Source organism: Tautonia marina, from assembly GCF_009177065.1.
GTDB classification, from domain to species: domain Bacteria; phylum Planctomycetota; class Planctomycetia; order Isosphaerales; family Isosphaeraceae; genus Tautonia; species Tautonia marina.
This window is the reverse complement of the sequence record NZ_WEZF01000003.1, coordinates 1-115,343: the sequence shown is the minus strand read 5'-3', so window position 1 is coordinate 115,343 and position 115,343 is coordinate 1. Positions and strand designations below refer to the sequence as shown.

Here is a 115,343-nt window from a genome sequence, read left to right as displayed (position 1 = left end):
GGCCTTGCCGCGCCTCAGCTTAGACAAGCCCGCCCCTCCTCGCAATCCCCCGGTCGTCTTCGACCTTTCCTCCTCGACTGAAGCCGGAGCCACCCATGCCCGATCCGCGCTGGGAGACGCTCGCAGACACCTTGATCCGACACTCGACGCGGTTACAGCCGGGAGAAACGCTCCTGGTTGAGTGTGTGGATCTCGATGACGACACCCTGCCTCGGTTGCTTGTCCGCAAGGCTGGGCGTCTTGGCGCAATCGCGTTGGTCGATCTGAAACGCTCCAGGATTCTTCGGGAAATGCTTCGGGGGGCAACCGAGCCTCAACTCCGAGCCTGGGCCGAGACCGAGGCCTTCCGCATGGATCGGGTGCAAGCCTACATCGCCCTGCGCGGCTCGGAGAACATCAGTGAACTGGCCGACATTCCTCCCGATCGGATGAATCTCTACAACCAGCACTTCATGACTCCCGTTCACTTCGAGCGTCGCATCAAGAAGACGCGCTGGTGTGTCCTCCGAATGCCTGGCCCTGGAATGGCTCAACAAGCCGGGATGAGTACCGAGGCATTCGAAGATTTTTATTTTGAAGCCTGCAATGTTGATTATCCGCTGCTGGCAAAAGCCCTCAAGCCGCTCGCCCAGCTGATGGAAGCCGCCCGAGAGGTGAGGATCACGGGACCGGACACCGACCTGAGGTTTTCAATTGCTGGGATTCCTGTCGTACCCTGCGCTGGCGAGATGAACATTCCGGATGGGGAGGTTTTCACTGCCCCGCTCAAGGAGTCGGTCGAAGGCTTTATTCGATTCAACGCCCCGACAATTTATCAGGGGTCGGCGTATGACGGCATCCGGCTGGAATTTCAGAAAGGGAGGATTTGCAAGGCAACATGCGATGCGGGAGACGAGGAGCGGCTGAATCGCATCCTCCAGGCCGACGAGGGAGCCTCGTACATCGGCGAGTGGTCGCTGGGTTGCAACCCGAAGATTCAGCGGCCCATGCGTGACATCCTATTCGATGAAAAAATCGCCGGCAGCTTCCACCTGACTCCGGGCAATGCGTACGACGAGGCAGACAACGGCAATCGATCCAAGATTCATTGGGACCTGGTGCAAATTCAGACCCCCGAGTTTGGTGGCGGCACGGTTTCATTTGATGGGAAACCCATCCGTGTGGATGGACGTTTTGTGGACGAGGCGCTCCATGCCCTCGACCCCGAGTGATCGCCTGAGCACGCTTCTCGGAAAGTCTTCCTGCAGAACCGATTCCCGAACGTTTTCCACCGATCCGGGTCGTCATCGTGTCTTGTGGGATCGACGAACCATTCGCGGACGCTTGACGTTCCTAAGCCCTGGAGAATAGTCTGTTGCTCGTGTGTCGCCGACTCGACGAGGAGTCGAGAGATTCGGCGTCCCTGATGATGTTCTTGATGGCGAAGGACCTGCGCCGGCCATGCTCAAGCGGACCCATTCGTGCGGTGAATTGACGGCCGAACACCTCGGCCAGGAGGTCGTTCTCAACGGCTGGGTCAATGCCTATCGCGATTTTGGTGGGGTGGTGTTTATCGACCTCCGAGATCGTTACGGGATGACGCAAGTCGTCTTCGAACCAGAGGCAGGCCCGGTTCTCCAAGAGGCCGCCCAGTCGTTGCGGAATGAATGGGTCATCGGTGTCCGAGGAACGGTCCGTCGTCGTCTCCCCGGCAAGGAAAACCCAAAGCTCAAGACTGGCGAGATCGAACTGCAAGTTTCGTCTCTGGAAGTCTTTAACGCGACTCAGACCCCCCCGTTCGAGATCGGTGGTGAGGCCAACGAAGAACTTCGGTTGAAGTACCGATTCCTCGACCTCCGCCGTCCCGAGATGCACCGCATCGTCGAGATTCGCCATCGCCTGGCCCAGACCATGAGGCGGGCGATGACCGACCTGGGATTCTGGGAAGTCGAAACCCCCATGCTTGGTCGAAGCACTCCCGAAGGTGCCAGAGACTTCCTCGTCCCGAGCCGTGTCCATCCCGGCCACTTTTACGCCTTACCGCAAAGTCCGCAACTGTACAAGCAATTGCTGATGGTTGCGGGGATGGATAAGTATTTTCAGATTGCCCGATGCTTCCGGGATGAAGACCTTCGAGCCAATCGACAGCCAGAGTTCAGTCAGCTGGACATCGAGATGTCGTTTGTCCAGTTCGAGGACGTGCTGGAAACGATGGAGGGGCTTGTTCGCGCGCTGGCCGTCGAGTTTACCGGTGAGGATCTGGCCACTCCTTTGCCCCGACTCGACTACCACGACGCGATGGAGCGGTTCGGCACCGACCGGCCTGATCTTCGGTTCGGCATGGAGATCAAGGATCTCGCCGATCTCGCGTCACAGACCGAGTTCAAGGTCTTCCGCGACACCGTCGAACATGGGCGACGAGTTCGAGGAATCTGTGCTCCCGGGGCTGCCGAATCCCATAGCCGCAAGGATCTCGACGCACTCACCTCGTTTGTTGGGGAGTATGGCGCCAAGGGGCTTGTCTGGTTGAAGGTGGAGAGTGAGCAGTTCACTGGCCCGACCGCCAAGTTCCTGCCCCCCGAGGTCCAGGCTGCGTTCCGAGAGCGATTCGACGCGAAGCCCGGCGACCTCTTACTGATTGTTGCCGATACCAGCGAGGTGACTTCCGCAAGCCTTGCGGCGCTCCGACATCGCCTCGGAAGAAGTTTGGGACTGTACGACCCTGCCTCGTTCCACTACTCCTGGGTAGTCCGGTTTCCGCTCTTCTCCTGGGATCCGGAGGACGGCCGTTTCGTCGCCGAGCACCATCCGTTCACAATGCCCTTGCCGGAGGACCTGCATCTGCTCGAATCTGAGCCGTTAAAGGTCCGTGCCCAGGCTTACGATTTGGTGATCAACGGAGAAGAAGCGGCCGGTGGCACAATCCGCTGTCACGATCCGAAGATTCAATCAACTATCTTCCGCCATCTCGGCCTTTCTTCCGAGGAGGCCGAGGAGAAATTCGGATTCCTGCTGTCTGCTCTCCGTTACGGGGCACCGCCTCACGGAGGAATCGCATTCGGCTTCGATCGAATGGTGATGCTTTACGCTGGGCTCGACAACATCCGCGATGTCATCGCCTTCCCGAAAACGGCAAGGGGAACCGACCTGATGACCGGTGCCCCAGGCTCGGTCGAGGATCAGCAGCTCCGCGAGTTGCATATCCGAACGCGATGAGTCGAGGTCAGGACGACGAACCATGATCGAGCCCTGGCGCGTCGAACGTTCGGTCGTGACCTACCGCGATCGTTGGATCACCCTCCGGAGCGACGATTGCCGTTCGCCTTCAGGGTACCCGATCGCGCCGTATCACGTGATCGAGTTACCCACCTGGTTGAACGTCGTTGCCTTGACCGCCGAAGGCCACATCGTCCTGGTGACGGAGTATCGCCATGGACTCCGCGAGGTTTTGACCAGCCTCCCGAGCGGTACGGTTGACCCCGACGATGACAGTGTTGAGGCTGCCGCACGTCGGGAGCTTCTTGAAGAAACCGGCTACGGCGGTGGAACGTTCCACTTCCTTGGTCGTCATCCGGCAAATCCTGCGAATCAGAATAATGAGGTCGTTGGTTTCCTCGCGGTTGGGGTCGACCGAATCGCACCGCAGAAGCTTGATCCCTCGGAGGAGATCATCGTTTCCACCGAGGACTTTGCGGATTGGTTTACGAAGGTTTGCCGAATGGAGGCGCGGATCCAGGTTTCTCACGTGGCAGCCGTGATGATCGCCGCCAGGGTTCTCGTCGAAGGAGACTTCGCGGAACTGGCAGATCTTCGAAACCGTTTGGTTCGAGCCTCCGAGCGGGTTTGAGAGCCCTCGAAGGCGGAGAATCGGCCTCGCGACTGCCACTCGCAAGGCCGATCATGCGATGGGCTCCGACTTCCGCTGCGCAACCAAACGAAGATAAATCAAGAAGATCCAAGACCGATCGGTTCACTTCCGGTCGAGGAACCCTCGGCGCTTGAGCCAGGTTTCACACAGGCCGGGCCAGACGGCGAAGGCCTCGTCAGGTCCGATTCCTCGATCGGGCAGTCCTCCTCCCAGGCCTAGACCATGACGGCCCGCCTCGAACAGGTGGAACTCGACGGGAACACCGGCTTTTCGTAGGGCGAGGACGAACAACAGACTGTTTTCGGCAGGAACCGGTTCATCCTCGTTCGTGTGTACGAGGAACGTCGGAGGGGTCTCCGGGGTCACCCGACGTTCGTTCGAGAGAGAGTCCAGCAGGTCAGCGGGCGGATTCTCACCGAGGAGATTCCGTCGAGACCCACCGTGTGCATACTCAGTCGCCAGGGCGATCACCGGATAGCCAAGAATCATCACATCCGGTCGGCTACTCTGGCGATCAATCGGATCCTTTGCATCAGGATCACCGAGATCAAAATGGGTTCCCACGGTCGAGGCGAGATGCCCTCCCGCAGAGAATCCCAGCACTCCAACACGAGATGGGTCAACTCCCCAGTCATCCGCGTTGGCTCTCACCGTTCGCAGGGCGCGCTGGGCGTCGGTCAATGGAATCGGATGCTGGTAACGGGGGCCGAGTCGGTACTTGAGAATCACCCCGGTAATTCCAACTGAGTTGAGCCACTGGGCAACTTGATGGCCCTCATGATCGATGGCAAGAGCCCCATAACCACCTCCGGGGCAGATCACGATTGCCGCCCCCGTCGCCACTGAGGGATCAGCCTGGTACACGATGATCGTTGGCTGGTCGGCCGGGGCCGAACCGAGCGCACCAGGCGCTCCATCGGGCCAGAGCAGGTGCTCCGTTGGCTCTGCTGCTAAGAGCCCCGGTGTTGAAGAGATCACAAGCAAGATTGTGGTCAAGAGGACGCATTTTCCCATCGAACGGGCCTCATGGAACTGCGTTGGAGGGCTGAACGCCGGAGACGAACAGTAAGGCACCGAGTGATCGGCACCCCATTCACTTCGCGAGCCTTCATCTCAACGGCTCGACCGTTCGCCGACAAGGCTCCAGCTCCCGTCGAAATGGCATGGAAGCCAAAACGACTGCCAGTTTGGCAGGACGTCGGGCTGCTCGCCGCTGTGCGTAAACTTTGATCGTCGAACGAGTTACAAAGATCTCTCTTCATGGTACACGACTTGCCACTTGCCGCGTCGAACACGAAGACCTTCTGGCTGGAAAGTCTATGCCAGAGGTTTTCGGAGGATCGCCCCCAACGAACGACTGACGAAGCCCAAGCGACATCGCGTCGGCGCGACCGCGCTGGAGGGAGACGACGACCGTGGCGAAACTGTTGGCTTACGACGAAGAAGCACGCCAGAAGCTGGCGAGTGGTGTATCCAAGCTGGCCAAGGCCGTGCGGAGCACTCTCGGCCCCCGAGGCCGCAATGCGGTCATCGACAAGGGCTGGGGAAGCCCGACGGTAACTAAGGACGGTGTGACCGTTGCTGAAGAAATTGAGCTGACGGACGCCTATGAGAACATGGGTGCCCAGCTCGTCAAGGAAGCCGCAAGCAAGACCTCGGATGCGGCGGGTGACGGAACCACCACCGCAACCGTGCTGGCCGAGGCGATTTTCAAGGAAGGTTTGAAAGCTCTTGCCGCCGGGGCTGACCCGATGGCATTGAAGCGAGGCATCGATCAGGCCGTCGAGCGGGTTGTCGAAGAGGTCAAGGCGCGTGCCAAGTCGGTTGGCGGCGACAAAAAGCAAATCACCGAGGTTGCCACGATCGCGGCCAACAACGATCGCAGCATCGGAGAACGCCTGGCCGACGCCTTCGAGAAGGTCGGCACCGACGGCGTCATTACCGTCGAGGAAGGCAAAGGCTTCGAAACCGAAGTCGACGTCGTCGAGGGAATGCAGTTTGACCGCGGCTATCTCAGCCCGCACTTCATCACCGACCAGGACCGGATGGAGGTCGTCCTTGAAGACCCTTACATCCTGATCCACGAGGAGAAGATCAGCACGCCTCGGGTACTCGTGCCCCTGCTGGAGCAGATCGCTCGGGCGAACAAGCCTTTGCTGGTGATCGCTGAGGATGTCGAGAGTGAAGCCCTGGCCACGCTGGTGGTCAATAAGCTTCGAGGCATTCTCCAGGTGGCCGCCGTCAAGGCTCCGGGCTACGGAGATCGCCGCAAGGCCATGCTCGAAGACATTGCCACCCTGACCGGTGGTAAGGCGATCTTCAAGGATCTCGGAATCGATCTCGAGAGCGTTCAGCTGACCGACCTCGGACGGGCAGCCAAGGTCATCCTCAGTGGTGACCACACGACCATCGTCGAGGGCCGCGGTACGGCCGACGCGATCAAGGGACGCACCGAACTGATCAAGCGAGAGATCAGCACCACCGACTCCGAGTACGATCGCGAGAAGCTCCAGGAACGCCTGGCGAAACTTGCAGGTGGCGTGGCCAAGATCAACGTCGGTGCCGCCACCGAAACCGAGATGAAGGAACGCAAGGCCCTCGTCGAGGACGCCTTGCACGCCACCCGAGCGGCGATTGAGGAGGGCGTCGTTCCCGGTGGCGGCACCACCCTGGTCCGAGCCGCCAAGATTTTGGATGACCTGAAGACCGGTGGTGACGAGGACCTCGGAATTCAGATCGTCCGCCGAGCCCTTGAGCAGCCTTGCCGCTCCATCGCCGAGAACGCCGGCCTCGACGGATCAGTGGTCGTCAATAAGATTCGCCGTTCGAGTGAACCGAACTTCGGTTACAACGCCGAGAGTGGCGAATGGGGCGACCTGTTCTCCTTCGGTGTCGTCGATCCGGCCAAGGTCACTCGCACCGCGCTTCAAAATGGTGCCTCGGTTGCAGGCCTCCTGCTGACGACCGAAGCGATCATCATCGAGAAGAAAGAGAAGAAGCCCGCCGGTGGCGACCCCCATCATGACGACCATGGAATGGGCGGCATGGGTGGAATGGGCGGCATGGGTGGAATGGGCGGCATGGGTGGAATGGGAATGATGTAAGCCCGGTCCCCCGAGGTCAGGTCGTGACCGAGGCCAAAGGCCACCGGTCAACGGCCAATCCATTGCCTTGAACGTTCAAATCAACAGCTACGGGATCGCTCCCTCACCAAACCTGATCAACGCATAGGAACCCCACCATGGCGACGACCATTCGCCCGCTTGACGACCGCATCGTGATCAAAGAAATCGAGGCCGAGGAGAAGACCTCCGGCGGAATTGTGCTGCCTGACACGGCTCGCGAGAAGCCGCAACGAGGGCGGGTCGTGGCGGTTGGCCCCGGCAAACTGCTGGACAACGGCAGTCGGGCCGAGATTGGCCTGAAGGAAGGGGATGAGGTCCTCTTTGGAAAGTACGCCGGGACCGAAATCAAAGTGGATGGCGAAGAGATCAAGATCCTTCGCGAGTCAGACGTGCTGGCCAAGATCGTTGGCTGAGCGGTCCAGCATCCTTTAAGCAGTTGGAATGAGACGCTGTTCGCCGCGGGGCAGGCCAGATCCTGCCTTGCGGTCGACCTCATCGGGTCTGCGAACCGTCCCTCGACGCAATCATCTCGAACGCAAGACACTCGAACGACCGAACCTCATTAGGAGCTCTCGCACGTGGCCAAGCAGTTGCTCTTCTCCGATGCGGCACGGCGGAAGATGCTCTCGGGCATCGATACGCTGGCGCACGCCGTCGGCACCACGCTCGGACCGACGGGCCGCAACGTAATCCTTAGCAAGTCCTTCGGTGGACCGGCCGTGACCAAGGACGGTGTCACCGTCGCCAAGGAGATTGAGCTTCCCGACCCCTTCGAAAACATGGGGGCCAAGCTCGTCAACGTTGTTGCTTCGAAGACCTCGGATATCGCCGGCGACGGAACGACGACCGCGACCATTCTCGCCCGAGCCATTTTCCGCGAAGGGCTTCGGACGGTGACCACCGGCGCCAACCCGACCGCCGTTCGCCGTGGTATCGAGAAGGCCGTCGACGCGGCGGTTGGCGAGCTGATCGAACACGTCAGCCGAGAAGTGACCAAGCCCGAAGAGATTGCCCAGGTCGGCACCATCTCGGCCAACAATGACCCGTCAATCGGCTCGATGCTGGCGGAAGCCGTCAGCAAGGTTGGCAACGACGGCGTCATTACCGTCGAGGAAGGGAAGACCTCGTCGACCACCCTCGAATTCGTCGAGGGACTTCAGTTCGATAAGGGTTATCTCAGCCCTTACTTCGTCACCAGCCCGACGACCATGGAGGCCGTGCTCGATGACGCCCTGATCCTCTTGCATGAGAAGAAGATCAGCAGTCTTCGGGAACTGATCCCCCTGCTTGAGCGCGTGGCCCAGTCTGGCCAACCGCTCTTGATCATCTCTGAGGACGTTGAGGGCGAGGCCCTGGCCACCTTGGTGGTCAATCGCCTTCGAGGAATTCTCAACATCTGCGCGGTCAAGGCCCCTGGCTTCGGCGACCGCCGCAAGGCGATGCTGCAAGACATGGCCATCCTGACCGGCGGAACCGTCGTCAGCGAAGATCTCGGCCTGAAACTGGAGAATTTGACCCTCCAGCAACTCGGCTCGGCCAAGCAGATCAAGGTGAGCAAGGATAGTACCACGATCATCCAGGGAGCCGGCAAGAAGGAAGACATCCAGAAGCGGATTGAGCAACTGCGTAAGCAGATCTCCGAAACCGACTCCGAATATGACCGCGAGAAGTTTCAGGAACGACTGGCGAAGATCACCGGGGGCGTGGCGGTCATCAGCGTCGGTGCCCCGACTGAAGCCGCGATGAAGGAGCTGAAGGCCCGCGTGGAAGACGCCCTTCACGCCACCCGAGCCGCCGCGGAAGAAGGAATTGTTCCTGGAGGTGGATCGGCCCTCCTGCGAACGGTCCCGGCTGTCAAGGCGATCCACGACGCGCTCGAAGGTGACGAGAAGGTCGGTGCCGCAATCGTCCTGCGAGCGCTCGAAGAACCCGCCCGGATGATTGCCCAGAACGCGGGGCATGACGGTGCGGTGGTCGCTCAGGAAATCCTGGAGCAAGGCGGCAGTATCGGCTTCAATGCGAATACCGGCGAGTTCGTCGACATGTTCGAAGCCGGCATCATCGACCCGACGAAGGTCACTCGAACGGCCCTTCAAAACGCTGCATCGATTTCGGGGCTGATGCTCACGACCGAGGCGATGATCACCAACCTCAAGGACGAGGACGAGGAGAAGGGCGCCAAGCGAATCGAAGGCTCAATTCGCTAACCCTTCTTCAGGGCGGTCGAGCTCGAAACGTCCGTGAGTGAAATCGCCTTCGAGAATTGCGACACCTTCGGTTGCCACGAATCACAGGAATTGCTCGTGGCGACCGAAGGTGTTCATCAACGTTTGGATGAAATTTCTAGGCTTGGTCGCACACCTTTCCAAAACTTTGGCAATCGTTTGACTTCATTTTCCAGCTTGTTTTTTTCTCGCAGCTCGTTCATGAAGATCGATCGCAGGCTTGAGGGTGCGGTTCAAATCAACATATTTGCGTCAGTAGAACCTTGCTTTGTCGCTTGCTGAATTCGACCGAAGCAGACCGGTATTCCAGGACAGAATCTCCCAAGCACCTCAAAGACCCTGTTCGCATCAGAAACACGCCGAGATCGTAGCCCTCTCGTCTTGCGGTATTCGGTCTCGTGCCTTTGTTGGTAAGATGTTCCGACTTCACCGTAGAGCTGGTGACAGCCTCCGCCGCCAGTGCCACCGACCGAGACGCGATGCCGATGGCAACGACCAAGCGTGACTATTACGAGATTCTCGGCCTCCAGCGCGGCGCATCTCCCGATGAGATCAAGGGAGCTTATCGGCAACAGGCCAAGCGGTTTCACCCGGACCGCAATCCTGGCGATCAGGAAGCCGAGCGGAAATTCCGTGAAGCGGCCGAGGCTTACGAAGTCCTCTCCGACCCGAACAAGCGGTCTCGATACGACCGCTATGGTCACGCCGGTCTTGAGGGGGCGGGCGTGCATGACTTCCGGTCTGCCGAGGAAATTTTCTCGGCATTCGGGGATATCTTCGGGGGTTCCGGACTCTTCGGCGATTTCTTTGGTCCTCGACGCAGAGGGCCGAGGCCCGGCTCCGACCTTCTTGTCCGGCTCGAGATCGAGCTCGAAGAAGCGGCCCGAGGTGCAACGCGAACCATCGAACTCGACCGACAAGAGTATTGCACCACCTGTAATGGGACTGGGGCAAAACCGGGAACCGTGGCCTCAACGTGCGACTATTGCGGGGGGAGGGGCCAAATCGTTACGGCCCGTGGATTCTTCCAGATGGCCCAGACCTGCCCGGCCTGTGGCGGGGAAGGGGTTCGGGTCGTCGACCCTTGCTCCGGTTGTCGGGGTTCGGGTCGAGAGGTCAAGCTTGTTTCAGTGCAAGTCCGCATTCCGGCGGGAGTGGATACTGGAACGATTCTGCAGCTCCGAAACCAGGGTGAGCCTGGGGACCCTGGCGCTCCTCGCGGCAATCTTCGGGTCCAGGTCCAGGTCCGTCCTCATGCGTTCTTCATTCGCAAAGGGAACGACCTGATCTGTCAGGTCCCCATCAGCTATCCCCAGGCCGCGCTTGGCGCTGAGATTGAAGTGCCCACACTTGATGGGCCTACCCCACTGACCGTCCCGCGTGGTTCCCAGAGTGGAGAGATCTTGAAGCTTCGGGGTCGAGGAATGCCCGACCTGTCCGGCAGTGGTCGAGGGGATGAACTGGTCGAGGTTCTGATCGAAACACCTCGCCGACTCTCGGCTCGGCAGGAAGAATTGCTTCGCGAACTCGCTGAACTCGATCACCAGGATGTCAGTCCGAAACGCAAAAGTTTCCTCGAAAAACTTCGAGACTTCTTCACCGAACCAGAGGAGGGGGAGGCTGACACTCCTTGATGATTCGAGTCCTGGAGATCAGAGCGATTCACTGAGCCCCCTTCCGCAACGAACCTGGACCCGACGCCCATGAGCGATTCGAATCCCCAAAATCCTTCCGAAGAGGCTTCGATTGATCCCAAGGCACGAGCCTCGGCTGAACGGACCGATGCCCCACATTCCGCGACTCGCGAGGAACTGGACGAAGTCCTCCGTCAACGAGATGATTACCTTGAACAACTTCGCCGCTCGCAGGCTGACTTCCTAAATTTCCAGAAACGCAGCCGATCTCAGGCCGAGGCCGACCGCGTTTACGCTGCTGCCCCCCTCGCGAATGACCTCCTCTCGGTCATTGATAATTTCGAGCGAGCCATCGATGCGGCTCGCCAGTCCGGAGCCGAAGGGATCATTACCGGCCTGGACATGGTTCACAAACAACTGCTCGATACACTGGCCAAGCACGGTATCGAACCGATTACGGCACTGGGACAGCCGTTCGATCCGAACATCCATGAGGCCTTGATGCAGCAACCCTCTTCCGACCATCCTGAGGGCACCGTCGTCGCCGAACTCAGTCGCGGGTATCGCCTGCAAGACCGAGTGCTGCGACCAAGCCGCGTTGCTGTCTCCGTCAAGCCATCCTGAACTCGATCGAATCTTGACGCATCAATCACCGATCTCCCAGACATCGTTCGGTCACCTCTCGGAGCCCTCGACCTTCCATGCCCACCTACGACTACATCTGCGACAGCTGCAAGCATGAATTTGAAGCCTTTGAATCGATCAAGGCCGACCCGCAAACGACCTGCCCCGCATGTCAGCAGGAAACGCTCCGTCGCAAGATCGGCGCGGGCGCGGCGATCCTGTTCAAGGGCTCCGGCTTCTATCTGACCGATTACCGGAGCGATTCCTACAAGAAAGCCGCGAAGGCCGATTCGGACTCGTCGAGTTCCGGCAGTTCGAGTTCCAAGTCCGATTCGAAGCCGGCGGCCTCGAGTGGTTCCACTTCCGACTGACCCATGACAGGCTGACCATGATTCGAGGCAAATGCCCCATGTGTGGCCGGGAGTTCGCGGGAACCGACCTCGACTCCCTCCCCCACTTCCCGTTCTGTTCGGAACGATGCCGGATGATTGACCTGGGCCGATGGGTGGAAGGAGCCTATACCATCCCCGGCCCCCCCGCCTCGAATCCCCCCTCTGGCGAATCCGATGAAGAAAGCGACGATTAATTCTTCGGAAAACCGACGTTGACTCCAAAGCTCGATCGGGTACGATCCCCACTCGCAGGCTGGCAGTTCGTTTCAGCAAGAGAATTTCACGGAAAGTTGCCTGAGCCAGCCTGATCGCTGCGTCCTGACCTGATTCGACAGCTCGACGCGAGGCCGCACGGACGGGGCCGCCGAGAAATTCGACCTCTCCCCCGAACGCCTTGCCCCCGAGCCCTTCCGCTTCGGTTCGGAACCCGTTGCGCGAAGGTCATCGCATGACGTCCACGGATGGGACTCCTCAATGCACCTCCTCGTCACCGGTGGCGCGGGCTATGTCGGTTCGACCCTGGTCCCCGAACTTCTCAATCGCGGCCATCGAGTCCGCGTGCTCGACTCCCTGAAGTTTGGTGGTCATGGGTTACTTCCTTGCTGCCAAAATCGCTTCTTCGAACTGCAAAAAGGGGACGTGTGCGATCCCAAGACGGTTGAGACCGCACTCGACGGCGTCGACGCAGTGATTCACCTCGCCGCGATCGTTGGTTATCCAGCCTGCAAGAAAGAGCCGCAACTGGCCCAGGCCGTCAATGTCGACTCCACAAAGTTGATCCTGGAGAAGCGTAAGAAAGACCAGAAGGTTCTGTATGCGTCCACAGGCAGCATTTACGGGTCGATCCCCGACTACATTTGCAACGAGAATACCCCTCGTGCTCCGATCACCCTTTACGGTGAAACCAAGGCCAAGGCCGAGCAGATGGTGCTCGATGCCGGCAACGGGATTGCCTACCGGTTTGCAACCGCCTTCGGCGTGAGTAACCGGATGCGGCTTGACCTGATGCCGAACGACTTCACCTATCAAGCCGTGAAGAATCGCAACCTGATCGTTTATGAGGGCGGTTTTAAGCGAACGTTCGTGCATGTTCGTGACATGGCCCGCTCGTTCATCTTCGCCCTCGAGCGTTGGGACGAGGTCAAAGATGACGTCTACAACGTCGGCCATGAGAGCATGAACTTCACCAAGCAAGACGTTGCCCGCAAGATTCTCGAGCATGTTGATTATTACCTGCACTTCGCTGAGGTGGGTAGTGATGCCGACCAGCGAAACTACGAGGTCAGCTACGAGAAGATCCGCGCTAAGGGTTTTGAGACGACGATCGACCTCGACCGAGGGATCCGTGAACTTGTCCAGGCCGCGAAACTGATCGAGTGGTCCAACCCGTTCAGCAACGTTTGACTCGTCGCTCGCAGGTGGAGATGGATGGCAGTTGGCAGCGTGTCTCCCGCTCGCCCGCGGCCTTCCGTCTCCTGCCTGTCTGCAATGGAATGCATCCTGCTTTATCAACTCACTGAGGGGACCGCGAGCGATGAAGGGTTTCTGGTCGGGCAAGCGAGTGACAGTCACCGGTGGAGCCGGATTTCTCGGAAAGCACATCGTCGCGCGGCTTGAGTCATTCGGGGCCGAGGTCTACGTTCCTCGCAAACGAGACTACGACCTTACGACGCTCGACGCCTGCCTTCGTTGCCTGCTTGAGCATCCCTGCGACACGTTGATTCACGCGGCGGCCTACTACGGCGGCATCGGGATCAACGTGAACGAACCGGGGCAGCTTTATTATCAAAATCTTGTCATGGGTGCCAATCTGATGGAGGCGGCCCGTCTCACAAAGATTGACAAGGTCGTCAACATCGGCACCGCGTGCAGCTACCCCGGCTACCTGGAAGGAGAACTCAAGGAGCAGGATCTTTGGGCTGGCCCGTGCCACGCCAGCGTCGTCAACTACGGGTTGACCAAGAAGATGCTGGCTGTCCAGGGCGTCGCGTACAAAAAGCAATACGGGCTCGACTCGATTCACCTGATTCTGACGAATCTTTATGGGCCTGGAGACTCCTACAATCCCGACCGCTCTCACGTCGTTGCCGCCCTGGTGCGGAAGTGGGTTGAGGCCGATCTGAACAACGCCGAAGAGGTCGAGGTCTGGGGCACCGGCAAGCCGATTCGTGAATTCATTTACGTCGAGGATTGTGCCGACGCGATTGTCCTGGCTGCCGAGGTCTACAACGACGAGACCTTACCCCTCAACATCGGAACCGGTGTCGGCACCTCGATCAAGGAACTTGCCGAGACGGTCCACGAACTCTCCGGGTTCAAAGGCGCACTTCGCTGGAACGTCGACAAGCCCGACGGCGCAGCCAAGAAGGTGCTCGACGTGACCCGAATGACTCAGGTCCTCGACGGCTGGACGCCGCCGACCGACCTCCGGGCCGGACTGGCCAAGACGATCTCCTGGTATCGTGCCAACAAGGATGAGGCCGACGCCAAATGGTGAGCGACATCCCGAAGCCCAGTACTCCTCCCCGATCCGGCCGTCTCTGGAGAGCCGGACATCCGTCCGAGGGAAGGACCCGACCGCACTCAGGATCGAGAATCGGCCAACCCTCGCGCCGGCCTCGCATCCTCTTTGTTAACCAGTATTACTGGCCTGATCATGCCTCGACGGCCCAGCACCTGACGGACCTGGCCGAGTCGCTCGTCGATCGCGGTTACGAGGTCCATGTCCTGTGTGCCCGGGGCCGTTACGAGCCGGGGGCCGAGCCTCCTCCGGCCGAAGAAACGCACAACGGCGTGCAGATTCACCGGGTCCGCGCCACTTCGCTCGGCCGGGGAAGCGTCTTCAACCGCATGACCGATTACCTGAGCTTCTACCTCGGGGCGGTTCGCAAGGCCCTTTCGCTGCCGAAGTTCGAGGTTGTCGTCACCCTCACCACGCCTCCGATCATCGGCCTTGTGGGTACGATCCTTCGTCGCCTTAAGGGATCGTGCCAGGTTTACTGGAGCATGGATCTTCACCCCGATGCGAGCCTGGCCCTCGGGCAGATGTCGAAACGGAACCCGGTGGTGGCCGCCCTGGCCTGGCTGAGCGACCTGGTCTATCGTCAGTCCGACCGGGTCGTCGTTCTTGGGCCTTACATGGCCGATCGCATTCGCGACAAAGGCGTCCGCGATTCCCGGATGGTCGAGATCCCCGTCTGGAGCCGCCAGGACGAAATCTTCCCGATCCCTCGCAAGGGGCATCCAATGCGGGAGTCGCTCGGGCTCTCCGAGAAGTTCGTCGTGATGTACTCGGGCAATCTCGGACTGGCTCACTCTGCGACCGAGTTCATCGAGGCTGCTCGACGCCTCCGCGACCGCAAGGAGATCGTCTTCCTGTTCGTGGGCGGTGGGCCAAGGCTCCGGGAGGTGAAGGACGCGAAGCAGGCCGAGGGCCTGGAGAACATCCAGCTCCTTGATTATGTTCCTCGGGAACAGTTGCATGAATCCCTAACGGTCGCGGATGCTCATCTCGTCTCGATGAGGCCTGAGATGACCGGCATCGTCGTACCCGGCAAACTCTACGGTGCCATGGCATCGGAGCGACCGGTACTCTTCGTCGGACCGGACCACAGCGAAACGGCCGACACCATCCGCCAGGCCGGCTGCGGCATCACCGTAAGGCTCGGCGAGGTCGATTCGCTCGTCGATGCGATCACGTACCTGGCCGATCATCCGTCTGCTGCGTCGGCCATGGCGGAAAAGGGCCGATCAACGTTCCTCGCCGAGTTCGAGCGTGAAGGGTGCTGCGAACAGTGGGCGGCGTTGATGGGCGAACTTGTTGGCGATTTGCGGCCCGCGTCGGTTCCGGATGGTCCGGCCGTGGTCTCGGCAATCCGTTGAGATGGGGGCGATCATGATTGTTGCGTGATGCATTGAGGGATCGTCGCGTGATCGGGTAATCTTTGAGATTGCTCGGGAGGCTGCGACGATCCCCGCACACGTCCCGGGGAAATCTCCCGACGATGGCGACGGGAGCACGGGGCGGTAACCATGACGACTGATCCTGTCGATCCTGCCTACTATGAGGCCCCGACGACCGCCCCGGCTGCAAGCACGCCGAAGGAACGGTCAGAAGCCGTCGTTCCTACGACCTGGCGAGGGGCGATCGCCGGAGCCCTGCTTCTGTCGTCGGTGGGCATACCGGTCGGGGCGGTAGGTGCGATTGCCGGCCTGATGCTTAGCGCGATCGCATTCGGGGCGGGGCGAGGGTTCGCCGTCTCGATGTGGACGGTCCGGGGTCTCGGCTTCGCGCTGTCGTTCGCGGCCATCGGTGCCGTGTGGGGCGGGTTGCTGGGCATGGTCCTTGCCTTGATGCGCAGGGGAAAGCCGCGGGGTTGGTCGTCGCGTTTCGCAAACCTCCTCGAACGCCCAATCGGGAAACGATCGAGCGAGCAGGCGAACAGGCCATCACGATTCTCTCGCCTCTCGCGGTTCTACTGGCGGGTGCTTCCCTGGGTGCTCGGGGTGCCTGCTGTTGTGGCTGTGCTCGGATCGTTCGTGGTGGGAATTCGGATTGGGACGGCGGTGGATGATCGGCTGGAAGCTGCGGTGGCCGCGGCCGATCGCGACGACCCAAACTGGAGGATAGACGACCTTCTGGCAAACCGGGCAACGGTCGATCCCGAGAAGGACGCTGCCATCGTGGTCGGGGAGGCCCTTGATCTGCTCCCCGACGGCTGGCCAGATCATGAACCGCCGGCGATGCCGGGCTGGGTCAATCCGCCTCCGACCGAGTTGAGGATGGCGATCGATCGCCTAGCGGAACTTGATCCGAACGTCCGGCTGGACGACCGGACCGACGCGATACTCCGCGCCGAGCGAGACGAATACGAGGAGGCCATCGACCTCGCTCGCAGGGTGGCCGATCTTGAGACGGGTCGGCATGAACTCTGGATCGGCCCAGCGGTGATCGACACGCTCTTGGCCGATACTCAGGCGTCACGGACAGCCGCTCGATTGTTGCAGGTCGATGCAGCAATTTTCGCCCAGGACGGTGCGATCGACGAAGCGATTGACTCCAGCCGGACCATCCTCGGCGTGGCTCGCTCGATCGGTGACGAGCCGTTCTTGATCTCACAACTTGTACGAATCGCCAATGGTAGCGTCGCGATGCAGACTGCCCGACGAACACTCGGCCAGGGGGAAGCCTCCAACGCAGCCTTGGAACGACTCCAGACGGATACGATGACCGAATTCCTGCGGCCTCTTGTGCTTTACGGGATGAAGGGGGAACGGGCCACGATGGTCGAAGTGATTCGCCGGCTTGCTGATGAGGAGATCCCGATCCGTGCCCTGAGTGGCGAAGGATTCCTTGATTCTGATGAGACGGTTTCCCCTGTTTCCCCCTGGGGGAAACTCGCTTTCGAAAATCAGATGGCCCTCGCGCTGGAATTCATGAACGAAGCCGTGGCAATCGCCGCGCTACCGGCGCACGAGCGAGGCCCACGCTGGGACGCCTGGGAAGACTGGATCGAGGATGAGCGTGCCGAGTGGCATGCCTATTGGAGCAAGACACTCCCGATCCTGATGACCCCCGCTTGCCAGGCTGGCGACCTTGCCCATCGGCGCTACGAGGCGGAACTCGGTTCGATGGTGGTCCTGCTCGCTGCTGAACGGCACCGCCTCCGACACGGCGACTGGCCGGTGTCGATCGAGGCGATTGAGGACGACCTGCTCCCGCAAATGCCCCTCGACCCCTTCTCGGGCGAGGTGTTCCGTCTCCATCGACCCGAAGGGCGGTTCGTCGTCGCCTCCATCGGGCCGAACGGCCAGGACGACGGGGGCGAGTACGAGCCGAGGGCGTGGCCCCAGGGAGGGCCAGATGATGTGGGGTCCGTCGCCTGGGACGTGGATCTAAGGGGGCAGCCCCCCCCTGCCCTTCGAGCTGGAGGAGGAGTACGACGAGATGGGCTCTGAGTGATCCGACCGGGATCGCCTCAGGGCCCGATCAGCGGTGATAGCTGCTGTGAGGGTAGAGGACGAGGCGCTGAGCGAGACGGAGTGGGAGATCGTCTCGACGCTCGATGCGGCTCCAAGGGTCGTTCATCCCGGAAACGGCATAAATCGAACCAAAGAGCATGAATACAACGAACACGATCCTCCAGGCCACATGACGAAGCCGTTCGAGAGCGGCGGCGGCGAACAGAAAGACGAGCGGTGTGATTGGTAAGAGATGACGCACACCGAACGACTGCCCTGAATAGTCCGTTCGTCGAACACCGAAACTGTAGTAAGCCAGTAGGACTGCGGTGACGCTCGCCACAAGGATCGCCCCGGAACGGAGCGCATCGCGGCGGAACACCATTGCCAGAGCCATCCCGATTGGTGCGAAGAAAAGGACCGGAGTGACCGTCAGCCAACCCTGGGGACCGACGATCAACTCGACGAGAAACCACGAACGAGGGATTGTTTCTCGATACGTTCCGATCTCCGTCACCCAGTACGATCCTTCATAGGCGAGCGCCTCGGGATACATCTCGACCGGGAGGGGTGATCCCGTCACGAACGATTGCAGGAGGCTGTGAACGAGGATGGGGAAGGCGGAGCCGATCAGGAACGCAACCCCCGCCCCTCTCGATCGAATCAGCAGCCAAACCAGCAGACCGATCCAAACTGCTCCACCTGCTGGAAGGTCAATCGTCGCCCCGAGCGAGGCCAGGAACCCGGCACTCACGCTTCGAATCAGACCCGATCGCCGCGTGGAATCTTGGAGCAAGACCATTGCAAAGGCGAGCGTCAGGAGTCCCGCGGCAACACTGTGATTATTGAACGTGACGCCATAAGTCAGCAGAAGGGAACCGAAGCCAAATCCGAGTGTCAGCAAATCCGCAAGGCCTCGGTGGATGTCGATTGCCTGCAACATCCTGCGCAGAGCATAGAGCGCCAGTGCAGAGGGAACCGCAATAAGACTGCCCACAAGGACGCGATTCACCGGTCCGAACGATTCGATGAAGGTCCGAGGTGAACGAAGGTCAAACATTCGGTATCCCGAGGCGTACAACGGACCATAAACGGCTGCTCCAAGTGCCGGAAGCACCGGAGGTTTGTCTGAGTACAGGCGATCCCCAAACTTCGCAAGGTCAGGGGAACCGCTCGGTTTCAGATACGGCGAGTCATCGACCGACAGTGTCCCTCGCTCGACAATCGACTCGATCGTCATGTACCGTGACCAGACGTTGCCGCTCATCCGGGGTGGATCGGCGAGGAAAATCAGGGCTGCTCCGAAGATCAAGGCCGGGATCGCCGCGCGGAGATGACCGATCGGCCTAGGGATTGTGATGGTTCGATCGGCTGCCGAAACGGTGGCCATCGTTGTAGAATCATGAGAAACCATCGCGGTCGATCACCGAGGGCATCAGGGAAACCCAGGCCAACAGGTGGCGATGGGCGAGGGATCGTGTCTGGATTCTAACCTCAGGAGGGAGTCGTTGGCCAACATTGCCATGCGATCCCGGATCTCTGGCTGGGCGGTTACCGGGCTGGTGATCACATTGATTTTCGCGGTCTGGTGGCGCGGACATACCTTTGCCCCAGCAGTGGAACAAAGACTCGGTGTTGCCCCCTGGCCCGTCGTGGAAGGGGACGTCGAACCGCTCGATTGCGACGAGGCCGCGTATGCGTACATGGCTCGAAAACTCGTACAAGGTGACCGGCTCTATGCCGATTTGAGCGAAAACAAGCCTCCATTGGGGTACTGGCTCTATGCGGCGTCGGTTGCTATGGGTGGAGCGAACGAGCTTACGATTCGATTGCTTCCGATTCCTCTGGTTCTGCTCACCGTCGCCCTGGTCTGGTGGATCGGCTTACGCCTGAGCGGGACGATTGCTGCGGTCATCTCCGCCTTCCTCTATGTCCTCCTGAGCACCGACCCCTACGTATACGGGAACGGGGCACAGCTTGAACAGGCGATCAATTGCTTTGCGGTGGCCGCATTGGCAGCAGTTCTCAGGGCAGAGCAGGAACCAGGGAAACGAGGAACCTGGCTGTTGCTCGCCGGGATCGCGGCCGGACTCGCGACAGCGGTCAAGCAGGTCGCGGCGCTGCATCTGGTGATTCTCGTCCTGGCCATCATCGCCTTCCCTCGCCGAGACGTGAGCGATCAGTTGAGACTACGTGATCGGCTGAGGTCGCTTGGTGCCTTGATCGGTGGATTTCTCGGGGTCGTGGTCATTGTGGTCGGCATCCTCGCAGTTCGCGGGGTTGCGGGGGACGCCTACGACGACATCATTCGTGCAGGAAGGGCGTTGGCGACGGATGTCGAGGCCGAGCCGAACGCGCCTTCACCTGCAGTCCGATGGCTCACGGGCAACGCCGATCCCTCGGGAGAGTTGCCTCCGCCGTTCGGTTCCACCAAGTACCTCGTCTGGTGGGGGCGAGGTTCCTGGCCGCTCTGGCTGGTTGCGGTTCCGTCGCTCATCGGTCTGGCGGTTCGTCGGCCGAGTTTTGGCCGGTTGGTCCTGGTCGGCTGGACGATCTCGGCAATGATTCAGGTCGTGGCCCCGAGATTGTACTGGGCCCACTACTACTTGTTGCCAATGCCTGGCATCGCACTGGCCGTGGGAGTGATGCTTGGAGACCTGGCATCTTCGCAGCGGAGAACCTGGCGATCGTGGGTCTTCGGCCTCGGACTGACCGGGGCGATTCTGGCGTTTGGGGTGATCCAGGTCAGAGACTACCTCCTGGTCCCTGCCGAACAACTGACGATTCGACACAAAGGGGGAGGCCAATGGGTCGAACTTCGGAGAATTGGGCGAGACCTTGGTGATCGAACCGCCGATTGGAACGATCCGAGCTTGCTGGTCTGGGGATGGCAAAGTCCTTTAAATTTTTATTCGAAGATGGACGCGCCGTCGCGTCATTTCTTCACGAATAACCTGATGCGGGACTTCGCCGACCGTCCCCATCCGGTGATCTCACCGAAAATTGCCGAACTCATGGACGATCTTCGGGAAAATCGGCCCGAACTTGTCCTGGTCGCATACCCCCCCTTCCCTAGCCTCAGGGAATTCCTTGAGGAAGGATACTTACCAACAACCCTCTATCGCATTCCGATCTCACCGGATGGCCGCGGTCTCTGGGTTCGCAAGGATCGTTTTGCAGAACTCACTCGATCAAGGGCAACGGTCAGCCAACGGGAATCACCGCCGGCACAGACTCCTCGATGATCCGAGCGTATCGTTCGCGAAGCGTGCCCATGATCTGCTCCCAACTCTGGGATCGGGCAGAGTCGCGAGCATTCTCGGCAAGAAGACGGCGAAGGGGAGCATCCTCGGCCAGGGCAAGCAGGGCGTCGGAAAAGGTTGAGGGTGGGGCATCGGGATGGATCGCCAGCCCGGTCGTGCCGTGTAGAACGATCTCCGCCGGACCACCGTCAGCGAGCACGACCGCCGGCAGGCCCGAAGCGAGTGCTTCGAGGACCACGTTCCCGAAGGTTTCGGTTCGACTAGCAAAGGCAAACAGATCCGAGGCGGCATAATGGTCGGCCAGATCTTCGCCGGATCGGAACCCGACAAAGCGAGCCATCTTGCCCAGTCGAGCCTCGATCAGTGGACGCGCAGGGCCGTCACCCACGATCAGCAGGCGAATCCGAGGGCAACGATGCACAGACCTTGAAAGAGCCTCGGCCAGGTAGTCGATATTTTTCTCGGCGGCAATCCGTCCAACATACGAGATCACCACATCGTCTGCCTCGAATCCCAACGCCTTTCGGACGGACTCGCGACCTACCCGGTCTGGACGGAAGAGATTTGCGTCGACTCCTCTTGGCCAGAGGACGAGATTTTGAAAGCCATGTCCGTTGAGATTCTCAATGGTGGCTCGAGACGGAACATAGGTTTCCCGCGTCCGATTGTGGAACCACCGGAGATAGCGCCAGATCAATCCTCGAGCCCAACCGATTCGATAGTGGTCAGAGTACTGATCGAAATTGGTGTGGAAACTGGAAACCACGGGAAGCCCGTTTGAGACGGCATATCGAAGGACGGCCAGTCCCAGGGTCGCCTCGGTCGCGATATGGATCAGGTTGGGCCGAAAATGCTGGATCGACCGACAAACCCCTCGATACGGAGGGCGAGGAAGTCGGACATCCGGATAGAACGGAACCCGAAGAGAGGGAACTCGAGAGGAACCCTCGGCGAGGTTGGGCGTCCCATAATCGGGATGGATAAGTTGCACAGCATCGCCCGATTCCTTCAGGACTCGCACGAGCTGTGAGAGGGTCCGAGAGACACCATTCACCTGCGGAAAATAGGTCTCGGTGACGATCGTGATCCGCATGCCCACGCCTCGCCAAATTCGTCGAATCGAACCCGATGCGTCGGTCGATTTCAAGACGATTTGTTCTTGGTCTTGAGTATCATCGCATGCGGAGAAGGTTGAAACCATGCCATCTGAATTCTTCTTCGGAAATTCTCGAAGAACGGAACATTCAACATTGAGTGCGAGCGGGTTGAAAGCAGCAATTCATGAAACATTTGCGTGTAAATTCGGTCTATGAGAAGCGCAGGATGATCCTGATACTCCGACTTCTGTCAGGCTCCGGGTGAATCCCAACTCGTTTTGCAGGTCCGGAAGTCCTGTCCGGCCATCTCTGCCTTGCTCGTCGCGCGGGACCGTGACAGACTGGACGTTGATTTCCCAGCCGACTGCCATCTGATCGGTTTCGGGAACCCGTCCAAGATTCGATTTGGGAGTTTCGATCCGTGAAGCCGAATCCCGTCAAGCGAGCCCTTCGTGAAGGGAAGCCGCAGGTTGGTACCTGGTTATCCCTCGGGAGTACCTTTGCAGCTCGATTTCTGGCCCGAACTGGTCTTCCCTGGCTGACGGTTGACCTGGAGCATACCCACACCGACATCCAGACGGCCGCCTTGATGTTTGGCGCGATTGCTGATGCCGGCTGCACTCCGCTGGCACGCGTTTCCTGCTGTCGCCACGATCTCATCAAGTCGGTCCTCGATTGCGGTGCAATGGGGATCGTTGTGCCGATGGTGATGACTCCGGAGGAAGCTCAGATCGCCGTTGCTGCCTGCAAATATCCTCCGCTGGGGAATCGGTCGCTCGGTGGGTCGTTACATGCGCTTAACTACGGAACAACGGCCGAAAAATACTATGCGGGAGCCGACGAGGAAATCCTTGTCGTCATCCAAACCGAGCATATCGACGCGGTCGAGCGAGCCGACGAGATTTACGCTGTCCCCGGCATCGACGCGATCTTTGTCGGTCCCAACGACCTGGCAGCCTCGCTTCGAGAAGCCAAGGGAGTCGCCCCGACCCCTGAGCGTGTCGAGGAGGTCCTCCTCCGTATTCGCGAGGCTGCAGCGCGGCATGATGTCCCCTGCGGAATTCATGTCAAGGACCCAGACGACGCCCAGCGACGAATCGACGAGGGATGGCGGTTTATCGCCGTCGGAAGCGAACTCTCGATGATGCTCCAGTACGCGACCGCCCTGGCCGATCGCTTCAACCAGGGAGAGGCCGCGTCCGCTTTGGCGAACTATTAATCCCGAGCGCAATACGAACTGGAGTGTTGCGGTTTGAGAAATCGGGGGCAGGAAGACCGGCTCACCCGGTTCCTGCCCCTTCGTTGAGCGAATAAAACCCATGCGGGTTCTTTGGATCGGATCGATCTGAGACGGGAGTTGCGAGATGGCGGTCCTCCTGATCGGCACACTCGACACGAAAGGTCGGGAACTTGCATTTCTCCGAGATCTCCTCCGATCTGAGGGTTTGAAGGTTCTGGTGATCGATGCCGGATCGGGTGATCCCGGAGCGATTGAAGCAGACATCCCCCGGGATCGAGTGTTTGAAGCCGCCGGTTCGTCACTCGACGCGGTGCATCAGCATCGAGATCGGGGCCGAGCGGTGTCCGATGCGGCTCGGGGGGTCTCTCGGCTGGTTGGTCGATTGATCGAGGAAGACGCTGTCGAGGGCATCCTTGGGATTGGAGGTTCGGCAGGAACCACCATCGGTACTGCAGCCATGCGGGCTGCCCCCTTTGGTCTGCCGAAGATCATGGTGAGTACCCTGGCCAGCGGACAAACCCGTCCCTATGTGGGCGGGAGCGATCTGATGATGATCCCATCGATCGCAGACCTCGCCGGTCTGAACCGAATCACCCGGCGCGTCCTGCTCAATGCCGCCGAGGCAATGGTCGGCATGGTCCGGGGGCACTCCACTCCAGATGCAAGTGAAGGATCATCGGATGGTCCGCTGATCACCGCCACCATGTTTGGTGTGACAACCCCCTGCGTCGATCGGGCTCGAGCCCGGCTCGAAGCCCAGGGGGCTGAGGTGATCGTCTTCCACGCGACCGGGGTGGGCGGGCAGGCGATGGAGCGATTAATCCAGGACCGGCTGGTCGACGGAGTGCTCGACCTCACCACGACCGAACTCGCCGATGAACTTGTCGGAGGCGTCCTCTCCGCAGGGCCCGATCGTCTGACCGCCGCAGTTGCCGCCGGTGTACCGCAAGTTGTCAGTGTCGGCGCACTCGATATGGTCAACTTCGGCCCTCTGGAAACGGTTCCCGAGCGTTTCCGTGGCCGAACGTTCCATGTTCATAATCCGACAGTCACCTTGATGCGCACTCAAGCTCGCGAGTGTCAATTGATCGGCCAACGAATGGCTCAGGTACTCTGGGATGCTCGAGTCGAAACAGTCGTATTGCTACCCGAACTCGGCGTTTCAGCGCTTGATGCTCCCGGTCAACCCTTCTACGACCCCGAGGCAGACGAAGCCCTGTTCTCGGCCCTCCGAGACGGATTGAAAGATGCGACTCACACGCGGGTTGAATCCCTCCCCATGCATCTCAACGATCCAGCATTCGCCGATACGGCTGTTGAACGACTTCTCGCTGCAAGAGGGAAGGTGAACAAGTGACGCGGACGAAGATCCTGGAACGATTCCGACGGAAGATCGCCTCGGGCCAACCTATTATCGGTGGCGGCGCCGGGACCGGCCTGAGTGCCAAGTGCGCAGAGGCCGGAGGAATTGACCTGATCATCATCTACAATTCGGGACGTTTCCGGATGGCTGGACGCGGGAGCCTCGCGGGTCTGATGCCCTACGGCGATGCCAACGCGATCGTCATGGAAATGGCTCGCGAGGTTTTGCCGGTGGTTGATCACACCCCCGTCCTGGCGGGAGTCTGTGGGACTGATCCCTTCCGGATCATGGATCGATTTCTGGCCGAGGTTCGCGACGCCGGGTTCGCTGGGGTCCAGAACTTCCCGACCGTCGGATTGATCGATGGGCAATTTCGAAGGGGACTTGAAGAAACCGGAATGGGCTATGACAAGGAAGTCTCCATGATCGCGAGAGCCCATCGGCTCGACCTCCTGACCTGCCCTTATGTTCATGACGAGCACGAAGCTTACGCGATGGCCAGCGCTGGAGCCGACGTGGTGGTCGCACACGTTGGTCTCACCACGAAGGGGTTGATTGGAGCACAATCCGCCCTGGGAATCGACGAAGCAATCGAACGAGTTCAAGTCATGGCCGACGCGGCCCACTCGGCCCGAGACGATGTTCTCGTCCTCTGCCACGGAGGACCAATTGCCGAGCCATCCGACGCCGCTGAGGTGCTGACTCGAACCCGAGGAGTCGTTGGCTTTTTTGGGGCGAGTAGTATCGAGCGACTCCCGACCGAACCGGCGATCATCGGTCAGGTTCAGGCATTTACCGCGTTACGATTGCCCGAATCTTGAAACGACTCTGGCGATCACATCGAGGGAGAATCGCCGGCCTCGTCGACCGAGGTGGAACGGCCCCGGACGAGCGTGCGCGTTTGTCCTTCCTGAACCACCTCGCCGCGCTGGTTGACAACCTGGCGATTCCAGGTCACGACTCCTCGTCGGCCTCTGGCACGGGGCTCCAGCGCCTCCACTCGGGTGAGCACGCGAATGGTGTCGCCAATCGTGATTGGACTTCGAAAGGACCATGAGACAATTTCCAGGAACGCAAGCGTCTCGACTCGTGGGGCGGTTGTCCCAAGTCCACTGGCAATCGCAAGACCCAGCAACCCGTGGGCAACCGGTTGCCCGAATGGCCCCGATCGAGCGGCCTCGTGGTCGACATGCAGTGCATTGAAGTCACCTGAGAGACCCGCGAAAAGGGAGATTTCCGCCTGAGTTACTGTCCGAGAGACACTCTCCCAAGCCTCTCCGACCACCAAATCCTGAAACAACAAGACCTGGGGAACGTGTACCTTCACCGATTTCAGTTCCTTGTGGTAACCCCGATTTGGGAAACTGGTTCGCCCTCATGGGGTTGGGTCAGGAAAATCAAGGGATCAAGGCTCGGCTCAATCGTCCAGCAAGCAGTGCTGAGGGACGACCGAGAACCGTTTGCAACGCTTGGACTCGAATAATTCTGTCGATCGTCTCTTTGGCACGAGGATTGTACCGTGGTACGATCCTTCTTTGCAGCCTCGACTCTAACTCGTGACGAGCGACGGCGACCGACGAAGGGAGCTCATCGCAATGAAGGTACTCATCGCCGATGATGATCGGAAGGTGGGGGCAAGCCTCCAGCAAATTCTGAGCAGAATGGGATACAGCGTTGCCGCAGTGGCGGAGGATGGCCAGCGGGCAATCGAGATGTGCCGCCGCACGCTGCCCGATGTGGCAATCCTCGACATCGAAATGCCCGGTCTCGATGGGCTTTCTGCGGCCCGCCAGATTGCCCAGGATCCCGGAACTCCTGTCATTATTTTGACCGCTCACGGTCAACCCGAGCTGGTCGAGGCCGCCATTCAGGAAGGTGCCATTCAGTACCTGCTGAAACCGGTCACTGGCCCCGCCCTCAACGCAGCCATTCAGATGGCTGTCGCCAAGGCCCGGGAATTAGATCAATACAAAAAGCGCAGCGAAGAACTGGAAGCCACGCTTCGCGATCGAAAGATGATCGAAAAAGCCAAAGGCATTATCATGTCTCGGAAAAACTTGACCGAGGCTGAGGCCTTCCGGTTTTTGCAGCGTGAAAGTCAGGATCGCCGAATCGCAATGGCCAAGCTGGCCGAAACGATCGTTCATGCGCATGAGTTGATCTGAATTCCTGGAGCCTCTGCCAAACGGTCGGTCTTCTCTGGCCTGTCAATCCCACTGGTTGACACAACAGAGAGATGGACTGTAGCCTGACCTTGCCAGGGATGAAAGATTTCAACTGGGAAGGTTCTTCTCTCTTCTCTGGGCACGGCCGGCAGTGATCCCCAATTTTGGTCGTTGGCCATCGCGTGTCTTTGGTTCTGAGTCTCTGAACGATCGATCCGACCTCTCAGGCGATTGTTATGCATGGATGTGCTGAGCCCGCTCCCTCAGATTCTGGAGGAGCCTTCAGGACGGTACATGATGTTCCCGAGTTGCGAGGGATTCTTGCGGCGATCGGCGAACATCTTGAGAAACCCTTGATCGACATTCGAGAGGCGGTCGAGTCGCTCTCTCTGAACCCGATCGTCCCGCAATCCGTGCACCCCCATCTGACGACCGCTGCAACGATGTGTGACGATGTTGCGGTCCTCACTCAGCGCTATCTGGATTACATAGATCAGGTTCGGGCACTGCCCTCGCCGCAGCTGCTTGCCGTTCGGCCTGACGAGTTACTCGTTGAGATCGACCGACAAGTCATGCCCGAGGCCTTTGGTCGTGGGGTTGCCTGGAGCTGCGTTCTTGAAGGACCGATTCGTCCAATCCTGACAGATCGCGTTCTCTGCCTTGAGGCACTCCTCGAATGGGCTGCCTTGGCCGTCGACTCCGCGAAACCGGGGGATTCTGTTTCGCTGGTCCTGACGTCCGATCCATCAGAGCATGGCAGCGCCAGTCGTCTCTCGATGGTTTCGTCTTCCGAGGAATTGATTAACAACCTGACGAGCCTTCGCGAAGATCCATTGTTTGGTCGTCTCGTCTGCCTGGAAGAGGTGGGAACAGATCCCGGCTCCCGGATCGCGTTGAGCCTTGAGCGGCTTGAGATCCTCGGGGCTCGGGTTCGGTTTCAGGCACCGACCGAAGGCGAAGGACTCATCCGATCGGCTGAGTTCACCTTCCCTGCGGCACCATTGGGCTTGCATCGCGATGGTCAACAGCCACCTGATCCAGAAATCCGAATCACACGCACTCGGAATCAGCAGCGCTGACTGCTATAGGTCATGCGGAGCATCGTCCCTTGACCAGGCTTACTGAGAATCGAGAGCGTTCCCCCGTGCCGACGCCAAATACTGTTGGCCAGACAGAGCCCAATACCCAGGCGACCTGGTTTCGTTGAGAAAAACGGTTCGAGCGCTTGCTCCTGAATCACTGCATCCATGCCTTGCCCGTCGTCCTCGATAATCAAACTCGTCCACTCGGGCTCATCGAACTGCGATCGAATGATGATCTGCCCACCCGTAGTATGGAGTGCTTCGATCGAATTGAGAATCATGTACTCGAACATCGATCGGAGTTGTGCCGGATCTCCATTCAGGCATGCAACCGGTTTGCAATCAATAATCCAGGAAACCTTTGGGTAGGTTTGCGAGAATGCGGCGATGACCTCCTGAAGGAGCATGACCGGATCAACCGGCTGATCGAGAGGTTGTGTCGAGGGGCGAGTGAAATCGATTAATCGACGTGCGACTCCCGATGCCTTGACCGACACGTTGACGATCACATCCACCGTTTCTGCAAGCTCGGGATCAGACTCGAGGTCTGAAGGATTTGAGAGCTTGAGGATCTCGGCGTTACTGACGACCGCGCTGAAGGCGTTGATGAGATGGTGGCCCACACTCGACGCAAGATGCGCGAGTTGCCGTTCGCGATCGGGTCCGTAGGTCGTGGGAGTTTTCTCTGGCATGAACCGAAGCATAATCGAACGCGAGTTCAGTTGCCAGCAACCGGAGGTTCCGTGTCGCCAAACTCGCGGATGAGCCGTGCATCGATCCATACAGCGTAATCGCGAATGCCGCCACCAGGACCGAACTCCGTCGCGAGGATCAGGAACTTGCCCCCCGACACGTCCACGTCGATTGCGATGGGGTCAACCCCTGATGTGACGGGAGGCGACGCATATCGCTCCTCTCCATCGACCAGAACGCGAAACACGACGTTTCCCAGCGGTCCGGCAATATCATCCAGGGCAAGGCGAGCCTGAAAGCGTTGATCTTCCGGCTGCAATTGATAGGCAAGCAAGGAACGACTCTGCGTCCCGAGCCCTCGGAGAAATTGCCGACCGTTGACGGTAATCGGGTTTCCGAAGACCGTGGTGTTGGTTTGGACCGGGCGAGCGGGGCCCACGTAGGGAACGGTGACTTCGCGGGCCGCTTCCCGTTCTGAGAGATAGACAATTCGCTCGTTCAACGCATAGCAACTGGCGATCCGGTCGATCGGTGCATCAAGCTCAACACCGATGGAGGTCTTTCCTTTCAATCGCCCCTCTCGGATGCTGAGCTCGATCAGTCGAAGGCGGCTCCCGTCCGTAAAGACAAAGTCGAACGAGCGATCAGGACTTTCGGGAATTTGTAATAATCCCGGATCGAGTCCCACCGCTTGCACCATTTCCTTGGGAAGTTTCTGTAACCGATTGGCATCCAGATATGCCACCTCCGACTCTCCGACTGCCGAGAAGGTGACATCGCGTTCGTCCCCGTTGACAAGGAACAGACGATCGGATGCACGAGCAGTGTCTCTCAGGCTTCGTATCGTCGTTGCCTCTGCCTGAGGATTCAGAGCGGGCGTGATCGAAAATCCGACGACGGCATCGAGCGGGATGCTCAATGCTCCGAAGATCGAAGACCTTAACTCGATGGTCTGTTCGTCTGCCGCATCGAGTTGTCCTCGGATTTGATCGCCGAGAGGAAGCACCACCAGTGGTGCCTCCGAACCCCCTTGCGAGACGACGGAGCGATGCCTGGAAAGCTTGACCAGATCCTCTCCCTCGACGATGCGATCCTCTCCCTGCTCATCGACTAACTCCAACGGACCCTCGAAGGACATTGAGCGAATCCGACCCGTAATGATCGAGCCGTTACTCAGCATCGCATCAAACACCGGCTCGGACGGGAGGGGATCGGGAGCGTCCTGAGCGGCCATGGTGAACTCAGGGACGGCTAGCCGGACCCCAAGCCAGAGCGTGCACAGGAGAAGGGAAGGTCGATCGGCAATGTTCATGGTGGCCGTCATGTCTCTGGCGACGATCGAGCAATGCTCACACGCGTCGAAGTGATTCTCAGATCGGATTCGAGATTCGATCGGAAAACCTGCTACCGCTGGAAGATTGGCAGGCAACTGAACGGGAGCTGAAGGATGATCAGGGCCATGGCCGTTCCGTACGCTGGACCGAATCCGTCGGACCAGGAACCATCGGGTTCCTGATCGTTCAGCAACTCGTCTCGAATAGCGGGATACCACCGATTCCAATCCTCTCCCCCTCGAATCCACATGGCCTGGGCGGCATAGTAGTGGCCGTAGAAGTAGTGGGGAAGTCGACGAAGGAAGCGGTCATCGGGCCGATGCTGCTTGAGGTATTCGATCCCGTCGTCAACCGCCTGATCGTTGTAGACGGCAGCGCTGTAGAGCGCCACAACACCGGCGGCGGATCGAGGAAAGGCGCTCGATCCCCCCCGCAACATGTACCGGAAGCCACCATCGGGGTTCTGCGCCTGATTGACATAGTCAATGCATTCTTCGACCGTCTCCTTGGGAACGAAGAGGCCAGCGTTTCGAGCGGCTCGAAGGGCATTGATCTGACAGATGGTGACAGACAGATCCGCGTCGTCCCGGACGGGCTGATAACGCCATCCGCCTTCTTCATTTTGCGTATCGATGATCAACCGGACCGCCCGCTCCAGAATCGGCCGCAGTTCCGACCGGCGAGACATTCCATAGGCTTCCGCCAGGAACAAGGTGGCGAAACCATGACCATACATCGGGTTATTGGAGGGCGGAGGGCTGGAGACAAACCCTGAGGCATCGGCGCAGGACATGACATAGCCGAGTGCTTCGTCGATATTCCTGCCGTATGGACCCCGGCCGGGCGACGAACCGTTGCCCATAAAGGCCAAACCCGCAAGGCTCGAAATGGCGGCTCGATAAGAACCGCTGCCATAGGAGCCGTCAGGAGCCTGGTTCGCCGCGAGCCAGGCGAGCCCATCATCGATCGCCCGAATCGTCCGATCGTCAACCAGTGCCGCCGAACCCTCCGGCACTTCCCCGGTTCGTCCTTCCCGAAACCCCGTATCCTGGCGACCAGAAACGGACGGGAGGGGGCCGGCGACAACTGCTCCGAATCCGAACAACGCAAGTCGAGTGAAACAGCGCCGCGAGAGGCGAGGGAATTGCATTGACAGCGGTTGACCCATGGTCGGGACTCCGGAATCACTCAAGATCAAAGGACCACGGGGTGAATTAACGCTCCACGCCTTTTTTGGCCACTGACAGGAAGTAACGTTCAATCAGTTCGCGTCGTTGATCGAGCGGCATCATCCTGCTGACGTTCCCCATGACCTCGCGGAGGGAATCCTGGAGATGGCCCCAGGAATCCTTCGCGTTGACCAGAGCGGGATTCTGCTCGGGGGTCTTGGGAGGAGCGCCGGTCTGTTCGCCGTTGTTCTCGCCGTTCTGATCTTGCCCTTGCTCCTGAGGTTGCTGCCCCGCCATTTCCGTCTGTTGTTGTTGCTGTTGCTGCTGTTGTTGTTGCTGGCGAATGCGGCGGAGCAACTCATCGAAGTCGCGAACAATCTGTTCTTGCTGCTCCCGGGTTTGATCCCCGGTGTCGAGCTCGGAGAGGCGTTTTTCGACCTCGCGCATCTTCTCCATGGTTTCTGAGAGGGGGCCGCCTTCCTCGGAAGACTGCTGACGCTGGTCTTCATCCTTGGGCGGGTCGATGCGACCGAGCAGGCGACGCAGGTAATCATCGAACGCCTGTTCCTCGCGATCAAGTTCATCCCGTGCGTCGTCCCCGAGACGATCGGGGCGATCCGGCATCGCGTCCAGTCCCAGGTCAGACGGGGCCTGTCCCTCGGCGTCAGGTCGATCGGATCTTGGGCCGATCAGACCTTCAAGAAGCTTATCGACATCGGCCTCCTCGTCTCCCAGAGGGGGGGGAGCCGGTTTTTTGGCCTTGTCTCCAGACGGTTTCTCTCCTGCCTTGGCGTCGTCTGAAGGGTTTGTGCCCTGCTGGATCTCGTCCAGCAGGCGATCGAGGGCGTCGTCCTGAGCGGATGCCGAGAGACCAATCCCGAAAACCAGGACCAGCGTCGGGATCAGGAATCGAGTCGCGGGCATGGGTCAGTCCTCCAGGCCATCCGGTTGTCGCGGGCGAATCAGGTCACGGAGCAGGTCAGCGATTGTGTGTTGATCTTCTTCGAGGCGAACGAACTCCTCCTCCTGCGTTTCCGACAGCGGTTCGTCTCGCCGCTTGAGTTCGTCCAGTTCCTGAGTGCGGATGTTGATGTCTTCCTGCATGGCCTTCAGCATGCGAATCTGGGCTTCCGCGGGGATGCCGTCTCCCTGATTTCCCTGGCCGGGTTGTCCCTGGCCTCCGCCTTGTTGTTGCTGCTGCTCTCCCTCTTGCTGATCCTCCTCGTTCGGGGGATCAAGCGAGGCGACCAGACGTTCCAACCAACGACTGGCATCTTCTTCGGCACGCTGCGTCTCGGCGCCCGTCTCAATCTCGGCAAGCTGCTCGGCGGCTTCAACCATCCGAGTAATCGCTCGTTCGAGAGAGAGTTTGAATACGGGAGCGCCTTCGAGCCGCTCAGCCAGTGACGCCGTTTCATCCTTCAGACCGGCCTGAGCACGACCGAGATTGCGAACATCGAAACTATCGGCGCGGGAGAGTCGTCCGCCTCCCGCCTGCCGACGCGCCTCGAACGCCTCGGTTTCTTCAAGCAGTCGCTTCTGCCGATCATTGTACGCGCGAAGCTGATCGCGAATCTTGGCAAATTGCTCCATCAAGAGGCGATCCTGGGCCTCTTGAATCGCCTGGTCCGTATCGGCAATGGCCTGTTCGAGATCGCGGAGGGCCTCTTCCTCATCGCGGATCGCGGCTTCGCCATCTCCTTCATCGAGGTTCTGACCGGCGTTCCCCATGCGAGAGGCCGCTCTTGAACCGGCTCGGGCGGCCTGATCAGCTCGAAGTTTTCGGAGTTTTTGGAGCTGGCGCCGGAGCTCCTGCTCAAGCTGTTCCTGCTCCTTGGCAAGTTCCTGAAGGCGAGCACGGTCGGCTTCCCCCCCCTGCTCTCCCCCTGCTTGCTGGCCCCCTTGAGGTTGTTCCCCGCCGGGTTGCTGAGCCCCCTGAGGCTTGCCGCCTTGCTGGCCTTGTTGCCCCTGAGCCTGTCGGGTCCGTTCCAGCAGATCGGTCTGCTGACGCTGGGCCTGGGCAAGCTCCGATCGGGTTTCCTGGAGTTGTTTGAGCAGACGTTCCAGATCGTTTTCACGACGGTTTTTCAAGGTATCAACGAGGTTCTGCATCGCCTCGCGACCCTTGTCCTGAGCCTGGCCTGCCGGGCCCATCTGGTTGCGGTCGATCTGCTCGGCCGCCTGCCCGAGTTCGGCCGCGGTTCCTTCACGTTGAAGCTGATCAAGGGCATCCTTTAACGCCTCAGCCGCGAGGGGATCACTTTCGGCCAACCCCTCAGTCAGATCGTTCATCCGATTGGCCAGATCTCGAAGATCCCGAGAGACGTCGCGTTGTCGGTCGGCCAGATTCTGAAGGTCGGCCTTCTGTTCCGCGTTCAGTTGGTCGGGGGTCTTTCCCATCAGGCCGGGATCAGTCGCCCGCTGCTCAGTGTCTTTCTTGACGGCATCCTGGTCGTTCAGGAGTTGCTCAGCCTCCTGGGTCACGCCTCGAAGGGTCTCAAACTCACTGAGCCCCTGCAGCATCCCTTCGAGTTCACGAGCGATGGCCTGCTGGCTTTGGCGAGACTCGTCGAGAGAACGGCGAGACTCGGTCGCGACAGGATCGCTCGGTGCCGACGGTTGAGCCGCTCCCTCGGGAGCAGCCTCCGTCGGGGGTTCCTCGCCAGCAGGCGAAGGCTCCGTCGACTCCGCCGGGGCCGACGGAGCAGCCTCTCCCGTCGCGGTATCCTTGGCTTGACCAACTGAGGGTTGTCCCCCCGATTGCGGTTCGGTTTCGGCGGGCTCCGCTTCGGTGTTGCCAATGCGATTCTGACCGTCGATTTGCGGTTCGAGGTCGCGGATTGCTCGGGAGATTCCTTGCTCGGCCGGGCGGAGATGCTCGGCACGAATTCGATCGACGGCCGCTTTCATTTGCTGCATCTGATCGGCGACCTCCGGATCGGACATCCGGGAATTCTCCATGTCGTCGAGGAAGCGCTGAATTCGGTCTCCAAGACCGTTGCCCGACTCGTCGAGACGGCCACCGACCTGGCGTTGCATGACCGACGCTTCTCGCAGCCGATCGCCGGTTTCTTGCTCGATCTGACCAGCTGCGTCGAGTTCGTTGATCGCCTCTCGCACAGGAGGCATGGCGAGCTTCTGCATCTCAAAGATCCGTTCGATTTCCTCCCGGATCTCTCGCCGACGGTCATCCAGTTGGCCTCGGTATTCCTCCTCGGAGATCACTCGAATCCGAATGGACCGACTCCGGGTGAGGTGAGGCCCTGCGTCATCCGGACTGCTGAAGAAGTCTCGGGCCTCTCCGGACACTGAGATGATCGAGCCGGGAGTCACGTTCAAGGGCGCAAGCTCAAGTCGATGCTCCACTTCTTGAGCAAGTGATCGTCCGCCGTCGATCGTGGCTTCCGAGGACCAAAGGGGAACGACATGATCCTCGGCTTCGGCGGAATCAGGCTTGGTCACCGTGTAGAGCAGTCGAACCAGTTGAAGCCCAAAGTCATCTTCCGCGCGAATACGGAGGGGAACGGTGGCAGACACAGGAACAGAGACATCAAATTGCGGCTCGACAATCAGGGCGAGCGGTGGTGTATCGACAATCGTTCGCAACTCGTAACGGGTTGCCTCAGGGTTGGAGAAGCCGTCACGATCACGCAGGGAGAACCAGTACGAGCCAGCCCCCTGAGCATCGACCGAGGCTAGCAGACGCTCACCATTGTCCTCGATTGAAACCGGGATGTCGGTGGGTTCCTCGTGAATCATCAAGCTCGCAGAGCTCAGTGGCTTATTGGCCCGACCATTGAATCGGATGACCGAGCCCTGCAGCGCCCGAATCTGGGTCTGATCCGAGGCAAGTGTTTCGACGGCGGCTTCGCGTTCCTCATCGCTGGCGAAAGGTCGTGTGTACGCTGGCGGAACCACCTGCACCTCCACCGCATCAAGCGAAGGAGGAGGCACGACAGCCACATTCACCCACTCGGTCGTGTCGTCCCCGGCGGCAACATAAAACCGGAACGACTGATTGACCGCGTCGAGACGACCGTGAAACGTCCCGCGATCCTCAGGACGGAGCGCCGAATTGATCGTTTCTCCGTCCTCGAATCGATAGATAATCCGAGCCGAACCAGGTGGACGGCCTCGAAGCGCTCCGTCGAACAGCTTCAAGGGAGGAGCGACGTGACTCAGAACCTCGAACCAGGCTCGCGGAGGGACCACGGGGAGCTCACGACCGACGCCAGCCTGAGCCGTGAGTTCGAATGGCATTCCTCTGGCCAGTTTGGTTGGCGCCTCTGCGATTTCCAGTTCGGTTCGTTTGGGCCAGGCGACCTCGTCGAGAAGAAATCGCCGCGCGGCGATCGACTGGAATTCCGGTGCGATGAATGACTCCAGCAGCAGCACAGCCGCGGCCCAACCCGCCATCGTCGCAGCGAGCCGCATTGGCCTCGGATCGAGAATGCTCTGAAAATCAAGCCCCTGAATCTCGTTCATCGCCTGAGTGATGGTGAGGTCGCGGAGCGCTTCCGACCCATATCTGCCATCGTGAGCATCCGCGGCACCGCGGGCCTTGAGAAACTCGATGGTGCTCGAAAGGCGATCGTTGAGGTGGGGCCATCGGCGCTCGATCAACAACGCGAGCCGGAGATCATCGAACGGAATCAGTAACGGGCGGACCAGTTCTCGCCAGGCGATGAGAGCCACGACGATTCCCGCGAGAACCAAGGCCACAACCCGGACGTTCCAGGTCAGCGGAACGAACCAGTCGATCCAGGTCAGGGTAATAAAGGCCATGACCGCGGAAAAGATTGTCCAGCAGAGCCCCCTCAGGATGAGGACCCGTCGGAGGTGGCCTCGGAGCCCGGCGATCCGGTGATCGAGCGTTTCCATCATCTCGCCGCTCCTCTCGCGTGGGAAAGGTTCCGTTCCAAAAGTCTTGAGCCGTACTCAGCGTCACTCATATCATTTGTTTACGCTTACGCAAGACCCACTCCGTGGTCAACAGCCCCAGAAACAAGGACAATACGCGCCAGTCGTTCCAGAGAGGGATTGGCGGATCCGTGTCGAGTGGAATCTTACGTGCCGGTGGCAGGTCGTCGAGGAGATTTTCTGCTTCAAGGATCGAGCGGTATTCTCCCCCGGAGAGCGACGCGGCGCGAACCAGTTCAGCCTTGTTGAGTTGCACTCGGTCTCGTTCGTCGGCCGGTGGTTCAATCCGGAATTCGGCGGTCGGAATCTCTCCCTCAAGCACCGGGGGAGGAAGCAGCCGGATGCGATAGTCGCCGGGCACCGGGTTCGGAAGAATTCCTTCGAACGAATCCGACGAATCTCCGGTCGATCGAAGGATCAGGCGATCGGGTGGACGGTCTCCCCGCTCCACTTCAACCGCGACTTCTCCCGAACGGGGAGCGAGACCGGCGCTCAGGAATCGAGCACGAAACAGGACCGGCTGATCTGATTGATAGGTCGAGCGGTCGGTGGCCAGTTCGGCCGGTCGGTCCCGGTTCAGGCGAGAACGGGCCATGAAGCGAATCATCTGGACCCAGAATCGGCCAAAATAGCGGTCAGCGGTACCGATCCGCCAGCGCCAGGTGTCGTCCAATCCAATGTAAAGGGACTTGCCTGCCCCCACGAATTGATAGGCCACCAACGGCACAGGACCGTCGGACCCGGCGACAGAGGGATGCTCGGCCAGGACGAACGCGGCAGGTTGCTTCCGAGGCGATTCCAGGAACCAGTAATGGAGCGGAAGGTTTTCCCAAACTTCCTCGCTTACTGCTTCTTCGTCGGCAAGCCGGAAGATGGGACTGGCCTGACCTTCGGCCGTCAGGTTCATCCGGAACGGCTGAACCGACTCTCCTCCCTGAAACGGATTTCGCGCCCCAGTGAGCTGCACCGGGATCAACGGCTCCAAAGGAGTTCCCTGGTAAGAAATTGGATTAAAAAACTCTCCCGAGGCGAAGACAAGCCCGCCTCCTTCCTCGGTGACGAAATCTGCAAGCAACTGAAGTTGCGAAGCACTGAAATAGAGCGGATCAGCATCCCCAAGAATCACCACGTCGTATCGGAAAAGCCCATCGTCCCCCTCTGCCGCCGTGGGAAAGTTGGGTAACGCCACGATATCCTGGGCGCTGTACTCCGGGTCTGCCGTTTGCAACACCACCTGGAGGTCGATCGACTCCGGCCGACGCTCCAGAAACGTTTTGAGATATCGATATTCGTAGCGTGGTTGACCATCGACGAGGAGGACCTTGATCTTGTCTTCCCGGACGGCGATGGTGCGTCGGAGGCGGTTATTCTCGACACCATCTTCACGGGGCTGCGGCTCGGCGACGACGACGTAATCGAACCTTCCCGTCTCCTGCGGTCGATGGATGATTTCAAACGGGATGGCCTGCCCGTCGGGTGGGGCTTCCACCTGAACTGAGGCCACCTCGCGGCCACTGGCGAGGGCGTCGTCTCCCGAATCAGGAGGAGTCTCGAACAGTCGGATGGTGATTGGAAGACCTTCAAAGCCTCGGGAGGACAGCTTGGCGTCAAACCGAACGGCATCGCCGACGAAGACCACGTCATCCACCACGAGATCGGACAGGGCGAGGTCTCGGGGAGGCGTGTCATCACCCACTCCGATTGTATAGAGTGGAACGCCTTTCCGCGCAGCAAGCGGAGCGACATCGGACAAGGATTCCCCTCGTGTCGACTGACCATCGGTGAGAATCAGAATGGCCGAGGGGGGGGCTCCTCGAAGTTCCGTCAGCACCTGGCGCACCCCGGTGCCCAGTAACGACTGCTCTCCGATCGCTTGAGCGCCGTCGAGTGCCGATAGGGCCGGGCCGACATCCTCAGGATCATCCACCTCGGCGAGTTCTCGGGCAGAACCGGCCATTAAGTACAATCGGACCCGATGTTGTTCCTGAAGCGATTCGAGCAGCGCCCCGTTCTCACGACCGAGCCAGGATCGCACGAGAGAAAACCGGCTCACATCCGCTCGTTCGGTTTCAGCCGCAAGTTGTGCGGCACGTTCAACCAGTTCGGCATCGGCATACTGGTCTTCACGAGCCATGCTCGCCGAGTCGTCCGCCATGATCACCAGGTAAGGAAGATCGACGCGTTCGACCACCAGAACCGCCTCGGCGATCAGGAACATGGTCAGCAAGAGCAAGCTGACGCGGAGGCTGGCCAGTCCGAGTCGGTACGCGATCGAGCCCCCGCGCTCGCTCAGATACAGTCGAACGATCAGGAAGGAGCCAACGAGCAAGACCAGCAGCAAGAGGCCCTGTGACCAGGGACGCTCAAAGCGAAGAAACGGGGTCAGTTCCTCTCCGGGAGCGGCCGGAGAGGCACCCAGTTGAAGCGCCAGGTTGCGGAGCAGCGATTCCATCGTCCCTTTGCCTTCCTTCGGCACGTTCCTTCACGGTCGGAGCCCGTGCGATCACGCAATTAGCGGCTGCGCCCGAGCCACCAGGCCAGGGTTGATTCTCCCAGAAGCAGCCCGAGGACAATCAACAGGAGTCCTCGATGCAGCTCGCCGCGGCGACCGACCGCTGCGGCCTCGGAACGATCGACCGGCCCCCCGTCCCAGCTCGAAAACGTCCAGCGGGGAAACAGGACCGACAGGGTTGAAGTATCCACGCGAGACAGGTCACTCTCGGCCGGATCGGGATTCACGGAAAAGCTCAATTCACGGGCAACCGGAGGACCAATCCGAGCCGTGTACTCTCCCGAGAGATCGGTTCCTTCGAACAGGAAGCGTGCCCCATCTCCTTCATCTGCCAGACGACCCGGTTCTTCACGTCCATCGGGACGTAGGACCGAAGTGACTGCATTGAGCGAATTCGTCTCAATCGCCTGATCCAAGCTCTGACCTACCGCAACATTTCGCTGAGCCATACGACCCGAAGCCGCAAAATAGGTCATCTGCTCCAGCACGGGAGGATAGCTTGGATGCAGCGGCCAGGTGGTCCAGTCATCATCGGCGGTGGTGGCAATTTGAACGACTGTGCCTCGATGACGGCTCATCGTGAGGATCGCCGGCCGACCATCGGTGAAATCCATCACGCGACGAGCCGTGGAGCCTTCGGGCACAATCAGATCATGCGATCGCCAGGAGCGAACAGCCGTCAGACCCGAAACCACCTGAGCGGCTGCTCCCTGATAGATCGCGACGATCGGGTGGTTGAAGTCGAGCGGATCGAACTCCGGGGCTCCGGCGAGTTGCTCACTGATCTCATCTCCCGAGGAAACCACATCGCCGAATCGAGCTGGCAAGAACCCAGGACCATCAAAGGTTTCCGAACCGGGAATCCCCGCGAAAAGGTTGGCGTTGTATTCATCCGCCTGAATGCGATCTCCCCCGAAGAGAACCACGCCGCCCCCTCGTCGCAGGAATCGATCGATCGCGTCAATTTCTCCCCGGCTCAAGCGGGCGACATTGCAGAGGAAAATCACATCGTAACGCTCAAGATCGCGTCGGGTCAGTTGCGACTCGGTGACCACCTCCACACCAATCGGTGAGGGAGTCCGATCCGAGCCTTCCGAGGGACTGAGCCCCTGAGCGAGATAATCGGTTTCCGACTGAAAGGGTTCCGGATTGTAGTCACCGTTGACCAGGAGAACTTCCAAGGACTCCCGAACCGGAACGGTCAATCGCCAGGCATCGTCCACGGCGAGACGGTCCTCGTCGAGTCTGACCTCGACCACATGGTCACCGGGGTCCTCGAACCGGTAGGAGAAGGCGACCGGCACATCCTGGCCAGGCGGAAGATCGACGCGACGTTCCGGCCCGAGACGGCCATCAATGACCAACTGGGCGCGAACGCCAGTGTCCACCTCTGATCCAAAATTCGCGAGGCGGGCGGTGATCACCACCGGAGGCCCGTCACGGACGACGATCGGAGCATCCAGTTTCAGGTCGACGACCGCTCGGTTTGATCGACTCGTGTCTCCCAGGTCAACGACCACACAATTGGCTCGATCCTCTTCCAGCGCGGAAACGTTTCGTTTCAGAGCAGTTTCCCATTCCGGATCGACCTGCCAGGTGGCCGCTTGCAGGTCGCTCAGAAAGAGCACTTCCTTCTGCGGAATGTCCGAAGTGTCCAGCACCTCACGGAGCTTCGTGAAGGTTGCGTCGAGATCCCCGGTGCCGTGGGTCGGCTGAAGCTGTTTCAGTTCCTCACGAACCTCAGCATGATTTGGAGAGGGAGCGCCAATCACCACCTTCGGAGGATTACCCAGCAACAGCACGCTGATGGCGTCGCCATTGCGGGCCCCCTGGATATATGCGTCGGCGTACTCCGTGGCCCGGGAGAACCGCGATCGCTCGGCGGAGGTGTGCGTCATGCTCATCGTACCGTCGATCACGATGACGCGATGGGTCCGCCGTCCGGCCAGAAGCGGTACAGCACCAATCGATTCCAGAAATGGCTGCGCAAGTGCCAGAACCACACAGACGACCAGCAGGGTTCGAACCGCCAGCAAGAGCCAGTGTTCCAGTCGAATCCGTCTCTGGTTCTTCCGGATCGCGGCAAGTAGAAACCGCATGGCCGCCCACGACTCTTCACGGTATCGCCGACGGTTCAGCAGATGGAGGAGCAGTGGCACGGCGGCTGCCGCAAGCCCCCAGAGCAAGAAGGGATTGGCGAACCCGATAGCCAGGAGTGGAAGGTTCGTCACAACGGTCGTCCCTGGTCGAAGAGCTGATCAGCGGAATCAATCACGGATTGGAGAGCAGAGGACCTGGCTTGAAGGTTCGGATCGATGCCCCTCATGCGTCCTGTCATCCTACGACGGGGGTCTGGCTTCGGACAGAGTGATCTCTGGGTCAGACTCGGCGGGGTCCCTTACGGGTCCGGGCGGATCGGGTCGCCAGATAGCCGGTCAACGCCGTGTCGAGGGGTTGATCGGTCCGGAGGGGGACGTAGTCGATGTCGGCCAGTCGGCAACCTTTACGAACCGCATCCGTGAACGCCGAGAGTTCAGCCAGATACCCGTCTCGTAAGGCGGCTGGATCAGTCAGCAGTTCCTCGGGAACCTCAAGACCCTTGAACTTGGTCACCTGCCGAAACGGGAACTCCACCTCGGCCGGGTCGAGCACATGGAAGACAACGACCTCATGGCCCCGGTGGCGGAAATGCTTCAGACCGCTCAGCAGTTCGGGGGCGTCTCCGTCGAGCAGGTCACTGATCAGGACCACGATTCCGCGGCGACCGATGCGCTCGGCCATCTCATGGAGGACTGGACCGAGTCCGGTTCGCTCCCGAGCCGCCTCGCCGTCCATCACACGAATTAACTCTTTCAGGTGCGATGGCTGCCCCGAGGGCCGGACGTAGCGTCGAATTCGGTCATCGAACACTGCCAGTCCAACCGAGTCCTGCTGCTGGAGCACCAGGTAGGAAAGTGCCGCGGCGATATACTGCCCGTAGCGCAGTTTCGAGACATTGCCTTCCGAGGCATATCCCATCGAGGCGCTGGCGTCGATCAGCAAATACGTCAGGAGGTTTGTCTCCTCCTCGTATTGCTTCAAGTAATACTTATCGGTCTTCGACCAGACTTTCCAGTCGATATGGCGGACATCGTCGCCGGGAGCATACTCGCGGTGTTGCGAGAACTCGACCGAGAACCCGTGATACGGACTCTTATGCATCCCGGCGACATAGCCTTCGACGATCAGCCGGGCCTGAAGCCCAAGCCCTTCGACGTTAGCTAGCGTCTGCGGATTTAAATAGTTTTGGTACTCGACCACTCTCGGACGCCTCGCTCGGGTCGGCCGAGAGCGAGGTGACCAGCCGGGCGATCACGTCGTCCGGTCGAAGTCCTTCCGCCTCGGCATTAAAGTTGGTGACAATGCGATGCCGGAGTACCGGCCCCGCCACGGCCCGAATATCCTCGATCGAGACGTAAGGCCGCCCCATGAGGACCGCGCGGGCCTTCCCCGCCAGAACGAGATACTGGCTGGCCCGAGGCCCCGCCCCCCAGCTGACGAAATCACGGACAAACTGAGGCGCATCGGCCTGGGTTGGACGGGTCAACCGAGCAAGCCTCACCGCGTAGCGACCCACGTGATCGGCCACCGGCACCTTGCGGACAATTTGCTGCATCTCCAGGATGTCAGCTCCGGAAAGGACCTTCTCAACCGATGGCGGCTTGGCCGACGTAGTCACGCGGACGACCTCAAGCTCTTCATCCTCGGTCGGGTAATCCACCAGGATGTTGAGCATGAATCGGTCGAGTTGGGCTTCAGGAAGTGGGTAGGTCCCTTCCTGCTCGATCGGGTTCTGCGTGGCCAGCACAAAAAACGGGTCGGGCAGACGATGCCGTTCTCCGCCTACGGTCGCCTGCCGCTCCTGCATGGCTTCGAGCAAGGCCGCCTGGGTTTTCGGCGGCGTCCGGTTGATTTCGTCGGCCAGGATCAAATTTGCGAAGATCGGTCCCCGAAGGAATTTGAACTGGCGGACCCCGGTAGCCTTATCCTCCTGAATGACCTCGGTCCCGGTGATGTCCGACGGCATCAGGTCAGGGGTAAATTGGATTCGGTTGAAGCTGAGGTTAAGGGCATCGGCCAGGGTGTGAATCATGAGGGTCTTGGCCAGTCCGGGAACCCCGATCAGCAAACAGTGGCCCCGGGCGAAGATGGCGATCAGGAGTTCTTCCAGCACGTCCTGCTGGCCGACAATGATCTTTCCCATCTCCGCGCGGAGCTTTTGGAACGCGTCGGTGAGGCGCTCGACTGCGGCGAGATCCTCGTGCGGCATTGGCTGCGGATTCTCGGAATCAGACACGGGGACCTCCGTCAATCGAATCAAGGCGAAGCGAGAGAGGGTTTCGGGGTCGTCCAGGGCAAGACCCGGTGGCAAACCGAAAAGCTGATCCTAACACAACACGACCCGTCTCGAAGTGTCAAATCGATCTCGAATGGTTGCGTCAAGGTGTCGAGAATTCTCGCAAGGCCGCTTGCCGTTCATGCGGCTTCCACTCTGACAGGCGAACCATTCCCTCGTCTCCGGCCACACGAATCCCGTCAGAATGAAGGCGGACCAGACGGCCCGCTCCCGTTCCCTCAACGACCAACCGCTGAACCCGGCGGCCGGAGTCTCGACTCAGGAGATTAAGGACCACGGGGCCGCTGGATGCCATGCCCGGCGTCCCGTCGCCAAGGTGGTAGACCAGGACACAGTCGGGGGTCAGCCTGAGACCCCATGACTCGTTGAGATCACCCGGAAGCACGACACTCCAGAAGGGTTCGCCACGCTCCAACGACAACGCGGACACGCGAAGGCCGGGCCCCTTTTGACCCATCACATACACTGCGTCGGTTCCGAGCAGGATCGACTCGTGCCGGCGATCCGATCGAAATCGCCCCAGGTTCGTTGACCAAAGAACTTGTCCGTTGATCGGATCGAGCCGTTGCAGCGTTTCGCCCCGAAGGACGAGCATGCGCTCGAAATCTCCCAGCACGAGGGGATCAGTCGGTGATGGCCGAGGCGACGATGGCAGGGGAGACTCTTCCCGAGCCTCCCAGATTGCCTGGCCGGTTTCGAGATCCATCAAGACCACGGAGGTATCGTCCGGCACGATCGCGACCCGATCCAGGGCCACGGCGTGAGGGTGACGACGCCAGGGACCGACCGAATCGTCCTGTGGGAACATACCGAGAGTTCTGCCATCTCGGGCATCGAGAACGACCACTGCGTTGGGCATGCGAGCCTGGATCACGACTCGGGCAAGTCCCACCCCCAGGTGTGAATCCAGCGAGATGGCCGAGGTGCGGTACGTCCACTGCGGGCGGCCGGCGATCGGATCGAGGCAAACCAATTCTCGGTCGCCTCGAAAGAAATAGAGCCGATCACCATGAAGCCGAAACCCTTGAAACCCGGACAACGCAGGCTGTCGGTCGCGCCGGTCTGCTTCCGCGACTGGTGGCGGCGGAGTGGGACCGAACGCAAGTTCTCCATCCTTCGAATGCACGTCCCAGCGGGGTTCGCCTTTAATCGGGTCGAACCCGAGAATCCGGTCGGAAGTCGCGAGAATTAAATGCCCCCCCGCAATGCCCGACCAGGATGGTCGGGTTGCCAGGTTCCACTCCCAGAGAATTTCCCCCGAATCCGGTTCGACTCCGCGCAATTGACCCTGGCCGATCAACACCTCAGGACGATGAGTTCCCGAGATCGGTCGAATCGCGGGCTCGGCGATCGGCAACGGAGCGAATTCCGAAGGCCATTGAGAACGTTCGATCGAATCGAGCGGCGGAGTTAATACGGGAGCTTGCGCCTCGGGCCGTTCGTGAGCAGACGCCAGGCGATCGGCCACATACGATTCGATCCGTTGGACCGTCCCCGATCGCTCAATCTCCAACGCCCCATAACGCGATCCAGCCAGCAAATACGCCTCGTGAGCCTCGGTGTCGAGGTCAATTGCCTCGTAGCAGCGAGCAAGTCCGAGGAGCCCAATCGCCCGTTGCCGATCCTCCTGAGCAGAGATCAGAAGTTGATGATACGCTCGGGCTGCCTCGGACCAATCCCCACGTTCCTCGGAAAGCGTGCCGATGGCTTCGAGTGCGTCGGGAACATGACGTGAGACAGGGTATCGACGAACGACTTCGCCAAGCTGACGCAGGTCGTCATTCTTCCGCCCGTTCCGAAATAACTCGGACGCCTCGGTCTCGAATCGTGCATAACGCTCCGGCCCGGATTCCTGAATGAGCCATCGCAAGCGATCCACCAGCAGCAGTTCAGCCCGAAGGCTCCGATGTTCGTCTGCCGGGAGGTCAATTTCACGAACTTCAGGGCGGCTCAACGCGGTTTGGAGGACCTCGACGGCTTCGGCCGATGCCCCAACGGCATGTCTGGCATTGGCCAAAGCCAGTTCGGCCTCTATGCGCTCCCGATCATCAGGAGCCGTGGCAATCGCCAGTTCAAACTGTTCAGAGGCAAACTGGGGATCCCCCTGATTGGAAGCTGCCGTGGCCAGCTTCATATGGATCTTGAAGCGTTCGGCTCGAGCCGCCTCGACAAGCCGACGACCATCGATGCGGTCGGAGGGACTTGCAAGTTCGGCCACGCGATCCAGGCTTTCCAGCGCTTCCTGGTCCTCGCCGAGTGTCTCCGCGGTACGAGCCAGGCGATAATAAAGGTCCGGCTTCTCCGGTTCCGCCGCGATTCGCTCCCGATAATAGCGGAGCATTCGTGTCGGTTTGCAGAAGACTCGTAAATGATCTCGTTCGGCAATGAGCAGGTAGCCGTCGCCAGCGACCAGATTTCCCCCACCGCAGCCGAAAGCCTCGCGGAGGGCGATCGGAGGTCGGTCGGTCGGCCGGCCGGTGACCTGATCGAGGATGTAGAGCGTGTCTCGGGTCGGCCAGTAAATCTCCCCTCCCGCCAACAATCCTCGGCCGTATCCTTGTTCCAGGGTCTGCCCCTCGGGCCACCGCGATCGGATGCTGCCGTCTTCGACGTCGATCGTCCAGACATGATTTCCCGTGACGACCAGCTTTCCTCCAGCGACACCGAGCAGGTGAGTCACACGTCCCCCGGGATTGGCCTCCCAGAGGAGCTGGCCGCTCGAGCGATCAAACGCAAGCACGCGGTCGGTATCTTCCGGAGCGACAATCACCTTGTCGGCATGGACGATCGCGGGATTATGCGTGACCGGTGTGGCCAGACCAGAGACTCCCGCCATCCGCCTGGGATACGACGCCAGCCAGTTCAACCGACCCGATCGAGCATCGATCGAGGCAAGCGCCCCGAGATCCGTTTGGTAAAAAATCGTCGAGCCGCCAAGCGAAAGGAGCCGATGTCCCAGCTCCGGATTCACGATCATGCCGCGGTTTCGAGCCCCTGGAACCCGGCTGAAGCTGGCAGAGGTTCCCGAGCACACGAATCGGACCCAACGTGCCTGCCCCGTATCGGGTTCCAGACACGCCACCCAGGTCAGAGCTTGCGTCCCCGGTTTCAAGAGGACCACATAGACCCCGCTCTCATCGACGATGGGAGCGCCTCCAAACGCCACCTGTCCGGTCAAAACCCCTTGGTTTTCCTGACCGGGACCGGCCATCACCTGATCTGCGGTCTGAATCCAGAGAGGGGATTCGGGCCGGGAACGATCGACCGCGATGATTGCCGTAGGGGGTGCCGTCGATAGGTTTCTCCCCTGAAAGGCCGCCCCATAGGGCCCGAGTCTCGCGTAAATTCGATTCCCGAAGATCGTCAGGGTATGCCGTTCGACGCCGAACGTCGGTTGGGCGGCTGAGGGGGCCGATGCGGGAGGGGAAGCCCGCCAGGACGGCACTGGCATGGCCATCCCGTCCGGACTCCCCTCAAGTGGATAGCCAAGCACCGAACGCCCATCGGTCAGGAATACCTCGTCTCCCTCCAGAACCGGGAAAAACGAGGGAAAATCATCCTCGGGCATGCCGAAATCCTGACCAAACCGCCGAGGACTTGCCTCCAGATTCGCGCTGGCGTCAAACGGCGTTCGCAACGGGATCGACCAGACCAGGGCCCCCGGATCGACCGGCTCCGCCAGCTCCTTCGAGCGAGAGGAGGCACCAGCGAACGTCGGCCATCTCGAATCCAGCGCTGCAGGGAGTCTGAGTTGATCCTGTTCCAGAGCGGAGGCCAGAATCTCGGCATAGAGGCCACGACGTCCAGCCAGATCACCGGAGGATTCTGGGTACAACTCCGCATACTTCTGCAAATCCGAGTCGCCCGTTCGCTGACCGAGTGCCTCGGTGCAGAGAATCAGTTTTGCGGCAACCTTGGCAATGTCGATGTTGGGATCAGGATAAATCGATGATGCCCGACCAGCATCGCTCGATGGGACCAGTCGGCGATAGAGTTCCAGTGCCTCGTCAAATCGGCCTTCCTGGAATGCGAGGTCGGCGAGCAACTCCGTCGCATCATCACCAACCGAACTGCTGAAGAACTGATCAACAACCCGTCGTAAGAGGATTGGATCAAGCTGGTCTCGACCCTGCTCGAACAGGTGACGAGCTTCTCCGTCAATCCGGTTCCGGTAGAGTTGCAACGCCTCGGCCGGAAGGAGCGCGATCCGACGTTGAGCGTATTCGCTCACGTTGACAAAAACCTCGACCCCCTCATCCACCTCTCTGCCGCCCTCGTCCAGCGTCTCGGCCACAGTGAGCGCTTCGGGAAACTGCTGGATCGCTCGCTGATAGAGTTCAACGGCCGAATCCCATTGCTGCTGATGAACGTGGGACGCCGCGGTCTTGAGCAAGGCTTCCGCTGCGCTACTGGTTTCTGGATGGATTGTGGACGGAAGCCTTTGGGCTCCCTCGGCGGGGAGACTTACGAGAGAAAGTGAGGAGAGAATCAGAATGACGAGGAATGAGACACGCAGCCGACGGAAACGGGCACAGGGGCGTGGCGCATATGGGAACATCGGCGCTCCTTCCGTGATTTGCCGGCCGAGCGTTCCAGCGGTCCCCCAACGACGGGGTGATCGAAGCGTTCTCCGCGATCTGACCCTGACGCACTCGATCCTGGTTGGCTCGTGATCGGAACCGACGTCGCGTGCCTTCTGTATCAAGTTGTTGACCCTGATCTGGGCCAATGATTGCGAATCTGCGAACCGTTCAGAATCTCAAGGAGGAAATCATTCCACGCAATTTGCGTGCCTCCTTCCTTTCTTTAGGATATGGGCGTCGGCAAGCGGTCGACAAGCCCTCCTTTTCCAAATCTTGCCCTCGAATTTAGCAGGATCGCTGCGCAGAGGAGCAATGAACCCGTTGCGCCCCATTCTCGTCCCGAGGGGAGTACCACCCTCGATGAGAAGGTCTGGCCCATTCGACTGGCAATCGAATGCCTCAAAGCCGACTTCGAACCAGACCTTCCCCTTACCTCCAGACCGACTTACTTAATCTGGCTGGGTGCGATCTTCACCGGGGCAAGTGTTGATTCCTTCCCGGAGGCGATGGTCACTTCCTGGCCTCGGGCTCCACCGGCGGTCACATATCCAACCTTCTCATGCCAGATGACAAGGTTTTGCTTGCCTGCGGGAATCCCTTCGATTTCAAAGTTGCCCTGCTCGTCCGTAATGGCGAAAAACGGGTGATCGAACACCATGACAAAGCCTTGCATCCACGGATGAATGTCGCACGCCATCGGCATCGGACGCCGCTCGGGAGAGAGAACCCGAGGCAGTTCACCGTTGGCGGGGAGCATGAAATTCAACGAGTTGCTAAAGCCTTGCAAGCGAACGTTGTGGGCGACGGGATCGCTAGACTTGAACAGAACCTGCTGCTTCTCATGCGCCGCGGCGACATGCGGGACAAACCGGCAGCCCTGCTGATCGACCACGACCTGAGGTTCAGCTTCGATCAATTGCTTGGCCAGATCGGGGTTCTCTCCCCTGGGGCGAGCCAGATAGACAATGCAATACTGAATCCCCTTGCTGGACGGATCGACGACCAGGCTTTCATCCGGAATGGGTTCCGTTGCGCAGACCTGGGCATCCTTGACGTTTTCCCCGGCCTTGACCTTCGGTTCCAGTTGGGGAAGCTGGGCTCCGTCCCACACCACCTGACCCTTCAGGGTGCCATATTGTCCCAGGGCCGCGCCCTGCAGTCCAAACGAAACAGAGAGACCAAGGCCCAGGGCAACCAGGCGGCGCGCCGTCAAGAAATTGCTTCGCATCAGGGAAAGTCCTCGCGGTAGGAAATTCAGGAGGGTACGGTCTGGCAGGAACCGAGTGATCTTATCCTAGCAGATCAACTGTCACTGCGCAACCAGTCGGAATGAGAACGCTCGATCGGAAGCGGCCTCGATCGTGGAACAACGAACGGAGTTCGTCACTCAAGTGGTTCCAGGGACTGATCCCCTTCGCCGGCGTCATTCGAAGCTGTTGTGCCCGGTTCCGGTACGACAACCGCACCCTCGAGACCCGGCTGTGGTTCCCCACAACCGACAAGGGGTGTGACGGCCAGGATCGTCAGGAACAGAATGGTCCAACGAATTCCATTGTGTGCGATTGCGGTCATGAACATGCTCCATACGTGGGCCTGGTGCCCCGGTGCTCCCAGGGAATTTGTCTGCTGAGAGAGTCCCACTCAACCTCTCTCAAGTTATTGGGGGGATGGCTCCTGCGGGGGAGAGTTCCGATTGGCCCTCGCGTGGTACTTCAATGACGGCGCGGGCGACTCACCGGAGGCTTGCCTCTCCCGAGGGGAACCGAACAAAACTCTCGGGATCGGCCCATTGGCCAAGCTCTTCTCGGAACTCCTCAGACGTATCCACAACAATTTGACCGTTTTCGGTGAGCGCGACGCGGTATCGTTCGAGTGCTCGGCGGCCCGGTCCCTTGATCGGTCGCCCCGAGATCGCGTAGTGGCTCGCACTTCCAGGGCACCGGAAGGTTTGTGTTTCCTCCGACCAGATCGCCACTTCTCCCGCACCGGGACAGGTGCCTCGAAGGGCGTAAATCGTGTCCAGTCCATCGTAAGCGGTTGAGCGGACAATCCAGAACGGCTCAGCTGCTGTGCTCACCTTCATCACAGAATTCGGCTCGAAGTTTGAGGGGAGGCCCACGTTGATCCGCTCCGGGGCATTCGAGGAAAGCTGCCGGGCGACGAGGACTCCGGTGCATCCGACCGCGACCACGAGCGCGGCGATACCGAGCACCCATCGTGCTCCACCCGTTCCCAGGATCCCAAAGCGAGGTTCACTCCGAGTCTGATCAGAAGGCGCAGTCAAACCGATCGCCGGTGAAGATGCCCTCAGAGCGGCCACTGAACCCTCCCCGGAGGTGGCGGCCCGGTTCGTTGCGACAGACCGGCTCACGACCGATCGCCGGAGCGACTCGGCCAGGCGGTGCGGTTCGGAGAGTTTTTCCGACGGAGCACGTTTCCGTTCGACCCTCTCTCCGTGCCCATCTGAAGACTTAACCCGTGCTGAGGGTTCCTCCGTGTTCTTGGCCACGGGTCGTGCTGAGTCCATCGCCGGTCGGGCTCTGGCTGCGGCGAGCTTTTCCTGAAGACTCATCGGCCTGCCTGGCGATGTCGGAGCCGATGGCTCGGTTCCCGAGGGCTCCGAGGCGGTAGGTTTCCCAGAACGACGTTCCGCTGACTTCGACTCGGACGCAGGTGAGGGTGCGGGGGGGCCCCCCTCCTCCGCCGGGCGATTGCGGGCCGCGGCAAGCTTCTCCTTGACCGACATCGGTCGTCCTCCGGCCGCAGGCCCGTCGGGGAGCGAAACCGGAGCCGATTCAGGAGCGTCCTGGCTCGTCGTTGCTGGTCGGTTGCGGGCCGCGGCGAGCTTCTCTTGCAAGGTCAGGGGACGCGGAGTTTCTGGAGTGACAGAAGCCGCCGATGCGTCGGAGCCTTCGGACGGAGAGAGGCGATCCGAAGCCACTGAGGGCAGATCGGTTCGGGGTGGTTCCTGGCCAGGAGAGGGCGCGGGGGCGTCGGAGTTTGACTCACGCTCGGGAGGTGCCGGCCGCGCAGCTCGAACGGCTGCAAGGATTTCCTGGACGTTTGGTCGATTGGCCATTCGGAGACGCCCCGTGCTTCAAGACACGCGCTGCAGGATCGAAGATCATCAAGGAGCACTACGCGGCAACGCGTCCCAGACGTTCGCTCTGCCTGTGACAGAGACGACGCTCAACTTCGTCTGAAACCACGGCCGGCAAGGAGGGAATCGCAAGCGGATGGCGTCTCAAGGACTGCCTCCGCCGATTGGTGTCATGACTTCGGCTGCAAGCGTAACACTCCGTCGATTGCAACGCAATCGAACCCGGCGAACCAACGCCGTCACATCGGCCCCACTCCCTCGAACCGACTGGAGATGGGTCTAGGTGAAGTCGAACAGTTCCAGATCTCTCGAAATTTCATGAAGTCGATCGGTCAAATAGCGTCGAATTTGTTCGCGCGTTTTAAGCTGTAACACCTGATGTGCAAACCGTTCCGCTTGCGGAGTGGACACCGAGGAGAGTAACGCCTTGATCGTTGGCACGAAGGCCGGGCTCATACTGAATCGTCTGAGCCCCAACCCCAGCAGAACCAGAACCGACCGAGGTTGACCGGCCATCTCGCCGCAGAGCGTCGCGGGGGTTCCCGTCCGTCGGCAGGCATCGAAGATCATTCGAAGCATGCGCAAGACGGCAGGGCTGAGCGGATCGCACAGGTGAGCAACCTTGGGGTTATCTCGATCCGCCGCCACAAGGTACTGGATCAGGTCATTCGAACCAATTGAGATGAAGTCGGTTTCCTGCAGCATGGCATCAATACACATGGCCGCCGCGGGAACCTCGATCATCACTCCGGTCTTTACGTCTTCTCCAAAAGGAATTCCAGCGCGTTTTAGGTTTCGTCGTGCCTCATCGACCAGCCGGTTTACGTGCTGCAATTCCTCCAGGGTCGTGATCATCGGAAAGAGGATGCTGACCTTCCCGTGCAAGGCCGCTCGGAGGATCGCTCGAATCTGAACCTCGAAAAATTTCGGATGTTCAAACGAAAGCCGAATCGAGCGCCACCCCATGAATGGGTTCGCCTCGTGCTGCCGCCCGAGATAAGGAACCGTTTTATCGCCACCGAGGTCGAGGGTTCGGATCGTGGCCGTGCGATCGGGAGCGGCTTCGATCACGCGACGGTAATTCTCGTATTGCTCGTCCTCGTCCGGCACGTCCGGATGCGTCAAAAAGAGGTACTCGGTTCGATACAGACCAACCCCCGAAGCACCCACCGCCGAGGCCGTGGTAGCATCGGCAACCGTATTGACGTTGGCCAGGAGCTCGATCAGCGTGCCGTCAGAAAGGCAGGCGGGTTGATCACGATTAATGACCAGCCGATCCTTCAACTCGAAGAAATCGCGCTGCATCTTGCGGTAGGCGGCCAGGGTTTCCGGATCAGGCCGAAGCACCACAATGCCATCTCGGCCGTCGACAACGATCGGATCCCCGGTTTTGGCCTGGCCAATAATCCCGGCTGCACCGGAAACGGCGGGGATGCCTCGGCTGCGAGACAGGATCGCGGCATGGCTCGTGCCTCCGCCCACTTCGGTCACGATTCCGTGAATCGGCATTTCACCGAGGCTGATCGCCTGGCTCGGCAAGATTTCATGAGTCACCAGAACGATCGGTTCCTCATGACCGAGCAAGTCAATCGCTGCCGAAGTGCTCGAACTTACGTTCAGATGCGCCGTGATCCTTGCGAAGACATCTCGCAGATCGGTCATGCGCTCCTGAAACAGCTCCTGACCACTCCTCGCGAAGATCGAGGCATACTCTTTCAAAACCGACTGCAAGGCCGACGACGCCGTCAATCGGGATCCACAAATTCCCTCGTGCACCTTGGCAACCAGCGAGGGATCACGCACCATCTGGTAGTGCGACCGAAAGATGTCGGCCTCGTCACTCCCGAGTTGCTGGGCAACCTTGGCAACCATGCCTTCCAGCTCTTCCGACGCCTGTTTCAAGGCATGATCAAATCGGGCGAGTTCGTCGGGAATGTCGGATTCGTCAGCCAGTCGCTGGACCTCGGATTGCCCCATCGGGCCTTCCAGGCAGTACGCGACCCCGACCACAACGCCCGGGCTGACCGCAATTCCTTTGTACATCAGATCACCGACAAGCATGCCAGGCGATTCCGATCAGTGGTTTTCGTGGTCAGAAGGCTCTCGACCATCGAATCCACCATCTGGGGCGAACGCGTCTGGAATCGCAATGACTCCATTGTGTCGGAAAAACGTCAGTGGGGCGAGTCTTACTCACTCGAAATCCCGATCGGTTCCGGTTTCTTTGGTCCGGTTGGTTCGAGCAGGTCATGCGGATCTTCTGTCTCCGGGGGGCGCCCGAACCGACCGATCGCGGCCAAAACCAGAGCGATCCCCGCGTAAGCCCCTGCCCAGTGGTAGGGTGTTTGCATTCGAGAGGCCTCGTACCGTTCTTGCAGCTTCATTTCATCGATTGCCTGGTTCGGGAGCATCACCTTTTCGGAGACCAGAGGGGAGTGAATCACCCCGAACAGCGACAGAACTCCCGCGATCAGGAACGTCAAGGAAGCCGACCGCAGCCGCCCGTCGATGAGTCGGGCCAGTGCCGTGGCCCACAACAGGCTTGTCAAGATGAATCCTCCCGCCAGCATCGACACGGTGCCGATCGTTTGTCGGGCCGACTCTTTCAAGGAACCGAAACTGAGACCAGCCTCAGCAAGGGCCGGATCGAAGAGCACGTCCTTGAGCAGCAAGTTGACCAGATACGCCAGTGCCGGCACAACTGCCAGTGCCAACGCCGGATAATGACGTTTCGGTGTGGCGATAAACGACTGTGCGGTAATCTCCAGCCCGATAAAGATCAGGATCGGTGCAACCACTACTTCCGGCAGGAGCCGGAAAATCCAAACGAAATAGCCGAGCATCCCGGCTCCGCCAATAAACAAGGCCGTGGCCAGCGTGTAGGCCGCTCGTCCTCCCATCGCCTTGTACGCGGGATGGCCGATGTACGGCGTCGTCTGGATCACCCCTCCAAACCCGCCCGCCAGCAGGGTCGCGAGCCCTTCGACAAAGATGATCTGTCCGGTCGGATAGTCATCCCCCGCGGCTGCCGCGCTCTCGGTGCAGTCAATCCCTCCGACGACCGTCGCCAGCGCAAGAGGCAAGGCGATGGCCAGGTAGTTAAATGCCTCCGCCCAATTCGACTGGAACCAGGTCCACCAGGCTCCCATCGGCAGTGGTAACCCGGCGGCGATTGCAGGGAACGTCTCACCGGAACCACCGAGCGGGGTCGGGAGTCCAAACAAACCCTCCGCCAACCGCATTCCGTAATAAACGACACAGCCGACTAGCACCGCCCCCAACGCCCCCGGAACATTCCACGGTAATCGCCATCGGGCTGTCAGCGAAACCAGAATAACCGCCAGTGCCAGCAGTCCCGGGATCGGATCACCCAGAATCTTCAGCAAGGGTAAAAAGCTGATGACCACCAGGGCAATCGCCATCAACGATCCCAGCAGGCCGGCCCTCGGCACAACCCGACGAATCCAGCCGCTCATCGGTGCACAGAGTGACTTGAACAGCCCCGAGGCCAGCAGCATGCTGATGCCGATGAACCAGGCGTGTTCCGCCGCCTCGGTCAATTCCATCCCTCGATCCCGAGCGATCAGAAATGCCGGCCCGACGACCAGCAAACTCGTGCCAAAGATGCTCGGCGTGTCGAGTCCCAGCGGCATCGCCGTCACGTCCGATCGACCTGTCCGACGCGCCAGCCGGAAGGCCATCGCGGTGAACACCAGATCGCCGACAAGCACCCCCAGAGCGGTACCGGGAATCATCCGCGTCAGCACGAATTCGGTGGGGAAGCCGAACACACCCACCAGGAGCGAGGTCGTGATGATCAGGCCACTGACATTATCCAGCATGAGACCGAAGAAGGCGTTGACGTCTCCTCGAGTCGCCCACTCGTAACCTCGGCCCTCTCGACTCGGCGCGGCGGCATCGTCCACTGGGTTCGGTCTCCATGCACGGGAATGATCCGAGATGTCCTGAATTCGCGAAGGTCAGCGATCAAGGCGAGGTCTGGGGGGCATCCCCTTCCATGACCCACGCTTCGTTCAATTTCGCATGCACAATCGTCGACCCTTCCGGTCGTCGACCGTGCGTGTAGCTGACGTGGATAGAACCGTCTCGCGCCTGTAACACCGTCGGATAGTGAAACGCCTGCGTTTCGTCCGGATCCACGGCGAGATGTCGCACGTGGGACCAGGTTTTCCCTTCGTCGTCGGACAGCGCGATGGCCAGCGAGTGTCTTCCCTTGACCGTATCGTTAAAGACGAGCGCCCAGCGTCCACTTTCGAGCCGGATCGCATCAACGCTCGTACCGGGGTTGGGAATGTTGGATCGCTCCACCGGCGACCACGTTTCGCCGTCGTCCCGCGACTCACTTACGCAGACCGATTCACCCGGACCGTTGTTTCTCATGTAGGCCACAATGGTCCCGTCCTCTCGTCGGACGAGTGCCGGCTGAATGTTGCCGTAGCCGATCATGGGCGAACTGAACCGCCACGATCCGCCGTTGTCGTCACTGATCGCCACGATCGAGGCCGAGAACGTGTCGGTATACAGGGGCAGCAGCCAACGTCCGGTCGGCAGCACCAGGGGCCGCACGCGAGGCATCCACCCGAGCCGTTGATACAGTTCGTCGTCGGCCCGCTCGTTCATCAGCGCGACCAGTTCAGGCTTGACCTGGAGCCCCAACTCGTCGATCCGAGCCATCGCGGCCTGATAGGCCTCGCCGAAGCCGGTCGGAGTGACATGCAGCACCCCACTCTTCGACCACGAGGGCGGTCCTTCCCCTTCACTTCGATCGCTCACATGGTACTTCAGCAAGGCTCCTTCCCAGTGATGATCAAGGATTGTCGGGTAAAAGAGCCAGAGGGAGCCATCCGGAGGGACAAACGCCACGGGATTGCAATCGGGATAATCCGGCGTGTCGGCCATCACGAATCGAGGAGCCCAGGACGCGGCGCCGACCGGCTTGCGGGCCCCATAAATCTGCACGTCGTCGGCCTTCCGTTCACCTGACCCGCGATACCAGGTCACCAGCAAACTGCCGTCGGCGCATTCCACAATGCAGGAGGAGTGGTTGTGGAGTTGCTCCGGAGGAAAAACCTCCTGAAGCTCCAGAAACGGTTCGTCTGCTCCCGTCGTCGAGGCGATCCCTCCCATCAGGGCCATCGCCAGCAAGAGTCGTCGATTCATGGCACGTTGTGTCTCGCCGGGTTGAAGTTCGACCGGCGATCCGTGCCAGAGCAGGCAACGATCACTTTCCGGTCGGTTCATAGCGCCGATCGTTCACCGTTCCGACGAGAATTCGCATCGGATTCGGGACCGATTCCCCTCGAGCATCGAGGGCCTGATTGCTCCCGGTCTTCAAGATCAGCTCACCTGGATCGAGTGAGGGGACCTGGCCGACCGTCAGGGCAACCCGATCATTCCCGGAACCACGAGGCGCGGCTCCAGTCCACCGAAATGTATTACCCAAGACCGAGCCCGTGAGATAGACCCGACCCCGGTTCGTTTTGTGTTGTGGACCGTGAGAGACGGCCATCAACCCTCCCAGAGCCGAGTCGGTCACGGTGTTCGACTCGACCGTCAGATCAAACTGCGGGGTACGCGACCACGCATAATGAAACGGGGAATTGGTCGCGTACGCCGACAGTCGAAACGCATTGCCTCCACCCAGCAACGCGTTGTCGATGAGCCTCGTTCCGTAGTGATTTCCGGTCAAGACGACCGGGTGGCCCTCGGAACTTCCCCGGCAATCAATCGTATTCCCTTCGATCGAGGTTTCGACGAACCCGAGTGTGACCGAGACGTCATAATCCCCCGCCGGAAGCGGCCGATCAACGAGCATCACCCCTCGGTCGAGGATCTGCTCGATCACGGCCCACCGTCCGGCGTCGGGACCTGAAAGCACGGCGACGACTTCCCCCACCTCGGGATGCTTCCCCTGCGGCTCCGGAATTGCCAGCACTCGGCCGTCGTCCGACACCCCCGCGTGACGACCTTCGAAGCGGATCTGATACGATTCCGTCAACAGGATCTCCGGCGCGTTCGGATGCGGGCGTTCGTCATCGTCCATCGGACCGACACCGACCACCGTGTTCTTCCGAACCGCGACCCGATGCCCCCGATCCACCAGGACGACAAACCGATACAGCTTGCCCGATGCCGGTTCCGGACGGACCTCGTTCTCGACGATCTCAATCTCCCGAATCTCCCGACCCGAGAGGAACGACCCGGCAAACGTCTTCGGCTGTGTTCCCCGGTGCCGGTTCCTTGCGACTCGCCAGGGACCGTTAAAGATCATGATCGGCCCACCCTTCAACGTGCAGCCTTCGATCACACCGGAGTCCGTATCGAGGAACCTCAGGCAATTTGGCGCCTCTTCCCAGTCACTTCCCGCCACGGGAGCTTCCAGGTCGAGCCCCCTGGCTTCGACATGCACCGGTCCTCCCGGCCTCTTCCCGAGATTCGGAACACCAAGAATCGCCGCGCCCCAGGCCGCCTGCGGATGCCATCGCACCGGGCCGTCGAACCGAATTCGAAGTCCCGAGAATGTCGAGCGACCGGGCGATCGAATCGCGATTGCTTCAGCCCAGGGTTCGACACCGGGACGCTGCCGGAACCGAATCTCAGCCCCTGGCTCCCCGATCAAGGCCGTCGGCTCCAGCAGGTCGAGCGGCCGATCCAGCTCGTAGATTCCTGACGAAAGGCGAATCGTCCCCCCTCGAGCGACGACCGCCGCCAGGTCATCTCCGGGCCGAACGCGGGTCTCTCGGACCGAGGGGTCGGCAAAGCGTCGGAGCGGATCACACGACTCTCCCGAAAACCGGATCAATGACGACCGGCCATCCGCCTCGATCAACCTCAGGGTCATCTCCTCCCCGGCCAGGTCTCGGTACGGAACAAACGAGAAGAGCACGGAGCCCGGCCGCGATCCCTCTCGCACGTCCAGCCTCCTGCGTCGTTCTCCCACGAACGGCATCCCAGACGATCCGCGCGTCCCTGATCCCTCAAAGACCCACGCCCCGGTCACGCCATCGCTCAGGACTGCCGCTCGCAGGTTTCGCGTTCTGATTCGATCGACGGCGAGCGTCACGGCACCCGGACCCAGTGGGCCGCGGTCGTCCTGCCCAATCCATCGGACCGGGGTCGGGTCTGAGGTGATCTTCGGGAGCGGTTCCCGGGTAACGGCTCGATCCAATGGGGCCGAACCTGCCACCAAAATCACCCGATCCCGAGTCCCATTGGTGTACGAGAGGTCGATCCGAAGGCGTTTCCCTTCGAGGCCCGGCGCAGGACTCAGGTACAGTGCGCCTCGGGACCGATCATCCGACGATCGGATGAACAAGGCGTCGTGGTTCCCCTCCGGATTGGGTCCGAACGTCCAGGAAGGGCCGTTTTCGGCGAGGAGTGTCAGTTCCCGCACCTCTGGGTCTGGTGCGAGACGGGCCAGTTCGATCTTCGCGTCCTCGAATCCATCAGGTCCGACCGAGGGGCCGGGGCTCACCAGATCGGTTCCATCTGGCCCGACCCATCGGGCGGCGAGTTGAACCTCAGGCATCCGCGCGAGCAGGTCAGCACGTCCCCCCTGAACGCTCCTCGATAAACGCTGGCCCCCTTCCAGCTCAATCTCGATGTCGAACTTGCGCCCTGTTTCGTCATGGCTCGGCTCAACCGAAACCAGAGCACGAGGAGAGCCCGGCTCCCGATGCAGATCGGCCGCCCAGTGTCCCCCGCTTTCGGGATAGCCCCAGATATCTCGGCCGTAGCCGCGAAGCGTCAGGCTCTTGATCGCTTGCTGGGCTGGGAGACCGTTGAGTTCGAACACCAGGTCCTGCACCCCGTTGGGTCCGGGTGTGCTGGACCTTGAGACGCGATCGCTTCCCACCTGTCCCAGCCAACGCAACGTTGGCTGAGATGGCTGGCCCAATGCTCCCGTCCCGGTCGTCAGAGCGATGAGGAAGCACCATGCCGGAATCGTTGCCTTCACCGATTGCCTCCTCCCCAATCCTTCGGGCGCAATCTCGACTGCCAGCCGATCACGGGAGCGGATCAGCGAGCGATCAGGGAGCCTACGAGAAGACCATTTCTGACACAAGCGCAAACAAAACGCCAGGCGGAACCCGGTCATCATCCGGGTTCCGCCTGGCGTGATTTGCTTCGTCAAGTTGCACCGGTAGGAATCGAACCTACGACCTCCAGGTTATGAGCCTGGCGAGCTAACCGCTGCTCCACGGTGCAAGGAAGATCGTATCAAAGCCACTCCGGATTGCAAGACGCTGACGCTGATTCCTGCGAAATCTTCTGAAAAATTCGAGCCGGCGCGTATCCATCATGATGTCTTCAGCTCCTGTTCCCTTGGCGCCGGAGCGGAACTCGACGACTTCTGCAAGAGTACGACGTCGGGGCCGACGATCTCCAGCGTTGCGGACCAGTGTCGGGCGAGCCAGACGAACGTCTGCTCCGAGAAAAAGATGACATGCGTGGGATCGTTCTTGTAGTGCCAGGTCGTGAAGGCTTGAAGATCCCAAACGCGTTTGGTCATGATCCCCAGCCAGCCCCCAGGCTTCAGAATCTGCCAAATTCGTTCCAGTTCCGCGCGTGGCGACTGTAGATGTTCCACGACCTCGCTTGCGGCCACAAAGTCATACGAGTGGTTCCAGACCTGGTGGTCGGGCGCGTAGATCGGGTCATAATTCCGTGTCGGAAATCCAGACTCAGTCAACATCTGCGCGAGGGTTGGTCCGGGCCCACTGCCGAAATCGAGTCCTGAAGCCCCTGGCGAAAGCCGTTGGATCAATGGCACCGAGAGACGGCTCAGGAATCGCCGGTAGGCAACATCGGCTGGGTCGTTCTGATGAAGATCGTAGTAAGCTTTTTCGTCCTCGACGGAGAGAAACGACTCAGGCAGAACAAACACCAACCCACACTCACCACATCGAAGGTATTCGCGGACTCGATCCTGATGAAACGGTTCCAGTCGGATTCCGTCACAAAGCGGGCAGAGGCGATCACGACGGAGATGCGTCATTCCGGATCGCTCGATCTCGGATTGCAGGAAACGCGGAGACAACCGACCGGCTGGGACCGTGGCCTCGGAACCAACAGAAAACGCCAACCCGCAGAGGTTGGCGTTTCACATGATCAAACAGACGTTTCGTAAGCTTTGAAAAATTGCGGCGGTAGGAATCGAACCTACGACCTCCAGGTTATGAGCCTGGCGAGCTAACCGCTGCTCCACGCCGCACGAAGATTGTACCAAAACGAGCCCAGGAGTCAAACCAATGATCTGGAATTGACGCCTGAGCCCGGTTTTTCGGCGTGATGAGGCAGTTCTCGATCAGATTCGAATGGGACTCGATCCTAGCGATTCCGCCCAGGGGTCACCGACATCGACGATTTCACGGCGTGGGGCGCCTTGATCGTCCGTGCCGTTGCGTCAGCCGCCTTGTCTGCTCTCAAGGCCTCACGCGTCTCAAAGCGCAGGACCATCGCCGTCCCCGCGTACAGGACCACGCCGGACCAGAAGAACATGCCATAGAACAACGCCAGTTTATGCCCTGTTCCATTGGCAAAAAGACCTCCCACCTCACTTGACGTGGTGAGCATGAGCAAGGAGGAAAGGGCAAGACACCCACCCACCAAGAACCTCAGAGTGCGAGGAAGCGGGTAGGCCCAGAGTCGAAAGATCAAGTACGTATAGGGCAAAAGCACCGTCACGTAATGATGTTTCCAGCTTCGCTCCGAAACGATGAGCATGGTCAGGACCACCAGGCTGAACTCGCCGAGAAAACGGATATTGTCTCGGCGGTTCGTATCGGTCCGACACAACATCGCCAGCAAACCGACCATGCCGATCGAGAGCGCCTTGATGCCGTAGACCACGAGATCCGGATTGAGTGAGAAGAAATTCCGGCCCGAGTACAACGGAACATATCGCCCGTCTCCCGTGGCCTCCTGCTCGGTGAAATATCGCATGATCACGCCAGCCATTGACTGGTTGATCTCGTGATCTCCCACTTCATGATCGACCACGAACGGGCGTAGCATTCGGTGCCACCACATCTGCAGGCATTCCCCGTTGAACTCAGGGCCGAGAATGAGACTCGGCACAATCAACAGGAACAGGCCCAGTCCGAGGAAGGTGGCACCCACCAGACGCCAGGATCGCTTGTAGAGGAAGTAAGGAACAAACAACGCCGGCGTGACCTTGTACGCAATCGAGAGTGCCAGCGAGAGCCCCGCGAGCACGTCGTATCCCTTGCGCCACGCATAGAGCGCAGAGACGATCAGGAACAGGATCACCAGGTTATTATTCCCATGGTGAAGATCGCTGAGGATTGGTCGGAAACTCAGCAAGATCACTAGGAACAAGGCCCACCCCGGGATGCGTCGGGGGTCTTCCTTGGTCCGAGCCATCCTCAGGCAAAAGACGATCGAAAGAACCGCCAGCCCCGCCTTGAGATAGTACCAGACCATTGAGGCCGCGAGCGGAGGCATGCTCGTCAAGGGATACAGAGTCAGTGGAAAGATCGGAGGATTTGGGAACATGTATTTGTCCCAGATGTTCACTCCGTCTTGCAACTGTTCCACCTGATGCAGCCATCGAATAATGGCACTTCGCTCCTCGGCCGCTTTCAAGGAATAAATTCCCGAAGCAACCAGAAACGTCACGACCAACGCGATCCAGACGACGGACCGGACCCTGCGAGAGGAGCCGGGGAAAGTTTCCCCCGATGTTGGCTCGGGCGGCACGGCGGACTCCTTCCTTGGAGAGGGCCTCAGGCGTCAAGCGGCCCGATCCGTCGGGCGTCGGACGTTCCAGCGGCCCACAATCAAGGGAACGCATTCCATTCGATGGTCAGCGGCCCTTCGGGTCGAATCACTCCGATGAATGGCACGGGATCGCCCGGCTCCTCGACCTCGCGAAGCAGCCCCGGAGGATCACTCCGGAGCCCTGGAACGGAGTGATACCGCAGCACGATCATCCCGTCAACGTCAACGGCGACCGGCTCCACTTCGAGCTTTCCGGCCTCCGCAATCACGCGGGCTTCGCCTCGAATGGCGTCGCCTTCAAACCCCTTCACTTTCGCAATCAGCCAGGTTCCCAGATCCGCGACAATCTCGACCAGATCAGGATGGGATCGGCAAAATTCCTGCGAGGTAGCCGACCAGCAAACGATCCCCTCCGGGCCGTAGAGGCGGCTGAATTGCTCAAACTCCTCGCGTCCCCAGGCTTCCAGGCCGCACAACTTGCCCATGCCGAATTGCGTGAAGTTCTCCCGCACCGGGACGTTCAGGAACGGACCTCCGATGACCTCAACCCGTGCCAGGCTTGGCAATAATCCCCCGTAACGATGCCCGCCGAACGGGTCAGTCAGATCACCTCGCTGTTCCCCCCCCTCCTCATAATAAATACGGTCGCCGGGTTCGAAATGAGTTTGAATCTGGTCCAGAAGCCAGGTCAGTTCGGGCGTCGGACGACTCGAAAGAAATGGTGCTTTTCCCGTTGGTCCAAACCAACGAACACGAGGAAGTTCCCCCGCTTGCCAGACCAACTCCGGGACCGGTTCCCGCCCCGTTCGGTATCCGATGTTCTGGATCATCGAGGGAACGAAGACGCGGATCGACACCAGAACCGTCGCCACGAGAAACCACCGACCCAGACGAATCGACGTTCGGCTCAGTTGGCGTCTCAAGGCGGACCAACCCAGCCCGCTCGCGACCGCCGCCGCGGAATACACCGCGTACGTGTTCCGACCAGGCTGGAGGAAGTTGAACGCGGGAAACCAGCCGGCGAAATAGCCCCAGAACAGGCCCATCACGAGAAAGGCCCCAAGCCCCATCGTCTGCAAGGGGCATCGTTTGCGCAAGGCCGCCAGGCCCAGCAACGCTCCACCGAGCAGGATGATCTGGATCGGAGGCTGAGCCGGGACATCCAGACCGAAAACCTGAGCAATCCGGCTGAAGACCGGCTCCGGGTGCGAGAAGAAATCTGCGCCGTCCGGGTCACGGGTTCCCCGGAGCATGATTCCCGGGAGCCACCAGAACGCATTGATCGCCAGCACCGCGAGCGGAATGAGCAGCAACCCCAGATGCCTCCCAATCGGGAGGCGTTCTCCTGACCGGCGACTCGATCCGACCGCCGCGGCATAGGCCGCCAGCACCGCCGGTCCGACCGTCTGCGCGGCCAGAGGATGCACAAAGATCAACATCCCCGAGCCGACCGTCGCGAGAACCCAGCGTACGAATCCGCCGCCTCGCAGAAATCGCACCACCAGCGCGAGGACCACCAATCCCAACGGGATCACCAGCAAGAACGCCAGCATCCCAAATCCTGCATATTCCAGCGGGAAGTCGGTCCAGAGATAAACCAGGAAGGCGATCGTGCCCGCAACGACCGCGTCGAATCCCCCCCCGACCAGTCGGATCGTCAGCGCGATTAGCCACGGAAGGATGACCATGATGGTCAGCACCAGCATCTTGTACGTCTGCGCCGGTCGATCGCGCCCGAACACGGCAATGACGCCTTCGATCATCGTCCCGGACGGGTCCGAAACGATGCTCTTCGCATATCCGGACATGAAGTACGGATCGTAACCGGCCGTCGTCCCGTTTTGGACGAAAAAGGACCGTGTGACCAACGCATTGTGGTAATGCATCGGGTGGTCGTGCCACGCCAGAGGCCATCGACTCGAAACCTCTGACCATCCCCCCAAGCACGCGAAACTCAGCAGTGCATGAGCGATGAGCACCCCGAGAAACACAACCAGGCGCAGGAGTCGGCCCCAGCGCGTTACCGCTCGAGAATGGTGGGGAACGACCAGATGAGGGTGAGAGAATGCCTCCTCCAGGGAAGCGCCCTCCGAAACCTCAGTCGCGTTCCGAGGCGATCGATCGTCAGGGGGAGGCTCGGCCAGCGGATAACCATCCATCGCGAGAGTCTTCTGAGGCGATCGATCGTCGGAAGTTTGGCGATGCGGCCCGCAGGATTCGAACCTGCAACCAAGGGATTCGAGGGCCCCCGCGTTTCCACGGGGCTCGGACTATCTCATCCTCCCCACCGAGGGTTGCCCCTCGGAGGGAGGCCGGGCGCTCATCGGCGGGGATTATTGTTGGGACTCACCCCGCTAGTCTCTGAACCGTCCTGGCCACCAGTGCCCGACCAGGCTTGGCTGCGGATTACCTTGCCGTCACGACTCATGGCGTGCTCACACGGTTTAGGCTTCCCGCAATTCACCCGGTTCGCAGCCGAAAGTTACCTTCCGGTGCCACCATTGATTGATGAGTCCCCTGCTCTGCCGTTGAGCTAGGGCCGCGACTGAAGCCACCATCATGGCAGCGGGCCGGATCACTTTGCAAGGTGATTCGGCCCGAAGAATTCTGAGACAACGGGAAACGATCGATTCAAGTCGCGTCAAACCAAACCCCAGGCGAAACCCTCATGGGGATTGGGCAAGCTCCTCGACTTTACTTGGCAACCCCCACGGCAGGCTTCGGCTGGGTCACGTGCGATCGAACCGGTGGCGCCTCGTCCGAGGAAACGGCCGCCACACTGGTTGCCGCCTGCGGCTTGACCTTCGCCAGCTTGATCGAGTGTGCCATGCCAACCCACGACATGAGCTTGACCGCCATGTAGGTCATGTCAAATTCCCACCATCGCAGACCATGCCGGGCCGACGTCTGGAACGCATGATGATTGTTGTGCCAACCTTCGCCGTAGGTCAGCAGTGCAACCCACCAGAGATTCGTTGACGAATCCCGAGTGTCGTGCGATCGATAACCCCAGACATGCGTCGCCGAATTGACGAGCCAGGTCGTGTGCAAGACCAGGACTGATCGAACGAAGAAGCCCCAGACGAGGTACGGCATCCCGCCGATCGCAAACAGCAAGACAGCCAGGCCGATCGGGAAAATCAGGTGCCAGCGATCCAGCCAAACGTGAACCGGGTCGCGGATCAGGTCCGGAGCCCATCGGGCATGATAGGCGGGGGTATGCTCCGAGGTGATGTCCGGCGTCATCCACCAGAACATGTGAGCCCAGCCGAACCCACCGTGCAGGGGGCTATGCACATCGTTCTCATCGTCCGAGTGGGCATGGTGCTTCCGGTGGTCGGCCACCCAGTGAATCGCCCCCCCCTCGGAAGCGGTGCAACCGATTGCCGTCATCACGTATTCAAGCCACTTCGGACGAACCGCGAAGCTCCGGTGCGTCAGGAGCCGGTGGTACGTCATGCAAATTCCAATGCCACCGGAGAGCCAGTGCAGGAACAAACAGACCGCCACTGCCTTCCAGCTGAAGAACTGGGGGAAGAACGCAAGCAACGCCCCCGCATGTAACCCGGCGATCCAGATCAGGGGGGGCCAGGCGATCTTCGTCGCCCGGGACTTGGGCTGTGCCAAGGTCTCCATCGTCATGAGGTTCCTTTGACTGCCGTTTCGGGATCGTGGAGGGTCGGCTGCACTCGCTAAGCCGCGATAACTGAGCAACCTGGATCGAGCCCGGGGGCGGGAAACTTACGGAGATTCGGGGAAGGTACCGTCCCAAGCAAGGGACGGCAAGAATCCAGGTTCTCGCTTCGAAAGAGAATTTTCTTGAGCAAGACCCGGAGAACCGGCCCCATCGCCGGCCAATTCAAACCGAATGATCGCAATTTCTCAAGACAAAGGATAGATCAGATTCGGTGTCCTTCGCTCCTGGAACGCCTGCTCATCCCTCCTCCACCGCTCCGACAGGTCCTCAATCCATCCCTTCAAATCGAAGGGCTGTTCCTGAGCCGCGGCCTCGATCCGAAGCCGTTCCTCCGACGAACCGAACAGAAGGTCGATGGCGATCGGAGCGTCGATGAACTCGTACGGCTCGGTTCGCCAGGCAAACCGCTCGGGATCGTCCCGAACGCCAAGCACGAGCATCAGAACGTACGTCTTCAACGCCGAAAACTCTTGTGGGTCAACCACATGCGGCTGGACGCCAAAGCATGTCATTCCGGCGTGCTTGTGGAAGACCGGTCGAAATACATTCGGACGCAACAGAACCCCAGGCAGATCGTTCAGCGTTTCGACCATGCGAGAGGAGGCTCCTTCCATCCAGGGGGCGCCCCAGTTTTCGAAGGGACGGGTCGTTCCCCGGCCTTCCGAGAGGTTTGTTCCCTCGATCAGGCAACCGCCCGGATACACCAGGGCTGTGTCAAACGTCGGCATGTTCGGAGAAGGGGGAACCCAGGACAGGCCCGTCTCGGGCCAAAGCATCTCCCGCGTCCATCCCGAACAGGTTACGATGTCCAGGTTCAGGTCGAGCTGTCGTTCCTCCTGAAAGAGCCGAGCCAACTCTGCCACCGTCATCCCGTGGCGGATCGGCATCGGGTAGGCCCCCACAAAGCTCTCAAAGCCGTCCTGAATCGACGGCCCCTCCACCCCAATGCCTCCGAGCGGGTTTGGCCGATCGAGGACCAGAAACGAGCAACCCACGCTGGAGGCCGTCTCCATTGCGTAGAACATCGTCGCGGCAAAGGTGTAGTACCGAGATCCCACGTCCTGGAGATCGAAGATCAAGCAGTCCAGACCGTCCAGGTCTTCGGCTCGGGGTTTCAGCGTGTCGGGAGTGGCCCCGTAGAGACTCACGATCGGCAGGCCCGTTCGGGAATCCGTCTCGGACCCCACCCCCTCCATGTCCTGCACTTCGCCGCGGAGCCCGTGTTCTGGACCAAAGAGACGGACAAGCTCGACCCCCGACGCCCCATGGAAAAGGTCAATCGCGTGGCGGAGGCGACGATCCACCGTGCTCTGGTTCGCGATCAGGCCGACCTTTCGACCCCTCAAGCGGTCGAAGCCCTCGTCCACCAGCCGGTCAAGCCCCGTTGCTACCCGAGGTGCGCTGCCGATCATTCCCATGCCCTCCTCGCCAGAATCACCGCCCCGAGTACCGGGTCGGCCACCATTCCCACCGGCCCAATCCGCGTCCCAAGCAATTCCCGCACCTGACCTTGTAACCGTTCGGCCCCGAGCAGAAACCCGCCCGCCATTGCCAACGGAGGCGGATCAGGATGCCCGGGCTTGTCCCAACCGATCCCCACTCGAACCGAGTCGACCAACTCCACCAGTTCCTCGGCCGCCGGACGGAGGATCAAGTCCGCAACGGTCCGGTCATGTTCGGCTGCCTCGATCACGCAGCGCGCCAGTCCAGCAATCCGAGCCCGATCCCAGCCAGGCCCATACAGCACGCTGATGATCTCCCGAGGGGTTGGCGCTCCCAGTTCCCGACAAAGCGACTCGGTCAACCGATCCTCGATCGGTGGTTCTGATCGACCATCGAACCGCCTTGCGACCAACCGCAAGCCGGCCAGGGCAACGGCATAGGCACTTCCTTCATCACCGATCAGCGGCCCCCATCCCCCCGACCGGGCCGACCGACCATCGGGAGCGCGTCCGACCGCGATGGAACCGGTCCCGGCAATCAGGGCGATTCCGAACCCCTCGGCCGTCCCCGCCGCGAGGACAAGGTCTCCGTCGTTCGCGGGAACGACTCGTTTTGCCCAGCCGTCGTCCTCGCACCAGCGGGCCAGCAAGGCTCGATCGTCCGGGCGATCGAAGCCCGCCAGGCCGAGGCACGCCACCTCGACCGGGGTTTCTCCGAGGCCCGCATCATGTCTCGCCCTCGCGATCGCCTCCCCAATCGCCGACCGAGCTCGATCCGGCCCGATCGCCTTGGCATTCGATGGCCCCGCGGTCCCTCGACCGAGGATGTCACCCTCGATCGCGGCCAGCCAGGCAACCGTCGAGGTTCCTCCTCCATCGACGCCAAGAACCAGGGGAAGCCGATTCATGGCGTCTTCACGCGAGGAGCGGCCTCAATGGCACCCCGAACCTGTCCTCCCGAAGCGTCGAGCAAGCGCCGGGCGGTCGGGGCATCCACACCGGAGAGGGCCATCACAAGGGCCGCCTTCAAATGACCACCGGTCTGTTCCAGCAAGGCTCCTGCCTGCTCATCGTCCAGGTCCCCAAGTTCCCGAAGGATTCGTCGGGTCCGGATCCGCAACTTCTGATTCGTCGGTTGCAGGTCGATCATCCGATTGCCGAATGTCTTGCCGATCAGAATCATCGCTCCGGTCGTCAAGGTATTCAGCACCAGCTTCGTCGCCGTGCCCGACTTCAACCGGGTTGATCCGGCGATGATCTCCGGACCGACGAGCAGCGCGATCTCAAGATCCACCCGCTCCCCCAGCACGCTCGGCCGGTTACAGGCGATGCCGATGGTCTTTGCCCCTCGCTCCCTGGCTCGATCGACCACCCCAAGCACGTACGGCGTTCGCCCCGACGAGGCGATCCCGACCACCACATCGCGAGCCGAGACTCCGAGCGCATCCAGATCTGCCGCTCCTTGTTCCGGATCATCTTCCGCCCCTTCCACGGCTCGGGTCAGGGCTGTTGGTCCCCCGGCGATCAACCCGACGACCATTTCCGGAGGCGTACTGAACGTCGGCGGGCACTCCGACGCATCGAGAACCCCGAGACGCCCCGAAGTCCCCGCTCCGGCGTAAATCAAGCGTCCGCCCTGGCGAAACCGATCCGCGATCAGTTCCACCGCTTCCGCGATCACCTGCTCCTCAGCGCGGACCGCCTCGATTACCTTCGCGTCCTCCTCGTTCATGACGCGAACGATCCCCAGGGCATCGAGCGTGTCGATTCGCTCCGAAGCCGGGTTTCTCGACTCTGTCAGCAGATGATCTTCGAGGGGCATGTTCTGTCCCGATTGTCCTTGAGTGCGTCAATCATCGAAGCGTGTCAACCGTTCCGGGCATCGACCGGACACCATTGGCCGGTCTCACTCGACCGGCACGGAGGGAACGCAGAACTACGAACCGCCGGAACTCGCCTCACGACCGTGACCGAACAACCCCTTCCGATCGGAGCCTTGAGCTCGATCAGCCGATTCTCAAATCAGCTCTCGCCCTGCTGATCTCTCACGTTGAATTCGAGTTTCCAGCGTCCCGGCGATCGCGTTCCTTCACACCAGAGTTCCAGCGTCCCCACCTCGGTGACGATGCTGTGCAGGGTCACGGGAACCACGTCCCCCTCCTCCCCTTCCTGATCGCCGAGCGACATCACCAGCGGAGACAGTTCAACCAGCTCCTCCGACGACCAGCGATCAAGCACCGTGCCGATCGTATCGTCTCGTCGCACGGTCGAGGCCAGAAAGCGGAACTCGGCCGATTCCCCGACCACTAGCCCGAGTTCGGAACCGGGAACATCCTCCTCCGTCCCTTCCTCCATTCCCATCGGCACGACACAGAGGGCCTTGATCGGCGCCGGGATGCCGGGAACCGCCGGGGCAGAGGTCTCGATCCCCACGTAATACGAGCGAGGCACGCCCCCCCGAATCCGAATCCCCTTTCCCCTGCGCACCATCCCGTAATAGGCCGCTCCTCGCGCCACCGCCAGGTCTGGCTCGTCGGCCGAGAGAACCGCAATCGGCGCTCCTCCCCAGGCCGAGAGGGTTTCGGAAACCCGATCGCGCAGGCCCGTCGCTTGAAACACCCCACCGTTAAACAAAACGGCCGATGGTCGAGCGATGGCATCCCCCGACGACGTTGCCTGAGCCTGTCGGCTGAGAAATCGGGCCAGGTGCCGGGTAATCGCCGGGTCGGCCGCATACGGCAGGCCGATCTCCGTCAACCCGATCCGACGACCTCGCGCGGGCTGGTCGGTCGCTTCGCACTTCGGAAAAAAGCCGTCGAGCAACACGGTCTGCAGCGTGGTCCGGGTCAGCTCGGCCTTCACTGCGCCGCCGATCACCTTCGATCCCCGACCAAGCACCGACACCGTCACCGACTCCAACTCTGGCTTCGACAGCAAGGTTTCCTTGGCGTTTCGGCAGGCGTAGGTCAACCCGATCCGCTGGGTCGGATCGAGCTTCTCCATCCCTCCTGGCAAGGTCGCGGCGACCGCGTGAGCCAGGGCCAGGTCCATGTTGTCACCACCGAGCAGAATGTGCTCCCCCACCGCCAGGCGATTGAGGACGAGGTCCCCATCCTGTTCCGCCACGCCGATCAGCGTGAAGTCGGTCGTTCCTCCGCCCACGTCGCAGACGAGAATCAGATCGCCCAGTGACACGCGCTTCCGCCACTCATCACCCAAGCCCGAAAGCCAGGCATAGAAGGCCGCTTGCGGCTCTTCCAGTAACGTCACCTGCTCCAGGCCGATGCTATTCGCGGCTTCGACCGTTAACTCGCGGGCCACGGCATCGAACGAGGCCGGTACGGTCAGATAGATCTCCTGTTTCTCCAGTCGATCCCCGGCCGATTTCCCCGCAATCAGAGCGTTCCAGACGTCTCGGAGGTAGCCGAGATAGGCACTCGACGCCTCAACCGGAGAGACTTTCGGCACCTCCTCCGGAGCGTTCCACGGAAGAAGCGCCGTCTCGCGATCGACCCCTTCGTAACAGAGCCAGCTTTTGGCCGAGCCGACCAATCGTCCCGGCACCTTCGATCCATGCTCACGAGCCAGCACGCCCACGACCCGATCCGGCTTCTTCGCCCAGGGAAGATCGGTCGATCCAGGCGGGAAATCCTTCTCCGACGGCAAGTACAGGAACGATGGTAACACCGGACGTTCCGAGACGTCGTTGACCGCGACCAGTTGAGGAATCGCCAGCGACCGCACCGGAGCCGGCCGCTCATCGGTCGCCTCCGAAGTGTCGACATACGCCAGAGCGCTGTTGGTGGTTCCCAGGTCGATGCCGACAACGAATCGGGACATGGAAATCGTTCCAGTCAAGCTCGGCTCAACAGGCAGCAAGGTCTGCCCGATCGCCTCGGGATCATGACGTCAGGACAGTTCAATCTCGGCCGGAGCCAGTACGGTCGATTCGTCCCGCGCTTCGGGAATGTTCGGAAGCTTCGCAGCCGTCACCCGCCAGCCGTGATGCTTTAACGTTCCTTGATACGGTGGGTTGCCCGAAACGTTGCCAAGCAGTCGAATCGCCGCCGGGTCGAACTCGGCGTCCACCGACACCGTATCCCCTTCCTCCCGGGCGAGCACCGGCTGAATCTCCAGGTACTCAGCCAGTGCCTTGCGGCAGCCGCGATGAATGTCTCGCACGGCGGCGCCGATTTGCTCGTCCGGAAACCCTTCGAGGTCTTCCTGGAGAAAGTCGATCAGGCGGCCATCACGTTGCAGAAGGGCAAGGATGCGGAGATCGGGACCCGACACCTTCGGCGGCTCCAGGGCAAGCGCGACCCGTTCGGCCATCTCCCGATCCGTGAGCACGTCCCAGAAGGCTCGAAGCGAAAGCAAGAAGCGATTCAACCCGCATCCTCCCGCAGTCTCAATCAAACGATCTTGACCCGCTCACCTGGCAAATTGCCAGCCGAACCGGCCTGGTTTCCGCATTCCATCAGTCTACCGGTCTCGCTTCCTCAAGGGAACGACTCGACGAACCTGATCGAAACAAGCTCATCCGAGACGCGCCATCGACCAAGGCTTCACCAGACCGCGCGACCTGCATCTCCTCCCGAGTCCGATCGGAAACCTTCACATCCACCCCGGGAGCCTGCACACGAAGGCCCGGTTCGGGCCGCGTCGTCGAGGCTTTTGGAAAGAGCGGCTTACCGACATTCTTCTCGAAGAAGCCGGGCCGTTTCTGATTTTGAGCGCAACCGGCGAAGATCAGCATCATTGCCATCGCCGGCACCATCAGCAAAGAGAGGACCCGCCGTCCAGGGCAGGCACCCGGCCATCCGTTGCTCATTGACCGACTCCTTCCGGAAGCTGGAGAACCGAACCCGTTGAGTTGAGAAGCGACATGACATTGAGAAATGTCGCAGTGTGACGGATTCACCACCGTCGGTCTCAAATGGATCAAAGCTTATCGCGCGAAACGACGCTTGCGGGTAATCCGAACACATCGCGGAAGCACGGCACACTTACCATCGTCCTCTTCGGTCGAATGCTCGGGACCGGTGAGACCGGCGCCTCGGTCCGATCCGAAATGCTCGGTTCAGGCGGACACCCGCCCCTGGTTTGAGCACTTCGTCGATGAAGTCCAACGCGACGGATCGCCGAACCAGTGAGCTAGACACCAGGCTCTGCCGCCTCAGGTGCCGCGATCGCGTCGTGGGCCGGAGTGGTTCGGTCGGTGGTGTACCGCGAGGGCGGCCATCGATCGGTGAAGCGGCAGTCAAGGAGGGGTTCTTCCATGAATCGAGATTCTCGGCAGCAGACGAATCGCCCTCGTACCCAGCGGGCCAAGGCTCGCGTGGGGCTCGAATCGCTGGAAACGCGCCAGCTGCTCTCGGGTGGGGGTGGACAGATCAACCCAGACTTGATTCCAAGTCTTTTGTTCAATCGTTCCTCGACGAACTTTCCCATCGTGGCCCGACCTCATCCGATCGGAGACGGGCCGGAGCTCCAGACACTGCTCGACAACGACGGCAAGGTCCTGATCGGACAGTTGCCCAACGGTGATCAGTTCTCCATCACCGTGGACGGCCCCGGTGTGGCCATTGTCACCGATGTCACTCCGAACGACGGCCTACTCAACTCCGAGATCGACACGATTCAGCTCGTCGGGACCGACCCGCATCGAACCCGTGTCACCGGACAGGTCAAGAGTTCCGATCGGGTGATCACCGACGGCCTGGTGGGCTTCAATCGCCTGCTTGCGACCGATGGGGTCGCCTCAATCGCACTCAACGGCTTCGTCCTCCGAGAAACCACAGAGGTTCCGACCGGCCCCCCTCGCATCGCGCTGCTCGGCGGGGTCAAGAACCTCTCCTTCCACGCCATCGAGGCCGCCGTCAACCCCGAGGCCGGCGAGCCGGTCGACGTGATCATTGGCGACCCGAGCACCCCGCTACGGGTCCGGCCCAATATTCAGATCGGTCATATCTTCAACACGGCCTTCGATCCTGCCGTCGGGCCGATCAACAACGTGCCGCAGACCGAACCGACGGTCCGCCTGATCGTCAACGGCGACATTCACTCGCTGGAACTTGGCTCGGTCACGGCCAACATCGTCCCGGCCGACATCAACGCCATTCTTTCGCCGGTCGCGTACACGGGCCGCACGAACGTTGAGGCGAGGGGAGTGGAAGGAATGAAGGTTGTCGGCTCGGCCCGCAACCTCGTTCTCGCCCGTGGAGATCAGCCCTTCACCGACCGCTTCAGCGGCCTGAATCGGGTCGGCCATGCCCACTTCGGCGGTCCTGCCGATGCCGTGGCGATTGACGCCACCGCAGGCCAGATCGGTCAACTGAAGTTCCTCCGAGGGCTCGGGAACCCGGCCAACACCACCCCCTCCTTGCTCGAAGCCGGCAATCCGATTGGCAAGCGAGGCTACCCCGCCTCCGGCCTCGCCGGTGGGGTGATCGCGGCCGAGGAAATCGGTTCGAGCACCTTTGGCCCGACCAACCTCGTCCGTCAGATTCCTCCCGACCCCCGGACGATCCAGTACGGCGGTCCCGGCACCATCAACTATGTCACGCGCCCGGGCTTCGCCCAGACCAACGTGACCATGACCGCCAATCGTTCCATCGGCGACACGACGATCGTTGGCGATTCCCTCAATACGCTGGTCGCCGCCGGGTTCGACTACCTCTCCTTCCGGCAGGGACTCGACCCGATCCGTCAACCGAGCCGCATCGGCTTCTACCAGCAGCGAGGCGATCTGGTCGATTCGGTCATCGCCGCCTCCTACCGGCCGACCGACGGCGTCTACGGGACCCCGACCGACGAGGCAGGCAATGGAACCATCGCCGGCCGGTTCACCGGAAACCTTTACCGGATCACCGGCGACGAAGCCTTCGCCCCGCCGACCGGACCGACCCGTGTTCAGGGTGCGGGCTTCTTCGCCCGCCGACTGATCGGTGATCTCCCCTCGATCGGTGGGCCTCAGCCCGAAGGTCCGAGGCGAATCCACTCCATTCTCACCCGGATGTGAGATCCCGATCCGAACGCACCTTCACCAGGATTGACCTGCGTCAACGAAGGGCCGCGGTGGACCATCTTTGTGTCCACCGCGGCCCTTCGTCATCGGCTCGGTGTCTTGCTCGAAGCTCGTCGGCCACCTTCGGGCCGCCAATCAGTACCGCAGCAATGCGGTTCCCCAGGCCAGGCCCGCTCCAAACCCGGAGAGCAGGAGCAGATCACCCGACTGAATCTGGTCGTCGCGCCGGAGTTCATCGAACGCAATCGGAATCGACCCACCCGAAGTGTTCCCGTACTTTTCCAGGTTCTTGAACACCTTCTCGCGACGGAAACCCAGCACGTCGCTGGCGGCGTGGATGATCCGGATATTCGCCTGGTGCGGGATGAACCACCGCACGTCGTCAATCGTCTGACCGGCGTGCTCCAGCACCGCGCTCGACGAATCGGCCAGCATCCGCACGGCCCATTTGAACACGGCTCGACCATCCATCGTCAGGTAATGCAATCCCTGCGTCAGGGCCTCGGACGAAGGTGGTAACCGACTCCCACAGGCCGGACGGTTCAATAGATCCCCTCCGGAGCCGTCGGAACCGAGTTGATAGGCCAGGAAGCCCTGCTCCGGCTCCCCTGGACCCAGCAAGACCGCGCCGGCCCCATCTCCAAAGAGCGGGTAACTTTTCTGATCGCCCGGATTAATCACCCGACTGTTGCAATCGGCCCCAATTGCCAGGGCACGCTTGCTGGTTCCGGCCGCCACGAACTGCGCCGCCGTCAGCATGGCGTACATGAACCCCGCGCAGGCGGCTTGCAGGTCGAAGGCCGGGCATCGCAGCTTCATGCGGTCCTGAATCAGGCACCCGGTCGACGGAAAGGCCATGTCCGGAGTCATGGTGCCGACGACCAGAAGGTCAACCTCTCCTGGGTCGCACCCCGCATCGGCGAGACAACGTTCTGCCGCGGCGGTGCCGAGATCACTGGTTGCCTGATGGGGCGGTGCGAACCGGCGCTCGTGGATGCCGGTCCGGTTGACGATCCATTCGGGATCGAACCCCAGCATCTCGCACAGGTCGTGGTTGGTCACGACCCGCTCCGGGACATACCGACCGCTCCCCAGGATTTTCACCCCGCGCAGCGAACGGATGGGGGCGTCGGTCTGCGATTGGCCTGTGCTCATGGGCGACGGCGTCGATCGGTATGATTCGGAAGGGGGGATGCGAGACGATGCGAGACGCCTCGCCTTTGCGGCTCGATTCGCTCGGGGCACGCGGTCCGCTGCGTTCCCCGTTCCGACCAACCCGGCGGCACGACCTGGGCCGTACGGCGGCGATCGGATCCAAGGCACGTCGGGAGGTCGTGAAGTCGAACGAAGGGAGTCGAAACGGACTGGCTCCAGACGACCGGGATGGAAAGTGACTATACTCAACCTCGCCGAACCTGACCATACCAAAGCGTAACCTCCGATGCCCGAACACCTGATCCGACTCCGAGGCCCCTGGGAATTCCGGTTTCCGACCGATCCCGGCATCGAACCGATCCGCCTCCCCCTCCCATCCGACACCCTCCCCGTTGCTCGGGATTCCATGACGATTTTGCGCCAGTTTGGGCGACCGGCTCGTGGGTCTGCGTCAATGGCGTGCCGGCTTCGCTGTGAGTCAATGCCGGGGTTGCTGACCGTTCACCTCAACGGCGAACCGTTGATCGAGCGATCGGCCGAGAACGCGCTCTCAACCGATCCGATCGAGGTGCCGATTCCCTCGCCGCTTCGCCTTCGCAACCGGCTTGAGCTTACCGTCCTGGGCAATGCCGCAAGCTTTGCCTCTCCGGAACGGCCCTGGGGATCAGTTGCCCTCGTCTTTACGGAACAGGACGAACCCCCTCGTGTTGACGAATCCGATCGCCGCACGCGATGATGACCCTTTCCGCCCCGTACCGTCCCCCGGGCCGGACCCCGAATTCATCAAAAGGAACCATGGACGTCGAGCACCCATCGCTGGCCCCCCGCTACTGGCTCTGCACCGCCGGGTTCTGGATCGCCGGTGCTGCGCTCGGGCTGCTTTGCCTGAGTGCCGCCCTGATGTTGTGGATCCTCCTGACCTGGGATCAACGACTCCTCGTGCTGCTTAATCAACCGTGGTTCACCTGGACGGTTGAGTTGCCGATCACCGCCGGCGCCCTGTTCGGTTCGTACCTGCTCTGGGGCCGCTGGACCGACTCCCACTGGCAGCGCCGGGCGGGACTGCTCGTGATCCTGAACCTGTTCGACTCGATCCACTGGGGAATCTCCCAGGCCGGGATGATGGGGCTCCCGGTCGGAGCGATGGGCCACGAGTGGCTGCTGCACAACGCCGTCCTGATTTTCGGCTGGGTCGAGTTCTACCTGTTTGCCAGCCTCGCGGCCGAAGTCGCCTCGCATCTCGGCATGAAGGCCGCGCCCGATGCCGGACGCACGGCCCGGCAGTTTTCGATGGTCGGCCTGATCGTTTCACTAATCTACTTCGTTACCCAGACCCGATGGGGAGGCGGTTGGCCCCTGATCGCCGGCCCCAGGCCCAATCTGGCCGAGGCCCTGATGTACCTCGGCGTGACCTTTCTGCGGGTGATCGCCTCGCTCCAGGTGGCGACGCTCTGTCTGATTGCCGGCGTTGCGTGCCGACGAACCGCTCAGGTACTGGTGGCCGAGGAAGCGGAGCGGCTCGAATCCGCGACCTTCGACCCCTACAGCCATGCGGACTTCGATCGCAGTGGCTCACCCGACGATCGCGACGCCTGGTAAGTCATCCGGTTTCCTGCTTGATCACTCCGCACCGGCGTTTACGATAGCTTGAGACGCAGGTGTTCTTAGAATTCCAAGGGTGGAACCGCCCGGCGGCGATCGCTCCTCCCGAGGATGATGGTTGAGGGGTTCGTGATGACCAGTACGACACCAATGCCCCCTCACCTTGCCTATTTTGATCGCCTTGTGCAACTCGATCGTCCCGGGGCCATGAGCCTGGTCGAGCGTTTTCTCGTCGAACACAATGGCGATGTGGCGAGCCTCTACGACGAGGTGCTCGTCCCTGCGCTCATCCACACCGGACAGGAGTGGCAGGAAGACCGAATCAGCGTGGCCCACGAGCACTACATCAGCGAGGTGACTCGTGACCTGATTCTCCGCCACGGTCCGCGTATCTGGGCTCGTCCCGACGCCATCACCGGCACCGCCGTGGCCTGCTGCGCTCCCCATGAGCGTCACGTCCTGGGCTTGATGATGGCCTCCGACATCCTCCGGGCCGCCGGGCTTGAGGTCCACCTGCTCGGCGAGGGGGCTCCTTCTGAATCCATCCGAGACTTTGTGGCCGAGTTTCGGGCCAGTGTTCTCGCCCTTTCCGTCTCGCTGGCCGAGCACCTCGACGAGGCCGCCTGGCTCATCTCGCAGAGTCGATCGATCAGCCCATCCTTGCTGGTGATTGCGGGTGGCCGAGCCCTTTCGGGTCTCGACGATCCCTGCTCCCGAATCGGCGCTGATTTCGTGGCCTGCGATCTTCGAGCCCTTCACCGACAACTCCCCGCGTTGCTTCGCAATCGATTCGGGTCGCCCTCCTGACCGCTGACATCGACACCACCCTCATCACCCGCCCCTGATCCCGCAACGCCCAAGCCCTCAGGGAACCTCCCGGCGTGCTAGGATTTGGTCAGCATGCCGTGAGTTGCCCCATCAGATTCACGCTTTGATGACGACCTCTCTCGCCTTCTCTGGGCGGGATCGCGTTGCACCTCCGAGCCGAGAGACTGCTCCCATGCCCCGAAGCGGCCTTCCGGTCGATCAATTGCTGCACGGTGACTGCGTCGAGGCGATGGCCTCGCTCCCCGGCGAGAGCGTGGCACTGGCCTTTGCCGATCCCCCCTTCAACATCGGCTACGAGTACGATGTTTACCAGGACGCTCGCAAGGCCGACGAGTACCTCGACTGGTCGCTCCAGTGGGGCCGGCAGGTCGTTCGCCTGCTGAAGCCAACGGGCACCTTCTGGCTTGCCATCGGCGACGAGTTTGCCGCCGAATTAAAAGTCCTCTTTCACCGCGAACTGAAGCTCCACCTCCGAAGCTGGGTCATCTGGTACTACACCTTCGGCGTTCACTGCGCCCGAAAGTTCGCCCGGAGTCATGCCCATCTCTTTTATTTTGTCAAAGATCCTCGTCAGTTCACCTTTCACGACGATGCCGTCCGGGTCCCCTCGGCTCGCCAGCTGATTTACGCCGATCGCCGAGCCAATCCCAAGGGAAGGCTCCCCGACGACACCTGGATTCTCCGCCCTCAGGACGTTCCCGAAGGCTTCCAGCCTGCCTCCGACACCTGGTACGTCCCCCGAGTTTGCGGGACTTTCAAGGAACGCGCCGGCTGGCACGGCTGCCAGATGCCCGAGCAAATCCTTGGTCGAATCATCCGGGCCTGTTCCTCGGAAGCGGATCTGGTGCTCGACCCGTTCGCCGGCAGTGGGACCACCCTTGCCGCGGCTCGGAAACTCGGTCGTCGCTACCTCGGTTTCGAGCTTTCTCCCGAGTACGCCGCCCGCGCCGAAGCTCGGCTCGCGTCGATTCAGCCCGGCGACCCGCTCGAAGGCAGCGAGGAACCCTTCGTCACGCGCAAACGTGTCCGAGTCCCCGCCGACGGCCGCTGATTCTGAAAGCTTGACGTGATTTTGTAAATTTTCTTGATCGTTCCGCCTGATTTTGTGACTGGACCCTATCTTTCTTTCGATGATTAAAAGGAGCGGCGATCACCGTGAGACTCGTGCCAACCGCCCGAGCCTCGCGACGTCGGAGGGGCGCACCCACGCTCGATGACCTGCGACGCTGCAGGAACTCCCCGACGAACTCCCCGCCGATCGTTTGCAACTCCGTTCGGCACCTTCACGATTGGAACGATCATCATGGCTCGCACTCCAAAACCCCAGCGCGATTCGTCCGACGGTGACCCTCGCCCCCGGAAATCTCGGACCAGCACTCGACCCAAGACCGACCTCTCGATCTTTCTTCAGTACCCGCTCGGGTCGATGAACGACGATGCCTTCCGGGCGGTCTGTGACCAGATCCGAACGCTCCTGGCTCCCCGAACCGACCTGGAACACCGCGGCATCGACATCATTCTCTGGACGTTCGAGCGTGTTCGAAAAGCCTACGCCGCCCTCGATCAAGGCGTTCCCGGCGCGAACCAGTATCTCAAGACCATGCTCACCTCGTTCCGAGAGCGTCAGAAAACCTTCGACTTGCTCCGGAAAATCATCGATTCCGACCCGGAAAACCCCACCTTGGCGTCAATTCTCCTCCCCGAGGCTCCGCCGAATCCTCCCGTTCCGGTTGCTTCGGCTCCGCCGCAATCCACGAAGCCCGAGCCCGAGCCGGTCCTCCCCTCCGAAGACCCCATCGACGACGGCAAGGACGATGAGGTCGACGAGATCGAGGCCGCCGCGCGCGACTGGCGGAGCCGCGTTGCCATGGTTCCGTCGTTCGATGCCCGATGGCCGGTCCTGGATCAGTTCAACCTCCGCGTCGATGACATCCTCTCCATGCGTGATCACGGTGTTCCCGAGGATGAAATTCTCGATCGCCACCCCGGCCTGACCTACACCGACCTGGCCTGCTGCTACTCGTGCGAGGCCGACGGCTACCGAGGTCCCCTCGAACCCCCCTACCCCGACGATATCACCCTCGTTGAGGACGACCCCGAGGCCGACTGACCCGTTCTCGCCGCCGATTCCCTGTTCCCGGCATCACTTCGGCGGCGAGATCTTGCTCATCCCTGGTGGCGAACCTTGTCGGTGGGCCGGTCTTCCGGCTAGAATCAGGCGATTTTCGGGCCGCGGCTCCTCGATCGAGCGGGATCGAAACGAGGTGCCGCGGCCCGATGCGCGCCGCCTGTCCGTTCGTCCCCACGCCGCGTCCCTCCCGAAGCGAAGCGAAGCGAGTCACCGCCCGTGCCCAAGCGCAAGGACATCGAGAAGATCCTCATCATCGGCGCTGGTCCGATCGTCATCGGCCAGGCTTGTGAGTTCGACTACTCCGGCTCCCAGGCCTGCAAGGCCCTCCGCGAGGAAGGCTACGAGGTCGTCCTCGCCAATTCCAATCCGGCCACGATCATGACCGACCCCGGCATGGCCGACCGGACCTACATCGAGCCGATCGTCCCTGAGGTCGTCGAACGGATCATCGCCAAGGAGCGTCCCGACGCCGTCCTGCCCACCCTCGGCGGCCAAACGGGTTTGAACGTCGGCCTCGCCCTGGCCGAGTCCGGCGCCCTCGATCGCCTCGGCTGCCGCCTCATCGGTGCTGACGCCGACGCCATCCGCAAGGCCGAGGACCGCGAGCTGTTCAAGCAGTGCATGGACGAGATCGGCCTCGAATCGGCCCGATCCGGCGTCGCCCACTCGCTCGACGAGGCCCGGGCCATCCGAGACGAGGTCGGCCTCCCCTGCGTCCTTCGCCCCAGCTTCACCCTCGGCGGCTCTGGAGGCGGCATCGCCTTCAACAAGGACGAGTTCGACCGCATGGTCACCTATGCGCTCGAACTGAGCCCCGTTCACACCGTCCTGATCGAGGAGAGCATCCTCGGCTGGAAGGAATACGAAATGGAGGTCATGCGAGACTGCGCCGACAACGCCGTCATCGTCTGCTCCATCGAGAACTTCGACCCGATGGGGGTCCACACCGGCGACTCGATCACCGTCGCCCCCGCTCAGACCCTTACCGACAAGGAATACCAGCGGATGCGCGATGCCTCCATCGCCATCCTTCGCAAGATCGGCGTCGAAACCGGCGGCTCGAACGTTCAGTTCGCCATCAATCCCAAAGATGGCCGCATGATCGTCATCGAGATGAATCCCCGCGTCAGCCGCTCCAGTGCCCTGGCATCGAAGGCCACCGGCTTCCCGATCGCCAAGATCGCCGCCAAGCTCGCCGTCGGCTTCCGGCTCGACGAGATCCGCAACGACATCACCCGAGAAACACCCGCCTGTTTCGAGCCGACGATCGACTACGTCGTCACCAAGATCCCCCGCTGGGCCTTCGAGAAATTCCCCGACGCCGATCCCGTCCTCACCACCCAGATGAAGTCGGTCGGCGAGGTCATGGCCATCGGCCGGACCTTCAAGGAATCGCTCCAGAAAGCCCTCCGAGGTCTGGAAGTGGGCCGCTTCGGGCTCGGCTGCGACCCGAAAGACCGCTGGTATTCCGGCGATCGCCCATCCGAGGACGACATCACCGCGAAGCTCGCCACGCCGAACTCCGAACGCATCTGGTCCATCCGCGACGCGATGCTCTCCGGCATGTCGATCGATCGCATTCACGCCCTGACCCAGATCGACCCCTGGTTCCTGGAAAACATCGCCGAACTTGTCGAGATCGAGGGGAAACTCCGCCAGGCCGGTTCGCTCGACGCCGCGTCCGACGACCTGATCCGCGAGGCCAAACGCTCCGGCTTCTCCGACAAGCAACTCGGCCACCTCTGGAACGCCTCCGAGGTCGAGGTCCGACGCGACCGCAAGCAGCGCGGCATCAACGCCGTCTTCAAACTCGTCGATACCTGTGCCGCAGAGTTCGAAGCCTATACCCCGTATTACTATTCGACCTACGAAGACGAGGACGAGTCCCGCGTCGGCGACAAGCCCCGCATCATGATCCTCGGCGGCGGCCCGAACCGGATCGGCCAGGGCATTGAGTTCGACTACTGCTGCTGCCAGGCCGCCTTCGCCCTCCGCGACGACGGCTTCGAGGTCGTCATGGTCAACTCCAATCCCGAGACCGTCAGTACCGACTACGACACCTCCGACCGCCTCTTTTTCGAGCCGCTCACGGTCGAGGACGTCCTCAACATCGTCGATCGCGTCCAGCCGACCGGCGTCATCGTCCAGTTCGGTGGCCAGACCCCGTTGAACCTTGCCAAGGCCCTCGAAGCCGCCGGCGTGCCGATCGTCGGCACCAGCCCCGATCGCATCGACCAGGCCGAAGACCGCGACCGCTTCCGCACCGTCATCGAGCAACTCGGCCTCCGTCAGCCCCCCAACGACACCGCCACCAGCGAGGATCAGGCCCGCCGCATCGCCGCTCAGATCGGCTACCCCGTCGTCGTCCGTCCCAGCTTCGTGCTCGGCGGCCGAGCGATGGAGATCGTCTACGACGAACCGAGCCTCGACCGCTACATGGCCCACGCCGTCGAGGCCAGCCCCGATCACCCCGTCCTCATCGACAAGTTCCTCGAAGACGCCACCGAGGTCGATGTCGACGCCATTTGCGACGGTGAGCGAACCCTCGTCGGCGGCGTGATGGAGCACATCGAGGAGGCCGGGATTCACTCCGGCGACTCCGCTTGCGCCATCCCCCCCTACAGCCTCCCCGCCAAGGTCGTCGCCGAACTCAAGCGCCAAACCTACGCCCTGGCCGAGGCCCTCGAAGTCCGCGGCCTCATGAACATCCAGTTCGCCGTCAAGGATGGGGAGGTCTACGTCCTTGAGGTCAATCCCCGCGCCAGCCGCACCGTCCCCTTCGTCTCCAAGGCAACCGGCCTGAACCTCGCCCAGGCTGCCGCTCGGGTGATGGTCGGCAAGACGCTGGGCGAGCAGGGCATCACGACCGAGCCCGAGCCGACCTTCGTTTCGGTCAAGGAATCCGTCTTCCCCTTCATCAAGTTCCCCGGCGTCGATATCGTTCTCGGGCCCGAGATGCGCTCGACCGGCGAGGTCATGGGGATCGACCACGACTTCCCCTCCGCCTTCGCCAAGAGCCAGCTCGCCGCCTCGACCCGCTTGCCCCGCGAGGGGACCATCTTCGTCTCCGTCGCCCAGCGCGACCGTCCCGGGGTCGTCCCGATCGCCCGCAAGCTGATCGAGCTGGGCTTCGACCTCATGTCCACCCCCGGCACCGGCGGGTTCCTGGCCGACAATGGCATCGCCGTCACCACCGTCCGCAAGATCCAGGAAGGCCGACCCAACATTCTCGACCACCTGGCCAACAACGCCATCGCCCTGATTGTCAACACGCCCAGCGGCAAGGGTGCCCGCACCGACGAGGGGCGCATCCGCGCCTCTGCCGTCTCCCACGGCGTCCCCTGCATCACCACCCTCGCCGGCGCCCGCGCCGCCGTGGCCGCCCTGGAACGCCTCCGCGGCGACGAGCTGGACGTTTACGCGATCCAGGATCTGTTGCGTTTGAATCAGTGAGCATGCTCTCCGGTCAATTGCGTTTCTGTCGTTTGGGTGACTTGACTGAAGTGAAGTCAAGTCACCCGAATCGCAGAGAAATATGAGGCTTCCTGAACCCCTCGATCCGACGGAGGCAACCACCGATGATCCCGACTGCGGCTTCCATCGAAGACCTCCACGCTATCGAGGGTCGTGCCGAGTTGATCGGCGGGCGGATTGTCCACCTCCCGATGTTCGGAGTCCTTCCGGCCCGGGTCGTCGGACGGCTTGCTCTGTCCCTCGACCACCATGCCGAACAGACCGGCCGCGGCGAGATGCTCACTTCAACGGTTGCCTATGCCGTCCCCGTCCTTCGGTCTGGCCGTCAATCGTTCTGTGCCGCTGTTTCCTTTCACGACGGCGCCCCACCGATCAATCCGATGAACTTCATCGACGGCCCTCCGACCTTCGCGGTCGAGGTCCGTACCCTGGGCGAATTCGGCCCTGACGCCGACCGCTCCTACGCCGCCAAGCGCACCGATTACTTCGAAGCCGGCACGCTCGTCGTCTGGGACGTTGACCCCATCGACGAGGTGATTCGCTCCTACCGCCACGATCACCCCGAAGCTCCCATCGTCTTCACCCGAGGCCAGATTGCCGACGCTGAACCCGCCGTCCCCGGCTGGCGTCTGGAGGTCGATTCCGTCTTCCCTCCTCGGCCCTAGCGAACGCTCGTTCGCGTCGGGAAGGAAGCTCGACCCGTATTCGGGGGTCCCTGATGCCGCCTTCCCTCGCCACCTTTCACGAACAGCGGCATCGCCGCTTCGGCCGATCAAACCCAGAGCGCATGCACCTGGAACTCTGGGAGTGGATCGTCCGCGAGCGGATCGACCCCGTCGAACTCCGTCAGCACTATGGCCTCGATGCTTATCCCGACGACGGTCCCGACTGGTGCCCGGGTGATCTTGGCCAGCCCCGCATCGAATTGCCCGACGGCCGAATCCTTCGCGTCGCTGGCGAACACGAAGATTTCTACGATCCCGATTTCTGCATTTATAACCACGTCCTCGTCCAGACCCCCGACGACAGGATCGAGATCTACGGCTACCCCCGCGAGGTCTTCCCGCCGACCGACTTCCACACCGCCACCCTCGTTGGCGATCGGCTCATCCTCATCGGCAACATGGGATACCCCGAGGATCGCCGCCCCGGCACGACCCCTGTCTTCACCCTCGATCTCCAGACCTACCGCATCGACCCCGTCTCCACTCACGGTGAGGCTCCCGGCTGGATCTCCTCTCATTCGGCAACGCTCGACGCCCAACGATCAGGCATCACCGTCTCCGGCGGTCGGGTCTGGGTCGATCCGGAACCGCAAGGCATGCTCAAGCGTATGGTCGATCGCCTCCGACGTGTTCCGCAGTCGCAAGGCATTCTCAAACGCTCGGTTGATGAGTTCCGTCTCGACCTCACCACCGGCCTTTGGCAGCGCCTGACCGACCGGAGCGACTGGCGCGAATTCGAAATCGAGGTCCCGGAGCGGGTGATTGTCCCTTTCGAAAAAATCCTTTTCTCAAACCTCGATCAAACCCTCCTTCCCTCTCGAATGCAGTTGACGCAGATCCCACTCCCAGAGGACGAACATGTCCTGTCGAGACGATTTCTGATCGAGGGGATTGCCGTTCAGACCTCCTGGGAGCTTGACTCAGTTCAGGTCCTGATTGAAGGTTCGCTCCCTCAAAACACGCTCACGCAACTTCTGAACGATCTGCGCCAAAACCTGATCAACACCTCCGAACTCTCCTCCTGGTCGGTGAGGGAAGTCCGTTGACCACTCCCCCTCAAATCGAGCCAAGCCGATGGACCTGATTCTCGCCAGCACGTCCCCGTACCGTCGCGCCCTGCTCGAACGCCTGGGACTGCCCTTCCGCTGCCGGGCGCCTGGGGTCGATGAAGACGCGCTCAAGCATCAGGGGCTCTCCCCTCGCGAACTGGCCGATCGGCTTGCGGTTGCCAAGGCCGACGCCGTCGCCCGGCTCGAATCGAATCCTGCCGCAATCGTCATTGGCTCCGATCAACTCGTCGCCTTCGAAGGGCAGGTCCTGGGCAAGCCGGGATCGGTCGAACGAGCCGTGGAGCAACTCCTTGCCCTCTCCGGACGCGATCACGAGCTGATCACCGCAATGGCCGTGATCCAGGGTTCGCGCGTCATTCAGCATACGGATGTGGCTCGCCTTCACGTCCGCTCCCTCAGCCGAGCCGAGATCGAACGCTACGTCCTGGCCGACCAGCCGATCGACTGCGCCGGGGCCTACAAGATTGAATCGCGGGGAATTGCCCTGTTCGAGCAAATCGTCTGCGCCGATCATTCGGCGATCACCGGACTCCCCTTGATGGCGCTGACGACCATCCTCCGTGACCTCGGCGTTCCCATCCCTTGATTCCCTCGCTCCTGCTGCACCTTTTTGCGCTGTACGCCGGGATATTCGATACAAAACCTCCGTTGCACGCTTGTCACCCGGACTGGTGCTCAGTACACTGATGCCGGATGTTCAGGTTGTTCCGGTTGCGCGAGCATGCCGGATTCCGCCTCAACGGCTCGTTGTGATGGACACCGCACGGAGGGACAACGATGTCGAGTCTTCTCGCCCCTCAATGGCCGCGATCTTCGGCACCGCAACCAAACCGATCACCTCACCCTTCACTCCGGGAAGTCTGCCTCATCGGATCGGCCCGAACGGCCGAGCGGACCAGACTCCCTGCCCCCTCGGTCGACGGGCCGGTTCCCCATCTCGGTCGCCTCTACCGCATTGCCGAGGCTCAGAACTCGCAGCCCCGCGACGCGCGGCACTACCTCCATCTGGTCCCAATCGCCACCGGACCGACGCAGCCCTGATTCGGACGGATCGACTCCGGGGTTTCCCGGTGCGCCGAGGATCGTTCGAACCACAATCTCTCCGGGTGCCTTCAGCCGACTGTGTGTGGTCGTCGCCCCTTCGAACCCGAGGGACGACTGGAGCGGTTCGGTCATGCCCTTGCCCGTCCAGCATCCTCCACCGCCCACCGACGACCGGCCTCGCCGGATCGTCCTCGATGCGCCTGCGTTCAAGGCGGTCGAACTTGCCCAGCGCGGCCGGATGATCCTTGATGTGGCCGAGGCCGATCTCGCCGCCTCCGAATCCTTCCTCGGCCCTTTCCACGACACCACCTGGTTCTTTCGCCGCGCCCTGTCCGATGCCCGCAACTCCTGGGACCGCCTCCGGGCTCGTTACGGGCTTCCTTTGCTCGAAGCCGCCCTCGACGAACCCCCGGCGACGGTTCTGACACTCGGGCGATCCGCAACCCCGGATGCCGTGCTCGTCGTCATCGGCGGCACGACCTATGCCTTGCATCGCCAGCCCCCCGCCGTCGATGCCCCCCGCATCTGGCGATTGACCCGCATCCCCCTCTCGGACGACGGCCCCTTTCATGCCTGCCGGCTCGCCGACGGCTCGACCCAATGCGATTGCGCCCACTGGATTTACGAAATCGCCGACCGCTCCGACACCTTTTGCAAGCACCTCGCCGCGCTCGATGCCCTCGGCTGGCTGTGATCCCCGCCTCCACCCAAGCAGCATCTTCGCCACACTCCTTGCCAACGCCCACCCCGTTCGCCTAATCTCATCGCATCGGGATCACCCGGCCCGTCGATCGAGACTCGACAGCCCGGAGAGATCCTTCTTGAGGACTCTCACCATGCGCTGGGAAGGCAGACGACAAAGCGACAACATCGAAGACCGCCGAGGCGTTCCCACCCGCGGCCTGGCCATCGGCGGCGGGCTCGGCTCTCTGGTACTCATCCTCGTGATGCTCGCCCTGGGCGTTGATCCCCAGGCGCTGCTCCAGGACGTGCCCGCCGGTGCCGGTGGTGTCGGCCCCGGCGCGGCCAGGGCTCCGGACAATCCCCCCGAGAACGATCCTCAGGCCGAATTCGTCTCCGTGGTCCTGGCCGATACCGAGGATGTCTGGAACGAGCTGTTCCCCTCCTCCTTCGGCCAGCGTTACGAACCACCGACGCTGGTCCTCTTTCAGGGGGCCGTTCAGACCGACGGATGCGGGTTTGCCGGTGCCGCCGTGGGACCGTTCTACTGCCCTCTCGACGAGAAAGCCTATCTCGACCTGGGATTCTTCGACGAACTGAGTAACCGCTTCGGTGCCCAGGGCGATTTCGCCCGAGCCTACGTCATCGCCCACGAAATCGGCCATCATGTCCAGAATCTCCTCGGCATTTCCGACGAGGTCCGCCGCCTTCAGGAATCCGCCCGCACCGAGGAGGAAGCCAACAGTCTCTCCGTCCGCCTGGAACTCCAGGCCGACTTCCTCGCCGGTGTCTGGGCTCATCATGCCGACCGCATGAACCAGATTCTCGAACCCGGCGATCTCGAAGAAGCCCTCCGCGCCGCGAACGCCATCGGCGACGATACCCTGCAGCGTCGAGGCCAGGGCCAGGTCGTCCCCGACTCCTTCACGCACGGCACCTCCGCGCAGCGCGTCCGATGGTTCCGTCAAGGCTTTCAGACGGGCGATGTCGATCAACTCGACGAATTCTTTTCAACCGCCTACGATCGGCTCTGAGCGATCTCACCGATTCCGACGACCCCCTCGCCGCCCATCGGCACGGACGCCGAATCCCTCACCTCGATGACTTGAGCACCAATCGCCCCGTTTCTTCCCCTCCGTCGTTTTGCCCGATCTTCCCGTCACCGATGGCAGAAACGCCCCGCGTTGTAGCATTTTCCCTGAACTTGCTTGTAAATCTGTCGAGAGGCCCTGCTCACCTCGGTGAAACACCCCCCTTGCAATCGCTCCAATCCGAACAACCCTGCGCGGAAATCCCCATCTCACAGAAAGTTTCGTCAATCAGGGGAGTTTGGCGCAGCGCTTGCCTTGTCTTCCCAGCACCCCCAAGACACACACCTTGACTGATCGCAAGAGTCGAACGATTCGTCGGCACTTGCCCCTCTTGCAGACTCCTCACCAGCCAGCCGGTTCGCAGGCCGCGTCCGAGCGATGCCCGCGCGGGTTGACGTTCCCCGTGCGCCCTCGGCAGGGCCAGAACCCGATTCGATCACAGAGAGACCTGGAGCCATGATCAAGACGACCAGAACCATCGCGGCCGCCCTGATCCTCACCCTCGCCCCCGGATTGTCGACCCGTGTGTTCGCCACAGAACGCCCCGAAACCTTCGTGCCGCTCCGGGATGATGCCCTTGGCCACGCGGTCCTCGACATCTTCCCGAACTTCGACGTGCTGACCGAACCCGAACCCGAGCCTCAGCCCGCACCCGACCCCTCCGCCCAGTACCCCGCCGAGCAGGCTTACGGCGACCCGTACGGCTTTGCCGCCATCATCAATAACTACCGAGCCTCGGCCGGACTGCCTCCCCTCGCGTACGATCCGAATCTCGCCGCCTGGGCCTCTCAGAACAACGCCGCGCAGTGCTCAAGAGGCCTTGGCCACCACATCATGGCCAACTTTTTCCAGAACTGCGGCTACAACCAGACTTCGGTCCTCGACATCGCCATCAGCTGGATGAACTCTCCCGGTCATGCCCAGAACATGCTGGCCCCCTCGGCCACCCGGTTCGGCATCGCGTACGGTCCTGGCCCGTACTGGACCATGAACCTGCAATAATCCTTACGACCTGACCTCCGATGCCCGATCGCCCCGGACCGGCGTCTCCTCCGCCGTCGGTCCGGGGCGTTTCGCGCGCCGATCGACCCGAGCCAACGTCGCTTGAACCTCGGTATCGCCGGATGCTAGACTCGCTGCCGATCCGGCCGCCCGGCCGATACGGAACGACTGCGCGCCGACCGGGGCAATCGTTGGCTCCCGCTGCCGCTCGATCGATCTCCGATCCCTCCCTCGACCGTTTCCTCTGGTCCTCTTGCTTCTCAGGAGAACGTTTACCATGTCCGTCGCCGCCAGCACCCCGAGCAAACTCGGCGCCACTGTCCTGCTCGGCCGGGGGCTCACGCCCGGCAAGCTTCGGGGTCTGCAACGCATCAGCAACCCCAACGGCACGCTGACGATGGTTGCCTTCGACCAGAACAGCTCCATGATCGACCTCGCCAAGAAGGGCCTGAAGGCCAAGGGCGAGGACCGCGACCCGACTTACGAAGAGATCGTCGAGGCCAAGCTCGACATGGTCCGCCACATGGCCCCCAAGGCCTCCGGCATCCTCATCGACGCTTACTACGGCGCCTGGCCCGCCATCGCCACCGGCGCCGTGCCCCCCGACCGCGGCCTGATCGTCCGCGTCGAGAAGTCCGGCGGCCCGAAGAACAAGCGCGGCGGCCCGCTCGGCTCGATCGAGCCCGGCCTCTCGGTCGAGAAGATCAAGCTCATGGGCGTCGATGTCGTCAAGCTGCTCGCCCCCTTCGAGCCGACCGAGCTCGACAGCGGCCAGCACCAGTTCGACTTCATCCAGAAGATCTACGAGGACTGCCGCAAGTTCGACATCCTCATGCTGCTTGAGCCGGTCGCCTTCCCCCTCGACGGCGAGAAGAAGACCGACACCAGCTTCCTCAACCGCAAGGCCGAAACCGTCATCGAGTCCGCCCGCCAGCTTTCCCGCTGGTGCGACGTCTACAAGGCCGAGTTCCCGGGCACCCTCGGCCACGAGTCCGAGGAACAGCTCCGCGACAACCTGCTCGCCCTCTCCGAGTGCAGCCAGACCCCCTGGGTTCTCCTCTCGGCCGGTGTTGACTACGCCGACTACGTCACCCAGGTCAAGATGGCCATGGACTGCGGCGCCTCGGGCATCCTCGGCGGTCGGGCCTTCTGGAAGGAATACTTCCAGGAAGAAGGGGCCGAGGCTCGCTCTCGCTTTGCCGCCGAGACCGGTGCCAAGCGGGTTGCCGAGGTTGACGCCATCGTCCGCGAGAGCGGCGCTCCCTGGTTCGCCAAGTACGGGCTGACCCAGGACGACTTCCTCAACATCCGGGCCGCCGAGGGCTGGCACTTCCGCTACGCCCCTGGCGCCGAGTCGGCCGTCGGAAGCTCCGGCCACGTCGTCCGCGCGGGCGAGGTCTACTGACCCGTCTTCAATCGGAATCGCAAGACCGTTTGACGCAACCGGCTCCGGTGCCTCGTCGCACCGGAGCCGGTTGGAGTTTCCAGGTAAGCCAGTCGCTGCCGCTCAGTTCCCGGTGAATCCTTGCCGTTCCATGTCGCTCCGACTCGGCAGGCGGGGCTTCGGTCGTTCCGGCTCCGACTCCTTCTTCTCCTTCGGCGGATTCACGGCGCCGATGCGGTAGCCCGTATCGGGACGGAAGAAGATGCCCGACCCCGGATCAAGCAGCTCGCTCTCATCCGTGTTCGTATTGTAGCGCAGGGCCCGGGCGGTCGTCCGGCTGGTCGGCTGCCCGAACGATCCCTGGCTGGCGATCGTCACCGGAGCCGAGGCGCTTCCCCTGACGAAGAAGTTTGCCGTGTTCGAGTCGTAGGTGATCGTATCCCCCAGCAGGGTCTTGCCGTCGGCCCTCGCCTGCGCCGCTCCAAACGCTTTCAGGAAGTTGCGATCGGGAATGCCCGGCACCGCCGGGTTATGCTCGACGTAAATCGTATCCCCTTCCAGCATCACCGCGTCTGAAGGGGGCCGGTCGAACTCCAAATCGTCCTGGTACTGCTTGACCGCGGCCCGAATCACGCGAGCATCACCTCGGAATTCGGCCACACGGTAGCCACCGCCGACCGTCCCCAGCTGCCCCTCAACCCCCTCGTTGAACTCGATCTTCGTCTTCGTCAACCGCATGGGGCGGGGCGAATTGGCATCAGCCACCGCCGGATCGTCCCTGTTCTGAGCCCCGGTCGGGATCAACCGTCTGGCCGAGTTCCCCGATCCCGACGGTCCCCCTTCGAGCGTCGCCACCGAGACGCTTCCCGCTCCGTCCATCCAGAACCGATCGGCCTGGCGGTCAAACGTGACCGACTCCCCCTTCGACTGCCGAAGCTCTCGGATCAACTCCCGATTCTCAGCATCCCGAACCAGGTTCCAGAGCTCGACCTGCCCGTTGCCGATGATCGACGCAATTTCCAGCTCGGGCTCGCCTGATTCCGTCGCCTCGGTTGGCTTCGAACCCGGCAAGGCCCGGTCAAACGACACAGGGCGATCAAACACCGCTTCCATTTCCTGCGAGGCCGACCCCGCGTCGCCGTTCCTCGCCTTCACATCCCCCAGGAACAACGCTCGGGCCGGACCGGGAGAGCCGTCGGGCTCGGCAAACTGACCGTGGAAGAACATCGCCTCCTGCCAGGTCACGATCAACGGCTCGCGATTCTTCGCCGGGGCTTCGTCCTGATTGTCCGAGGCAAGTTCCAGGCGTCCCATGCTCGAACGATCCGACAGGTTCCAGAGCCGACCCGGCCCCTGAATGAAGGCGTAGTCATGCGACTGATCCACCCCGACCACCACCTTCCCGTCGGCCTTCGGATCGGGGAAGCCCTGAATGAACACGTCGTCCGAGGCGATCGTCACCGGACGGTTCTCGCCATGAGCGAACAGCTTCATGCGGCCCGGCCCGACGTTCTGCAGGTCGATGCCGAAATCCGCATCAACATGAAAACCGGCCTGCTTCCCGGGCGCGGGGTCCTGATGGATGACGACGTTGTGCCGGAATCGCGCCTCGCGGACCTCTCGGGTCCCTCCCGAGCCTCCCGTCAGGTCGATCCCCGGTCCATTCCCGGTCACCTCGATCCGAGCCCAGACCAGATCCGCCTCGGCCGAGAACGGCGGCGACGGCGGTTCCTCGGTACCAGTCTCTGCAACGCCCGATCGACTCGCGACCGCCGAATCGGCCGAAGCCTCCGGCCCTGGGGGCGCCTCCTGGACCTGTGACGCGAACCTCGCCCTGGGAGCAGATTGCCCCGTTCCACCGGCCATGACATCGGTCACGGGCGCGACTGCATCCAGGTAGGTGAACACCACGTCCAGCTTCTCTCGGGCGTTCAATTCCCGCCTCGGCTTGCGATCGCCGGCCACCACCATTCCGGCCGGTCCTGCCGAGCCTTCGGGTGTGACCAGATGCACGTCACCCACGGCCGAGATCCATTCCATCTGGTACGACCGGCCCTTCGGCTCGCCGTTCGAGCCCTGCGCGAGTTCCGGCCCGCCCCCCTGCGGCTTGAGGCTCACCACTACCTTGTCCCGGCAGGCCAGGGTCAACTGGCTCGGGTCGTTCAAGATCGGCCACCCTTGCAGGGTGATGAAAGTTCGAGGCACCTCGTCCTCGGCGTTGGCCGGGGCCAGCGAGGTCTCGATCACCATCTCATTCCGAGCGGTGGCGGAACGCTCGACCGGGCCATCCCGCCGCGATCGCATCTCCAGCAAGACCGGCCCCCGGGTGATGACCGTTGATCGCCCCTGATTCTCCGGGTCGCCGTGCAAGGTCGCGTCGGCCGCCAGCACGGTCACGTACGAGGTCGGATTCCCCTGCTCATCCACCTCCATCCGCTCAAACTCAATCTGCTGGCCTGGGTCGGCCCGGAAGTACGACACATCGGGAATGCCGCTCCCCGGCTTCCGGTAGATCATCTCGTTGCCTCGAAGTCGCAGGCGTTCCGATTGCGACTCCAGCCAGACCACATGACCATCGACCCGAGCTTCCAGCAGCCGCAAGGCCCCCGAGCCCGTCTCCTCGGTCGCCGCCGCCGCCGGGTCCCCTTCGGCCACGACTGGGGCATCCACGGGGCCCGATGCCGGCGAGTCTCCCGGAACGAGAATGGCGTAGAGATGATCACCCGTAATGCGGTCGGGTTGGTCCACCCCGCGCTCGATCACCACGTTCGTCGAGAACTCCGCGATCGTCGGCGCCGGCGGTGCCGGAGGCCCCACCCGAGCCGGCATCCGCGGTTTCGGCAACTGGAGTCGCATCGAACCGCTGGTCAACTTCCCCGGAGTCTTCGGAGCTTCGACCGCTTCGGCCGACACCACCTGCTGTTCGGGTAACGCGTTGCCGGGAACAAATCCCGAGCTGCCGATATCTTCCGACGTAATTTCGACCCCGTGGTTGAGCGTTACCACCTCTGCGCCGGGGAATCCGCCCGAACCTTCCGAGGGCCGCAACGAGATCACCAACCCCTTGCCGCGCACCGTGACGTCGCCATCCACCAGTTGCACCTGATCATCACAGCGCAACTGCATTTGCTTCTCGAAGTACTCGGCGTACGGCAGCGTCACCACCATGTCGTCTTGCGGATCAGGGGTTCCCTTGTCATCCAGAATCAAGACGTGCTCATCAATCCCCTCAACCTTCAAGTGGACGACGTTCGGCTTCGGCCCGCCCCCCATGAAGCTGAAGGGCTGATCGAAGTCGATCACGGCGCGGTCGCCCGTCAACAGCTTGGTGCTGCCGTCCTTGTTCGATTCCCAGATGACAGCAAAGGGTGCCAGCACAATCCGCTTGCGGTCCTGCTCGTCGGGAAATTCCAGCGTACTCCAGTACATCCAGTAGCGACGATCATTGTTGTAATACTTGGTCACATCACTGACATTCCCAGTGGTCCAGTGATGTTCGCCAAAGTTGCGCACCGCCAGATCCGTCGCCTGCTGCGCGCCGAGCGACGCCGAGGGCCTCAGGTCAAACCGAGCCTTCGCCCTGGGGATCACCGGCTGGACCCGCGCGGAAAGGATCGCAAACCCGTGCTCGTAGCCGAAATATCCGGCCATCAGCAGAGCAAACGTGATCACGGTTCGAACGATTCGGGTCATGATGTCGGTCCGCATTCGGTCTGCAATGCGCTTCGGCCCCCGGGTGTGCCGACGCGAACCCATGACTCAACGTGAAGGCACCGCCACCACCGAAGCGACTTCGGACGGCACCCCCGGAACTGGCACTGGGTCAGGACGGACGGCTCCGGCATCCGGCGGCCTCACGGTTCGAGGTCGTCGGCCTCCAGGCCGATCAGGTCGGTGATGTCCACCAGTCCCACCAGCCGCCGTTCCGCATCGACGACCGGCAACTCGCTCAATTTCCGAGAACGCAGCAACTCGACCGCCTCGGCAATGGTCGCATCGACCGACACCACCACCGGATCGGCCGTCATCACCTCACGGATCTCCCGGTCGAGCCAATGCTCTCGCCTCAGCTCAAAGAGCCGGGCTAGATCGCTGTCGGTGAAAATGCCAAGCAATCCCCCCGCCTCATCCACCACCAGCACCGCCCCGCTCCGTCTCCGAGCTCCGCCCAGCCGCACGAAGACCGCTCGAACCGATTCGCCCGGCCGAGCCGTCCGAACGTGCGGGCCGGTCCTCATCAGGTCGGCAACCCGGCTCAGCTTGCGCCCCAGGCTGCCGCCGGGATGGTAGCGGAGAAAGTCGTCCGGACCGAAGGACCGCATCCGGCTGACCAGCAGCGCGAGTGCGTCTCCCACGGCCATCATTGCGGTCGTGCTGGCCGACGGGGCCAGACCGAGCGGGCACGCCTCGGCAATCGATCCGAGTGTGATGCAGAGGTCGGCCCCTCGCCCCAGGGTACTGGTCGGACTCGCGGTCAGGGCGATCAGCCCCGCCCCGAGCTGCCGGATCGAAGGGATCAACCGGGTCACTTCCTCCGTCTCGCCACTCTGCGAGAGCGCGAGCACGAGGTCGCCCGATCGAATGCGCCCCAGGTCGCCGTGCACGGCATCGCCGGGATGCAAGGGGAATGCCGTCGTTCCGGTCGAGGCCAGCGTGGCGGCCAGCTTTTGGCCCACCAGGCCCGCCTTGCCCATGCCCGTTACCACGACATTGCCCCGGCATCGAAAGATCCGATCGGCCGCCTCGACGAGGACCTCGTCGAGCTGATCGCAGACGCGATCAATCGCCTCGGATTCGAGGCGCAGCACATCGCGGGCGAAGGCCAGGGCATCGCTGGGCGGTGCCAGCGTCGTCGCGTCCAGAGCGGTGGCCATCCGGTGCCTCCTTGCACGCCGATGGACCGGAGAGGTGATTGAGGTCCCCGGCTCCGGGCGAGCCTCGGGATCATCGGCTCGCCATCGGCCTGTCGGATCGGGATCGGCACCATAGCCCATCACCCTACCCCCGTCAACGCGACTCGGTCAGTCCTCCTGCTTCCTCGTGTTGCATCGACTCGCGCCCCGGCTCAACTTGCGTCCCTTCTTCGAGAACCGACTGGTTGAAGCAACGATCCACGACCATGCTCGCGATGCGGCATCCCCTCCAGGCAATCGTGCCATCGCACTTCGCTCGTGTCGTTCCGGCCGTCGGGCTCGGCTCCGACCACTCCGCGATTCGGCCGCGGGCGGTCTGGTCAGGCGATTCGAGCGTTACCGGCCCCGTCCCACCCACATCGGGTTATCCCGGTTCAGGAGGGTTTCAGAGAACGCAAGCCAGTTCTCCCCGTCGTCCTCCGAAACCTGGGAAACCATCATGACCCCTCCTCGGGAGTTCTGCTCCAGAACGACTTTGAGCGGCTGGACCTGGCCGCTGCGGTGAATCAAGGTGCCGCTCAGCACCAGCGAATCCCCTTCCCGCTGACCCCGGAGCTTCTGTATCCGTCCCTGGTTATCCACCCGATCCAGGCACCAGAGCCCATCGGTCGGGTCGAAGTAGAGCATCCCTCGCCCCGAATGACCGGCGTACTCGCTCCATTGTTCCTGATAGACATGCCCGCCCTCGACGCGCTGCAGGCTCAGGTGCCCGCGCGGCCTGCCACTCTCCGGATCTCGGGCAATCCAGTAACCCGTCCAGAAATCGAGTTCTCCCTTCCCCTCGGGGGGGGGCCCCATGCGATTCAGGAGCCGAGCGAACCGATCCGAACCCCGCAGGGATTCCAGGTCCCCTTCCTGTTCACTCCACGAGCGATCTCGGTAGCCGAATCGGACCGCCTCCTCCAGCGCCGCCAGCGCCTCATCGGTTCGACCCAGTTGAGCTAGGGCGCAGCCGATCTTGAATTGCGAGGTCGCGCGGTTTTCCTCGAACCCGGCGGCCTTGTCGTGCAGTTCCAGCGCCTCCTCGTACCGACCCAGTTCGTGCGTCGCGTGAGCCAGGCGGGCCCAGGCCTGACCGTTGCCCGGCTGCTGATGAACGACTGAGCGATAAATCGAAGCGGCTCGCGTGTAATCCCCTTGATAAAACGCTTGCTCGGCTTGCGTTGCCAGGTCTTCCACCGTGGCGATGACGGTCGCGTCGGCCCCCACCTCGCGCTCGATGTTCGAGGCATCGATGCCGGCCTGGGAACTGAGCAGCCACCAGACCGCCACGCCCCCGACCACTCCGATCGTCAGAACGATAAACCGCATGGCCTCTCCCTTCCTCGTTGACCGAGCATGTCCCGCCGGGTGATCCCCCGGTGGCCTCACTCTCCTCGACGCGCCGCCAGATACGCGAGCAAATCCCGAAGATCTTGCTGTCCAAGGGCCCCCGCCAGACCGACCGGCATGATCGAGGTCGAGACCGGCTGGATCTCCTCAATCTCCGAACGGCTCAGGTCCACTTCCTCCGCGTCCGCTCCCACCACCCGAAGCCGATCCAGCCCCTCGGCCCGCACCACTCCCACCAGAACCCGACCGTCTCGCATCGCCACGGTATACGGCAGATAGTCCGGAGCAATCACCGCGCTTGGTGCTTCGATCTCTCGATAAATTTCCGCCGTCGAGAACCGTTTGCCGATGTCCGACAGATCCGGCCCGACCTGCCCTCCCCGATCACCCACGCGGTGGCAATCGGCGCATTTCCCTTGTTCACCGAAAAAGACCGTTTCCCCTCGGCTCGGGTCTCCCCCCGCCAGATTCTCCGGAAGGCTCGGCAACTCGCTGGGGGCTGCGATCGGCGCCGGTGCCCACGGAAGGATCTGATCCGACCGGCCGATCGGCCTTGGCGCGTCGTCCCCGTCGGCCAGAACCTGGACGGTCAACTCTGGCAATCGTCCGTCCCAGTCCGGGCCGGTGGGCACAGTCAGGAACAGCTCAACCGGCTCTCCGAAGGGATCGACGACCTGCTCAGCCCGGTGGTTGGCATCCACCTCAAGCGGAACGTACATCAGCTCGGCCTCAAAGGGCCGATCGGCCTGGATCACCACCGTCGTTTCCCCGTCGGGCATTGCCAGCAAGGTCCGCAAGGTGAGCGATCCCGCACGGCTCATCCGCCCGAACGCTTCCTCATGCTCGACCGACGCCGCCAGCCGACTTCGGGCAGCCTCTAGATCCAGCTCCGGCAGCCATCCCGTCCACTCGGAGTCTGACCGCGTCTCGGGTGTCCAGATGGCCTCGACTCCGGTCAGGTCGTAGGCAATGCTTCCCAGCCCTTCCGGCAGTTCGACCCGATAGGTCGCCTCGGCCGGGTGCGGATCGGTCAGCAAGATCAGCGTGCGCCCCTCATCCGCCAGCGATACTCCGGCAATGCGCACCTGACCCAGCGGATTCTCCCCCTCCTGCTCCGAGTCCATCCCCCCCGACTGGTACGGGATCTGTCGACCCTCGATTCCCGAAAGGCTCGACGCCGCGACCGGCTCGGGAGACACGATTCTCACTTCCAGCGGCCCGGCGGGCCAGGCGATCGATTCCGAACGCTCGGCGCGGTCTGTCGGTTCGTCGATCATCGGCCCGAAGCCCACGCAGCACACCAAAGCAGCAAGCCATCGCATGAAGGGTCGTCTCGGTCGAGGTTCGTGAAGGATCAGTGCGTCAATGTTCAAGGTTCCATTATCATAGCCTCGCGGCAATCGAGCCTACAATCCGGCCCCGACTGCTCCTCTCACCGACCACGCACCGCTGATTGCACTCTTGAAATCGAGATCCCCGCATGGATGACCCGTCCTCCGAGCCCTTTGACATCGACGAGGTATTCCGTCGTCTCCGCCGCGCCGTGGCCCCGTTTCCGAAAGCCGCGATGTTCGATCTGCGCGAGCAAGGGTTCGACTCCCCCTTCGAGCAACTCGTCGGCGCCTTGATCTCCGTCCGCACCCGAGATGAGACGACCCTCGTCGCCTGCCTTCGCCTCTTTGCCGAGGCCCGCACCCCCGAGCAGTTGCTGGCCCTCGACGACGCTCGACTCGTCGAGCTGCTTCAGGGGGTCGGCTTTCGGGAGGTCAAGGCCCGCGACCTCAAGGAAATCGCCCGTCGTATTCTTCAGGAGCATCAGGGGAAGGTTCCCGACACCCTTGAAGGACTCACCGCCTTCCGAGGCGTCGGCCCGAAGATCGCCGCGCTGACTCTCGCCACCGGGTTCGGCCAACCGGCTATTTGCGTGGACATCCATGTGCATCGCATTACGAATCGATGGGGCTATGTCGCCACCCGGACCCCCGAGAAGACCGCCGAGGCTCTCGCCCAGGTCCTTCCGAAACGCTACTGGATCGAGATCAACGAGCGCCTCGTCCCCTTCGGCAAGTTCCTCTGCACCGCGGGCCGACCAAAATGCTCGGCCTGCCCGCTGCGTTCCATGTGCCGCCAGGTCGGGGTCGAGGCGTCTCGCTGATCCCACCGGTCGGGGCTCAGCCCTGGTGGACCCGAACCCCTGCCTCTTTCAACTGGGCCACCTGTTCCTCGGGAACCTCCAGCCCTCCGAGGTACAGTTCCAGATACGGCGCGAACCGTTTCGATCCCTCCGCATCCGTCTTCGCCCAGCCGATCAACGGCTCAAGGCTGCTGATCGGGTTCCCTTCCAGGAACAGCATTCTCACATCCGTCTGCGAGGTCAACGGCGCCAGATTCTCGATCTGATTTCCCCTCAAATCCAGCGTCGAGACTCGCGTGACCTTCTCCAGCGGCGCCAGATCCGCGATCGCATTGCCATCAAGATACAGCGACGACAGCTTCGTCAGCTCCGCAAGCGCCCCGATCTCCTTGATCTCATTCTCCGAGAGATAAAGCGATCGCAGGTTCACCAGGCCCGCCAATGGCTCGATCGATTCCACTGCATTGTTGCTCAATTCCAGATATTGCAGCTTCTCCAATCCCTTGAGCGCTTCGATTGACGTGATCTCATTCTCCGACAGGTCGAGCGATTGCAGGTTCGCCAGCCCGCTCAGGGGGGCAAGGTCGGTCACCGCGTTGTTCTTCAGGTTGATCAACGCCAGATTCGGGCAGCGATCCAGCCCGGTCAGATCGGCGATCTCGCGGTCGGGGGCTTCCAGAATGTAAAGATTCCGTAGCGTCTCATCGGTCAATTCCGCATCCGGTCCCTGCTTCAGGGCCTTGCGGACGGCGGCATCCAGGTTCGCATCGGGAAACGGCCCCTCGGCATCGGCTCGTTCGGCAACGGCCAGAGACAGGGTCAAGGCGGCCATCAGCGGCGCGAGGACGGTCGCGGCGCATCGGCTCATGGTCGTGTTCCTCCGAGAGCAGAGCGGTTCGGTCCGGATCGAATCCACCAGACCGCCGGGGCGGCCGATCATCCCACCCGGATGACCCCGACCCCCCGGATACCCTCTAAGCTGCCGTCGATCCCTCGTCCAATCAAGGGGCCTTCGACGTGATTCTCAGGGCCGATCGGGTACACTGGATGCTCCCGAACCCCGTCGATTCGCCTCTTCGCCCCCCGTTCGGAGTCGCGTCATGTCTCGTCCCGCCCCCGAGCCGATCGACCCCGATCGCCTGCCCGAGCTGGCCCAGGCGGTCATGCTGGCCGCGAAGTTTCCCATGCTCGCCACCCTCGATGGCAACCAACCCCGGCTCCGGCCCGTCTCTCCGGTCCGGACCGACGGCTTCACGGTCTACGTCGCCAACCTCCGCGACTATCACAAGACCGCCGAAATCGCCGCCAACCCCCACGTCGAGCTTTGCTATCTCGACCCCCGCCACGATCAGGTCCGCATCACCGGCGTGGCCGAGGTCCTCGACGACCGCCCCCTGCTCGAACAGATCTGGAACGAAAACCCGCTGCTCCGCAACTACCTCGGCTCGATCGACAACCCCGCTCTGATCATCTACCGCATCCGACCCGACCGCGTTCGCTTCATGCGCGAATGGGCCCTCGATTACCACGAGGTTCCCTTCGACCACGCCTGAGACTCCCCCGACTCCCTTTGCGAAACTCCTGCTCCATGCCCCAGCTCGGCCTGATCTCCGACATCCACGGCGACCCCATCGCCCTCGAACTGGCCTGGGCGCACCTGACCCTCCTGGGAGCCGATTCGATCGTCTGCGCCGGCGACCTCGTCGGCTACGGCCCGTTCCCCGATCGCGTCGTCGCCTTCCTCCACGAGCACCAGATTCCCTCCGTCCGAGGCAATCACGACCGCTGGGCCATCGAGCGCCCTCCTCACGAGCCCGATGAATTCGGCGGTGGCTCTCCGTCTCCCGAAACCCGAGTCTTGCTCGACCGCCTGGAGCCCAGCCTCGTTTTCGATCGCTCCGGGCGCGTCATTGTCGTCGTCCACGGCTCCCCTCGTGGAGACATGGACTTCATCACCCCCAGAACTCACCCCCCGTCGATCCTCGACGGCTATCTTTCCTCGCTGGATGCCGACATCATCATCCACGGCCATACCCATCAGCCCATGTGCTACCGATCGGCCCAAAAGCTCATCGTCAACCCCGGCTCGCTCGTCTCGATGCCCGTGGTCAAGACCTCGCGCACCTTTGCCCTGCTCGACCTCGACTCCCTCGATGTCCGATTCTTCGATGTCGAGTCCGGCCAGCCCGTGGCCGTCGAGCCCTGGCCAGGATCGGAGGAACCACCCACCGCTCCCTCTCGGTTCACCTCGTAACCGCCCCGAAACCCCGAGCCAGCGCAGGACAGAACCCGGGAACCGGTCCCCCGCTGGGTGGCCCCGGTTGCTCGCCAACCGGGGCGGCGCAGCCGCAAGAGGCTCCGGGAGGCCGCACCGAGACCGCTCGTCGCTCCGCGACCCCGATTGACGAGCAACCGGGGCCACCCAAGGCAAAGAGGCAACGCATCATTTGAGAGGGGAAGGTCGAGTACGCTGGGTTCACTCAGCGAACGACTTTCAAGGCCGATTCCGGCAGTAGTTGCCGCAGGGTCTTCGGCAACGGGAAGGTCACGTCCTCGTCCCGGATCGTTTCCTCGGTCATCGTCGCCCCGTAGCGGTCTTGCAGGTAGGTGATGCACTCCTGCACGACGTCTTCCGGAGCGCTCGCCCCGGCGGTGATCAGGACGGTCTCGACCCCCTCGAACCAATCGTCCTGGATCTCGGCCGCGCCGTCGATCAGGTGGCCGGGCACCCCCATCGTCGTCGAAATCTCCGCCAACCGCAGGCTATTCGAGCTGTTCTGGCTGCCAAGTACCAGCACCAGATCCGCCTTCGAGGCCAGTTTCCGCACCGCGTCCTGGCGGTTCTGGGTCGCGTAGCAGATGTCGTCTTTCGGAGGATTGGCGATCTGAGGAAACTTCTTCCGCAGGGCGCTGATGATCACGTTCGCGTCATCGACACTCAGGGTCGTCTGCGTCAGGTACGCGATCTTTTCCGGGTTGATGTCGAGCTTCTCCACATCCTCGACCGACTCCACCAGAATCATCTGCTCGGGGGCTTCCCCCATCGTGCCGATGACCTCGTCGTGCCCTTCGTGGCCGATCAGGACGATTGTGTAGCCGAGCTTCGCGTACTTCACCGCCTCCAGATGCACCTTCGTCACCAGGGGGCAGGTCGCGTCGATCGCCCGCAAGTTCCTCGCCTGCGATTCCTGCCGAATCTGCGGCGAAACGCCATGCGCGCTGTACAGGACCGGTGAGCCTTCGGGAACCTCTGCCAGCGTCTCCACAAACACCACGCCGCGGTCCTTGAACCGCTCGACCACATGCTTGTTGTGCACAATCTCGTGGTAGACGTACAGCGGTGCCCCGAACAGGTCCAGGGATCGCTCCAGGCTCTCGATGGCCATGTTCACGCCCGCGCAGAATCCGCGGGGATTGGCCAGGATGATCTTCATCGCGGCGCGTACCTCTCTCGCTCGGGTCCGGAAAAGCTCCGCCCTTTACTCTATGCCGAAACCCTTCGCCTGGAAAGACTGCCGCTCCCCGTCTCCAGGCCGTTTTCGCCGGCGATCGGGGCGCCGGCCAAACCGCTTCACCGTCTGTCGATCCCTCGGCCGAAACCCGCTCGGCGAGTTGCTTCCTCCTCTCAACGTCGCTCCCCTCGCTCTGCTCCGCGATCCCTTAGTCCTCCTCCTTCTCGACTCGGATCGACCCGTTCCCTGTCCGGATCTCGACCCCGGCGATCCCCAGCGCTTGCGGGTCGAACCCAACCGGAATCACGCCCGACTCGCTCCGAACCCGACCGATTGGGAAGTCCGACGAGACCCGGCCGTTGCCCGCCTTCGCGTCGACGATCAGCGCCTGATTTTCCGGCAATTCCAGTGACACCGACCCGTTGCTCGTCCGAAACCGCGAGGTCCCCTCCGCCAGCGATCCTTCAAACTCGATCGAGCCGTTCGACGTGCTGGCCAGCACCAGCGATTGCTCAGCCTCGACCTCGATCGAGCCGTTCTTCGAATCCAGGACCAGCGGCCCCGACGCTCCCTCCACCTCGATTTTCCCCAGCCCCGACCGGGCGGCGATCGAACCTCGCACCTTCGACACGCGGATCGAGCCCTGGTCGGTCATCACCCGCACCTGAGCGTCGGCCGGCACCTCCAGGCGAATCGCCACTCCTCCCGAGATCGGCCCGCGTGACTCCATCCCCCCGATCCGGATCGACACGCCATCTCCCGTCGATCGCATCACCGGCTTGAGTATCCCGAGCGACCGGCCCGCCTCGCCCGGTGTCATCCCTCGCCCCTCGGTTTCCACCCGGCAGACCACCATCCCGTCCGATCCTCTCCGGACTCGCACCGACCCCTGAATCGCGTCGACTTCGATCCTCGGCGCGTCGTCGACCTCGAAGCGTTCCTCATACACCTCCCGCACCGCGATCTCGTCGTCCTGCGCCATCTTCCACACGATGCCGCCCGTCACGACCGCGAGAAAGGCGATCAGCCCCACCGGCCATTCCTTCTTCTTGCGCTTGCCTCCCGAGGCTTGCGGCGGCGTCGGCTCGACCGGCTCGGGTGTTTCATCCAGAAATCGGATCCCGTCCCTCAAATTCTCCGGCGATCTGGCCATTGCCCTTCCCCTTCCCCTGCCTCGGGATTCGATTGCTCGCAGCGTTCATCTTCGGATCACGTCCGCCCGATCGCCGCCGGCCCATTCCTGATACCTCGATCGATCGGCTTTCAAGGATCTTCGATCCCGAGCCCCCGTTATTGATCGAGAACCCCCGTTCAATCACCTGATGCCCGGCCCTCCTCCGGTCCCCAAGACAGTGCAGGTGGTGTTTGGGGCGAGCCTCGTCACGAGGGGTTCAGGTGACGCTTCTCTCAAAGGATTCGCCGGGCATCCGCTTCGTCTTCGGGGCCCGTCGTCGTCCCGACACCAGGCCAACGGCCCGGCCTCCCCTTCCTCGTTCACCACCCACTCCACCCCCAATTCCCCAGATTTTGTGACTAAACCCCCTCAATTTCTCGATGCTATCGAGAAGGGCATGTTCCTCCCCTCCCATTCCAACAACCCAAACCTCCTCCCTGACCAGACCGCTCGCCCTCGCACCGGGAGTCTCCTGCGATGCTCAACTCGTCCGAACTTCGAGCGACCGCCAACCGGCTCAACGCCCTCCATTCGACCGGCCCGATCACGCCGGAGGGCAAGGACCATTCCCGACGCAACCGGCTGCGTCACGGCCTGGCCGCCGAGACGGTCGTCACCGACGACGAACGCGCCGCCCTGGCCGAGTCGCTCGACGCCCTCAGCGAGCTGTTCACCCCCGACCACATCGTCGAGGCCGATCTCGTCCGCCGCACCGCCGTCGCCCGGGTCCGCCTCCGACGCTGCGAGGCCGCCCGCGAGTCCCGCCTGGACGGCGACACCCGAGATGCCCTCCGCAACTGGGACGAAAAACGCCGCAAACGCCTCCGACGCCAGGCCCAGCGCCTTCGGACGCATCCCGCCTCCACCCTCAACACCCTGGAGCAATCCGCCTTCGGCTGCGACTGGCTCATCCACCACTGGCAAGGACTCGACGCTCCGCTGGCCGCCGGTCGTCCCTGGACCGCCGAGCAAACCGCCCAAGCCTTCCTTCTGGTCGGAACTTCGACCGACGCAACCGAGACGTCCTCGCCCCTCGCCGATCGGCTCCGATTGCTTCTGAACCCCGGCGATGACCACACCGCCCCGCAAGGCCAGGCCGATCGAGCCTCCCTCGCTCCCCTTCACCAGTTCATCGCCGATCGCCTCGATCGCCTCCATGCCCTCCGCGACGAACTCTGGCAGACCGTCGACGGCCCCGAGCGTGAGGCCGTTCGCCTGGCCGCCCTCGCCGATGCCGGCCAGTCGCGCTCCGCCCGCTCGGCCCACCGCTATGAACGCGAGGCCGAACTGAGCTACCACCGCAACCTCAAGATGATCATGAAGATCCGCGCCGAGAACCGTCGTGCCGCCGAAGCCGCCCGGAAGGAACGCCAGTCAGGCCCCCGCGCCACCTCCTCTTCCTCGCTCGCCGGCTGGTATCGCGACCCCGTCACCGCCGTCCCCACCCCCGCCGATTCAATCCCCCTCAGTCCGAGCGCACCGCCCCGGAACGAAGCCAACCCGCCGAACCACCCTCACGAGATTCCTCGCCTCAACCCTCAACCTGAAAACGACTTGCACCAGAAGGCCTCGCCACGATCTCCGCTCGCCTCCTCAACCCCGTCAGCGCACCCTTCGGCGCACCCGGGCGCACCCTCGCCCCGCTCTGTGCCATCCCCCACCGCTGAATCCGAGCGTCCGCCCTCCCGTTCCCCCGTGCCAACGACCACGGGCCGAGCCCAGGCAACCGCATTGCCCGAGTCTCGGCCCGTGATGACTCACACCTCGCCCATCACTCCGGGAGTCCATGACCCCCAGATGATCGAGCAATCCGCCCGGAAATCAGGGCGTCTCCTCGACCTCGACCGGGCTTTCCTCGACGGCCGGCTCGACCGCGATGATGTCCGTCTCAACCTCCCCCTCGACGACGGCGGCCGGCTCGGCGTCGGGGTCGATCTCCGGCTGTGCCGGCTCGGCGACGAGATACATCGAGGCGATGAAGGCCAGCATCGCCAGCGTGACGGCGACAAAGGGAATTAACCAGAACTTCCGCCAGTCGGTCGTACGAACCGGAGGCTCTCCCGCAATCGCCGGGGCCTCTTCCTTTGTGTACCGCTGGTTCAGCCAACCGGCCATTTCAGTACCGAGGTACATGCCGAGCCCGTAGACCACCACTCCGTAGAGGGCCTGCCCGCTCGCCCGGATCGATTCATCGGCGAGGTTCTCGACGTGGATAAACCCGGCCGCGAAGAAGAAGTCGAAGCAGAGCCCATGCAAGGCCACCCCCAGCAGCACGAGCGGGAAGTACTTCCCACGACCCGCCACCGAGAAGAACCCGAACCGCAACGACCAGGCCGCCACCCCCATCAACAGCACCGCCTGGATGCCGAGGTCATTGATCACCAGGGGAAGGGCCAGCATGAAGAAGACCTCGACCGCCTGGCCAAGCGTCATGATCGGCCCGACGTTCTGCGATCGAACGCCCGACTGCTGCTCAATGAACAGGGCCGCGAAGGCGAAGTAAATGCCCATCGCCATCGAGACAATCAACGTCACGCCGAAGAAGATCGCCGCGCTCGGCTCGACGAGAATCCGCAGGGCCTTGACGATCGGCAACATCCCGGCATTGGGGTCGACCTGCGGGACCGTCTCCGGCACCTGCAAGAGCGTGTAGATCCCAAGGACCAGCGAGAGCCCTCCCGCCAGCAAGAGCGGCTTGTTATCGACCGGCCGATCCGGCTTCAGCAGCAGCTTCAGCGACAGCCCGGCGGCAATCCAACCGACTGTGCCGAACACCCGGATGTACGGAAACAGGTTCTGATTCGGCAGGTGCGTGAACGCGACCGCATTGACCAGCGAGAGCGTCGGCGAATAGACCAACGCATAAACCAGGGCAACCCAGAAGAAGGTCGCCGGCCGCTTCATCTGGGCCAGCACGATCAACAGGACCGCGCCAATCAGATGCGATGCCCCGATGACAATTTCCGTGTTGAAGTACTTGTCGGCGACCGTCGCCACAATCAAGGGCGAGAAGATCGCCCCCAGCGGCATCGTCCCGTAAATCCGGCCGATGATGGGCCGAGAGAACCCCTTCGCATTCAGGTAGTTCCCCAGTACCACGATCCAGGCTCCCCAGATCGCAAACTCCAGGAAGAACAGGACCATCAAGGGCCAGTATTTCGGATCGCCCCAGACCGTCAACAATTGCTTGAATTCCAGAGCAACTCTGGTCAAGAAGTCCGGGGCTTCTGCGAGGTTCGCCTCCTGGGCAAACAGAAGCAACGTGCCGTATTCCATAGACTGAGTCCGATTCGTTTCGGGTGGTCGAGGCGCACCAGGGACCGGGGCCTTCAGGGTATGAAGGTTCCAAACATCCGACGCAGGGGCCGCAAAGTCAAGTGGCCAGCCCGGCCGATCGCGGGCGTATCCCGATCGGTTCGGCGAGGTTCGGTCGAAGGGCATCGAGCAGGCGGCCGACCACCCGGCGGCACGAGTTGGTCCGGGCCAGTTCCAGCCGCCGCCACTCCCGGCCGTCGTCGAACTGGAGGAAACTGAGCGAGGCAATCGCGCCGAGGAAGTCGTCCGTGTCGGTCGCCACGTCGATCACCCCGGAATACAGCCGGCACTCCGGCAAATTGGTCGCCACGATCGGCCGCCCACTCCCCATGAAGTCCATGATCTTTGTCGGGCAGCAGACCTGATTGAACGGATGATCCACCCGATACGGAATCAGGCAGGCATCGAAGCTCCTGAGGTACTCGCCAAGCCGCTCCTGAGGCCGAAATCCCACCGCATGGACGTTCGGCAACGCCAGACAGCGCCGGGCCGACTCGTACCAACCGCCTGACTCATCCTTCGGCTCTTTCCCAATCAGGACAATCGACGCTTCGGGGAACTCCTCCGCCACCCGGATGAGCAACGGCCAGTCCACCCGGTCCTCCAACCCGCCGACATACCCGAGCAACGGGCGCGGCAGGTGGTCCAGATCGCTCGGCGCTGGACCGGCCTTGCCCGTCACCTCCTGCGACAGGAAGGCCTCGGGCGTCCCGTGCGGCACATGCCGGATGCGGGCCGCCGCCTCGGGCACGACCGACCGGAGGAACTCGGCCCTCGCCTGAGCGACACAGGCGGTCAAATCGACCTCGGCCACCAGTTGTCGCTCCAACGCCCTGACCTCGTCGGCCTGGGCTGGCCAGTAGAGGGCGTAGTCATCCAGGTTCAGGTAGACCTGCAGGTCGGGCCGCACCAGGTCGCGGAGGTATCGGTAATGCGGATAGGTCATCACCAGCGCGAGCGGACCGTCGAAGGGCAGCGATCGTCTCCAGCGGTCGATCGCCCGTTGAATCGGCTTCATCCCGATCTTCGGATACCGCTTCATCCACCCCGGCGGCAGCACCAGTTGCTGGCTCCACTGCTTCGGACCGATCGGCTCGGGCCGACTCCCCCACCATCGCCAGATGGGAATCCCCTTGGTCCTGGCGTTAGCCACGTCGCAGCACTGGAGCAGGAGCGAGGAGACGTTGGGCCGGTCGATCGCCCGGAACAGGTTAGCCGTCGTGTGCCACCCGGCATCGGCCACGACCAGCGCCATCTCCTCGGTCGAGGCCGGCGACTCGGCCAGCCAGGTTTGCGATTGGACGAGCGACATGGGTGCAACCTCCGTGATGATTCCGACGCGATGGTGGCTCTGGGGCGGACCCGATCCTCGCTCGATCGGGTCCGCAATGCCGGGCTCGTGATCAGGGGACGACCGTCGCGAAGGCAGTCAAGCGCACTGGCGGCTCGTCGGGATGATCGGTCTCAATCTCCAGGATCGCATGATACGCCCCGGTCGTGGAAGGAGGCGTCTCGATCGCCACCTTGATCTGATGCAACGGGCGGCTCGTATCAGCCGCCTCTCCTGAGACGGCAATCGCTCCCTCGACCGCCTTGGTCTCCATCACCCGGAAGGGGGTGGACCCTCGGAGCAAGACCGTCCGCTCGACCCGCTGGCCCGCTCGCACCGAACCGAGGTTCAGGACCGCCGGCGAAAGGGCCACCTCCGACGAGACCCGGGCCACGACTGACAGCGGGATCGTCTTCCGCTGCTCGTCGTTGGTGACCAGCGTGACCTGATCCCGGAAGTTGCCGTTGCGGAGCCGATTCGGATCGAGCCGCGCCACCAGGCGATACTCGACGCCGTCCTTGCCCGATCGGGGTACCTCCTGCAGTTCCGCCGTCAAGGACGAGTTCGCGTGCCTCATGTCGATCACGCGCCAGTCCTTCTGGTTGCCTCGGTATCGCAACGTGACAACCTTTTCCGCCGTCGCCCCGCGCTTCAGGTCACCGAAGTCGAGCACCCCGGGACTGACCTCGATCTCATCCTGGATGAAGGCCGTCAGCGAATAGTCGACCGTGCGAGTGCTGGGCTGATCGAGGTAGAGGGTTAACCCCGTGGCCTTGTAGCCGGAGAACTTGGTGGTGTCGAAGACGACCTCCAGCGTGGTCTGAGCCCCCGGAGGAATCGCCTGGGCCCCGAGGTTCACATCCGTGCAACCGCACATCGGTTTCCATCCCGAGATGCGGACCTCGCGGTTCGTCCGGTTCATGATCTTGAAGTGCTGTCGAAGCACCGAACCCTTGGCCACGGTCCCGAAGTTGTGGCTTCGCTCGGGGAAAACGGCCTCAACCCACTCACTGGTCGACTGGCCCCGCAGCGGGGACTCGGTGCCCGAGACAATGAGCAGCCCGAAGAAGAACACCGAGACGATCCCGACCATCCGGCGTCGCCCCGAGGCGACGCGATCGCGTGCCCCTTGCATAAGCCCTCCTGGCGATTCGTCCCACGCGGAAACCAAAAACCCCGAGGCCGCGCTCCGAGCGACCTCGGCGCAGACCATCCCTGTCTCTTGCCGATCGGACATCATAATGCAAACGATCGACCTGACCAGTTCAATCGGCCCCCGGCGGATCGAAGTTGAGCCGATCCGCCGGCAGGACCCATCAGAACGACGCCGTCACGTCGTTCCTCTGATGATCCAGACATGGTGCTCAGGGAATCAGTCCCTGGGCACGGAACTTCTGTTCGCGGGCTCGGTTGGCCGCCCTGACTCCAACCTCGGTCTCCTTCTCCTTGAGGTAGTCGACGACCGAGACCGGGGCGCCTCCCTGGCGCTTGCTCTCGTCGGCCGCCTCCATGAAGGCGAACATCTCGACCGTATCCTTCAGCGGGACCGGCGGCTCGCCGTCGAGGAAGAACTCGCATACCTCGACCAGCATCGCCTGGTAGCCGCCGCCGACGGTGATCGTCTCAATCTTCTCCTTGCCGAAGACGGTGGCACCATAGCCGGCCCGGCCGTCTCGGATGCCCCGGAAGGTGCCGACCCGACCGTCCTTCCAGACGCCAGTGACCACGTCGGTCCCGTCGGTGTGGACCCGGCTGACCGTCTCGCAGCCGGGGCCCATCAGGGCGAAGAGCATCTCAACGCCGTGGACGCCGTACCAGAAGAGGTCGGGGTGGTGCTCCTCCAGCGAGCAGGGTCCGTAGGTGAATGTCCCGACGATCTCAAGCTCCTTCGCAGCCTCGATCTGCGGCTGAAACCGAAGGCTCGACGACGACCAGCAAGGGACGCCCGCCTGCTCGGCCAGCCTGGCAATCTCGACCGCGTCGGCCAGGGAACCGGCCAGGGGTTTGTCAATGAACAACGGCTTGCCGGCGGCGATCACTGGGCGAGCCTGTTCCAGGTGGGGACGACCGTCGACGCTTTCGAGGAAAACGACGTCGACCTTCTCCAGCAGTTCCTCGATCGAATCAACAATCTCCACGCCGTACTCGTCGCGGAGCTGCGTGGTGAAGCCCTCGACCCGGTCCCGGCTGGAGGCGATGTCGGGGCTCCCTCCCGGATAGCCGGCCACCACCTTGACGCGGGCCAGGGGGCCTTCGGCCTCCTCGGCGTTCAGGACCCGGGTAAAGGCGATGACGTGCGAGGTATCCAGCCCGATCAGGCCAGCCCGCAAGACCGGCTCGTCGGTTCCCTTTGCCTCAGGACTCGACATCCCCAGAGTGCCGACCAGGGCCAGCGATCCAAGGGTGATGCTCAGCACGTGTGTTCCAATCTTCATCCGAAAAACTCCTCAAGGGATGTTCCGCAATGCAGGTTAGGGATTGGTCTCGATGGGTCGCCGCACGTCGTTGGGTCGCAGGTCGTCCGGCACGGCCAGCTCCTCGCGGAGCCGGGCAAGCTCGGCCGTCAACTCCTCGCGAACCTCAGTATATTGCGGGTCATCGTAGCAGCTCCGAAGCTCGTGCGGATCGCGGAGGAGATCGTACATCTCCCACTCGCCGAGGCTGTAGAAATGAATCAGCTTGTATCGATCCGTCCGCACCCCGTAATGCCGCTGGACGGAATGTTCCGCGGGGAACTCGTAATAGTGGTAGTAGAAGCTCGACCGCCAGTCGTCGGGTGTCTCGCCCTTGAGCAGCGGGACGAGGCTTCGCCCTTGCATCGCGTCGGGAATCGGGACACCGGCGACATCAAGGAACGTCTCGGCGAAGTCGAGGTTCGAGACGAGGCGATCGTTCGTCGATCCCGGTTCGACCACTCCCGGCCATCGGACGAGGAACGGGGTGCGAAGCGACTCCTCGTACATCCATCGCTTGTCGAACCAGCCATGCTCGCCCAGATAGAATCCCTGGTCCGACGCATAAATGACGATCGTATTCTCGGCAAGCCCCGACTCGTCGAGGTAGTCGAGCAACCGGCCGACATTCTCATCGACCGAGTCGATGCAACGGAGGTAATCTTTGATGTAACGCTGGTACTTCCAGCGCACCAGGTCGTCTCCCGAGAGGCCGAGCCGTTCGAACTCGGCGTTCTCGGCCGCGTAGGCGTCGTTCCAAAGCGCGAGCTGGTCGTCGGTCAGGTTGTTCGGAATGGTGAACTTCAGGTCGTTCGGGGTCAGGGTGTCCCGGATCGTCATGTCCTGCGTCCGAGCCGGGGTGCCACGTCCCTGGTAGTCATCGAACAGAGTCGGCGGCTCGGCGATCGGGGCGTCCTTGTAGGCATTGAGATGGTTCGGCCCGGGCTGCCAGTTCCGGTGCGGGGCCTTGTGCTGCGTCATGAGCAGAAAGGGTCGATCGGAGTCGCGGTCGTTCTTCAGCCAATCAAGGGTCAGGTCGGTGATGATGTCGGTCGTGTAGCCTTCGTGCTTCACGCGCTCGCCATTGCGGATCATCGGAGGATTATAATAGGCCCCCTGCCCCGGCAGAATGTGCCAGGTGTCGAAGCCGGTCGGGTCGGAGGCCAGGTGCCACTTCCCGAACAGGGCTGTTTGATAGCCGGCCTCCTGCAACAGCTTTGGAACGGTCGTTTGCGAGCCGTCAAAGCGGTCGCCATTCTGATAGAATCCGTTCAGATGACTATATTTTCCTGTCAGAATGGTCGCTCGGCTGGGACCGCAAATCGAGTTCGTGACCAGGCAGGCATCAAAGCGCATGCCTTCGTTGGCCAGGCGGTCGATATGAGGGGTTTGGTTGATCGTCGATCCGTAGGCACTGACCGCTTGATAAGCGTGGTCGTCAGAGAAGATGAAGACGATGTTCGGGCGGTCGGCCTTCGCCGCGTCGCTCGCAACGGCAATCGACCCACAATCACTCGTCGTGAGCGAGACCAGAACGGTCATCGCCAACTGGGTCCAAATGCTCGTCGTTCGGAAACGCATCATGATCACGCGACTCCGGTGGTATTGTGCGGTGTCGAATTTGATCTGAGATGGAACACGTTGTGGTCCTCAGGGAAGATCGTCCGAGGCGGTGATCAGGTCATCGAACGCCGAGGGGCAGACCCAAGGACTCGGAGGAACTCTCCCAACCGAGATTCACCAGACCGTGACCTTTGGTTCGTACCTTACTCGTGGATCGATCGGCTTTCCAGGGCTTGCCCATACGCCTGTGGACTGATCGCGCCGAACTGGTGATCGGGGAACGATCCAGAACAAGTGGTCGATTCTCGCGATCCCGAGAATCCGTCAAATCCGGTGAAGTCGTCAGGTTCCGCTGGTCGATTCCCTCTGGAGTTGATCCGTCTCGAATGATTGGGTTGAATTCCGGCGCAGGGGATTACGGTCGATGCTTTCGAGCCGGGATGAGTTGGACAGGGGGCGATCTCTCGTGCCGATCCCCGGATTGATCGCGATGCTCGGGACGATCCTGATGGGAGGGGCTGTCGAAGGACAACCGGCTCCAGGGGTTCCGGGAGGCCAGGCGATCGAGGCCTTCGAAGTGCCGATTCGAGCAGGAGTTGCCACGTTCGAGCTCCCCCCGGAATTCTCTGATCACGAGGTGGTGCTCATCGTCTCGGCGCTGGCCACTGAGGGGACCTTTGCAGCCCGGTGTTCCTTGAGTCCCGATCAGGAGGGGGCTGGCCTGCTAGACCTTCGATCAATGGGTGCCGAGATTCCGATCGAAGACCTCGCTCGACCGATCGCCCTGTCTCCGAGCGCCTTGATTGACGAAACGCTCCGGAACAATCGCCCTGCCGAGCCCGGACATCCCATGCTCCGAAGAGGGTTCTCCGTCCGAGTCCGACCGGGCGATCCCCGATCTCCGAGTCATTATGACTTGGTCGACGCACGGCTCCGCGCCGTGGGGGAACGCATTCAGGTGTTCGTGGATGACGATGATCTGGCGCTGGTGGGAGACGACGTGCTTCGAACCCTTGTCACCAGCTTCGATCGACGGATTCATCCTCGGCTCGAAACCCGGATCGGGACGGCGCTGGACGTCGATCGCGACGGGCGGTTCACCGTGTTACTCTCCCGACGGATCAGCCTTCCCTTTCCCCAGGGTTCACATGTTGACGGCTACTTTCGGGCGAGCGATCTTGACCACGACCTGCCCCGCCCGCTGAGTAATCGGGCCGACATGATTTACCTGAACGCGGAACTCCAGGCCGGCCCTTATCTGGAAACAGTTCTTGCTCATGAATATGCGCATGCCGTCCTTGAGTCGCGACGTCGGGAGCAGGGTGGTTCCCTGCTGGAGGAGTCGTGGCTGGACGAGGCGATGGCTCACCTGTGCGAGGAGATTGTCGGCCAGTCGACCTCGAATCTCGATTACCGAGTGAGCGCGTTTCTCTCGGAACCGAATCGCTCCTGCGTAATCGTCGAGAACGAACATCGCCCCGGGCGGTTCCGAAGCCACGGTAACCGAGGGGCGTCGTACCTCTTTCTTCGTTGGTGTGCCGAGACAATTGGCGACGCGTTCCTTCTACGTCTCTGCACCCAGGGAGAAGTCGGTATCGCCAATCTGGAGCGCGCGGCCGGTCTACCGTTCCACGAATTGTATCGCCGCTGGACAATCACCAACGCCCTGGAAAGCCTTGGGATTCCGCGTGATTGTGGAGAACGCTTCCACCTGCTCGGGACGCTCGGCGACTGGCCGATGGGAGGTGTTCGCTTTGCGGTGGTAGATGAGGAGACTCCTGAGCAATTCTTTTCTCTGGAGGGAACGAGTAGCCAGTATCTCAGGCTCTCGCTCAGTTCCGGGACCTCAAGACACGTTGCGGTTCACTGCGATCCGGCGGCCCTTCCCCAACTGACGGTGCTTCTTGTTCCTCAGAAGCATCCTCATGTGGCGATTGATGTCGTCGTCAAGGAGTACGGACCAGAACTGTCAACGCTCGTCGCCCGGATCGAAGAGCGAGCTGGACTCAGCACCGCGCTGGAACAACTTTCCTGGGAGCCAGGTGTTTCCGCGGCGACGCTCCCTCGGTCGAGCCTTGCTGCTTGGATGCTCCACGGTGACGCATTGCACTCCCTCTTTCCCCAAAAGAACATCGCTCCAGGTGAACGCCTGACCTCATTGCCGTTTTCCATCCCGAGCGACCAGCTTTCCTCCGCTCCGTTGATCTTCCGCCTGACGTCTCGGACCAACGACGGCAATCGAAGTGTCTCATGGGCCGAACTCTCCCCGCAAACTCCTCCCGGCCCAACCCACGCCTTGCGATCGGCTTCACTGGAACGACCGAGAGTCTCGTCTCCTGGCCCTCGAACTCTGCCGCCCCCTTGACGCGGCGTCTCTGGTACGATAAATTTCAACAACTCAGCCGGAGTGGCGGAATTGGCAGACGCGCTAGCTTGAGGGGCTAGTCCGCTTCATCGCGGGTGCAGGTTCAAGTCCTGTCTCCGGCATTAAGTCTCCCAAGGGGTTACGACGATTGATCCCGCCGACGTTGGCGGTACAATAGAACCTGGGTGCCGCAATAGTGCCTCAGACGGCGAGCGTCGGGCATCGTGTGGCGTGGCACCCGGGGCCTCAATCTGCGGTGATTGGCCCCCCGATCTTCCTTGAGGTCGGAGGCGTCGATGGCCAGTCTCGGCCGGAAAGGTGACCTGTACGTCGCCCGTTTTCGCCATGACGGCAAAGAATTTAAGAAGTCGCTCCGGACCACCCGGCTGGCCGATGCTCGTGCGGCCATGCATGGCGTCGAGCGCATCCTGCACGGGCTGACGACCGGGCTGATCCGGGTCCCCGACGGGGTGGACCCCGGGGATTTCATCGTCAGCGGAGGCACCGTCGAGGCACCCCACCGAGCCCGAAGGCGCGCACCGAGCGTGCAAGCACTGTTTGAGGAGTACCTCGGTTCCCAGACCCACAAGGCACCGTCAAGTCTCTACACCGAGAGGATCCATCTCCGGAACCTGATCAAGCACCTCGGCCCTCGTTCCGAGGCCCCGGTCGATCGGATCGCCCACCGGGACCTTGAACGATTTCTCCAGGTCCGGCTGAGAGAGCGTTCGTCGAGCACCGTTCACAAGGAACGGGACACGATCGTCCAGTTCTTCCGGTGGGTCACCGCCCAGGGGCACCTCGACAGCTCCCCGGCCTCGGGCCTGACCCCGATCAAGGAGGAACTGGAACTCCCCCCCTTCCGGACGACCGGGGAGATCGAGGCGATCCTCCGGCGCGGGGGGCTGTCTCCCGAGGAACAGGGCAAGATCTGGGACTGCTTATTCCTGGCCCCTTCCGAGATTGCGGAATTGCTGGCCTTGATCCGCGAGCGGGCCCGCGACGACTTCGGCTATCTGCTGCATGCCGTGCCGGCCTACACCGGCATGCGACGCGGCGAGGTCCTCCGGTTGCGCTGGACCGACGTCGAGTTCGACAGCGGCTCGCTCATCGCCCGCAGCCGCAAGCAGTCGCGCCGGGCGGTCGAGTCGACCCGGCGGATTGACCTTCATCCGGAACTCCGCGACGAGCTGCTCGCCTGGCGCGACCGCCGACCGCGAGGCCAGTTCGTCATCTCCGAGGCCGAAGCGCTCGAAGTCCTGTCCAGCGACCGGGCCAACCGGGCCTTCTGGCAGCCGATGCGCGGCACGTCGTGGTGCCTCGACAGCCGGAGGAACTGGTTCAAGATCGGCTTTCATACGTATCGACATAGTTTTGCAAGCAACCTCGCTGCCCGAGGCGTGGACCAGCGGATCATCGATGAGTTCATGGGGCACCAGACCGAGGCGATGCGCAAGCGCTATCGCCATC

The 115,343-nt window shown here is 61.8% G+C and carries 83 protein-coding genes and 4 tRNA genes; 40 read left to right on the top strand and 47 right to left on the bottom strand.

Annotation, left to right across the window (positions count from 1 at the left end; all coding sequences use genetic code 11):
* The first annotated feature begins 95 nt into the window (after positions 1-95).
* The 3 genes from GA615_RS05035 to GA615_RS05025 all read left to right on the top strand — a co-directional run bounded on the left by GA615_RS05035 (position 96) and on the right by GA615_RS05025 (position 3,826).
* A complete protein-coding gene (locus tag GA615_RS05035; protein WP_152050181.1) occupies positions 96-1,211 on the top strand; it encodes an aminopeptidase in 1,116 nt (371 codons plus the stop codon).
* 229 nt (positions 1,212-1,440) lie between these two features.
* Positions 1,441-3,195: an aspartate--tRNA ligase gene (aspS, locus tag GA615_RS05030; protein ID WP_152050180.1), complete on the top strand. Its 1,755-nt coding sequence runs from the start codon at positions 1,441-1,443 to the stop codon at positions 3,193-3,195.
* Positions 3,196-3,217: 22 nt separating this feature from the next.
* Positions 3,218-3,826 (top strand): NUDIX hydrolase, encoded by a 609-nt coding sequence (locus tag GA615_RS05025; RefSeq protein WP_152050179.1) that lies wholly within the window; start codon positions 3,218-3,220, stop codon positions 3,824-3,826.
* 123 nt (positions 3,827-3,949) lie between these two features.
* Here GA615_RS05025 and GA615_RS05020 read toward each other — a convergent pair whose 3' ends face one another.
* Positions 3,950-4,861 (bottom strand): alpha/beta hydrolase, encoded by a 912-nt coding sequence (locus GA615_RS05020; RefSeq protein ID WP_152050178.1) that lies wholly within the window; start codon positions 4,859-4,861, stop codon positions 3,950-3,952.
* Between the two features lie 401 nt (positions 4,862-5,262).
* Here GA615_RS05020 and groL (GA615_RS05015) point away from each other — a divergent pair, with 401 nt between their 5' ends.
* The 11 genes from groL (GA615_RS05015) (at position 5,263) to GA615_RS04965 (ending at position 15,729) form a co-directional block, all read left to right on the top strand.
* Entirely contained in the window at positions 5,263-6,951 is a 1,689-nt protein-coding gene (groL, locus tag GA615_RS05015; RefSeq protein ID WP_152050177.1) for a chaperonin GroEL, read from the top strand.
* A 137-nt stretch (positions 6,952-7,088) separates the two neighbouring features.
* A complete protein-coding gene (gene groES, locus GA615_RS05010) occupies positions 7,089-7,385 on the top strand; it encodes a co-chaperone GroES (RefSeq protein ID WP_152050176.1) in 297 nt (98 codons plus the stop codon).
* A 165-nt stretch (positions 7,386-7,550) separates the two neighbouring features.
* Positions 7,551-9,179: a chaperonin GroEL gene (groL, locus tag GA615_RS05005; protein WP_152050175.1), complete on the top strand. Its 1,629-nt coding sequence runs from the start codon at positions 7,551-7,553 to the stop codon at positions 9,177-9,179.
* A 33-nt stretch (positions 9,180-9,212) separates the two neighbouring features.
* The gene (locus GA615_RS05000) at positions 9,213-9,479 is read left to right on the top strand and encodes a hypothetical protein (protein ID WP_152050174.1); all 267 of its coding nucleotides are present in this window, start codon (positions 9,213-9,215) and stop codon (positions 9,477-9,479) included.
* 203 nt (positions 9,480-9,682) lie between these two features.
* A complete protein-coding gene (gene dnaJ, locus GA615_RS04995) occupies positions 9,683-10,831 on the top strand; it encodes a molecular chaperone DnaJ (RefSeq protein ID WP_235905093.1) in 1,149 nt (382 codons plus the stop codon).
* Positions 10,832-10,900: 69 nt separating this feature from the next.
* Positions 10,901-11,455 (top strand): nucleotide exchange factor GrpE, encoded by a 555-nt coding sequence (gene grpE, locus GA615_RS04990; RefSeq protein ID WP_152050172.1) that lies wholly within the window; start codon positions 10,901-10,903, stop codon positions 11,453-11,455.
* Positions 11,456-11,532: 77 nt separating this feature from the next.
* The gene (locus GA615_RS04985; RefSeq protein ID WP_152050171.1) at positions 11,533-11,826 is read left to right on the top strand and encodes an FmdB family zinc ribbon protein; all 294 of its coding nucleotides are present in this window, start codon (positions 11,533-11,535) and stop codon (positions 11,824-11,826) included.
* 17 nt (positions 11,827-11,843) lie between these two features.
* Positions 11,844-12,041: a DNA gyrase inhibitor YacG gene (locus GA615_RS04980; protein WP_152050170.1), complete on the top strand. Its 198-nt coding sequence runs from the start codon at positions 11,844-11,846 to the stop codon at positions 12,039-12,041.
* Between the two features lie 280 nt (positions 12,042-12,321).
* Positions 12,322-13,251, top strand: a complete 930-nt coding sequence (locus GA615_RS04975; RefSeq protein WP_152050169.1) for an NAD-dependent epimerase/dehydratase family protein — start codon at positions 12,322-12,324, stop codon at positions 13,249-13,251.
* Positions 13,252-13,381: 130 nt separating this feature from the next.
* Positions 13,382-14,344, top strand: a complete 963-nt coding sequence (locus GA615_RS04970) for an NAD-dependent epimerase/dehydratase family protein (protein ID WP_152050168.1) — start codon at positions 13,382-13,384, stop codon at positions 14,342-14,344.
* Positions 14,338-15,729 carry a glycosyltransferase family 4 protein gene (locus GA615_RS04965; protein WP_152050167.1) on the top strand — a complete coding sequence of 464 codons (1,392 nt, stop codon included), beginning with the start codon at positions 14,338-14,340 and terminating at the stop codon, positions 15,727-15,729. Before GA615_RS04970 ends, GA615_RS04965 begins: the two co-directional genes overlap by 7 nt.
* A 915-nt stretch (positions 15,730-16,644) precedes the next feature.
* Here the strand turns inward: GA615_RS04965 and GA615_RS28405 are convergent.
* On the bottom strand, positions 16,645-16,773 hold the full coding sequence (locus tag GA615_RS28405; RefSeq protein ID WP_261343916.1) for a hypothetical protein: 129 nt from the start codon (positions 16,771-16,773) through the stop codon (positions 16,645-16,647).
* Between the two features lie 564 nt (positions 16,774-17,337).
* A tRNA-Ala gene (locus GA615_RS04960) sits at positions 17,338-17,467 on the bottom strand.
* Positions 17,468-17,478: 11 nt separating this feature from the next.
* On the opposite strand from GA615_RS04960, the gene GA615_RS04955 reads away from it, so the two are divergent.
* A complete protein-coding gene (locus GA615_RS04955) occupies positions 17,479-17,805 on the top strand; it encodes a hypothetical protein (protein ID WP_152050166.1) in 327 nt (108 codons plus the stop codon).
* 31 nt (positions 17,806-17,836) lie between these two features.
* Here the strand turns inward: GA615_RS04955 and GA615_RS04950 are convergent, their stop codons facing one another.
* Positions 17,837-19,198 (bottom strand): hypothetical protein, encoded by a 1,362-nt coding sequence (locus GA615_RS04950; RefSeq protein WP_152050165.1) that lies wholly within the window; start codon positions 19,196-19,198, stop codon positions 17,837-17,839.
* A gap of 118 nt (positions 19,199-19,316) precedes the next feature.
* Between GA615_RS04950 and GA615_RS04945 the strand changes: the two genes are divergently transcribed.
* The gene (locus GA615_RS04945) at positions 19,317-21,053 is read left to right on the top strand and encodes an ArnT family glycosyltransferase (RefSeq protein ID WP_161602181.1); all 1,737 of its coding nucleotides are present in this window, start codon (positions 19,317-19,319) and stop codon (positions 21,051-21,053) included.
* On the opposite strand, the gene GA615_RS04940 is transcribed toward GA615_RS04945, so the two are convergent.
* Positions 21,013-22,164, bottom strand: a complete 1,152-nt coding sequence (locus tag GA615_RS04940) for a glycosyltransferase family 4 protein (protein ID WP_152050163.1) — start codon at positions 22,162-22,164, stop codon at positions 21,013-21,015. The two genes, GA615_RS04945 and GA615_RS04940, sit on opposite strands and share 41 nt — an antisense overlap.
* A gap of 425 nt (positions 22,165-22,589) precedes the next feature.
* On the opposite strand from GA615_RS04940, the gene GA615_RS04935 reads away from it, so the two are divergent.
* The 3 genes from GA615_RS04935 to GA615_RS04925 all read left to right on the top strand — a co-directional run bounded on the left by GA615_RS04935 (position 22,590) and on the right by GA615_RS04925 (position 25,592).
* On the top strand, positions 22,590-23,387 hold the full coding sequence (locus GA615_RS04935) for an HpcH/HpaI aldolase family protein (RefSeq protein ID WP_152050162.1): 798 nt from the start codon (positions 22,590-22,592) through the stop codon (positions 23,385-23,387).
* Positions 23,388-23,532: 145 nt separating this feature from the next.
* A complete protein-coding gene (locus GA615_RS04930) occupies positions 23,533-24,765 on the top strand; it encodes a Tm-1-like ATP-binding domain-containing protein (protein ID WP_152050161.1) in 1,233 nt (410 codons plus the stop codon).
* Complete coding sequence (locus tag GA615_RS04925; RefSeq protein WP_152050160.1) at positions 24,762-25,592, top strand: phosphoenolpyruvate hydrolase family protein; 831 nt, start codon at positions 24,762-24,764, stop codon at positions 25,590-25,592. The genes GA615_RS04930 and GA615_RS04925 overlap by 4 nt, the downstream gene beginning before the upstream one ends.
* A gap of 14 nt (positions 25,593-25,606) precedes the next feature.
* Here GA615_RS04925 and GA615_RS28020 read toward each other — a convergent pair whose 3' ends face one another.
* A complete protein-coding gene (locus GA615_RS28020) occupies positions 25,607-26,056 on the bottom strand; it encodes a MaoC family dehydratase (protein ID WP_261343920.1) in 450 nt (149 codons plus the stop codon).
* Between the two features lie 310 nt (positions 26,057-26,366).
* On the opposite strand from GA615_RS28020, the gene GA615_RS04915 reads away from it, so the two are divergent.
* On the top strand, positions 26,367-26,936 hold the full coding sequence (locus GA615_RS04915) for an ANTAR domain-containing response regulator (protein ID WP_152050158.1): 570 nt from the start codon (positions 26,367-26,369) through the stop codon (positions 26,934-26,936).
* 1,066 nt (positions 26,937-28,002) lie between these two features.
* On the opposite strand, the gene GA615_RS04910 is transcribed toward GA615_RS04915, so the two are convergent.
* From GA615_RS04910 to GA615_RS04780, 27 genes are all read right to left on the bottom strand, one after another.
* Complete coding sequence (locus tag GA615_RS04910; protein WP_161602180.1) at positions 28,003-28,710, bottom strand: sensor histidine kinase; 708 nt, start codon at positions 28,708-28,710, stop codon at positions 28,003-28,005.
* 26 nt (positions 28,711-28,736) lie between these two features.
* Positions 28,737-30,035, bottom strand: a complete 1,299-nt coding sequence (locus GA615_RS04905) for an NPCBM/NEW2 domain-containing protein (RefSeq protein WP_152050156.1) — start codon at positions 30,033-30,035, stop codon at positions 28,737-28,739.
* An 80-nt stretch (positions 30,036-30,115) separates the two neighbouring features.
* Positions 30,116-31,060, bottom strand: coding sequence for a prenyltransferase/squalene oxidase repeat-containing protein (locus GA615_RS04900; RefSeq protein ID WP_161602179.1), 945 nt, complete (start codon positions 31,058-31,060; stop codon positions 30,116-30,118).
* A 199-nt stretch (positions 31,061-31,259) separates the two neighbouring features.
* Positions 31,260-32,138, bottom strand: a complete 879-nt coding sequence (locus GA615_RS04895; RefSeq protein ID WP_152050155.1) for a hypothetical protein — start codon at positions 32,136-32,138, stop codon at positions 31,260-31,262.
* A 3-nt stretch (positions 32,139-32,141) separates the two neighbouring features.
* Entirely contained in the window at positions 32,142-36,098 is a 3,957-nt protein-coding gene (locus tag GA615_RS04890) for a DUF4175 family protein (protein ID WP_152050154.1), read from the bottom strand.
* Between the two features lie 64 nt (positions 36,099-36,162).
* The gene (locus GA615_RS04885) at positions 36,163-38,586 is read right to left on the bottom strand and encodes a VWA domain-containing protein (RefSeq protein WP_152050153.1); all 2,424 of its coding nucleotides are present in this window, start codon (positions 38,584-38,586) and stop codon (positions 36,163-36,165) included.
* A 59-nt stretch (positions 38,587-38,645) separates the two neighbouring features.
* The gene (locus tag GA615_RS04880; protein ID WP_152050152.1) at positions 38,646-40,877 is read right to left on the bottom strand and encodes a BatA domain-containing protein; all 2,232 of its coding nucleotides are present in this window, start codon (positions 40,875-40,877) and stop codon (positions 38,646-38,648) included.
* A gap of 148 nt (positions 40,878-41,025) precedes the next feature.
* Positions 41,026-41,946, bottom strand: a complete 921-nt coding sequence (locus GA615_RS04875; RefSeq protein ID WP_235905091.1) for a DUF58 domain-containing protein — start codon at positions 41,944-41,946, stop codon at positions 41,026-41,028.
* Positions 41,903-42,955 (bottom strand): AAA family ATPase, encoded by a 1,053-nt coding sequence (locus GA615_RS04870; protein WP_152050381.1) that lies wholly within the window; start codon positions 42,953-42,955, stop codon positions 41,903-41,905. The genes GA615_RS04875 and GA615_RS04870 overlap by 44 nt, the downstream gene beginning before the upstream one ends.
* 169 nt (positions 42,956-43,124) lie before the next feature.
* Positions 43,125-47,435, bottom strand: a complete 4,311-nt coding sequence (locus tag GA615_RS04865; RefSeq protein ID WP_161602178.1) for an outer membrane protein assembly factor BamB family protein — start codon at positions 47,433-47,435, stop codon at positions 43,125-43,127.
* A gap of 635 nt (positions 47,436-48,070) precedes the next feature.
* Positions 48,071-48,853, bottom strand: a complete 783-nt coding sequence (locus GA615_RS04860) for a hypothetical protein (protein WP_152050150.1) — start codon at positions 48,851-48,853, stop codon at positions 48,071-48,073.
* Between the two features lie 504 nt (positions 48,854-49,357).
* The gene (locus GA615_RS04855; RefSeq protein WP_152050149.1) at positions 49,358-49,837 is read right to left on the bottom strand and encodes a QcrA and Rieske domain-containing protein; all 480 of its coding nucleotides are present in this window, start codon (positions 49,835-49,837) and stop codon (positions 49,358-49,360) included.
* 1,167 nt (positions 49,838-51,004) lie between these two features.
* A complete protein-coding gene (gene ptsP / locus GA615_RS04850) occupies positions 51,005-52,786 on the bottom strand; it encodes a phosphoenolpyruvate--protein phosphotransferase (protein ID WP_235905090.1) in 1,782 nt (593 codons plus the stop codon).
* Positions 52,787-52,914: 128 nt separating this feature from the next.
* Positions 52,915-54,651 (bottom strand): permease, encoded by a 1,737-nt coding sequence (locus GA615_RS04845; RefSeq protein ID WP_201750109.1) that lies wholly within the window; start codon positions 54,649-54,651, stop codon positions 52,915-52,917.
* Positions 54,652-54,712: 61 nt separating this feature from the next.
* Positions 54,713-55,906, bottom strand: coding sequence for a sialidase family protein (locus GA615_RS04840; protein WP_161602177.1), 1,194 nt, complete (start codon positions 55,904-55,906; stop codon positions 54,713-54,715).
* A 61-nt stretch (positions 55,907-55,967) separates the two neighbouring features.
* The gene (locus GA615_RS04835; RefSeq protein ID WP_152050147.1) at positions 55,968-58,703 is read right to left on the bottom strand and encodes a hypothetical protein; all 2,736 of its coding nucleotides are present in this window, start codon (positions 58,701-58,703) and stop codon (positions 55,968-55,970) included.
* 178 nt (positions 58,704-58,881) lie between these two features.
* Positions 58,882-58,954: transfer RNA gene (locus tag GA615_RS04830), tRNA-Met, on the bottom strand.
* A gap of 91 nt (positions 58,955-59,045) precedes the next feature.
* Complete coding sequence (locus tag GA615_RS04825) at positions 59,046-59,744, bottom strand: class I SAM-dependent methyltransferase (RefSeq protein ID WP_152050146.1); 699 nt, start codon at positions 59,742-59,744, stop codon at positions 59,046-59,048.
* Between the two features lie 143 nt (positions 59,745-59,887).
* Positions 59,888-59,960: transfer RNA gene (locus tag GA615_RS04820), tRNA-Met, on the bottom strand.
* Positions 59,961-60,076: 116 nt separating this feature from the next.
* Positions 60,077-61,387 (bottom strand): glycosyltransferase family 87 protein, encoded by a 1,311-nt coding sequence (locus GA615_RS04815; RefSeq protein ID WP_235905089.1) that lies wholly within the window; start codon positions 61,385-61,387, stop codon positions 60,077-60,079.
* Positions 61,388-61,548: 161 nt separating this feature from the next.
* Positions 61,549-63,297 carry a hypothetical protein gene (locus tag GA615_RS04810; protein ID WP_152050144.1) on the bottom strand — a complete coding sequence of 583 codons (1,749 nt, stop codon included), beginning with the start codon at positions 63,295-63,297 and terminating at the stop codon, positions 61,549-61,551.
* Positions 63,298-64,183: 886 nt separating this feature from the next.
* Entirely contained in the window at positions 64,184-65,131 is a 948-nt protein-coding gene (locus GA615_RS04805) for an acyl-CoA desaturase (RefSeq protein WP_152050143.1), read from the bottom strand.
* Between the two features lie 240 nt (positions 65,132-65,371).
* Positions 65,372-66,598 (bottom strand): exo-beta-N-acetylmuramidase NamZ family protein, encoded by a 1,227-nt coding sequence (locus GA615_RS04800; protein ID WP_152050142.1) that lies wholly within the window; start codon positions 66,596-66,598, stop codon positions 65,372-65,374.
* A complete protein-coding gene (locus GA615_RS04795; RefSeq protein ID WP_152050141.1) occupies positions 66,595-67,536 on the bottom strand; it encodes an N-acetylglucosamine kinase in 942 nt (313 codons plus the stop codon). Before GA615_RS04795 ends, GA615_RS04800 begins: the two co-directional genes overlap by 4 nt.
* Positions 67,533-68,450, bottom strand: coding sequence for an N-acetylmuramic acid 6-phosphate etherase (murQ, locus tag GA615_RS04790; protein WP_152050140.1), 918 nt, complete (start codon positions 68,448-68,450; stop codon positions 67,533-67,535). Before murQ ends, GA615_RS04795 begins: the two co-directional genes overlap by 4 nt.
* 200 nt (positions 68,451-68,650) lie before the next feature.
* Positions 68,651-70,468: an Hsp70 family protein gene (locus GA615_RS04785; RefSeq protein ID WP_152050139.1), complete on the bottom strand. Its 1,818-nt coding sequence runs from the start codon at positions 70,466-70,468 to the stop codon at positions 68,651-68,653.
* Positions 70,469-70,537: 69 nt separating this feature from the next.
* Entirely contained in the window at positions 70,538-71,017 is a 480-nt protein-coding gene (locus GA615_RS04780) for a DUF2760 domain-containing protein (protein WP_152050138.1), read from the bottom strand.
* A gap of 889 nt (positions 71,018-71,906) precedes the next feature.
* On the opposite strand from GA615_RS04780, the gene GA615_RS04770 reads away from it, so the two are divergent.
* Positions 71,907-73,649, top strand: a complete 1,743-nt coding sequence (locus tag GA615_RS04770; protein ID WP_152050136.1) for a hypothetical protein — start codon at positions 71,907-71,909, stop codon at positions 73,647-73,649.
* A gap of 141 nt (positions 73,650-73,790) precedes the next feature.
* On the opposite strand, the gene GA615_RS04765 is transcribed toward GA615_RS04770, so the two are convergent.
* A complete protein-coding gene (locus tag GA615_RS04765) occupies positions 73,791-74,810 on the bottom strand; it encodes a beta-ketoacyl-ACP synthase III (RefSeq protein WP_152050135.1) in 1,020 nt (339 codons plus the stop codon).
* A gap of 490 nt (positions 74,811-75,300) precedes the next feature.
* Here GA615_RS04765 and GA615_RS27355 point away from each other — a divergent pair, with 490 nt between their 5' ends.
* The 9 genes from GA615_RS27355 to GA615_RS04720 all read left to right on the top strand — a co-directional run bounded on the left by GA615_RS27355 (position 75,301) and on the right by GA615_RS04720 (position 85,226).
* Positions 75,301-75,546, top strand: coding sequence for a hypothetical protein (locus tag GA615_RS27355; RefSeq protein WP_161602176.1), 246 nt, complete (start codon positions 75,301-75,303; stop codon positions 75,544-75,546).
* 59 nt (positions 75,547-75,605) lie between these two features.
* Positions 75,606-76,409 carry a hypothetical protein gene (locus GA615_RS04755; protein WP_152050133.1) on the top strand — a complete coding sequence of 268 codons (804 nt, stop codon included), beginning with the start codon at positions 75,606-75,608 and terminating at the stop codon, positions 76,407-76,409.
* Between the two features lie 135 nt (positions 76,410-76,544).
* Positions 76,545-77,219, top strand: a complete 675-nt coding sequence (locus tag GA615_RS04750) for a cobalamin B12-binding domain-containing protein (protein ID WP_161602175.1) — start codon at positions 76,545-76,547, stop codon at positions 77,217-77,219.
* A 193-nt stretch (positions 77,220-77,412) separates the two neighbouring features.
* On the top strand, positions 77,413-78,291 hold the full coding sequence (locus tag GA615_RS04745; protein WP_152050131.1) for a DNA-methyltransferase: 879 nt from the start codon (positions 77,413-77,415) through the stop codon (positions 78,289-78,291).
* Between the two features lie 252 nt (positions 78,292-78,543).
* On the top strand, positions 78,544-79,350 hold the full coding sequence (locus GA615_RS04740) for a DUF433 domain-containing protein (protein WP_161602174.1): 807 nt from the start codon (positions 78,544-78,546) through the stop codon (positions 79,348-79,350).
* Between the two features lie 237 nt (positions 79,351-79,587).
* Positions 79,588-82,824 (top strand): carbamoyl-phosphate synthase large subunit, encoded by a 3,237-nt coding sequence (gene carB / locus GA615_RS04735; RefSeq protein ID WP_152050129.1) that lies wholly within the window; start codon positions 79,588-79,590, stop codon positions 82,822-82,824.
* Positions 82,825-82,949: 125 nt separating this feature from the next.
* Positions 82,950-83,510 carry a Uma2 family endonuclease gene (locus GA615_RS04730; RefSeq protein ID WP_152050128.1) on the top strand — a complete coding sequence of 187 codons (561 nt, stop codon included), beginning with the start codon at positions 82,950-82,952 and terminating at the stop codon, positions 83,508-83,510.
* Between the two features lie 53 nt (positions 83,511-83,563).
* Entirely contained in the window at positions 83,564-84,616 is a 1,053-nt protein-coding gene (locus GA615_RS04725) for a hypothetical protein (RefSeq protein ID WP_152050127.1), read from the top strand.
* A 28-nt stretch (positions 84,617-84,644) separates the two neighbouring features.
* On the top strand, positions 84,645-85,226 hold the full coding sequence (locus GA615_RS04720) for a Maf family protein (protein WP_152050126.1): 582 nt from the start codon (positions 84,645-84,647) through the stop codon (positions 85,224-85,226).
* A 260-nt stretch (positions 85,227-85,486) separates the two neighbouring features.
* On the opposite strand, the gene GA615_RS04715 is transcribed toward GA615_RS04720, so the two are convergent.
* Positions 85,487-85,816, bottom strand: coding sequence for a hypothetical protein (locus tag GA615_RS04715; RefSeq protein ID WP_152050125.1), 330 nt, complete (start codon positions 85,814-85,816; stop codon positions 85,487-85,489).
* On the opposite strand from GA615_RS04715, the gene GA615_RS04710 reads away from it, so the two are divergent.
* The 4 genes from GA615_RS04710 to GA615_RS04695 all read left to right on the top strand — a co-directional run bounded on the left by GA615_RS04710 (position 85,815) and on the right by GA615_RS04695 (position 89,863).
* Positions 85,815-86,378, top strand: coding sequence for a hypothetical protein (locus GA615_RS04710; RefSeq protein WP_235905086.1), 564 nt, complete (start codon positions 85,815-85,817; stop codon positions 86,376-86,378). The genes GA615_RS04715 and GA615_RS04710 overlap by 2 nt on opposite strands.
* A 142-nt stretch (positions 86,379-86,520) precedes the next feature.
* Positions 86,521-87,399 (top strand): KPN_02809 family neutral zinc metallopeptidase, encoded by an 879-nt coding sequence (ypfJ, locus tag GA615_RS04705; protein ID WP_152050124.1) that lies wholly within the window; start codon positions 86,521-86,523, stop codon positions 87,397-87,399.
* A 513-nt stretch (positions 87,400-87,912) separates the two neighbouring features.
* Positions 87,913-88,458 carry a CAP domain-containing protein gene (locus GA615_RS04700; protein WP_161602173.1) on the top strand — a complete coding sequence of 182 codons (546 nt, stop codon included), beginning with the start codon at positions 87,913-87,915 and terminating at the stop codon, positions 88,456-88,458.
* Positions 88,459-88,735: 277 nt separating this feature from the next.
* Positions 88,736-89,863 (top strand): tagatose 1,6-diphosphate aldolase, encoded by a 1,128-nt coding sequence (locus GA615_RS04695; RefSeq protein WP_152050122.1) that lies wholly within the window; start codon positions 88,736-88,738, stop codon positions 89,861-89,863.
* Positions 89,864-89,965: 102 nt separating this feature from the next.
* Here the strand turns inward: GA615_RS04695 and GA615_RS04690 are convergent, their stop codons facing one another.
* The 4 genes from GA615_RS04690 to GA615_RS04675 all read right to left on the bottom strand — a co-directional run bounded on the left by GA615_RS04690 (position 89,966) and on the right by GA615_RS04675 (position 97,409).
* Positions 89,966-93,535 (bottom strand): hypothetical protein, encoded by a 3,570-nt coding sequence (locus GA615_RS04690; protein WP_152050121.1) that lies wholly within the window; start codon positions 93,533-93,535, stop codon positions 89,966-89,968.
* Between the two features lie 161 nt (positions 93,536-93,696).
* Positions 93,697-94,716, bottom strand: coding sequence for a KpsF/GutQ family sugar-phosphate isomerase (locus tag GA615_RS04685; RefSeq protein ID WP_152050120.1), 1,020 nt, complete (start codon positions 94,714-94,716; stop codon positions 93,697-93,699).
* Positions 94,717-95,091: 375 nt separating this feature from the next.
* Positions 95,092-96,066: a tetratricopeptide repeat protein gene (locus GA615_RS04680; protein ID WP_152050119.1), complete on the bottom strand. Its 975-nt coding sequence runs from the start codon at positions 96,064-96,066 to the stop codon at positions 95,092-95,094.
* Between the two features lie 56 nt (positions 96,067-96,122).
* A complete protein-coding gene (locus tag GA615_RS04675; RefSeq protein ID WP_152050118.1) occupies positions 96,123-97,409 on the bottom strand; it encodes a c-type cytochrome in 1,287 nt (428 codons plus the stop codon).
* A gap of 158 nt (positions 97,410-97,567) precedes the next feature.
* Between GA615_RS04675 and GA615_RS04670 the strand changes: the two genes are divergently transcribed.
* Positions 97,568-98,242, top strand: a complete 675-nt coding sequence (locus GA615_RS04670; RefSeq protein WP_152050117.1) for an endonuclease III domain-containing protein — start codon at positions 97,568-97,570, stop codon at positions 98,240-98,242.
* A gap of 16 nt (positions 98,243-98,258) precedes the next feature.
* On the opposite strand, the gene GA615_RS04665 is transcribed toward GA615_RS04670, so the two are convergent.
* The gene (locus GA615_RS04665) at positions 98,259-99,089 is read right to left on the bottom strand and encodes a leucine-rich repeat domain-containing protein (protein WP_161602172.1); all 831 of its coding nucleotides are present in this window, start codon (positions 99,087-99,089) and stop codon (positions 98,259-98,261) included.
* Between the two features lie 232 nt (positions 99,090-99,321).
* Here GA615_RS04665 and GA615_RS04660 point away from each other — a divergent pair, with 232 nt between their 5' ends.
* Together GA615_RS04660 and GA615_RS04655 are read left to right on the top strand one after the other, a co-directional pair.
* A complete protein-coding gene (locus GA615_RS04660) occupies positions 99,322-99,774 on the top strand; it encodes a pyridoxamine 5'-phosphate oxidase family protein (RefSeq protein ID WP_152050115.1) in 453 nt (150 codons plus the stop codon).
* Between the two features lie 35 nt (positions 99,775-99,809).
* A complete protein-coding gene (locus GA615_RS04655; protein WP_152050114.1) occupies positions 99,810-100,475 on the top strand; it encodes a metallophosphoesterase family protein in 666 nt (221 codons plus the stop codon).
* 226 nt (positions 100,476-100,701) lie between these two features.
* On the opposite strand, the gene ispH is transcribed toward GA615_RS04655, so the two are convergent.
* From ispH to GA615_RS04620, 7 genes are all read right to left on the bottom strand, one after another.
* Entirely contained in the window at positions 100,702-101,655 is a 954-nt protein-coding gene (ispH, locus tag GA615_RS04650) for a 4-hydroxy-3-methylbut-2-enyl diphosphate reductase (RefSeq protein WP_152050113.1), read from the bottom strand.
* A 226-nt stretch (positions 101,656-101,881) separates the two neighbouring features.
* Positions 101,882-102,826 (bottom strand): DUF4097 family beta strand repeat-containing protein, encoded by a 945-nt coding sequence (locus GA615_RS04645; protein ID WP_152050112.1) that lies wholly within the window; start codon positions 102,824-102,826, stop codon positions 101,882-101,884.
* Positions 102,827-104,668: 1,842 nt separating this feature from the next.
* Positions 104,669-106,123, bottom strand: a complete 1,455-nt coding sequence (locus GA615_RS04640) for an MFS transporter (RefSeq protein WP_161602171.1) — start codon at positions 106,121-106,123, stop codon at positions 104,669-104,671.
* A 97-nt stretch (positions 106,124-106,220) separates the two neighbouring features.
* Positions 106,221-107,474, bottom strand: coding sequence for a glycosyltransferase (locus GA615_RS04635; protein WP_235905085.1), 1,254 nt, complete (start codon positions 107,472-107,474; stop codon positions 106,221-106,223).
* A 91-nt stretch (positions 107,475-107,565) separates the two neighbouring features.
* Positions 107,566-108,705, bottom strand: coding sequence for a DUF1573 domain-containing protein (locus GA615_RS04630; protein ID WP_161602170.1), 1,140 nt, complete (start codon positions 108,703-108,705; stop codon positions 107,566-107,568).
* Positions 108,706-108,856: 151 nt separating this feature from the next.
* Positions 108,857-109,927: a Gfo/Idh/MocA family protein gene (locus GA615_RS04625; protein WP_152050109.1), complete on the bottom strand. Its 1,071-nt coding sequence runs from the start codon at positions 109,925-109,927 to the stop codon at positions 108,857-108,859.
* A gap of 36 nt (positions 109,928-109,963) precedes the next feature.
* Positions 109,964-111,487, bottom strand: a complete 1,524-nt coding sequence (locus GA615_RS04620) for a sulfatase family protein (protein ID WP_201750115.1) — start codon at positions 111,485-111,487, stop codon at positions 109,964-109,966.
* A 511-nt stretch (positions 111,488-111,998) separates the two neighbouring features.
* Here GA615_RS04620 and GA615_RS04615 point away from each other — a divergent pair.
* The 3 genes from GA615_RS04615 to GA615_RS04605 all read left to right on the top strand — a co-directional run.
* The gene (locus GA615_RS04615) at positions 111,999-113,873 is read left to right on the top strand and encodes a hypothetical protein (protein ID WP_152050107.1); all 1,875 of its coding nucleotides are present in this window, start codon (positions 111,999-112,001) and stop codon (positions 113,871-113,873) included.
* A gap of 36 nt (positions 113,874-113,909) precedes the next feature.
* Positions 113,910-113,995, top strand: a tRNA-Leu gene (locus GA615_RS04610).
* A gap of 174 nt (positions 113,996-114,169) precedes the next feature.
* Positions 114,170-115,343, top strand: a 1,174-nt coding sequence (locus tag GA615_RS04605; protein WP_152050106.1) for a tyrosine-type recombinase/integrase, incomplete at its 3' end; no start/stop codon positions are given.

Excerpts from the sequence above, each read along its gene's own strand:
- GA615_RS05035 (WP_152050181.1), top strand. The coding sequence starts at position 96 with ATGCCCGATCCGCGCTGGGAGACGCTCGCAGACACCTTGATCCGACAC.
- aspS (WP_152050180.1), top strand. The coding sequence starts at position 1,441 with ATGCTCAAGCGGACCCATTCGTGCGGTGAATTGACGGCCGAACACCTC.
- GA615_RS05025 (WP_152050179.1), top strand. The coding sequence starts at position 3,218 with ATGATCGAGCCCTGGCGCGTCGAACGTTCGGTCGTGACCTACCGCGAT.
- GA615_RS05020 (WP_152050178.1), bottom strand. The coding sequence starts at position 4,861 with ATGGGAAAATGCGTCCTCTTGACCACAATCTTGCTTGTGATCTCTTCA.
- groES (WP_152050176.1), top strand. The coding sequence starts at position 7,089 with ATGGCGACGACCATTCGCCCGCTTGACGACCGCATCGTGATCAAAGAA.
- dnaJ (WP_235905093.1), top strand. The coding sequence starts at position 9,683 with ATGGCAACGACCAAGCGTGACTATTACGAGATTCTCGGCCTCCAGCGC.
- grpE (WP_152050172.1), top strand. The coding sequence starts at position 10,901 with ATGAGCGATTCGAATCCCCAAAATCCTTCCGAAGAGGCTTCGATTGAT.
- GA615_RS04985 (WP_152050171.1), top strand. The coding sequence starts at position 11,533 with ATGCCCACCTACGACTACATCTGCGACAGCTGCAAGCATGAATTTGAA.
- GA615_RS04980 (WP_152050170.1), top strand. The coding sequence starts at position 11,844 with ATGATTCGAGGCAAATGCCCCATGTGTGGCCGGGAGTTCGCGGGAACC.
- GA615_RS04975 (WP_152050169.1), top strand. The coding sequence starts at position 12,322 with ATGCACCTCCTCGTCACCGGTGGCGCGGGCTATGTCGGTTCGACCCTG.
- GA615_RS04970 (WP_152050168.1), top strand. The coding sequence starts at position 13,382 with ATGAAGGGTTTCTGGTCGGGCAAGCGAGTGACAGTCACCGGTGGAGCC.
- GA615_RS04965 (WP_152050167.1), top strand. The coding sequence starts at position 14,338 with ATGGTGAGCGACATCCCGAAGCCCAGTACTCCTCCCCGATCCGGCCGT.
- GA615_RS28405 (WP_261343916.1), bottom strand. The coding sequence starts at position 16,773 with ATGCCGACCCGTCTCAAGATCGGCCACCCTGCGAGCGAGGTCGATGGC.
- GA615_RS04955 (WP_152050166.1), top strand. The coding sequence starts at position 17,479 with ATGGTGGTCCTGCTCGCTGCTGAACGGCACCGCCTCCGACACGGCGAC.
- GA615_RS04950 (WP_152050165.1), bottom strand. The coding sequence starts at position 19,198 with ATGGCCACCGTTTCGGCAGCCGATCGAACCATCACAATCCCTAGGCCG.
- GA615_RS04940 (WP_152050163.1), bottom strand. The coding sequence starts at position 22,164 with ATGCGGATCACGATCGTCACCGAGACCTATTTTCCGCAGGTGAATGGT.
- GA615_RS04930 (WP_152050161.1), top strand. The coding sequence starts at position 23,533 with ATGGCGGTCCTCCTGATCGGCACACTCGACACGAAAGGTCGGGAACTT.
- GA615_RS04915 (WP_152050158.1), top strand. The coding sequence starts at position 26,367 with ATGAAGGTACTCATCGCCGATGATGATCGGAAGGTGGGGGCAAGCCTC.
- GA615_RS04910 (WP_161602180.1), bottom strand. The coding sequence starts at position 28,710 with ATGCCAGAGAAAACTCCCACGACCTACGGACCCGATCGCGAACGGCAA.
- GA615_RS04905 (WP_152050156.1), bottom strand. The coding sequence starts at position 30,035 with ATGACGGCCACCATGAACATTGCCGATCGACCTTCCCTTCTCCTGTGC.
- GA615_RS04895 (WP_152050155.1), bottom strand. The coding sequence starts at position 32,138 with ATGCCCGCGACTCGATTCCTGATCCCGACGCTGGTCCTGGTTTTCGGG.
- GA615_RS04890 (WP_152050154.1), bottom strand. The coding sequence starts at position 36,098 with ATGATGGAAACGCTCGATCACCGGATCGCCGGGCTCCGAGGCCACCTC.
- GA615_RS04885 (WP_152050153.1), bottom strand. The coding sequence starts at position 38,586 with ATGGAATCGCTGCTCCGCAACCTGGCGCTTCAACTGGGTGCCTCTCCG.
- GA615_RS04870 (WP_152050381.1), bottom strand. The coding sequence starts at position 42,955 with ATGCCGCACGAGGATCTCGCCGCAGTCGAGCGCCTCACCGACGCGTTC.
- GA615_RS04860 (WP_152050150.1), bottom strand. The coding sequence starts at position 48,853 with ATGCGAAGCAATTTCTTGACGGCGCGCCGCCTGGTTGCCCTGGGCCTT.
- ptsP (WP_235905090.1), bottom strand. The coding sequence starts at position 52,786 with ATGCTTGTCGGTGATCTGATGTACAAAGGAATTGCGGTCAGCCCGGGC.
- GA615_RS04840 (WP_161602177.1), bottom strand. The coding sequence starts at position 55,906 with ATGAATCGACGACTCTTGCTGGCGATGGCCCTGATGGGAGGGATCGCC.
- GA615_RS04825 (WP_152050146.1), bottom strand. The coding sequence starts at position 59,744 with ATGACGCATCTCCGTCGTGATCGCCTCTGCCCGCTTTGTGACGGAATC.
- GA615_RS04810 (WP_152050144.1), bottom strand. The coding sequence starts at position 63,297 with ATGTCCGGATATGCGAAGAGCATCGTTTCGGACCCGTCCGGGACGATG.
- GA615_RS04805 (WP_152050143.1), bottom strand. The coding sequence starts at position 65,131 with ATGACGATGGAGACCTTGGCACAGCCCAAGTCCCGGGCGACGAAGATC.
- GA615_RS04800 (WP_152050142.1), bottom strand. The coding sequence starts at position 66,598 with ATGATCGGCAGCGCACCTCGGGTAGCAACGGGGCTTGACCGGCTGGTG.
- GA615_RS04795 (WP_152050141.1), bottom strand. The coding sequence starts at position 67,536 with ATGAATCGGCTTCCCCTGGTTCTTGGCGTCGATGGAGGAGGAACCTCG.
- murQ (WP_152050140.1), bottom strand. The coding sequence starts at position 68,450 with ATGCCCCTCGAAGATCATCTGCTGACAGAGTCGAGAAACCCGGCTTCG.
- GA615_RS04785 (WP_152050139.1), bottom strand. The coding sequence starts at position 70,468 with ATGTCCCGATTCGTTGTCGGCATCGACCTGGGAACCACCAACAGCGCT.
- GA615_RS04770 (WP_152050136.1), top strand. The coding sequence starts at position 71,907 with ATGAATCGAGATTCTCGGCAGCAGACGAATCGCCCTCGTACCCAGCGG.
- GA615_RS04765 (WP_152050135.1), bottom strand. The coding sequence starts at position 74,810 with ATGAGCACAGGCCAATCGCAGACCGACGCCCCCATCCGTTCGCTGCGC.
- GA615_RS04755 (WP_152050133.1), top strand. The coding sequence starts at position 75,606 with ATGGACGTCGAGCACCCATCGCTGGCCCCCCGCTACTGGCTCTGCACC.
- GA615_RS04750 (WP_161602175.1), top strand. The coding sequence starts at position 76,545 with ATGACCAGTACGACACCAATGCCCCCTCACCTTGCCTATTTTGATCGC.
- GA615_RS04745 (WP_152050131.1), top strand. The coding sequence starts at position 77,413 with ATGCCCCGAAGCGGCCTTCCGGTCGATCAATTGCTGCACGGTGACTGC.
- GA615_RS04740 (WP_161602174.1), top strand. The coding sequence starts at position 78,544 with ATGGCTCGCACTCCAAAACCCCAGCGCGATTCGTCCGACGGTGACCCT.
- GA615_RS04730 (WP_152050128.1), top strand. The coding sequence starts at position 82,950 with ATGATCCCGACTGCGGCTTCCATCGAAGACCTCCACGCTATCGAGGGT.
- GA615_RS04725 (WP_152050127.1), top strand. The coding sequence starts at position 83,564 with ATGCCGCCTTCCCTCGCCACCTTTCACGAACAGCGGCATCGCCGCTTC.
- GA615_RS04720 (WP_152050126.1), top strand. The coding sequence starts at position 84,645 with ATGGACCTGATTCTCGCCAGCACGTCCCCGTACCGTCGCGCCCTGCTC.
- GA615_RS04710 (WP_235905086.1), top strand. The coding sequence starts at position 85,815 with ATGCCCTTGCCCGTCCAGCATCCTCCACCGCCCACCGACGACCGGCCT.
- GA615_RS04715 (WP_152050125.1), bottom strand. The coding sequence starts at position 85,816 with ATGACCGAACCGCTCCAGTCGTCCCTCGGGTTCGAAGGGGCGACGACC.
- ypfJ (WP_152050124.1), top strand. The coding sequence starts at position 86,521 with ATGCGCTGGGAAGGCAGACGACAAAGCGACAACATCGAAGACCGCCGA.
- GA615_RS04700 (WP_161602173.1), top strand. The coding sequence starts at position 87,913 with ATGATCAAGACGACCAGAACCATCGCGGCCGCCCTGATCCTCACCCTC.
- GA615_RS04695 (WP_152050122.1), top strand. The coding sequence starts at position 88,736 with ATGTCCGTCGCCGCCAGCACCCCGAGCAAACTCGGCGCCACTGTCCTG.
- GA615_RS04690 (WP_152050121.1), bottom strand. The coding sequence starts at position 93,535 with ATGACCCGAATCGTTCGAACCGTGATCACGTTTGCTCTGCTGATGGCC.
- GA615_RS04685 (WP_152050120.1), bottom strand. The coding sequence starts at position 94,716 with ATGGCCACCGCTCTGGACGCGACGACGCTGGCACCGCCCAGCGATGCC.
- GA615_RS04680 (WP_152050119.1), bottom strand. The coding sequence starts at position 96,066 with ATGCGGTTTATCGTTCTGACGATCGGAGTGGTCGGGGGCGTGGCGGTC.
- GA615_RS04675 (WP_152050118.1), bottom strand. The coding sequence starts at position 97,409 with ATGCGATGGCTTGCTGCTTTGGTGTGCTGCGTGGGCTTCGGGCCGATG.
- GA615_RS04670 (WP_152050117.1), top strand. The coding sequence starts at position 97,568 with ATGGATGACCCGTCCTCCGAGCCCTTTGACATCGACGAGGTATTCCGT.
- GA615_RS04665 (WP_161602172.1), bottom strand. The coding sequence starts at position 99,089 with ATGAGCCGATGCGCCGCGACCGTCCTCGCGCCGCTGATGGCCGCCTTG.
- GA615_RS04660 (WP_152050115.1), top strand. The coding sequence starts at position 99,322 with ATGTCTCGTCCCGCCCCCGAGCCGATCGACCCCGATCGCCTGCCCGAG.
- GA615_RS04655 (WP_152050114.1), top strand. The coding sequence starts at position 99,810 with ATGCCCCAGCTCGGCCTGATCTCCGACATCCACGGCGACCCCATCGCC.
- ispH (WP_152050113.1), bottom strand. The coding sequence starts at position 101,655 with ATGAAGATCATCCTGGCCAATCCCCGCGGATTCTGCGCGGGCGTGAAC.
- GA615_RS04645 (WP_152050112.1), bottom strand. The coding sequence starts at position 102,826 with ATGGCCAGATCGCCGGAGAATTTGAGGGACGGGATCCGATTTCTGGAT.
- GA615_RS04640 (WP_161602171.1), bottom strand. The coding sequence starts at position 106,123 with ATGGAATACGGCACGTTGCTTCTGTTTGCCCAGGAGGCGAACCTCGCA.
- GA615_RS04635 (WP_235905085.1), bottom strand. The coding sequence starts at position 107,474 with ATGTCGCTCGTCCAATCGCAAACCTGGCTGGCCGAGTCGCCGGCCTCG.
- GA615_RS04630 (WP_161602170.1), bottom strand. The coding sequence starts at position 108,705 with ATGGTCTGCGCCGAGGTCGCTCGGAGCGCGGCCTCGGGGTTTTTGGTT.
- GA615_RS04625 (WP_152050109.1), bottom strand. The coding sequence starts at position 109,927 with ATGAAGATTGGAACACACGTGCTGAGCATCACCCTTGGATCGCTGGCC.
- GA615_RS04620 (WP_201750115.1), bottom strand. The coding sequence starts at position 111,487 with ATGACCGTTCTGGTCTCGCTCACGACGAGTGATTGTGGGTCGATTGCC.
- GA615_RS04615 (WP_152050107.1), top strand. The coding sequence starts at position 111,999 with ATGCTCGGGACGATCCTGATGGGAGGGGCTGTCGAAGGACAACCGGCT.